Source organism: Sphingomonas sp. S2M10 (assembly GCF_012650175.1).
Taxonomy (GTDB): domain Bacteria; phylum Pseudomonadota; class Alphaproteobacteria; order Sphingomonadales; family Sphingomonadaceae; genus Sphingomonas.
In genome coordinates this window covers 1-109,558 of sequence record NZ_JAAILI010000022.1, presented here as the reverse complement: position 1 = coordinate 109,558, position 109,558 = coordinate 1, and the positions used below count along the sequence as shown (strand labels likewise).

The window sequence follows — 109,558 nt, the reverse complement described above, 5'->3', positions numbered from 1 at the left end:
CGAGGACGTGACCGAGCCGTCGAACTTCCGCAGCACCGAGCATCTCGATGCCTGGATGGCGAAGCACAGCCGCATCGGCCTGTCGGGTATCGACACCCGCGCGCTCACCCGCCGGATCCGGCTGGGCGGCGCGCCGAACGGCGTGATTGCGCACTCGAAGTCCGGCAATTTCGACCTCGACGCGCTGCTCGAGAAGGCACGCGGCTGGCCGGGGCTGGAGGGCATGGACCTCGCGATCACTGTTTCGTGCGAGACGCATTTCGGCTGGGAAGGCGGCGTGTGGAAGCTGGGGGCGGGGTATGAGAACACCTCTCCCCTCCCGCTTGCGGGAGGGGCCGGGGGTGGGCGCCCGGCCACCTCGACGGACACCGCTGGTGGAGAGGGTGGGCCCACCCCCAACCCCCTCCCGCAGGCGGGAGGGGGCTCCCGGAAGCGTCCCCATGTCGTCGCGATCGACTATGGCTCGAAGCGCAACATCTTCCGCAACCTGGTCCAGGCCGGCGCGGACGTGACCGTGCTGCCCGCCACCGCCACCTTCGAGCAGGTGATGGCGTTCAACCCGGACGGCTTCTTCCTGTCGAACGGCCCGGGCGATCCCGCCGCGACCGGCGAATATGCCGTGCCGGTGATCCGCCAGCTGCTCGAGACCGGCAAGCCGCTGTTCGGCATCTGCCTCGGCCACCAGCTGCTCGGCCTCGCGGTGGGTGCTGAGACCACCAAGATGTTCCAGGGCCATCGCGGCGCCAACCATCCGGTCAAGCGGCTGGAAGACGGCGCGGTCGAGATCACCAGCATGAACCACGGGTTCGCCGTCGAGCGCGAGACGCTTCCGGCCAATGCCCGCGAGACGCATGTGTCGCTGTTCGACGGCTCCAACGCCGGCATCGAGCTCACCGATCGTCCGGCATTCAGCGTGCAATACCACCCCGAGGCCAGCCCGGGCCCGCAGGACAGCCTCTATCTGTTCGAGCGGTTCGTGGGGATGATGCGGTGACGTTAGCACCCCGCGAGAAATCGCTCCTTCTTGCATTGCAAAAGGGTCGGCATTTCAGGGGTAATCCGGGCAAGCCCAGCGCATTGCTCAATCTGAGTTCACAAGAGGCAAACCCGGTTGGCCGCCGGCTCATCGCGATGGGGTACGCGGCAAAAGTGATGGATAAGGATGCGCCCGGCGCACTCCTGTTGCGCATCACCGACAAAGGCATCTCGGAAGCAGATAAACTCGTTGAGGCTTCACGCAAGCCGACGATCTGGGAACGGATCAAAGCCATCCCGATCGGCAAAGGCGTCTGGGAAGTCGTAAAACTTGGACTGGCAGCGCTCGCGGGCGCGATTGCCAAAAGCTATTTTGGATAACTAACATGCCCAAGCGCACCGACATCTCCTCCATCCTCGTCATCGGCGCGGGGCCGATCGTCATCGGTCAGGCGTGCGAGTTCGATTATTCGGGCACGCAGGCGATCAAGGCCCTGAAGGAAGAGGGCTATCGCATCGTCCTGGTCAATTCGAACCCGGCGACGATCATGACCGATCCCGAGCTGGCCGACGCGACCTATATCGAGCCGATCACGCCCGCGGTCGTCGCCAAGATGATCGAGAAGGAGCGGCCCGACGCCGTCCTGCCGACGATGGGCGGCCAGACCGCGCTCAACACCGCGCTGGCGCTGTTCCGCGACGGCACGCTGGAGAAGTTCGGCGTGACGATGATCGGCGCCGATGCCGATGCGATCGACAAGGCCGAGGACCGGCTGAAGTTCAAGGACGCGATGACCAAGATCGGGCTGGAAAGCGCCCGCTCGGCGATCGCGCATACCGAGGCCGAGGCGCTGACCGCGCTCGACTATGTCGGGCTGCCGGCGATCATCCGCCCCAGCTTCACCATGGGCGGCTCGGGCGGCGGCATCGCCTATAATCGCGAGGAATTCATCGCGATCGTGCGCTCGGGCCTCGACCTGTCGCCGACCACCGAGGTGCTGATCGAGGAATCGCTGCTCGGCTGGAAGGAATATGAGATGGAGGTCGTCCGGGATCGGAACGACAATGCCATCATCGTCTGCTCGATCGAGAATATCGATCCGATGGGCACGCACACCGGCGATTCGATCACCGTCGCGCCGGCGTTGACGCTGACCGACAAGGAATACCAGATCATGCGCAACGCATCGATCGCGTGTCTCCGGGAGATCGGTGTCGAGACCGGCGGCTCGAACGTGCAGTTCGCGGTCAATCCGAAGGACGGCCGCCTGATCGTGATCGAGATGAACCCGCGCGTCAGCCGCTCCTCGGCGCTGGCGTCCAAGGCTACCGGCTTCCCGATCGCCAAGGTCGCGGCCAAGCTGGCGGTGGGCTACACGCTCGACGAGATCGACAACGACATCACCGGCGCCACGCCGGCGAGCTTCGAGCCGACGATCGATTACGTCGTCACCAAGATCCCGCGCTTCGCCTTCGAGAAGTTCAAGGGCGCCGAGGCGGTGCTGGGCACGGCGATGAAGTCGGTCGGCGAAGTGATGGCGATCGGCCGCTCGATCCACGAATCGCTGCAAAAGGCGCTGCGCGGGCTGGAAACCGGCCTCAGCGGCTTCAACGATGTCGACCGGCTGGTCGGCGCGCCGCGCGACGTGATCGAGGCGGCGCTGACCGTCCGCTCGCCCGACCGGCTGCTGATCGCGGCGCAGGCGATGCGCGAGGGTTTCAGCCTGAAGGACGTCCAGCGCTTCACCAGCTACGACCCCTGGTTCCTCGAGCGGATCGCCGAGATCCTCGACGCCGAGAAGGATGTCGCCACCAACGGCCTGCCGCAGGACGCGGCCGGCATGCGCCGCCTCAAGGCGATGGGCTTCAGCGATAAGCGGCTGGCCTATCTGGCGCTCAAGTCGGTCAACCTCCGCGCGGGCAGCGAAGTCATGGCGCGCAGCTCCGGCCTGATCGGCGAGGTGGCCAATGCCATCTCCGGCGGCGTGACCGAGGCCGAGGTGCGCAAGCTGCGCCACCGGCTGGGCGTGCGCCCGGTGTTCAAGCGGATCGACACCTGCGCGGCCGAGTTCGAGGCCAAGACGCCGTACATGTACTCGACCTATGAGGCGCCGAGCTTCGGCGAGCCCGAGAACGAGGCCGAGCCGAGCTCCGCCCGCAAGGTCGTCATCCTCGGCGGCGGTCCGAACCGGATCGGGCAGGGGATCGAGTTCGACTATTGCTGCTGCCACGCCTGCTTCGCGCTGGCGGACGCGGGCTATGAGACGATCATGGTCAACTGCAATCCGGAGACGGTGAGCACCGACTATGACACCTCGGACCGGCTCTATTTCGAGCCGCTGACCGCCGAGGACGTGCTCGAGATCCTCGAGGTCGAGAAGTCGAAGGGCGAACTGGTCGGCGTGATCGTCCAGTTCGGCGGCCAGACCCCGCTCAACCTCGCCAAGGCGCTGGAGGATGCGGGCATCCCGATCCTCGGCACCAGCCCGGACGCGATCGACTTGGCCGAGGACCGCGAGCGCTTCGCCGACCTCGTCGCCAAGCTGGGGCTCAAGCAGCCGGCCAACGGCATCGCGCGCAGCCGCGACGAGGCGGTGCGGGTGGCCGAGCGGATCGGCTATCCGGTGCTGATGCGGCCGAGCTATGTGCTGGGCGGCCGGGCGATGGAGATCGTCGACAGCCTCCAGCAGCTCGACGACTATATCCAGACCGCGGTGCAGGTCTCGGGCGACTCGCCGGTGCTGATCGACCAGTATCTGCGCGACGCGATCGAGGTGGACGTGGACGCGATCGCCGACGGCACCGATGTGGTGGTGGCGGGCGTGCTCCAGCATATCGAGGAAGCCGGCGTCCATTCGGGCGACAGCGCCTGCTCGATCCCGCCCTACAGCCTGCCGGGCGAGATCATCGCCGAGATCGAGCGCCAGACCGTGGCCTTGGCGCGCGCGCTCAAGGTCAAGGGGCTGATGAACATCCAGTTCGCGGTCAAGGACGGCGAGGTGTACCTGATCGAGGTCAACCCGCGCGCGAGCCGCACGGTGCCGTTCGTCGCCAAGGCGATCGGGGCGCCGATCGCCAAGATCGCCAGCCGCGTGATGGCGGGCGAGAAGCTGGCGAACCTGCCCAAGATCGACCGCGACATCGATTATATCGCGGTGAAGGAAGCGGTGTTCCCCTGGGCGCGCTTCCCCGGCGTCGATCCGGTGCTCTCGCCCGAGATGAAGTCGACCGGCGAAGTGATGGGCATCGACAAGGACTTTGCGACGGCGTTCGCCAAGTCGCAGCTCGGCGCGGGCACGGTGCTGCCCGACGGCGGCACGGTGTTCGTCAGCGTCAAGCAGGGCGACAAGGCGGTGGTGCTGCCCGGCGTGAAGATCCTCGCCGATCTCGGCTTCAAGATCATCGCGACCAGCGGCACGGCCGAGTTCCTAGCCTCGCACGGCATTGCCGTGGAGGAAGTGAACAAGGTGGCGCAGGGCCGCCCGCACATCGTCGACCGCATCCAGGACGGCGACGTCGCGCTGATCTTCAACACCACCGAAGGGTGGCAGTCGCTCAAGGACTCGATGAGCATCCGCGCCTCGGCGCTGGCGCAGAAGGTCCCCTATTTCACCACGGCGCCCGCCAGCGTGGCGGCGGCGCGGGCAATCGCGGCGATGCGGAGCAACCCGATCGAGGTGCAGCCGATCCAGGCGTATTTCGCTTCGCGGGGGTGAGGCACCTCTCTTAAGCCCCTCCTCCTGGGAGGAGGGGTTGGGGGTGGAGGGATTCCAGAACGTTGGTCGGTCTCTATGAGACACAGCCCCACCCCAACCCAGCGCCAGGTCGGTCCGCCTCCCAGGCGGACCTGAACCGCGCGGGGCGCGGTTCACCTGGCGCTCCTGAAGGGGAGGGGCTTAGTAGGCTAAATCTTGCGTTTTCCGCCCCCCGCCTTGATGTTTTTCGTGCCGCGACTTACTATTCGCGTTCGCACAATGGATTTCCCCAGCCGATGGAAGTGTGCGGACGTCGTTTCAGGGCGACGGTCGGTACCGGGGGTGTTTTGAAGGACAAGGGCGTTATGGCGACCGTCGAGAAGATGCCGATGCTGGCGGAAGGCTATCAGAAGCTCAGCGAGGAGCTGAAGCGGCTGAAGGCCGAGCGGCCGTTGATCGTGGATGCGATCGAGGAAGCCCGCGCCCATGGCGACCTCTCCGAAAACGCCGAATATCATGCCGCCAAGGAGCGCCAGGGCCAGGTGGAGGCGACCATCGCCGACATCGAGGACAAGCTGAGCCGCGCCCAGATCATCGATCCCAAGGAGCTTTCGGGCGACAAGGTCGTGTTCGGCGCGACCGTGACCCTGCTCGACGAGGACGACAAGCCGGTGAAGTACCAGATCGTCGGCCAGACCGAGGCGGATGCCAGCAAGGGCCGCATCTCGTACAATTCGCCGATCGGCCGCGCGCTGATCGGCCGCCGGGTCGACGAAGAGGTCGAGGTATCGGTGCCGGCGGGTGACCGCTATTATCTGGTCTCCAAGGTCGAGTTCATCTGAGGCAGACGATGCGGAAGCTCAGTGCCACGACGGTGATCGTCGCCGTCACGGTGGCGGTGAGCCTGATCGCCACCCTTGTTCCCAACGCGGTGCAGGTCCAGGTTGCGGCGGGCTTTATCCCGGCGCGGCTTTCGGGCGGGCTGATCCTGTCGGGGCTGGTGGTACCGGCATGGCTGACGCCGCTCAGCTCGGCGCTGATCCATGCCGGGCTGTTCCATCTCGGCATGAACATGATCATGCTCGGCTTCACCGGCAAAGAGACCGAGCGGGCGATCGGCGCCAAGGGGCTGGTGACGCTGTATCTGATCGGCGCCTATGCCGCCTGTGCCGCGCAATGGGCGGCGGGGCCGATGTCGACCGCGCCGATGATCGGCGCGAGCGGGGCGAGCTCGGCGGTGGTCGGCGCCTATTCGCTGCTCTACGGCCGCCAGCGGGCGAAGGCGATCGGGCCGATTCCGGCGCAGGTCGTGCATGTTGCGTGGCTGGCAGCGGCGTGGGTGGGCGTGAACCTGCTGACGGGCTTCGCCTTCCGCCAGGGCGGCGTGTCGGTCGCCATCTGGGCGCATATCGGTGGTTTCCTGATGGGGCTGGCGCTCGCCCGGCCGATGCTGCTCTGGCGCTGGCGCCACGCGTGAGGGCGCGGGACTTTAGCCACATCCACTAACGTCATCCCGGCGGAAGCCGGGAGCCATTCGCCACGCCTTTTCAGCAAGAGCCGCACCGACGACCCCAATGGATCCCGGCTTTCGCCGGGATGACAAGGGATCAAGCCTTCAGCTGGGCGATGTGCCGGTCGATCACATGGCCGAGCACCGTCATCGGCACATTGCCGCCGAGCAGCAGCGCATCGTTGAACGCTCGGAAATCGAACCGGTCGCCGAGCGCGGTCCTGGCCTGTGTCCGCAGCCGGTTTATCGCGGTATGGCCCACCTTGTAGCCGCAGGCCTGGCCCGGCCAGGAGCAATAGCGGTCCACTTCGCCCTGCACTTCATCCTCGGACGAGCCATTGGCCTCGACGAACCAGCGGATCGCCTGCGCGCGCGTCCAGCGCTTGGCATGCAGCCCGCTGTCGACCACCAGCCGGCAGGCGCGGAAACCCAGCGACTGCAGATATCCCAGCTTTGCCGCCGGATTCTCGGCATAGACGCCCAGCTCGTCGGCCAGCTGCTCGGCATAGAGCGCCCAGCCTTCCGAATAGGCGTTGAACTGCAACAGCGAGCGGATCAGCGGCATCTTGAAGGTATATTCGCCCTGCCATGCATGGCCGGGGATCGCCTCGTGATAGGCGAGGTCTGGCAGGCTGAAGCGGGTCCAGATCCCGGTCGACCGCAGGTTGATCCATAGCCGGCCCGGCACCTTGCCGTCGATCGTGCCGGGGCCGCCATAGGCGCCCGCCGCGCCGGCTTCCTCTACCGGCGAGATGCGCTTCACCTCGACATTGCCGGGCACGAGCGTGTGGAAGGCCTGCGCCATCCGGCCGCGCATGTCATCGATGCTCCGTTGCAGAATCTGGATGATTTCGGCGCGACCTGCGTCGGTCTCGGGGAAGGCGAAGCGCTTGTCGGTGGCGAGACCGCGCATCCGCGCGCCGACCGATCCTTGCGTATAGCCAAGCATCTTGAGGATCGCGTCCATCTCGGCCTGCAGCTCGGCGAGCTGCGCCTTGCCCATTTCGTGGACCTCGTCCGGCGACATGGTCGTGGTGGTGCCGGCGCTCAGCGCCCAGGCGTAATAGGCGTCACCGTCCTTGAACTTCCATACACCGGCATCCGAAGTCGCGCGGGCGCGGTGCTTCTCCAGTTCGGCGATCTGGCGGTCGAGCGCAGGGGTGACCTGCTCGGCGGCGATCTTCGTCGCGCGCGCCTCATAGCCGTCCGCGATTGTCGTGGTGCGCTTGGCGAGCGATGTCACCACATCCCATTTCGCCGGATCGCCGCTGCGGGCGAGGCGGATCTGTTTCAGGCACTTGTCGAGCAGGAAGTCGGGCGCGATCACGCCGACGCTCGCCGCCTGTTTGAGCCGCTCGGTCTCCCCATCCAGCGCACCGGCATAGGCCTGGAGCCGGTCGCAATAGGCATCGGCATCGTCGCGCGTGGCGATCTGGTGGTCGCTGTCGAGCATTTTCGGCACGTCGATATAGGCGCCGACATTCTGGATCACGACATAGGGGCTGTTGCGCCAGCTCCCCACGGCCACGTCGCCGTACGGGAAGGACATGCCCTTCAGGCCATTGGCATAGGCAGTCTGGATCACGTCGAGATGGACGCGCATCTCTGGGCTGACGGCATCGACGTCGATCCGCGCGATCTCGGCGAGCGTGGCCTTGAGATGCGCCGCCATCCTGGCGACGCCTGCGGGGCTGCGATCGCCGAGCCGGTGCTTGAGCGCGGCGCGCGCGCCCTTGTCGATGCCGAGCCCGGTCGCCCCTTCGGGGTTGAGCACCAGCAACGCCTCGGCGGTGCGATCGATCAGCGCCTGGGCCGGGGTTTCGGCAGGCGCGGCGGCAGCAAGCGCGGGGCGCGCCGCCGCGGAGGTGGCCAGCAGGGCGCTCGATCCGAGCAGCACGTCGCGGCGGGTGGTACGCATCAATGGGACCTCGATAGTTTCAATTCTGGGGAAGGGCGGGGAGCGGCTCAACGCGGAGCGTCGCCCCATCGGCACCGGTGATCCGAACCCGCGCGCCAGCAGGACTATCCGGCCCGCGCGCCGGCCATTCGCCATCGCCGACGCGCACCCGGCCGCCATGCGCGCTCACCGGCTCCACAACGGTGACGACCTCGCCGACCAGCCGGGCGACGCGATCGTTGAGCAGCGGATCGGTGCTTGCGACCGGAAAGTCGCGATACCAGCGCCGGCCGATCAGCACCGCAACCGCCGACCAGCCGGCAAAGCCCAGCAGCTGCCCGGCGACCGGCAGCTCCGGGAAGAGCAATGCCAGCGCGCCCATGATCGCGGCCGCGGCGGCGAGGAACACCAGGAACACGCCGGGCACCACCAGCTCGGCGATCCCGAGCGCAACCGCGGCGATCAGCCAGAGCAGGGCAGGGTGCTGCAGCCAGTCCACCGTGGCGATCAACCCTGTTGGTCGAACGGGCCGGGGCGGCGGGCCGGCGGCGTGGTCGGGGTGGAGGGCTTGGGCGTGCCGCCGGACAGCGCGTCCTTGGCCAGCTCGCCGATACCGCCCAGCGTGCCGATCAGCTGCGTCGCCTCGACCGGGAACAGGATCGTCTTGGCATTGGGCGAGGTAGCGAACTTGCCGACCGCCTCGACATATTTCTGCGCGATGAAATAGTTTAGCGATTGGCTGCTGCCGGATTCGATCGCGTCGGACACCAGCTGGGTCGCTTTGGCCTCGGCCTCGGCAGCACGTTCGCGCGCTTCGGCATCGCGATAGGCGGATTCGCGGCGACCCTCGGCCTCCAGGATGCGCGCGGCCTTCTGCCCCTCGGCGCGGAGAATCTCGGACGCGCGGGCGCCCTCGGCTTCGAGGATGTTGGCGCGCTTCTCGCGCTCGGCCTTCATCTGGCGACCCATCGCGTTGACGATGTCCGCCGGCGGACGGATGTCCTTGATCTCGACGCGGGTGATCTTCACGCCCCACGGCGTCGTCGCATGGTCGACCACCGAGAGCAGCCGCGCGTTGATCTCGTCGCGCTTGGACAGCGTCTCGTCCAGGTCCATCGAGCCCATCACGGTGCGCAGATTGGTTGTCGTCAGCTGGAGCAGCGCGACATAGAGGTCGGACACCTCATAGGCGGCCTTGGCGGCGTCGAGCACCTGAAAGAACACCACGCCGTCGGTGGAGATCATCGCATTGTCCTTGGTGATGATTTCCTGGCCCGGAATGTCGATCACCTGCTCCATCATGTTCACCTTGCGGCCGACACGGTAGAAAAAGGCGGGGTAGAAGTTGAAGCCGGGCGCGGCGACGGTGGTGAAGCGGCCGAAATGCTCGATGGTGTACTGATAGCCCTGGGTGACGATCTTCACGCTGGCCAGCAGGTAGAAGAGCACCAGCGCCACCAGCCCGGCCAGAAACACGAAAAGCACGTCCATACGCCCCGACTCCCCTCGCAATGGGACCTAGTGCTAGCATAGAGAGGCGCGATGACCAGCATGGCTCTCGCCCCCCGCACCGCCCTGTTTCTCCCCGCCTCGAACCCGCGCGCGATCGCCAAGGCGCGCACGCTCGACTGCGACATGGTGATCCTCGATCTGGAGGACGCAGTGAAGCCCGAGGACAAGGATGCGGCACGCGCAGCGGCCGTCGCCGCGGTGGCGGAAGGGTTCGGGGATAGGCTCACGGCGATACGCGTCAACGGCGTCGACGCCGCCGAACATGCCGCGGACCTCGCCGCCATCGCCGGATCGGCTGCCGCGCTCCTCGTGGTGCCGAAGGTGGAAGATGCCGCCACGATCGATCCTATCGCGCGCGCAACCGGCAAGCCCGTGCTGGCGATGATCGAGACGCCAAAGGGGCTGCTCGCCGCATCGGCAATCGCGGCCGTGCCGGGTGTGGCGGGGTTGATCGCAGGCACCAATGATCTGAAGGCGACGCTGGGCATTCCGTCGGCCGCAGGGCGAGGCGGACTGTCGCTGGCACTGCAGACGATCGTGCTGGCGGCGCGCGCCGGCTGCGTCTGGGCGCTCGACGGCGTGTACAACGCGCTGGCCGACAGCGAGGGGCTGGCTGCGGAATGCCGCGAGGGGCGAGCCTTCGGCTTCGACGGCAAGACGCTGATCCACCCCGGGCAGATCGCCGCCGCCGCGCTGGCCTTCGCGGCGACGGACGCGGAGATCGCCGAAGCGCGGGCGCTGCTCGCGGCCTTTCGCGGCGGTGCCGAACGGTTCGGCGATCGCATGATCGAAGCGATGCACGTCGCGCAGGCGCGCGCGCTGTTGCACCGCGCCGGAGACGGCAAATAAATCTCGCCGCCGCGTGCATGCCGCCTCCGTATGTCTCCTATGTCTGTTGTATGGACATGCACGATCTCGACCGAGCGTTGCTCCAGGCGATTGGGGCGATCGAAGCGTTGCTCGCAAGACCCTGCTGCGACGTCGCAGAGCTGTCGCGCATCCGATATCAGACGGCTCGGGCCGTTGCCGCCCGTCGGCGCGCGGTTGATCTGCTGGTCAATGCCGCTGCCGCGCAGGGCGGGGCGCAGGGTGAGAAGATCAAGGCGCTGCGTGGCGGCAGCCTCGACATGCGGATGTTCTATACCGACCATATCAGCGCCTGGCCAACGCCCCGTGCGATCGCCGAATGGCCGGAGTACGTTACGGCATCCCGCAAGCTCGGCGACATCATCCGCAGGCAGGTGCAGATCGAGCGCGCGCTGCTCTATCCGGAAGCGGGGCCGGTGCCGGCCTGAAGCTGCCCCCTAGCGCATCTGCACCCTTGCGGTTACATGGGCCGCCAACATTCGACTCAAGGATTTGGCGCTCCCCATGGAAATCCCCCTCGGCCTGACATTCGACGACGTCCTCCTCTACCCGGGCGAATCCGAAATCGTGCCGAGCATGGCGGATACCCGCACCCGGGTGACCAAGGAGCTCTCGCTCAACATCCCCATCCTTTCCTCCGCGATGGACACGGTCACCGAAGCCGACATGGCGATCGTGATGGCGCAGCTGGGCGGCATCGGCGTGCTCCACCGCAACATGGAAGTGGACGAGCAGGTCGAGGCGGTTCGCCTGGTCAAGCGCTTTGAGAGCGGCATGGTCGTCAACCCGATCACCATGGCGCCCACCGGCACGCTGGCTGAGGCACAGGCCCTGATGGCGCGGCACCGGATCAGCGGCATCCCGATCGTGGAAGCCGATGGCAAGCTGGTCGGTATCCTTACCAATCGCGACGTCCGTTTCGCCGAGAACCCGAACCAGCTCGTCTCCGAGCTGATGACGCACCAGAACCTCGCCACGGTAAAGCTGGGTGTCGCACAGGAAGAGGCGCGCCGGCTGCTCCACCAGCGCCGGATCGAGAAGCTGCTGGTCGTCGACGACGCCTATCGCTGCGTCGGGCTGATCACGGTGAAGGACATCGAGAAGGCGGTTACCTATCCGCACGCCACCAAGGACGCGACCGGCCGCCTGTGCGTCGCCGCGGCGACGACGGTTGGCGACAAGGGCTTCGCGCGTACGGAGGCGCTGGTCGATGCCGAGGTCGACCTGATCGTGATCGACACCGCGCACGGCCATAACAAGGACGTAAGCCGCGCGGTCGAGCGGGTGAAGAAGCTTTCCAACCGCGTCCAGGTGATCGCCGGCAACATCGCGACGGCCGAAGCCGCACGCGCATTGATCGACGCCGGCGCGGACGGCCTCAAGGTCGGCATCGGGCCGGGCTCGATCTGCACCACCCGCGTCGTCGCCGGCGTCGGCGTGCCGCAGCTCACCGCTGTCATGGACGCCGCCAACGAAGCTGCCAAGTCGGGCATTCCGGTGATTGCCGATGGCGGCATCCGCACCTCGGGCGACATCGCCAAGGCGCTCGCCGCCGGTGCCGGTGCGGCGATGATCGGCTCGCTGCTCGCGGGTACCGAGGAGGCGCCGGGCGAGACCTTCCTGTACCAGGGTCGCGCCTACAAGTCGTATCGCGGCATGGGCTCGGTCGGTGCGATGGCCAAGGGCTCGGCCGATCGCTATTTCCAGCAGGACATCAAGGACCAGCTCAAGCTCGTCCCCGAAGGCATCGAGGGCCAGGTGCCGTACAAGGGCCCGGCGCGCGATGTGATCCACCAGCTGGTCGGCGGCGTGAAGGCGTCGATGGGCTATGTCGGCGCGGCCACGCTCCCGGAGTTTCAGAAGAAAGCGCGCTTCGTGCGCATCACCAATGCTGGCCTCAAGGAAAGCCACGTCCACGACGTGACGATCACCCGCGAGGCGCCGAACTACCCGACGCGCTGAATTTCGTGCCGGTCGCCGCAGGGCCTTCGCCCTGGGCGGCCGGTGGCCATGGGCTCGCGTCGGCGGCGTGGCTGACACGGTTGCGCCCGTCGCGCTTGGCAGCATACAGCGCCCGATCTGCCTCCCGATACAGGCCGGTGAACTCGTCGTGACGGCCGACCTCGGCCACGCCGATGCTGATCGTCACCGCCCGTTCTCCGATGCTGGCACGATGATCGCATGCGGCGATTTCCTGGCGGACATGATCGGCGAAGCCGACCAGTGCTTGGCCGGAGAGATGCGCGACCATCATCGCAAACTCCTCGCCGCCCAGTCGGGCCACCGTGCACATCGGGCCCTCCCATCGCGCCAGCCTGCTGGCGATCGCGCACAGCACGACATCGCCTGCCGCATGGCCATGCTCGTCGTTGATCCGCTTGAAGCGATCCACATCGATCAGCAGCAGCGCAATCGGCGCACCATCGGCTGCGGCGATCTGCATCAGCGCTTCGGAGGCATCGACGAAGCCGCGGCGATTGCGGATACCGGTGAGGGGATCGCGTTCGGCGAGCGCGCAGGCGCGGGCCTCGGCCGCAAGGGCCACGTCGCGCTCGGCGCGCAGCTTGGCGAGGCGGCGGCTGGCGGCGATCGACAGCCAGATGGTCTGCCAGGCCGACGCGAACAGCACCAGGATCTGCGGCCCGCCGCCCCAAAGGCTGCTGCCGATATCGACCAACTGCGTCAGCGCCAGTGCCGCCGAGGGGATCGACCAGGCGCCGATCAGGTCGCGCGCTTCGGGACTGCCCCGTCGAAACCCCCAAGCGAGGCAGAGCATCGCGCAGAAAAGAGCGCCCAGCACCGCGACTGCCAGCAAGGGGGCAAGGCTCTCGAGCATCGCGCCCCGAACCAATGCTGCGGGGATGCCGATCAGCAGGACGATGGCGGCCAGCGCCAGTGCTGCCTGTTTGAGGAAGCGTGGTGCCATGCCGGGGGCCAGCGCCGTGGTGATGCTGAGCGTCGCGAACGGGATCGACAGGACCGAAAGTGCCGTGGAAAGCTGGGCTGCCACGGTGCCGGCAAGTCCCGGCGCGACCAGAAGGGCGAACTGCGACCAGGAGAGACCCCACAGAAAAACGGTGCCGGCCCAGGCCCCCTGCCAGGCGAGATACTGGCGGCGAACACCCATTGCGAGGGTGAGATCATAGAGTGCGCCAGCCAGCAGCAGCGTCAGCGCTGCCCCGACGAGTCCGGCGAGCATTGTGGTCTCGACATCCGCCTCGCCTGCCCTCACCAGCCGCATGCGGAGGAGCGGATAGCTGCTCAGGCGATCGATCCGCAGCGTGATGCGGTTGAGGTCGACCTTGCCGTTCTGCGGACGAAAGGCGATTTGCGCGCCGGGCCGCCAGTGATCGCCAAACGCTCCGCTGCGCACATGTTGCGTCTCGGATGTGCCGTCCGCATAATCGAAACGCACCAGCATCCTGTCGAACCGCGTGTTGTGGACGAGTAGCGTCGACGTCTGACCGGCATGCGCGGGAGCGCGCACATCAAAGCGCAGCCACAGGCTGGCCGATTGATAGCGTTGTGGTTTGCCTGTGCAATCGAAAGGCAGGCGGCGCCCGACAGAATCAGGTACATCCCGCGTGCTGACGGCGTGGCAAATCGCGGAATGCGCTGTGGTGGGCCGCGCCCACGCATCGGCGCGAGCCGCCATCAGGCACAGCAGGCCTACCACCATGCAACGAAACAGCACCACACCGGCCGGGCTTCGCACGGAAACCTCTACCCCCAAGAATAGCACGCTCCCATCCTGCGCGCGGGCCCGTTTACAAAGGTTTGCTCTTCGGCGCCATCCATCTGGAAGCCGGGGTTCGCCGGGGTGGCTTTGCATTCGTCCCGCATTGGGCCTAGCGCTCCTGCCATGACACCTGCCGCGCGCGTACAAATGGCCATCGACATTCTCGACCTCATCCTTGCGGCGGCACGCGATCGCGGTGCGGCGGCGGACGTAATCCTGGCACGCTGGTTCGCCGAGCGCCGCTTCGCCGGTTCGAAGGACCGCCGCGCCGTCCGCGCGCTGGTTTATGATGCGATCCGGCATTCGGGTGAAATCCCGATATCGGGGCGTGCCGCGATGCTGGCAGTCGCGCAGCAAAGGCCGGAACTGGCCGCCTTGTTCGATGGCTCGCACTATGGTCCTGCACCGATCGCCGAAGGCGAGGCGGTGGCCGGGCAGGGCATCGCGCCGGCCTGGCTTGAGGCCGCGTTTGAGGCATCCGGGCTCGACGCCCGGGAGCGGGCGGCGTTGCTCGATCGCGCGCCGCTTGATTTGCGGGTCAACCGCCTGAAGACGACGCGCGACCTTGTGGCTCCGCTATTCGACGGCGCCGAACCGCTCGACATCGCGCCCGATGCCCTTCGCCTGCCCGAGGACACGCCGGTCGATCGCAGCGAGGCCTATGCCGCAGGGCAGTTCGAGGTGCAGGACGCCGGCAGCCAGCTGGTGAGCGTGCTCGCCGGGGCGGCGCCGGGGATGACGGTAATCGACCTCTGCGCGGGCGGCGGAGGCAAGACGCTGGCGGTAGCCGCGGCCATGGCGAACCAAGGCAGGATCCTCGCCTGCGACGTCGATCGTCCGCGCCTGTCGCGGCTGATGCCGCGTGCCGAGCGCGCGGGCGTCACCATCGCCGAGACGCTGTTGCTCGATCCCGGTCGCGAAGCGGAGCGGCTGTCGGAATGGCGCGAGCGTGCGGATCTGGTGGTGGTGGATGCGCCCTGCTCTGGCACGGGCACGTGGCGCCGGAATCCCGAGGCGCGCTGGCGGCTGACGCCCGCCCAGCTCGAACGCTATGTCGATACGCAGGCGCACCTGCTCGATGTCGCCGCGCGGCTGGTGCGGCCAGGCGGGGTGTTGATCCACATCGTGTGTTCGCTGCTCGACGCCGAAGGAGCGGGGCAGGTCGAGCGGTTTCTGGCCGCGCAGCCGGGCTGGTCCGCGGTGCCGCTCGCCGCGCCGACGGGGCGTCCGCGTGGCGATGGCCTGCGGCTGACGCCGCTGCACGACGGCACCGACGGGTTTTTTGTCGCGAAGCTGGTGCGGCAATGCTAGCGCAGGGCCATGGAGTTTCGGAGATGTTGATGCGGTTCACGACGATCTCGGTTGCGGCGGCACTGCTGGTGCTGACGGTCTCGACCAGCCTCCACGCCCAGCGGCCGGACAGCCAGCTCGATCCGCGCTCGGTCGAGCTGGTGCGCCAGGCGCGCGGGGCACAGGCGGCGGGCAATCTCGGCGGTGCGAACGATCTGCTGGAAAGCGCGCTGACCGTCGATCCGCGCAATCGCGAGGCGTTCGTGCTGCTCGCCGACATCGCGCGGGCGCAGAGCCTGCCGGGCAAGGCGATCCGTTTCTACGGCGAGGCGCTGAAGCTCGATCCCAATGACCTCACCGCCTTGCGCGGCCAGGGTGAGGCGATGGTCGCCAAGGGGGCGACGACGCGCGCGAAGGACAATCTCGCGAAGATCAGGACGATCTGCAAGGCCGGCTGTGCCGATGCGACCACGCTGGCGGCGAGCATCGCCAAGGGTCCGCCGCCGACGCCGGTGGCCACCCCGACCCCGGTTGCCGCCAATAGCAACCCGGGCACGGATAACGCCAAGCCCTGACCTCGCTCAGCTGGGGGCGATCGCCGCCTCCAGTGCCCGGGCGCGGCTTTCCTGCGCCGCAATGATCGCGCCGGCGCGCTCCATCGCCGCCTGGAGCGCCGGATAGTCCGGCGCCCCGGTCTGGGCACGCTCGATCCGCAGCTGGTCCATGTCCGCCAGCGTGACCGCCGTGCGCGAGCGCAGTCCGTCCAGCACGCTGAGCGCCGTCTGCGCGTCGAGCCAGGGGCTTGAACCCGCGGCCATGCCGCGGGCGCGGGCGACCTTGGCCTCGGCTTCCTTTGCCGCCGCCTGAAAATCGCGATCGGTGGAAACGATGGTGGCGGTGAGGGTCCCGATCCGCGCGTCCAGCGCCGGATCGGGGGTCAGTTGCGGCACCTGGCGCTCCGGCTCGGTGAAATTCAGCCCTTCGTTCGCCCGCGGGAGCAGCGAAGGATAGCGCGTGCTGGTCTGGGCGCAGCCGGCGAGAAGCGCCGCGCCGAGGGCGAGAAGGGGAAGCGATCGCATGGCGCTGCCATATGCCTGTGGAAAACTTGGCGCAACGGGGTTGCGCTCCTTCCCATCCGCCGATAAACGCTCGCCTCCACCAGGCGCCCGTAGCTCAGCTGGATAGAGCATCAGACTACGAATCTGAGGGTCGGACGTTCGAATCGTTCCGGGCGCGCCACTCCCCCGCCAGAGCCTAGCTCGGCGGGGGTTTGTGTTTCTGGTCAGGCTTGTGTTTCCAGGCTGTCGAGGATGCGGGCGCCGGCCATGAACACGGCGATCGGGCACACCGCGAACAGCAGCTTTCCGCCGATACCCGGATACAGGCTCATGTAATGGAAGCCGCGCTCGACTGCGCCGTTGGCGAGCCCGAAGATCACCAGGAACGCTTCGAACTTCGACTTGATTACAAACAGACGGCCGAGGCGGTACAGCATGGCCGACAAGCAGCAAGCGGCGTGCCAGCCGCAGAAAACTTCGGCATTTGCCCGATCGGTCATGGTAAACTGTCAAGTAACCCGACAAGATCGACCGCTTCGAGCAGTGCCCCGTGCGCACCTTCGATGCGCGCGATCAGCGCCGGGTCGGCGATGGCATGAGGATCGATCGCCTCGGGCCAGTGCGCCTCGATGACGGCGGCGATGCGGTCCAGACGGGCATTGTCGACCAGAAAGCGGGGATCGACAGTCGCTGGATCGGCCACCACGCGCAGCCGCAGACAGGCAGGGCCGCCCCCATTCGCCATCGACTCGCGAACATCGACCACCTCGACCCGCCGGATCGGGCCGTTGCCCGCCACATGTGCTTCCAGCCAGTTCCACACCGCGGGGGTGTCCCGTGCTTCGCCGGGCACGATCAGCGCGGTCTCGCCCCCGGGCAGCGTGACCAGCTGGGCGTTGAAGAGGTAGGACGCGATGGCGTCGGCCAGGCTGACCTCGGCGGCGGGTACCTCGACGATTTCCACCTCGGGCATGGCGGCGCGCAGCGCGCCATAGAAATGTGCCTTGTCGGCAAAGGCGTGTTCGTGCGCGAACAGCACCCGGCCGTTGGCGACCGCGACCACATCGTTGTGGAAGGCACCGGCCGCGATCGCCTCCTCCGATTGCTGCACGAAGAGGGTCCGCACGGGATCGAGCAGATGCCGCCGCGCGATAGCGGCGCTCGCATCCGGATGCTGGCGTGCCGGGAAGGGGCCCCCGGCGATGCCGTAGACGAATATCTCGACTCCCGGCGCATCTGGCGCTGCGGTCAGGCGCATGTGGTTGGCGGCGCCTTCATCACCGAACGGGGCTGGGACGGGGTCATGCACGGCGAAGGCAGGGTTGGCGAAGGCGAGCCGGAGCTGCGCCAGGGTCTGCGGCCATTCGTGGCTGCGGTGCGGCATCGTCACGAGATTGGCGACGCTCAGATGGCAGCGGCCGTCGGCGGTGTCTGGCGCCGGTGAGACGGTGGCAGCGTTGGCCGCCCACATCGGCGAGGCGGAAAGCGCCTGGGCCTGACTGTGCGGCGGGGCATGGGCATAGTCGAGCCCGAGCTGCGCCAGCCACGGTCGGTTCGGACGCGCGTGCGGCAGGAAGATGCCCTGGTGCAGCCCCAACGCAAGATTGGCGCGCATCTTGGCGATGCCCTGCAGCGCCGCCGCCTTCGGGTGTGAGACCTCGCCGCGATTGCGGGTTGCCGCCAGATTGCCGGGGCTGAGACCGGCATAGTTATGACTGGGGCCGACGATCCCGTCGAAGTTGATCTCGACCAGCATCAGCGTGCCACCCACAATATCGGGTCGCCGATCGCCAGGCCCAGCGTGGCGGCGCATACCGGGTCTATCACCACGCCGCCGTCGGCCTGGCCCACCTGGGCAAGTGCCGACCGGAACTCGGAAAGCGTGCCGGTCGCGACCAGTGCCGGCTCTCCGCCGCTCCCGATCGCTGCGATCGTCGCCGACTGGGCTTCGCGCACCGTCTTCACCTGGCCGGTACGCGCCGTCATGGTCGGGCCGCCATCGAAGATGTCGATGTAGCTTTCATACGCAAATCCCTCATTTTCCAGCATTCGCATAGCGGCGCGACCAGAAGGGTGGGGTAGGCCGATCACCGAGCGCGCCGACTCCGGCAGCATCGCCGTGTACACCGGGTGCTTGGGCATCAGATCGGCGATGAACTGGTTGCCATGGGTTGCGTTGAATTCGTCCGCCTGCTGAAAATTCATGCCGAAAAATCGCCCGGCAACACCGTCCCAGAAGGGCGAACCGCCGGCTTCGTCGATCACGCCGCGCAACTCGGCGAGGATGCGGTCTGCAAAGCGCGCGCGATGCTGGGCGATGAACATGTAGCGGCTGCGCGCGAGCAACAGGCCGAGCCCGCCGGCCCGCTCGCCCGGGTGGAGAAACAGGCCGCCCACTTCGCTACAGCCTTCAAGATCGTTGACCAAACTCAGGATTTCAGCGCGAAAAGTTCGCTTGAGCTCCTGGCTGTGCTTGGTCACCGTCCCGATCCGGTAGCTGTAAAAAGGCCATTTCTGGCCGACCCGGGTGAAGATCTGGCAGGTGCCGCGAACCTCGCCGGTCTCGGCATTTTCGAGGATGAGCACGAACAGATCGTCCACGGCATCCTCCGTATCGCTGCGGGCAAAGGCGGCATGGCTGCGATCCAGCTTGGCTCGAAGAGCGGGCTTGTCCGGCGGCAAATTCGTGAAACCACCGCCAGTTAGCTTCGCCATCTCATAGAGGGGTTGAAGATCCTCGTCGCGTGCGGCGCGGATGCGGAAGCTGTTCACGGCCGGCCTCGTTCGGCCAGACGAAGGATGGTGAGGACCGAGAGTGCAGCGCGCTCGGGCAGGCTTTCGGGGATCAGAAATTCCTCCGTCGAATGAATGGCGCCGCCGCGGGCGCCCATGGTGTCGACTACGGGCACGCCGCAGGCCGCGATGTTGTTGCCATCGCACACGCCCCCGGTCGCCTTCCAAGCGATCGGGATGTCGAGATCGCCGCCCGCGTCGCGCACCAGGTCGAACAGGCGCGCGGCGCCCGCGTCGATCGGCTTGGGCGGGCGGTTGAAGCTGCCGTGCAGCGCGATCCGAACGTCGTGATCGGCGGCCACACGGACGATCGCCGCCTCCAGCGCCGCCTGGGCCCGCGCGGTGGCGGCAGCATCGCCCGGACGGAAATTGACCCGCAAAATGGCGAGTTCCGGCACCACATTGTTGGGGCCGCCGCCGTCGATCCGCGCCGGGTTGACCGACAGTCCGGGCGCCTTCGCCTCGGCCAGCATCACCGCCAACGCTGCCGCGGCGACAAGCGCGTTGCGACCCTCCTCGGGATTGCGGCCGGCATGGGCGCTGCGGCCGTGAACCACCAACGAGAAATTGCCGGTGCCGCCCCGCGCGCCGGCCAGCGTGCCGTCCGGGAGCGCCGGTTCATAGGTGAGCGCAGCCGCCTTGCCCTGCGCCGCGCGCGCGATCAGCGCCCTGGAGGAGAGCGAACCCGTTTCCTCGTCCGAGTTGATCAGCACCGTGTAACCAAAGCGCGCCGCGAGCGGGCTGGCCTCGGCGGCTTCCAGGGCGGCGAGCAGCAGCGAGAGGCCGCCTTTCATGTCGGCAGCGCCGGGCGCGTTGAGGCGGCCGTCTTCCAGCCAGTGGATCGCCTGGAAGGGGTGATCGGCGCCGAACACCGTGTCCATATGGCCGGTGAACAACAGCTGCACCGGCGCCTCGGGCCGTACCGTCACCAGCAGATGGCGGCCATGCGCCAGCGGCTCGACGATTCCGCCGGGCGTCACCGTTTCCACCGGATCAGGCGCGACCAACTCCAGCGTACCGGGCAGCACCGAAAAGGCGTCGGCCAGCGTCGTCGCCATGCTCGCGAGCCCGGCCATATTGCGCGTGCCGCTGTTGATGGCGGCCCACGCCATGGTCCTCTCCAGCATCGGCGCGGCTTGTGCGCGCTCGATCGCCGTCCGTTCGATCGCGGATAGCATTCCCATGCGGACCTCGTAGCCCGGAACCGGGGCGGTTGAACACCTCGGTCGAGGTCAGAAATCGACGACGAGGGCCGCCCGGCTGGTGGTGTCGGTGGTCAGGCGACCGAGCGGCGGCGCGCTTTCATATTGCACGGTGTAGCTGAACTGGGCGGAAAGCGGTCCGATCAGACGGGCCAGCAGCGCCGACTTGGTCGCGACGGTGCTGTTGTCCTTTTCGACATAGGCAGAGGCCGTCTGGGTAAGCGACATTCCGCGCGACAGCCTCCACGCAAAATCGAGCGAGCCGCGTGCGGCGATGTTGTTCTCGGTCGGCGCGCCGATGAAGCGGGTGTAGCGATAGGCGGGCCCGAGTTCGAGATCGAGCTTGATCGCCGAACTCTTGATCGCGCTGTAGCCGGCACCGGCGGAAATCGAGACGCGGTCGCCGAAGCCCGAAAAGCGATCGCTTTCATATTGCGCGGCGCCGTACATATAGGCGCGGTCGTCGAACTTCCAGTTCGGCTCATAGGCAGCGAGGTAGCGCTCGCGCGTCGTCACGCCCAAGCTCTGCTGGTAATCGGCCTGGATGCGCAACTTGTGGCGCCATTCGATGCCCTCGCGCTTTACTTCGGCCGCCGCGGTGAGGCCAACATTCTCCGAATTGCCGGTCTGCACATAGCCGCCCAGCTCGACATGGCCCTTCACCAGGTCGAGGAAATGCGCCTCGCGCAGCGCCTGCTGGGTCACCTCGCGGCGTTTCGCGCGCCACTCGCCGGCCATCTTGGACACGAGCGGCGCACTCGCCGGATCCGCCGTACGCGCATATTTGACGATGACCGCGACATCGGCCTCGTTGCCCGAACTCATTGCGGCGTCGAGCATCGCCTTGATCGTCGGCGGGATCGGCGGATCCTGCGTGTTTGCAAGCAGCAGCGGGAAGGCAAGGAGCAGGGCACGCATCACAGCATTGTCCTAGCCATAGTTTCGGGGCGCAAAAAGGGCAGGCCATCGCATCTGCACAACGTACAGCCTCAGCCGCGACCTTCCGGACAGGTTGAAGCCAGGCATCTCCCGGCCGAATGCTGCTGAGAAAGGTACGGTATGGACAGGCAGATCGTTATTTTCGGCGCCTCGGGTGGGATCGGTGGCGCACTTGTGGCGCGGCTGGCGGCGGATCCGTCCGTCGCACGTATCCATGCCGGCGGCCGCCGCCCCATTCCGGTAAGTCACGACAAGCTGGTGCCGTTCGCTTTCGATCTGCAGGATGAAGCGAGTATCGTCCGGGCGGCGTCGGCCATCGAAGGGACGGTCGACATGGTCTTGGTCGCCACCGGCATGCTGCATCGCAGCGGCGGGCCTGCGCCGGAAAAGGCGTTGCGCGCCGTCGACAGCGCCGCGATGGCGGAGCTGTTCGCCGTGAACGCGATTGGCCCGGCGCTCATCGCCAAGCACTTCGTGCCTCTCTTGCCCCGGGACCGCCGGAGCATCTTCGCGGCGTTGTCCGCCCGAGTAGGGTCGATCGCCGACAATCGGCTGGGCGGGTGGCACAGCTATCGCGCGTCCAAGGCCGCGCTGAATATGCTGCTCGTGAACCTCGCTATAGAATTGCGGCGCACCCATCCGGAGGCAATCGTGGCGGCGCTGCATCCTGGCACCGTCGATACCGGTCTTTCGGCGCCGTTCCAGCGCGGCGTGTCGCCGGAAAAGCTGTTTGGCTCCGATAAAAGTGCTGCATATCTGCTGGACGTACTGAACAGCCTTGCACCGGCGGACTCCGGCGGGCTGTTCGCCTGGAACGGCGCCCGCCTGCCTTATTGAGCCAGGCGCTCAGCCACCAGGCTGCGCAGGGGTAAACGGGCCTTCAGCCGGGCGGCGAGCAGGGCCATGCCACTGACCTTGCGCTGGACGAACAAGGTGTCGGCGGGCGGCACGTGCCACACGGCGCGATCCTCCACCATCTGCATACCCTCGCCGCGCACCGCCTGCAGGAAGCTGCGATCGCCGAAGTCGAAATCGTCGGCGCGATCGGTCTGTTCGAGGATCAGGCCGATCATGCGGTCGATCACCGCCGGATGGCGCGCCAGCGCGGCTTCGCTGAAGAAGCCCAGCTGCAGGGCAGCCCCGCGCACGCCATCGCGATCACCGCTCAGACCTGCTGCCAGCAATGTGCGGTAACCGGTTGCAACAGCATTAGACACCGGCATGGCTGCACCGAAATCCAGCAGCACCAGTCGGCCACTTTCGGGCTGGTAGCGGTAGTTGGCGAAATTGGGGTCGGTCTGGATGAAGGCGAAGGCGAAGAGCTCGCGCAGGACCAGATCGATCAGCGCGGTAGTAACGCGGTTTCTTTCGCTCTGGTCCGCGCTCTCCAGCGTCTCGATCGGCTTGGCTGCGATATAGTCCATCGCCAGCACGTTGGTCGTCGAAAGTTCGGGCACCGGTCGGGGCACCAGATAGCGATCGTCCCCGGCTAGATGGTCGGCATAGCGGGTCATCATCGCCGCCTCGCGGCCATAGTCGGCCTCGTCGTGCAGCTGGCGCTTGGCCTCGCCGAGCAGCGGCGCGATGTCGAGCCCCTTGGGCAGCAGTCCGGAGAGCCGAAGCAACGTCGCGACATTGTCGACATCCGCGTCGACGCTTTCGCGCACGCCCGGATATTGCACCTTGATCGCCAGCATCCGCCCGTCGGGCAGTCGCGCGCGGTGGACCTGACCGATCGACGCGGCCGCCATCGGATGCGCCTCGAATAATGCGAAGCGGCGGCGCCAGTCCGCGCCCCATTCGCGCGCCAGCACCTGCTGGAGCTGCGCAGGGGGCATGTGATGTGCGCGGTCGCGCAGCCGTGCGAGGATCTGGGTCAGCTCGTCGGGCAGCACGTCGCCGGCATCGAGCGAAATCATCTGCCCGAGCTTCATCGCCGCCCCGCGCAGCTGGGCGAGCTGTTCGGTGGCGCGGGCCACATTGCCGGGGGTAAGGACAAGGTCACGCAGCTGCGGCCGTTGGCCGGCGGCAAGCCGCTTGGCGCCCTCCGCCAGCACGTTGCCGGCAACGCCGCCGGCCAGCCGCCCCATCACGCCGAAGCGCGCGAGCCGACCCTTGGGAACCGCGCGCGAGCGGCCGTCATATTCCCTATCATCCGCCATGCCGTTCCCTTTCGCGCAACCAGCGCTGGAGTGTAGGCCGAACGCGCAGGAAGGCGCGATAGAGCCGATCCAGAAGCCAGGTCGCCCCCGGCAGCAGCGCAAGCAGCCCCAGCGGGCGCAGCAGCGGGATTGCCCGCCACATGGCCGCGAACGCCGCCGCGCCACTGTAGAATCTGCCCTGCGCATCGCTGACATGGAAGCGGGCGAGCAGGTCGGCGCGGTCCAGCGGGCAGCTGGCGGTATCGTCGCTGACGTCCACGAAGCGGAGCGCATCGCGCCTATCCAGCCGGCGCATCAATGCTATTTCCCGCGTGCACAAGGGGCAGCCGCCATCATACCAGACGGTAAGCGGCTCAGCCATTCCAGCGGTTCCCGGCTGGTACCAGCGCGTCGAGGAAGCGCCCGGAGTCGCTCCGGATCTCGGCCTTGCGCGCGTCGGTCATGCGGTCGAGGTTGCGGACGATCGGCCCCATCCGCTGGTTGCGGGCGAAGCGATCGCGGTGGCGAGCGACAAAGTCCCAGTAGAGATAGTTGAACGGGCAGGCGTCGGGCCCGGCTTTCAGCTTCACCTTGTAGCGGCAGCCTGCGCAGTAATCGGACATGCGATCGATATAGGCGCCGCTCGCCGCATAGGGCTTTGAGCCCATGATCCCGCCATCGGCGAACAGCGCCATGCCGATCGTGTTGGGCATTTCCACCCACTCATAGGCATCGGCATATACCGCCATGTACCAGATGTGGACCAGATAGGGATCGATCCCCGCCAGTAGCGCGAAATTGCCGGTCACCATCAGCCGCTGGATATGATGGGCATAGGCATGCGCGCGGGTCTGTTCCACCGCGTCGCGCATGCATGCCATGTCCGTTTCCGCGGTCCAGTAGAATTCGGGGAGCGGCCGGTGTGCCTCGAGCGCATTGGCATCGGCATAGCGCGGCATGTGCAGCCAGTAGATGCCGCGGACATATTCGCGCCAGCCGAGGATCTGGCGGATGAAGCCCTCGGCCGAGTTGATCGGCACGCGGCCGGCGCGCCATTCGGCCTCGGCACGGCGGCACAGGTCGAGCGGGTCGAGCAGGCCGATGTTCATGTAGAGCGCTAGGTGGGCATGGAACAGCACCGGCTCGCCGCGCCGCATCGCATCCTGATAGTCGCCGAAGCGGGGGAGGGCGTGCTGGAGGAAATGGTCGCGCGCCTTCTCCGCATCGGCGCGGGTGACGGCGAGCGCAAAGGGCTGCAGGTCGCCGAAATTGTCGGCGAAGCGGCGTTCGACCAGTTCCAGCACCTCGAGGGTAACCGCATCGGGCTCGAAGGCCGGGAGCGGCGGCGGCGTGGTGCCGGGCGGCGGGGTGCCGCGATTATCATGGTCGTAATTCCACTCGCCGCCGGCGGGCCGGTCGCCGTCCATCAGCAGGCGCGTGCGGCGGCGCATGTCGCGGTAGAAATACTCCATTCGCAGCTGGCGGCGGCCCTGCGCCCAGGCGCGGAAGCCGGCGGGGTCGATCAGGAAACGGGTGTCGGGGCGCAGGGTGAGACCGGGCACGCCTGAGAGTGCTTGACGGAGGCGCCACTCCCCCGGCTCGGTGCAGAGGATCTCCTCCACGTCGAGTTCCTCGAGAGCTCGCGCGATCTCACCGACGAGATTGCCGCGGTTTTCCGGATCGTCGAGCCGGGTGTAGCGGACCTGCCAGCCCTCGGCGCGCAGTTCCTCGGCAAAGTGGCGCATCGCCGCAAAGACGAAGGCGAGCTTCTTCTTGTGGTGCGGCACATAGCCCGCTTCCTCGGCGACTTCCGCCATCAGCACCACGTCCTCGGCCGGATCGGCGTCGGCAAGCGAGGACAGGCCAGCGCTGAGCTGGTCGCCGAGGATGAGGATCAGCTGCGCCATGCAAGGTCATGTGGGGCAGGGGAAGCGTGCGCACGCGATGTCTTTTCGGACAGGTTGAGCGCTGGCGGTGCGCGGGCGATCCCGACATCATGGAAAACCACGCCTCCCTCGCACCCGCTGCGCGCCTTCTCGGCTATGCCGGGTTGCTGCCGCTGACCGGTGCTGCCGCGGGGATGGTGCTGCTGCCGATGCACCGCGCCCCGCTGCTGGAGGCCGGGTTCGGCTATGCCGCGCTGATCTTCAGCTTTCTCGGCGGACTGTGGTGGGGGCAGGGCGTCGCGCGCGGCAAGGCGTCGCCCGAATTGTTCGCGGTGGCGGTGCTGCCGTCGCTGATCGCCTGGGGACTGATGTTGCTCCGGCTGTTCGGCTGGACCGTGCAGGACGTGCTGCCGGCGCTCGGGGCGGCGATCCTGCTCTCGCCGATCGTCGACCTGCGGCTCGCCCGCGCTCAGCCGTGCCTGCCGGGCTGGATCGCGCTGCGTCTCCAGCTTTCCACCGGCCTTGGCGCGCTGACCCTGGCGCTCGCGCTGCTCTGATCAGGCGGCGGCCGCCGCGCTGCCAATCATCGTGCCGAGATGGTGGCCGGACAGCCAGGCGAGTTCCACCCGAGGACCCCGCAGCCAATCGCCACACGCCCCAAGACGGAGCGTGCCGTTCCACAAGGCGCCCTTGTCCACTCCCGGCGTCATCGCGAAGCGCCAGCGATGCGCGGCGAGATAGCGAACCGGCGGCACCGCACCCTCGGCATGGGCAAGCAGCGCGTCGAGCAGCGCCTGCGCCACCGTATCGGCGGAGTCTTCGAGATGCGCGGTCGACCAGGAACCGTGGCCCTGCACCACCCAGGTCTCGCCGTCGCGGCGGCCCGGCTTGGCGCCGTCGCGCGCCGCCCAGCCGATGACCCCGTGCTGGCGGATGCTGTCCGCCGCGATCGGAACCCGGTCCTCGAACGCGATCATCGCCGTCCAGCAGGGCTGCGAGCGCGCGGCCATGGCATCGGCCGCCATCATCAGGTCGTGGGTGCCGAGGATCGCGGCCGCCTGCTCGGCGGGGAGCGCGATGATCGCCGCGTCGAACGGCCCATGCTGCTGTTCCTGCAGCCGCACGTGCCACCCCTGCGCATTGCGGGTCAGGCCGACGACATGGTGGCCGAAATGCACACGGTGGCCGGCGGCCATGTGCCGCACCGGCGCATTCATCGCTGGCGTGCCGACCCACGCATCCGGGCCCGCTTCGTGCCACGGGCTGGCGAGGCCCTGAGCCTGCCAGTCCTGCACCTGGCGGCGGAAGCGATCGTCGCGGACGGTGAAATATTGCGCGCCGTGATCGAACTGGAGCTGTTCGCCGTCGAGGTCAACCCGCCGCGTCGACATGCGGCCGCCCGGGCCGCGGCCCTTGTCGAACAGCGTAACCTGGTGCCCGGCGGCACGCAGCTGGTCGGCACAGGCCAGTCCGGCGATGCCGGCACCAAGGATCACCACGTCCATCGTCGCACGCCCGCTCAATAGCCCATCAGCGACATCAATTCGGCCCGGCTGCTGCGATCCTCGAGGAAGCAGCCCAGCATCCGGCTGGTCACCATGCCGACGCCGTGGGTCTTCACCCCGCGCCCGGTCATGCAGCCATGCTGTGCCTCGATCACCACGGCGACGCCGGCGGGCTTGAGGTGGGTCCAGATCGCCTGGGCGATCTCGGCGGTCAGTCGCTCCTGGATCTGCAGGCGGCGGGCATAGCCGTGCAGCACCCGGGCGAGCTTGGAAATGCCGACGACCCTGTCCTTGGGGAGATAGGCGATGGAGGCCTTGCCGGTGATCGGCGCGAGATGGTGTTCGCAATGCGACTGGAAAGGAATGTCCTTGAGCAGCACGATTTCATCATAGCCCGCTACTTCCTCGAACGTACGGGCGAGGTGCATTGCCGGATCCTCGTCATAGCCGGCGCAATATTCGCGCCAGGCCTTGGCATGTCGCAGCGGCGTATCGCGCAGGCCCTCGCGCTCCGGATCCTCGCCGACCCAGCGGAGCAGCGTGCGAACGGCTTCCTGCACGTCGTCCGGGACCAATTCGCCGCCTGTTTCGTTGTCGGCCCGCTCTATGTCGTTGCAGAAGAAGTTCATCGGGCCTACCTTTCGTTTCACCGGCAGCATTTGCGTGGCACGCCGGCATCGAGTGTCCTCCACATGAGGAGCCCGGGTGAAACCGGGAACATGGACAAAAGGGTATGCACCTGCGCAACCCCATAAGGATGCGGAAAGCCGACCAATGCCACTGACCGACATGATCGCCGGAAGCGCCGTTGCCGCGGTGCTGAGCAACCCTCGCCTACCCGATAATCCCATCATCGATTGCAACGATGCCTTCGTCACGCTGACCGGCTACCAACGCGACGAGATCATCGGCCGTAATTGTCGGTTCCTCGCCGGCGACAAGACCGAGCCCTGGCTTAGCGAGGCGCTGAGCGCTGGCGTGCGCGAGAAGCGCCCGGTGATGGTCGAGATCCTCAATTACAAGAAGGACGGTACGCCGTTCCGCAACGCGCTGCTCGTCGCGCCGATCTTCGGCGAGGACGGTGAGCTCGAATATTTCCTTGGCTCGCAAATGGAAGTCGAGGGGCCGAAGGAGGGAACTGCCCACCGCGCCACGATCGCACGCGACAAGATCGGCGCGCTCTCGCCGCGCCAGCGCGCCGTGCTGATCGCGATGGCGGCGGGCAAGCTCAACAAGCAGATCGCCTATGACCTCGGCTTGACCGAGCGGACGATCAAGATGCACCGTGCCGCCATGTTCCGCGCGCTGGGCGTGCGCACCGCGGCGGACGCGGTGCGGATGGCGATCGAAGCAGGCTATTGAACCGATAGAAAAAGGGGCGTCCGCGCGGGACGCCCCTGGTTCAACTGGCGGATCCGTTACTGCGCGTTGCCGTCGGGCATCTCGGCGCCGTTGTCCGGCGCGGCGTTGCCGATCATCGCCTCGGCCTCGGCATTCGCTCGATCCTCGGCGTCGTTCTGGTAGATCATCGCATTGGCTTCGGGCGCGACGTTGCCGCCATCGGCCACATTGCCTTCGCTGCCGCCGCATGCCGCCAGCGGCATCAGCAGCGCTGCCGCGGCCATCAGGCGAAGCTTGCTCATCCGGGTGCTCCCACTTTCAATCCGTTGCGCCGCCGAAAGGACTGCGCGTCAAGCCCGCTGCATGGGCCACGGCGACCAACGCGTCAAACGCAAATATGTCGCATCGCCGTGACTTGGCCATGTTTTCGCCCGAATTCGGGACGGGTGCCTACTCGCTCTTGTCGGCAGGAACGGGACCGATATCCTCGGGCGCGTTGGCGGCGATTGCCAGCATCGACGCCCAGGCGGCAACGTTCTGCCGCAGCTGCACAGGATCGATCTTGTCGAGGGTGTCGTCGGGCGTGTGGTGCAGGTCGAAATAGCGCAGTCCGTCCTGGTTGAGCCCGATCGTGCCGACGCCCAGGGCGAGGATGGGCTCGACGTCGGTGCCGCCATGCGCCTTGTCACGCCCACGCTCAATGCCAAGGGGATAGAGCGCGGTTTCGAGCCGGTCACCGATCGCCTTGGCGCCCTCGGGCAGGTTGGTTTCGAACTTCCAGACGCGGTCGGCGCCGAAATCGGATTCCATTGCCAGGACGTGGCGCTCCTTGGCATGCGCCTTGGCATAGGCCGCACCGCCGAAGCCGCCGACTTCCTCGGCGCCGAACCAGACGACGCGGATCGTGCGGCGCGGCTGGCCAAGCTTGGCGGCCTGGAGCGCGGCGGCGGTGGTGATCGCCACGCCCGCGCCGTCGTCGATCGCGCCGGTGCCGAGATCCCAGCTGTCGAGATGGCCGCCGACGACGATGATGCCCGCGCCGGGGTCGCTGCCGGGAATGTCGGCGATCACGTTGCCGGATTCGGCTTCGCCCTTGAATTGCGGGGTAATGCTGAGCCGCAGCTTCACCGGGCCGCGCTTCACGAGGCGCACCAGCTGCTCGGCATCGGGTACCGAGAGCGCGGCGGCGGCGATCGGCGAGACGCCCTTCGCCCAAGTGGTGACGCCGGTGTGCGGATTGCGGTGATGGTCGGTGCCGATGGAACGGATCAGGACCGCCGCCGCGCCCTTGGTCGCGGCGATGCTGGGACCCGCGCGGCGGACGGCGCCATAATAGCCGTATTGCGAGCCATCCTGGGTCGGCACCATCGCGTGATCGATAAACGCGATCTTGCCCTTGAGGCTGCCGTCGGCGGCTGCGCGGAGGTCGGCGAGCGAGGCGAAATAGACGACCTCCGATTCCAAGGGGCGCGGACCGGTCGAGCCCGAATAGCCGAGCGCGGCGATGGCGAGCTTCTGCGCCGATGCGCCGAGCACCTCGGCGGTCTCTACGCCGCGTACCCACACCGGCATCCGATAGGTCTCGATATGGACGTTCTGGAAGCCGAGCGCGGTGAGCTTCTTGACGCCCCAGGCACGGGCGCGCGCCTCCGCCTCGGTGGCGGCGAGCCGCTGGCCGACCTCGGTCGTCAGGCCTTCCACCACGTCCCAGGCGACATCGTCCTGCAAAGCAGCGTCACGCACTTTCGCCACCTGGGCGGCGGTCTGCGCGAAGGCGGGGACGGGAAAGGCGAGCGCGGCAGCGGCCGCAAGCAGGAGGCGCTTGGTCATGCTGCGGATGCTAACCAGCGGTGGAACGATTGCAATGGGGGATGAGCGGTTTGTAAAGCATGTTTCAGCCCCTTCTCCTTGGAGGAGGGGTTGGGGTGGAGGGATTCCAGAACGCCTGATGGTCTCGGTGAGACACAGCCCCACCCCAACCCCTCCCCTGAAGGGGAAGGGCTTAGAACCTCCGCCAACCCCCGCGTTGCCAACCCGCGCCCGCGTCGCTACATGCCACGCGTCTTTCCAGCATCCAGAATTCTCGCAACGGAGATCCGCCACCGTGGCTGCGCAGTACGCCTTCGTCATGAAGGACATGACCAAAACCTTCCCCGGCGCCCCCAAGCCGGTGCTCAACAACATCAACCTGCAATTCTACCAGGGCGCCAAGATCGGCATCGTCGGCCCAAACGGTGCGGGTAAGTCGACGCTCATGAAGATCATGGCGGGCATCGACAAGGATTTCGCCGGCGAGGCATGGCCGGGCGAGAACATCACCGTCGGCTATCTGCCGCAGGAGCCGCAGCTCGATCCCTCCAAGAACGTGCTCGAGAACGTCAAGGACGGTGCGCGCGAAGTGGCGGACATGGTCGATCGCTTCAACGCCATTTCGGCCGAGATGGGCGATCCCAAGGACGATACCGATTTCGACGCGCTGATGGAGGAGATGGGCGATCTCCAGGCCAAGATCGACGCGGTCGACGGCTGGAGCCTCGACAACCAGCTCGAGATCGCGATGGAAGCTTTGCGCTGCCCGCCGTCGGACTGGCCGGTCGAGAACCTCTCGGGCGGTGAAAAGCGCCGCATCGCGCTCACCCGGCTGCTGATCCAGAAGCCGTCGATCCTGCTGCTCGACGAGCCGACCAACCACCTCGACGCCGAAAGCGTCAACTGGCTGGAAAACCACCTCAAGGAATATGCCGGCGCGGTGCTGATGATCACCCACGACCGCTACTTCCTCGACAATGTCGTCGAATGGATCCTGGAGATCGATCGCGGCAAGTACTTCCCGTACGAAGGCAACTACTCGACCTATCTCGAGAAGAAGGCCAAGCGCCTCGAGCAGGAAGACCGCGAGGCCACCGGCCGCCAGAAGGCGATCAAGGACGAGCTCGAATGGATCCGGCAGGGCGCCAAGGCCCGCCAGACCAAGTCGAAGGCGCGTATCGCCAAGTTCGAGCAGCTGGTCGCCAGCCAGGAGAACCGCACGCCGGGCAAGGCTCAGATCGTCATCCAGGTGCCCGAGCGCCTGGGCGGCAAGGTGATCGAGGCCAAGAACATCTCCAAGGCGTACGGCGACAAGCTGCTGTTCGAGAACCTTTCGTTCATGCTGCCGCCGGGCGGCATCGTCGGCGTGATCGGGCCGAACGGCGCGGGCAAGTCGACGCTGTTCAAGATCATCACCGGCCAGGAAACCCCGGATTCGGGCGATATCGAGATCGGTTCGACCGTCCGCCTCGGCTATGTCGACCAGAGCCGCGACCACCTCGACGACAGCAAGAACGTCTGGGAGGAAATCTCGGACGGGCTCGACTATATGAAGATCAACGGCCACGACCAGTCGACGCGTGCCTATGTCGGCGCGTTCAACTTCAAGGGCCAGGACCAGCAGAAGAACGTCGGCAAGCTCTCCGGCGGTGAGCGCAACCGCGTCAACATCGCCAAGATGCTGAAGCGCGGCGGCAACGTGCTGCTGCTCGACGAGCCGACCAACGATCTTGACGTCGAAACGCTGGGCGCGCTGGAAGAGGCGATCGAGAATTTCGCGGGCTGCGCCGTGGTGATCAGCCACGATCGCTTCTTCCTCGATCGTCTCGCCACGCATATCCTGGCCTTCGAAGGCAACAGCCATGTCGAATGGTTCGAGGGCAATTTCGAAGCCTATGAGGAAGACAAGCGCCGTCGCCTGGGCGATGCCGCCGATCGTCCGACCGCGCTGGCCTACAAGAAACTGACGCGCTGATCGCAGATACGGCATGAGAAAGGGCCGCTTCGCCAGGTGCGAAGCGGCCCTTTTCTTCTGTGCGCCGGCGGTGCGCTCAGGCGGTGAACCGCTTGGTGAAGCCCTTGTGCGGCTTGTCCTCCGGGACCGCTTCGCCCTCGACGCGCTCCACCCGAGCAAGCGGCGGGCCCTCGCTGCACGCCTCGACGAACAGGCCGAGCGCGGTGTCTTTGCCCGCGGCCAGGATTTCCACCCGGCCATCGCGAAGATTGCGGACCCAGCCCGTCAGCCCCCCGCGCTGCGCGGTGCGCACCACCCAGTCGCGATAGCCGACCCCCTGTACCCGTCCCGAAACCAGGATTCGCTGCTGCGCCATACGCTCCCTTTACACGCCCCCGATCATCGGGGCCCGCGCCATCTGTAGCAGTCTGGGACAAATCGGAACGGGGCGCCGGCACGGTCCGCCGCAACTGGGGCAGACCCCGGCGCGTCAGGGATAGGTGATCGCCATCACTTCATATTCGCGCTCGCCCGCCGGCAAGGTTACGCGGCGCAGGTCACCGATGCGCGCGCCGCGCAAGGCCCGGGCGAGCGGCGCGTTCCAACCGACCAGCCCCTTGGCGGCATCCGCCTCGTCGTCGCCGACCAGGGTGAGCGTGCGGTGATTGTCGTCCTCGTCGGCGATGGTCACGCAGGCGCCGAAGAACACGCCGCCGCGATCTTCCTGGCGGGTGGGATCGACCACCTTGGCCGCCTTCATCCGCCGGGCGAGAAAGCCCAGCCGGCGATCGATTTCGCGCAGCCGCTTGCGGCCATAGATGTAATCGCCGTTCTCCGAGCGATCGCCATTGCCCGCCGCCCAGGAAATCGTCTCGACCAGCTTGGGGCGCTCCTGCCCGAACAGCTGGTCATATTCGGCCTTGAGCGCGGCATAGCCGGCGGGGGTGATATAGTTGGGGCGATCGTTCATGATCGGCCCGCGCTATCAGCCCGGCCGGCTCTTGCCCAGATACCAGCTGAGGTTCGCCGTCCCCCTGCTGCGCGCATAGGCGGGGTTCATCAGGTCATAGACCACGGCATTCTCCAGCACGCGCTGGACATAGTTCTTGGTCTCGAAGATCGGGATCTGCTCGATCCAGCGGATCATGTCGCCGCCGGGCAGGCGCGGATCGCCATAGGCGCGCAGCCACTTGTTCACATTGCCCGGGCCGGCATTGTACGCCGCCACCGCCAGCGGATAGCAGCCGCCATAATAGGTCAGCATTCGCTGGAAATAGCTGGAGCCGAGCTGGATGTTGTAATCGGTATCGGCGTTGAGCGCGCTTGCGTCATAGCCCATGCCGAGCTTGCCCGCGGTTTCGCGCGCGGTGCCGGGCATCAGCTGCATCAGCCCGCGCGCGCCGGCGCGGCTGACCGCGTCGCGGTTAAACTGGCTTTCCTGGCGCGCGATGGCGTGGATGATCGTCCAGTAATCGCGCTGGCCCTCTGGCACCTCCACCGACGGATAGCCGGCGGCGCTATAGTCCGACAGGCCGTTCTGGAGCGCGCTGCGGCCGACCATCACGCCCAGGTCAGGACGACCCAGCGTGCGGCTGAGATCGGCGGCGAGGAGATGGTCGTCCTCGGTCGTCGCGTCCTCGGCGATCTTGCGGAGGAACAGGCTCTGGTCGCTGCGATTGCCCATCTGGCCGAGCAACTGCGCGGCGCGGACGATCTCCTGGCGGTAAAAGGCCTGACGGGCACCGGGCGCGGCGGTCTTGCCGGCAAGGTCGCGCGGGCCGCGCAAGGCTTGCCCCATCCGCTCGACCGCGAGCTGGCCGTAGAACAGATCGGGGAAGCCGGCTGCGCTGGCATAATAGCTGCGCGCGCCGGACGCGTTGCCGGCAGCTTCGGCGGCGCGGCCCGCCCAGTACAGCCCCTTGGACTGGGTGCCCGGCGTCTTCGATCCGCGGCCATAGCGCGCGAACATGCCGACCGCGTCGTTCGGCCGCCCCAGATTGTAGAGCGCCACCGTACCGGCGAGCCAGGTGAGGCTGGTATAATCGTCGCGCACGCCGAGCGAGAGGTCGCTGACGTCGGTGCCCGCCGGGAAGGCGTCGTCGACCTGCGAGGCGATGCGATAGGCAAGGTCGTACTGCCCATCCGCCAGCGCGCCGCGTGCAGCCGAGAGCAGTACCTCGTACCACTTCTCCGGATCGCCGGGGAAACCCGCCATCCGTCGCGGCTGGGCGAGGTAGGATCGCATCAGCTGGGTCTGGCCGGTCTGCCCCAGCCAGCGCGCGCGATCGGCGATATAGCCATGGTCGGAGGCACCGCGCGGCTCGGCGAGCGTCGCCCTGGTCGCGGCATCGAAGGCGTTGGTGCGATAGGCGATCCGCGCGTCGAACACCGGGCGCAGCGCGGGCGAGGTATAGGCGAGCTGCCGCGTCGCGATGCTGGTCGCGCCCTGCCAGAGCAGCATGTCCTCGCGCGCGTCATGATCGGCGGGGCGGAGCGCGGCGCCGAACCCGGCGAGCAGCGCGCTTTCGTCGCTGGTCCGCAGGATGCCTGCGCGCCATGCGCGCCGCGCCTGGTCCTCGGCTTCGGCACGCCGCCCGGAGGCGGCGAGCGCCTCGGCATAGCGCAGCCGACCGGCGGGGGTGATCGGCGGGAAGCGGGTGAAGAAGCGGACGGTAAGGTCCGGCATGGTCGCGCCGCTGTCGAGGATCGTCTCGGCGGCCGCGCGCCGGCTCTTCTCGCCGGGCCAGCCGGGATGGGCGAGGAGGAAATTGGCGTAGTCGGTGAACGGATAATTGTCCGACTGCTGCAGCCGCTTCCATTCAACCAGCGCCGTGCTCACCGGATCGAACTGGGCCTGGGCCTGCGGCACGAAACCGCCCGCCAGAGCCGCCAGCATCGCAGGGGTTACCTGCGAGGAAGCGGCCAGTCCCGAAACACCGGCGAACAGCAACGCGCCCTTGAGTATCGTACCGACCATGCTGGACATGATAGGAGATCCGCCCGTATCTGCCACCCCGTTTATAGCGAAAAGAGGATGATTCCGCGCGATGTTTTCTGGATCGATCCCCGCGCTGGTGACGCCGTTCCGCAACGGTGCGTTCGCGGAGGAGGATTTCCGCGCGCTCGTCGAATGGCAGATCGGCGAAGGCTCGTCGGCGCTGGTGCCCTGCGGCACCACCGGCGAAGCCGCGACCATGCCCAAGGACGAGCATTTCCACATCGTGCGGGTCTGTGCCGATCAGGCGAAAGGCCGGGTGAAGATCCTCGCCGGTGCGGGCTCGAATGACACCAAGGCGGCGATCGACAATGTCCATGCCGCCAAGGATGCGGGCGCCGACGCCGCGCTGATGGTGCCGCCTTATTACAATCGACCCAGCCAGGAAGGCATCTTCCGCCACTTCGCCGCGGTGGCCGAGGCAACCGACCTGCCGATCGTGCTGTATAACGTCCCCGGTCGTACCGTGACCGACATCCAGCCCGCCACCATGGCGCGGATCGTGAAGGCCTTCCCGCAAACCTTTGTGGGCTTGAAGGACGCGACCGGCAGCCTCAGCCGCGTGTCGGAACAGCGCGCGGGCTGCGGCACGGGCTTCGTCCAGCTTTCGGGCAATGACGAGACGGCGCTGGCGTTCAACGCGATGGGCGGGGTGGGCTGCGTCTCCGTGACGGCCAATGTCGCACCGAAGCTGTGCGCCGACTTCCAGGCGGCCTGGGCGGCGGGCGACACTGCCAAGGCGCTGGAACTCCACGACAAGCTCTACCCGCTGCACATCGCGATGTTCACCGATGCATCGCCGGGGCCGGTGAAGTACGCGATGGGCCGGGTCCGCCCGGGCTTCCCGCAGGACCTGCGTTTGCCGATGACCGAAGCGGGCGAGACGAGTCGCAAGGCGGTCGACGCTGGGCTCGAATTCGCCGGCCTGCGCTGAGGAACGGATCGGAGCGCCAACAAACGTCTGGCGCTCCGGCTTCGCCGTCCCTACATCGCGCGGTCTTATGGCCCGTCCGCGTCCCGCTACTTTCGACAAAGTGAAGACCGTCGCCGAAAACCGGCGCGCCCGCTTCGACTATTTCATCGAGCAGACCTACGAAGCCGGGCTGGTGCTGACCGGTACCGAGGTGAAGTCGCTGCGCTTCGGCGAGGGCTCGATCGCCGAGGCCTATGCCGAGATCAAGAACGAGGCGGTATGGCTGGTCAACGCCAATATCCCTGAATTCAGCCATGGCAATCGCTTCAACCACGAGGCCAAGCGCCCGCGTAAATTGCTCCTTCACGAGCGCGAGATAAACAAGCTGCACGGCGCCGTTGCCCGCGAGGGGATGACGCTGGTCCCGCTGTCGGTCTATTTCAACGGCAAGGGGCGTGCGAAGGTGGAGCTGGCGCTGGCGAAGGGCAAGAAGACGCATGACAAGCGCGAGACCATCAAGGAACGCGACTGGAAGCGCGAGCAGTCCCGCATCCTGCGCGACCGCGGCTGAGATGATCCCGCCGGGCCGCCTGCGCCGCCTGGCCGACAAGGCGGTGCCCAGCCGCGAATCGATCGAGACCAATCGCTGGCTGAAGCCGGTGGCCGGGCGGGTGATGCACAGCGCGCTGTGGCGCTTTACCCGCCGATCGGTGCCGCGGGGCGTGGCGCTGGGGATGCTGACCGGCATCCTTGTGCCGATGGGGCAGATTCCGGCTTCCGCCGTTCTTGCCTTGCCGCTCCGCGCGAACATTCCCGCTGCAGCGGCAACGACCTTCCTGACCAACCCCTTCACCACACCGCCGCTCTGGGTCGCAGCCTATTGGCTCGGCAGCTGGATGCTCGGTCCGCGCCTTTCGGCGGGAGTTTTGGCCGGAGACACACCCGGCTGGCTCGATTGGCTGCTTCATCGGGGCGGGCCGGCATTGCTGACCGGGCTGGTCACCCTCGCGGTGGTGCTCGCCATTCTTGGTTATTTCGCCAGCGCGCTCCTGTGGCGCTGGTGGATCGTCCGCAAACGTCGGCGGCGGCTGCAGCTTCGCCGCGCCGCGCATCCAGCCGCAATCGTTCCGCGTTCGAGATGACGCGATCCGCGCTTGACGCTGGAGCGGTGACGGAACATCGGTGACCGATGGCAAGTCTGCCCGACGCCGAGCTGCCCAAGCCTTCGCTGCTGCTGCCTCTCGTGGCGGTGGTCGTAACCGGCGTCGCCGCTGCCGCCGCGATCCTGTTCAGCCTGAACGATCGCGCGATTGCCGCGGGATTTCTGGGAGCGGCGTTGCTCGCGGCCGGGGTGATGCTGGCGATCGGCCGGTTGTTTCGATCGCCCAGCACCAGCATCGAGCGCTACACCGATTGGGCAATTGCGCATGCGCTGGCCTCCGCCAGCGACGATGCTTTGGCGGTCACCGATCGCAGCGGCCGGCTGGTCTGCGCCAATCCGCGCTATGAGGCATTGTTCGGCGGCTGGCCGACGCCGCCCAATCTGCCGATCGGGGAGGACGGAGAGCGCGCGCTGGGTGCCTGCGCCCGGGCCGCCTGGCGGGACGGCGAGAGCCGGTGCAGCGACGTTCAGGTGTTCGGCGCCCAGGTGGCGGTGCGGGTGGTCCGGGTCGGCGACGAATCGCTGGTGTGGCGCTTCATCGGGATCCACGCGCTGGATCTGGCCGTGCAGGTCCAGGGGCTGCTGGCCGGACCGACCGGCGACCGCCTGGGCGGGGCGGGGGTGATGGTGGTGCTGGTCGCGCCGGATGGTCGCATCCGATCGGCCAACCGCGTCTTCCGCCACCGCGCGATGGGGAATGCCGATGCCATCGTCGATGGGCGCGACTTCGCCGGCATGCTGATCACCGATTCGATGGGGCAGGTGCGCTTCGAGCGGGAGGGGATCGAGGGCACGCCGCTGCGGGTGCTGCAGATCCCGTTCCTCGAAGGCGACGAGGCGCCGCTGCTGGTCGCGTTGCTCGACGAGGAGCCGGTGGTGCTCGCCAGTCCGGCGCTGGCCGGCAGCGCCTCCGCGCATGTTCATTCGCTGATCTCGCTGCTGCCCACCGGGCTGGCGCTGATCGACCGGGACGGCCGGTTCCTGATGATGAACGACGCGTTCGTCCGCACCGCGCGCGTCCATCCCGCCGCCCCGCCGCTCTATCCTGGCGACCTGGTGGTGCGCGAGGACAAGGCGACGCTGGCGGACGCGGTGCGGCGCTTTGCGGGCGGCGCGCCCCAGTCGCTGGAGATCACCGTCCGGCTGAAGGACGCCTCCGAGGAGCCGGTGGCGATCACCATCGCGGGCGCGCGCGGCCTGGGTGACGCCGCCGTGCTGCTCAGCCTGCGGGACTCGGGCGAGGAGGGCAAGCTCAAGCGTCAGATCGCGCAGGCAACCAAGATGCAGGCGGTGGGCCAGCTCGCCGGCGGCGTCGCCCACGACTTCAATAACATCCTGACCGCGATCATCGGTCACTGCGACCTGATGCTGATGCGCCACTCGCCCGGCGACAGCGATTATGACGACATCCAGCAGATCCGCGCCAATTCGAACCGCGCCGCCAGCCTGACGCGCCAGCTGCTCGCCTTCTCGCGTCAGCAGACGCTGCGGCCGCAGGTGCTGCAGCTGCCGGACATCATTTCCGAAGTCTCGAACCTGCTGAAGCGTCTGCTCGGCGAGACCGTGTCGCTCGATGTCAAGCATGGCCGCAACCTGGGCCCGGTGCGCGCGGATCCGGGACAGCTCGAGCAGGTCGTGGTCAATCTCGCGGTGAATGCCCGCGATTCGATGCTCAGCAAGAACCCGAGCGGCGGGGGATCGCTGACCATCGAGACCCTGGCGGTGTCCTCCGCCGATGTGCGACGGATGGACGACGATGTGCTGCCGGTGGGCGACTATACGGCGCTGCGCATCTCGGATACCGGAACCGGCATTCCGCCGGAAATCCTGCCCAAGATCTGGGAGCCCTTCTTCACCACCAAGGAAGTAGGCAAGGGTACGGGCCTGGGCCTGTCGACCGTATACGGCATCATCAAGCAGTCGGGCGGCTATATCTTTGCCGAGAATAATCCCGGCGGCGGCGCGGCCTTCACCATCTATCTGCCGGTTCACACCGCACCCGAGGCCGCCGTCGCCAAGCTGCCGGTCACCAAGGAGAAACCCGCCGATCTTTGGGGTACCGGCACCATCCTGGTGGTCGAGGACGAGGACATGGTCCGCGCCATTGCCGAGCGCGCGCTGACCCGCCAGGGCTATTCGGTGGTCACCGCCGAAAATGGTGAAGTCGCGCTCGAAACGATTGAGACGATGGAGAAGCCGGACCTGCTCGTCTCCGATGTCGTGATGCCGGTGCTGGATGGGCCCAGCATGGCGCGCAAGGTGCGAGAGCGCTGGCCGGACCTGCCGATCCTGTTCATGTCCGGCTATGCCGAGGAACAATTGCGGCGTTCGATCGATCTCGACAATGTCGCCTTTCTGCCTAAACCCTTTTCCGTGCAACAACTTGCAGAAGCGGTTCAGGAGATCCTGGTGACCAAATAAGTGCTTGGCACGTAATCATTTTTCCTGCAAAGGGGGCTATATGCAGGGTCCGCGTAACATCCTCATCGTCGAAGACGAGCCATTGATCGCCATGATGCTCGAGGATTTCCTCGACGCGCTGGACCGCGTGCCGGCGGGAACCGCCGATACCGTGGCGGAGGCGCTGGACCGGATCGGCGCGGGCGGCATCGACGCGGCGATCCTCGATGTGAACCTGCGCGGCGGCGAGCAGAGCTGGCCGGTGGCCGACAAGCTGGCCGAACTCGGCATCCCCTTCGTGCTGGCGACCGGTGGTGCCGATGACAGCATCGCGCCGCTGCATCGTGATCGTCCGGTCCTTTCCAAGCCGTTCACGCTCGATCGCGTCGACAAGGTGCTCAGCACGCTCAGCTGACGTCTGCGCCAAGGGTGCGCGGGCAAGGGTTGTGCGCGGGGCAGGGGCAACGCTAAAGCCCCTGTCACCATGACCGAACTCCCCAAGACCTTCGACCCCGCCGACATCGAATCCCGCTGGTACGCCCATTGGGAAGACGAAGGCCTGTTCCGCCCCGAGCGCGAGGGCGCCGAGCCCTGGACGATCGTCAACCCGCCGCCCAACGTGACGGGCAGCCTGCACATCGGCCACGCGCTCGACAACACGTTGCAGGACATCCTCGTCCGCCACGCGCGGCTCAAGGGCAAGGACGCGCGCTGGGTGGTCGGCACCGACCATGCCGGCATCGCGACGCAGATGGTGGTCGAGCGCCAGCTCAACGCCGCGGGGAGCAAGCGCACCGATTTCACCCGCGAGGCCTTCGTCGACAAGGTGTGGGAATGGAAGGCCGAGAGCGGCGGGCAGATCACCCGCCAGCTGCGCCGGCTCGGCTGCTCGATGGACTGGGCGAACGAGCGCTTCACCATGGACGAGGGCTTCTCCAAGGCCGTCCTCAAGGTGTTCGTCGAGCTCCATCGCCAGGGCCTGCTCTATCGCGACAAGCGCCTGGTGAACTGGGACCCGGGCCTCGGCACCGCGATCTCGGACCTCGAGGTCGAGACCAAGGAAGTCCGCGGCAACTTCTGGCACCTGCGCTATCCGCTGGCGGACGGATCGGGCTTCATCCAGGTCGCGACGACGCGCCCGGAGACGATGCTGGCCGACATGGCGGTCGCCGTGCATCCCGAGGACGCGCGCTACAAGGCGCTGATCGGCAAGCAGGTTCGGCTTCCGATCACCGGCCGCCTGATCCCGATCGTCGGCGACGAACATGCCGATCCGGAACTGGGCTCGGGCGCGGTGAAGATCACGCCGGGACATGATTTCAACGACTTCGAGGTGGGTATTCGCGCCGGCATCAAAGCTGGCGAGATGCTCAACATGCTCGATGCCAAGGCGGCGATCTGCCAGACGCAGGACGGGTCGGTCCCGGCCGAGCTGATCGGGCTTGATCGCTTCGAGGCGCGCAAGGCAATCGTCGCTCGGCTGAAGGACGAGGGCTTCCTCGTGCCGTTCGTCGACAAGGAAGGCGCCGAGCACGATGCCGAGCCCCGCACGATCCAGACGCCCTATGGCGATCGCTCGGGCCAGGTGATCGAGCCGTGGCTGACCGACCAATGGTATGTCGACGCCGCGACGCTCGCCAAGCCGGCGATCGAGGCGGTCCGCTCGGGCGCGACCAGGATCGTGCCGAAGAGCTGGGAAAAGACCTATTTCAACTGGATGGAGAACATCCAGCCCTGGTGCGTCAGCCGCCAGCTCTGGTGGGGGCACCGGATTCCGGCGTGGTTCGATGCCGACGGCAAGCCCTATGTCGCGGAGACCGAGGAAGAGGCGCAGGCACAGGCAGGCGAGGGCGTAGCGCTCACCCGCGATCCCGACGTGCTCGATACCTGGTTCTCCTCGGCGCTGTGGCCGTTCGCGACGCTCGGCTGGCCCGAGAACAGCGACCCGACGCTCGGCGGGCGCTATTCGAACGACGTGCTCATTTCCGGCTTCGACATCCTGTTCTTCTGGGATGCGCGGATGATGATGCAGGGCTTGCACTTCATGAAGGAAGTGCCGTTCAAGACCTTGTATCTGCACGGTCTTGTCCGCGCAGCCGACGGTCAGAAGATGTCCAAGTCCAAGGGCAACACGGTCGATCCACTGGGCATGATCGACAAGTATGGCGCCGACGCGCTGCGCTTCTTCATGGCGGCGATGGAGAGCCAGGGCCGCGACATCAAGATGGATGAGAAGCGGCTCGAGGGCTATCGCAACTTCGCGACCAAGCTGTGGAACGCTGCGCGCTTCTGCCAGGCCAATGGCATCTCGGCCAGCAAGCATCTCGAGGCGCCGACGGCGGAGCTGGCGGTCAACCGCTGGATCATCGCGGAAACCATCGCGACGGTGCAGGCGCTGGACCTGGCGCTGGTCGATCTGCGCTTCGACGAGGCGGCGAACAGCATCTACCAGTTCGTCTGGAGCCGCTTCTGCGACTGGTATCTCGAACTGATCAAGCCGGTGCTGCAGGGCGAGGGCGTTGCCGCCGCCGATGCGGAAGAGACGCGCGCCGTTGCCGGCTGGGCGCTCGACCAGATCCTCGTCATGCTCCACCCGTTCATGCCCTTCATCACCGAAGAGCTGTGGTCGAAGATGGGCCCGCGCGACCATGACCTGATCGTCGCGAAGTGGCCGATGGCCGATGCCCGTGCGCTGGATCCGTCGGCGGCGCAGGAGATCGACTGGCTGATCCGACTGGTGAGCGAGATCCGCGCCGCGCGGACCGAACTCAACGTGCCGCCGGGCGCGCGCCTGCCGCTGCACGTCCGCGATGCCTCGCCCGAAACGGCGGCTCGGCTGATCGGACAGGAAGCGGCGCTGGCACGGCTCGGCCGCGTCGATCAGGCGCAGGGCGATGCCCCTGCCGGCGGCGCGCTGCAGCTCGTCGTCGACGAGGCGACCTTCGTGATGCCGCTTGGCGACGTGGTCGACCTCGAAGCCGAGCGCGCCCGCCTCACTAAGGCGATCGCCGCGGCCGAGAAGGAGCGGGATGGGCTGGCCGGGCGGCTCGGCAATCCGAGCTTCGTCGAGCGCGCCAAGCCCGAGGCGGTGGAGAAGGCCCGCGCCGATCACGCCGAGAAGGCGGCCGAGGCCGAGCGGCTCTCGGCGGCGCTGGCGCGGCTGGGGTAATCTAGACCAAGTCCCCCTCAACCGTCCGCGCCGAAGACGGTGGGAAGGGTGAGGGGGACTGGCTTAGGTTTGGACGGCCGCCGGCACCATCACATCGATTACCGCCGGCGCGATCTTCGCGGTCACCGGCGTTTCGGCCAGCACCTCGCCATCGATCGAGATCGGCAGCACCGGCTCGGTCGCGACGCGCAGCGATTGCCCGCGAAACGTGACGGTATCCTCCTTGCGCGCCTCCAGCCGCAGCACCGAAGCCGCCCAGTTGCGCACCAGCCGCGCCTTGGTCGGGCCCTTCACCACTTGCACGACGATCTCGCCCGAGGTCACCCCGGCTTCGTCAACCAGCTCGGTGCCGCCATGGAACGGGCCGTTGGAGATCCGCACCTCCACAGCGCGCAGCCTTTGGGCATCAGCGCCCTCGCCGACGATCACTGTGAACGGCTTGAATTTCAGGAACTGGAGCGCCGCCCAGCTGAGATAGCCCATCCGCCCGAACCAGCGTTTGGCGTTGTGCGGCACGGTCTCCGCGATCTGCGGCGAGAGGCCGATTGCGGCGGTGCTCGCATAATAATCATCGTTGATCATGCCCAGATCGATCCGCTTGGCAATGCCCTGCAGGATCGCATTCACCGCACCGTCGACGTCGAGCGGAATGCCGAGCGATCGGGCGAAGCTGTTCGCGGTGCCGAGCGGTAATACGCCCAGCGTCACGCCGGTGCCGACCAACTTGTCCACCAGCCCGCTTACCGTCCCGTCGCCGCCGCCGAGGATCACCAGTTCTGGCTTCTTCGCCAGCGCCTTGTCCAGCGTCGCCTCCAGCTGGTCCGGGTCGTCCACCGCATGCGCGTCGACCGCCATCGCCTGCCCGTGGAATCGAGCGCAGGCGCGGTCGAACCAGTCCTGGCCGTGGCGGGACTTGGTGTTCACGATCATCGCCGCCGACTGGAACTGCATGCTACCCCCTCGATTGATGACGGTCCCGTAACGCACGGCTGCCGAGATCGGGTCCGGCTGCCCTGTTCTTCGGTACAGGTCGCCTTCGGCTGAACTTGCGCGTTTGTGCGCCTATGACCGCTCCCGTTCTCCTCTGGTTCCGCCGCGATCTTCGCCTCGCCGATCAGCCCGCCCTTGCGGCGGCGGTCGATGCGGGCACCGTGATCCCGGTCTACATCCTCGATGACGAAACGGCGAAGCACCGGGCGATGGGCGGCGCCTCGCGCTGGTGGTTGCACCATAGTCTTTCGGCGCTCGACGCCGCGCTGCGTGCGAAGGGATCGCGGCTGGTCCTGCGTCGTGGCAGGAGCGACGAGGAGCTTGCCCGGCTTGCGGAGGAGGTGGGGGCAGAGGCGGTCCATTGCCTCCGGCACTATGAACCCTGGTGGCGCAATGCCGAGCGGGCGGTGGCGAAGCGGCTGACGCTCTGCTGCCATGACGGGAACTATCTGCTGCCGCCCGGCACGGTGACGAGCGGGTCTGGCACGCCTTACAAGATCTTCACGCCCTTTTGGCGGACGCTGCGCGAGCGCCTGCCGCCGGCCGAGCCCCTACGCGTGCCGCAGCGGATCGCCGCGCCCGCAAAATGGCCGGCGAGCGACTCGCTGGACGATTGGCAGCTGCTGCCTTCCGCTCCCGACTGGGCCGCCGGCTTTCGCGAAGAATGGGAACCGGGCGAAGCGGGTGCGCACAAGCGGCTCCGTCGGTTCAAGGATCACGCCGCGCGGTACGACGATACGCGAAATCTTCCCTCGATCGAGGGCAGCTCGCGCCTCTCGCCGCACCTCCATTTCGGCGAGGTTTCGCCGGCGCAGGTCTGGCATGCACTCGAGGGCGCGGGCGGGCAGGTGGAGGAATATCTGCGCGAGCTGGGCTGGCGGGATTTCGCCCAGAACCTGATCTGCCAGTTTCCCGATTATGCCGCGAAGAACGGCCGCCCTGCCTTCGACGCGATGGAATGGCGGACCGGCAAGGCGGCCAAGGCCGACCTGCGCGCCTGGCAGCGTGGGCAGACTGGCTACCCCATCGTCGATGCCGGCATGCGCCAGCTCTGGGCGACCGGCTGGATGCACAATCGCGTGCGGATGATCGCGGCCAGCTTTCTGATCAAGCATCTGCTGATCGACTGGCGCGAGGGGGAGCGCTGGTTCTGGGATACCCTGGTCGATGCGGACTATGGCAGCAACACCGTGAATTGGCAGTGGGTGTCGGGTTCCGGCGTCGATTCGAGCCAGTGGAGCCGGGTGATGGCGCCGCTGACCCAATCGGAGAAGTTCGATGCGGCGGGCTATATCCGGCAATGGGTGCCGGAGCTGGCGAGGCTGCCGGACGCCGCGATCCATGATCCCGAGGAAGCGGGATGCCGCCCGCCCGACTATCCAGCCAAGCGCATCAGCCATCGCGATGCCCGCGACCGTGCGCTTGCCGCGGGTCGGGCGATCCGCTGAGGGACTTGCCCCGCGCGATCAGGCGTGCATGAAGCGCGGCATGAATGCTCCGGGGCAGGATACTGTACGAGTCGCTGTGCGCGGCTCCGGGCCGCTGGCTCTTTTCGGCCATTTCTTTCATCGTCAGCTCGATCGGCTGGACCGTGGCATCGCCGAAGGCAGCCTCGAAGTGCATACGCCGGACGGGCAGGCGCGGCTTTTGGGCGGGAGCGCTCCGGGGCCGGCGGCGATCGTGGCGCTGCACAGCTGGCGCGCGCTGGTGCGGCTGGCGACCGGCGGGTCCTCGGGCTGGTACGAGGCCTGGGAAAAGGGCGAATGGTCGAGCCCTGATCCGGTGCAGCTGTTCGCACTGTTCGGCCGCAACCGCGCCGGGCTGGCGGGACAGGCGCGCTCGCGCGGGCTCTCGCTGCTGCCGCGCCGGCTGATGCACTGGATGCGCCGCAACCATCGCGGCGGGTCGCGCAAGAACATCGCCTTCCACTACGACCTCGGCAACGATTTCTATGCGCCCTGGCTCGATGCCGGCATGAGCTATTCGAGCGCGATCTTCGGCGATGCGGACGCGGGTCTGGTGGCAGCGCAGGAAACCAAGCTGCAGGCGATCCTCGATCGCACCGCCACGAAGCCCGGCGACATGATCCTGGAGATCGGCTGCGGCTGGGGGTCCTTTGCGGAGCTGGCACTGCGCCAGGGGCGCAAGCTGCACGGCATCACGCTATCGACCGAGCAGATGGCCTGGGCCGAGGCGCGGACCGCCGGACTGGACGGCGCCCGTTTCAGCCTTACCGATTATCGCGACGTGACCGGCCAGTATGACGCGGTCGCCAGCATCGAGATGGCGGAGGCGGTGGGCCGCGAATATTGGCCGGCCTATGTCTCGGCCATCGCACGGGCGCTGAAGCCGGGCGGCCGCGCCGCGCTGCAGGTGATCACCTTCGACGATACGATGTTCGAGGGCTATGCCCGCAACGTCGACTTCATCCAGACCTATGTCTTCCCCGGCGGCATGCTGCTCAAGGAAAGCGAGTTCCGCGCGCTTGCCGAGGCGGAGGGTATGGAGTGGCGCGATCGCCACGCCTTCGGGCTCGATTATGCCGAGACGCTGCGGCGCTGGCGCGAACGCTTCGATGCGGCCGCCGCGGCCGGCCTGCTGCCGGCGCAATTCGACGCGCGCTTCGTGCGGCTGTGGCGCTATTATCTGATGTACTGCGAGGGCGGCTTCCGGGGCGGCGGGATCGACGTGATCCAGATGACGCTGGTGAAGCGGGGCTGACCCCGCTTCCGCCGGCATGTCAGCCGCAGCGGGCGTCGGTGATCGTGCCGGTCTTGTCGACGTGCAGGTTCAGCCGGTCGACGCGGAAGTCCATCGTCACGGCCGAGCCCGGCTCGATCCAGCGAATGCGGTTGGCACCCGAATGGCGCAGCGCCTCGCCCTCGTCGATCGCGGCGCGCTGCTTGCCCTTCAGATACTGGATCCGATTCGCGTCGCACTCCACCATCGCCGGAATGGGCTCGGCCTTCGGCTTGGGCGCGCAGCCGGCAGCACCGGCGAGCAGGGCCAGAAAGAGGGTGCGGCGGATCATGCGGGTTCCTCCGTGCGGCTCATCTTGAGCTTGCCGTTGCGCACCGCGAAAGCGAGCTGGCCTTCCACCAGGGCAAGCGCGTCGCGACCGAACTGTTCGTAGCGCCAGCCCTCAAGGATCGGCAGGTCCTTGCGGACCCCGGCGGCAAGGGCCTCCAGATCCTCCGACCGTGCGAGCAGGCGCGGGGCGACGTTGACTTCCTTGGCGCGGATCTTGAGCAGCAGCTTGAGCAGGTCGGCGACGAGCGCGCCGTCCTTGCCGAGCGCGGGCTTGCGCTCCTCGCGGCCGGGCATTTCGTCGGCCGGCATCGGCTTGGCATTGGCGAGCGCGTCCATCATCCGCCCGCCGATGTCGTTGCCCGCCCAGGCGGCGGAGAGGCCGCGCACCTTGGCGAGGTCGCTCTGCTTGCGCGGCGGGTTGGCGGCGAGGTCGGCCAGCGTCTCGTCCTTGACGATGCGGCCGCGCGGCAGGTCCTTGCCCTGCGCCTCCAGCTCGCGCCAGCGGGCGAGCGCCTTGAGGCGGCCGAGCACCTCGGGCTTGCGGCTGTTGATGCGGACGCGCTGCCACACCTGGTCGGGATCGTTGCGATAGTTCTCCGGATCCGAGATGCGCTCCATCTCCTGGTCCAGCCAAACGCCGCGGCCCGACTTACGCAGCTTTTCCAGCATCTTGGGAAAGATCTTGGAGAGGTGGGTCACGTCGGCGATGGCATAGTCGATCTGGCGCTTGTCGAGCGGGCGGCGCGCCCAGTCGGTGAAGCGGGCGCCCTTGTCGACGACGATGCCGAGATAGGTGTCGACGAGGTTGGAATAGCCGATCTGCTCGCCCTGGCCGAGCGCCATCGCGGCGACCTGGGTGTCGAACATCGGGTGCGGGGTCTTGCCGGTGAGGTTGTAGACGATCTCGATGTCCTGGCCGCCGGCGTGGAACACCTTGAGCACGTCCTCATTGTCGACCAGCAGGTCGAGCAGGGGGCCCATGTCGAGATCCGGGGCCATCGGATCGATCGCCGCGGCCTCCTTGTCGTTCGCCACCTGGATCAGGCAGAGCTCGGGCCAGTAGCTGTTTTCGCGCATGAACTCGGTGTCGACCGTGATGAAGTCGGACTTCGCGAGGCGTTTGCAGAGATCGGCGAGGGTGACGCTGTCTTCGATCAGACCATGAATGTGCATCGCATGCCCATATACCGGTCTTCGGGTTGACAAAAGTGGGGTGTGACCGGAATGCGCGCGGTCATAGTGTTTCAATATCGTCGCGCCGGCCCGATCCGGCACCGCCGAGCGTGGCGGGAAGACGCCAAGGTGAGAAGAACCGCATCATGCACGCCTATCGCACGCACACCTGCGCCCAGCTCCGCTCCGCGGATGTCGGGCAAACCGTCCGCCTGTCGGGCTGGGTGCACCGCAAGCGCGACCATGGCGACCTGGTGTTCGTCGATCTGCGCGATCATTACGGCATTACCCAGATCGTCACCGACGCGAGCGGCCCGGCCTTCGAGGCGATCGAGTCGCTGCGCTCCGAGTCGGTGATCACCGTCACCGGCACGGTCGTCGCGCGCGATGCCAGCGTGGTGAACCCGAACCTGCCGACCGGCGAGATCGAGGTCCGCGCCGCCGAGGTCACCGTCCAGTCGGCCGCCGCCGACCTGCCGATGCCGGTGTTCGGCGAGCAGGAATATCCCGAAGAGATCCGCCTGCGGAACCGCTATCTCGATCTGCGCCGCGAGAAGGTCCACAAGAACATCCTGCTGCGCTCGAACGTGATCGCGTCGCTGCGCAGGCGTATGATCGACCAGGGCTTCACCGAGTTCCAGACGCCGATCCTCACCGCGTCGAGCCCCGAGGGCGCGCGCGACTATCTCGTCCCCAGCCGCGTCCATCCGGGCAAGTTCTACGCGCTGCCGCAGGCGCCGCAGATGTTCAAGCAGCTGCTGATGGTCGCCGGCTTCGACCGCTATTTCCAGATCGCACCCTGCTTCCGCGACGAGGACGCGCGTGCCGATCGCAGCCCCGGTGAATTCTACCAGCTCGATTTCGAGATGAGCTTCGTCACCCAGGACGACGTGTTCGCGGCGATCGAACCGGTGCTGCACGGCGTGTTCGAGGAGTTCGCCGACTGGGAGGGCATGGGCCGCAGCGTCAGCGCGCTGCCGTTCAAGCGCATCCCGTACCGCGAATCGATGCTCAAATACGGCAACGACAAGCCGGACCTGCGCAACCCGCTGGTGATCACCGACGTGTCGGACTTCTTCAAGGGCTCGGGCTTCGGCCGCTTCGCCTCGATCGTGGAAGGCGGCGACGTGGTCCGCGCGATCCCGGCGCCGCGCACCCACGAGAAGAGCCGCAAGTTCTTCGACGACATGAACAGCTGGGCGCAGTCGGAAGGCTTCCCCGGCCTCGGCTATGCGACGCAGAAGGACGGCGTGTTCGGCGGCCCGATCGCCAACAACCACGGCCAGGACGGCATGAAGGCCATTGCCGAAGCGATGGGCCTCGGCCCGAACGACGGCATCTTCTTCGCCGCCGGCAAGGAAGCCCAGGCGGCCAAGCTCGCCGGCCTGGCGCGCACCCGCGCCGCCGAGCAGCTCGAGCTGATCGACAAGAAGCGCTTCGAATTCTGCTGGATCGTCGACTTCCCGATGTTCGAATATGACGAGGACGCGAAGAAGGTCGATTTCAGCCACAACCCCTTCTCGATGCCGCAGGGCGAGTTGGAGGCGCTGGAGACCAAGGACCCGCTCGACATCCTCGCCTTTCAGTACGACATCGTCTGCAACGGCATCGAGCTGTCCTCGGGCGCGATCCGGAACCACAAGCCCGAGATCATGTACAAGGCGTTCGAGATCGCGGGGTATACCCAGGCCGATGTCGACACGAACTTTGCGGGCATGATCAACGCCTTCAAGTTCGGCGCCCCGCCGCACGGCGGCTCGGCGCCGGGCGTCGACCGCATCGTGATGCTGCTCGCCGACGAGCCGAACATCCGCGAGGTGATCGCCTTCCCGATGACACAGAAGGCCGAGGACCTGATGATGCACGCGCCGTCGGCGGTGAGCGACAAGCAGCTCAAGGAACTGCACATCCGCCTGGCGCCGGGCGTCGACGGCCCCAAGGCCGGCTGAGCGGAGGCGGGCGGTCATGCGCGTCGCGGTGTTCAACACCAAGGCCTATGATCGCCGCTTCCTTGCGCAAGCCAATGCCCGCTTCGGGCATGACCTGACCTTTCTCGAACCCCGCCTCGATGCGCTGACCGCCACGCTGGCGGCGGGGCACGCGGCGGTTTGTGTTTTCGTGAACGATGGCGTCGATGCGACCGTGCTGGAGGCGCTGGCGAAGGTCGGCGTGCGGCTGGTGGCGCTGCGCTGCGCCGGCTTCAACAATGTCGACCTGGTTGCGGCGGAGCGGCTGGGCATCACGGTGGTGCGGGTGCCCGCCTATTCTCCGCATGCCGTTGCCGAGTTCACCGTCGGTCTGCTGCTGGCGGTCGACCGGCAGATCCCGCGCGCCTGGTCGCGGGTGCGGGAGAACAATTTCGCGCTCGACGGGTTGATCGGCCGCAACCTGCACGGCCGCACCGTCGGCGTGGTGGGCACCGGCAAGATCGGCGCGCTCGTCGCCCGGGCGCTGCGGGCTGGATTTGGCTGCACCGTGCTGGCGAGCGACCTCCACAGCGATCCTGATCTGGAGGCGATCGGCGTCCGCTATGTGCCGCGCGATGAACTGCTGCGCGCGGCGGAAATCGTTACGCTACACTGCCCGCTTACGCCCGACACCCATCGGCTGATCGACGCGCAGGTGATCGCCGAGGCGCGGGACGGGCTGGTGATCGTCAACACCAGCCGCGGGGCGCTGATCGACACCGCGGCGCTGATCGATGGACTGAAATCTCGCAAGGTGCGGGCGGTGGCGCTCGACGTCTATGAGCAGGAGGCGGACCTGTTCTTCGAGGACCTGTCGAACGAGATCATCGCCGATGACCAGTTCCAGCGCTTGCTCACCTTCCCCAATGTGCTGGTGACCGGCCACCAGGCCTTCCTCACCGAAGAGGCGCTGTCGGCCATCGCCGAGACGACGCTCGCCAGCATCAGCGATTTCGAAGCGGATCGTCCGCTCGCCAATCGCGTCGATGCAGCCTTGATCGCGCCGCCGCGTTGAGCAGCGCCATGACCATCGATCTTTCCGAATATGAGGCAGGCGAGCCCTTCGACGGCGATTACGAGGCCGAGCTTGCCAAGCTCCAGAAGCGGCTGAGCCATATCCAGACTGCGCATATCATCCACAAGCGCCGCGCGATCGTGGCGTTCGAGGGCTGGGACGCGACGGGGAAGGGCGGGGTGATCAAGCGTCTCACCGCGGAGTGGGACCCGCGCTATTACGAGGTCTGGCCGATCTCGGCGCCGACCCAGGAGGAGCTGTCGCATCATTTCCTCTGGCGCTTCTGGCAGCGGCTGCCGGCGCAGCACAATATCGCGGTGTTCGACCGCACCTGGTACGGCCGCGTTCTCGTCGAGCGCGTCGAAGGCTATGCCAGCGAGAGCGACTGGCGGCGCGGCTATGCCGAGATCAACGATTTCGAGGCGCAGCAGGTCAACAACGGCGCGACCCTCGTCAAGATCTTCCTGCACGTGACGCAGAAGACTCAGGACAAGCGCCTGCGCGACCGGCTGGAACATCCGTGGAAGCGCTGGAAGACCGGCATGGACGATTTCCGCAACCGCGCGCGCCGGGCCGACTATCTCGATGCGATGCACGAGATGTTCCACGAGACCGACACGCCGCACGCGCGCTGGACGGTGATCGACGGCAACAACAAGAAGGCTGCCCGCATCGCCGCGCTCACCGCCATCGCCGAGCAGCTGGAAAAGCACGTGCCGATGGTGCCGCCGGAACTCGATCCGGCGGTGGTGAAGGTGGCGACCGAGGCGCTGGGGAAGTTCTAAAGATCCTCCCCGAAACGGGGAGGGGGACCATGCGCAGCATGGTGGAGGGGGATCGCAGCGAGCGAGTCCGGTGTGTATACCCCCCTCCATCACTGCCTTCGGCGGCGGTCCCCCTCCCCGTGCCGGGGAGGAGTTTAGAAGTTATGCCGCCGCGAACGTTCCGTCGTCGCCCATCACGTGCAGCACGCCATCGGCAATGGCGAAATAGGCGCCGTGGATGGTCAGCTTGCCCGCCGCCTCGCGCTCGGTGACGAACGGGAAGGTGCGCAGGTTGCGCATCGAGACGCGGACGGTCTCATGCTCCATCGCCCGCACCGCCTCCGGCCCCTCGCCATGTTCGGCGCGGACCTTGTCGCGGGCTTCGTCGAGCATGTCGACCCAATGCGCGATGAATCCGCCCTCGCCATGATCGGCATCGGCGAAACGCTGGGTGAGGGCGGCATGCGCGCCGCCACAGGCGCCATGCCCCATCACCACGATCTCGGGCACCTCAAGCTGCGTCACCGCGAACTCCAGCGCCGCCGACACGCCGTGCCGGCCGCCGCCGATCTCGAACGGCGGGACCAGGTTCGCGACGTTGCGCACCACGAAGATCTCGCCCGGCAAGGTATCGAAGATCTGCGCCGGATCGACCCGGCTGTCGGAGCAGGCGATCACCATCACCTTCGGGCTCTGCCCTTCGGAAAGCTCGGCCCAGCGCGCGCGCTGCGTGCTCCAGCCTTCGTTGCGGAAGCGGCGATAGCCGTCGAGGAGTGCGTTGAATCCAGCCATATGCTCTGCCTATCCCTGCTGTTGGGCCGTGTCGACAGCCCGAACGTTCAATGCCCGGTTACGCTCCCTGCAACGCCATGCGCAATTTCCGGGACTGGCGAAACCCGTTCGGGCGCTCTATCTGCCCCCCATGAACGAGCAGACTCCGCTGGCCCGGCCCGAACGCCTCCGCAAGCCCGACTGGATCCGCGTCAAGGCGCCCACCTCCGAGGGGTTCGCCAAGACCCGTGCGCTGATGCGCGCCAAGAACCTGACGACGGTGTGTGAAGAGGCCGCCTGTCCGAATATCGGCGAGTGCTGGACCAAGAAACACGCGACGGTGATGATCCTGGGCGACGTCTGCACGCGCGCCTGCCGCTTCTGCAACGTCAAGACCGGCATGCCGCGCAAGGTCGATCCGCTGGAGCCCCAGCACGTCGCCGAGGCGGCGGTGCAGATGGGCCTGGAGCATATCGTGATCACCTCGGTGGACCGCGACGATCTGCCCGACGGCGGCGCCAGCCAGTTCGTCAAGGTGATCGAGGCGATCCGCAAGGCGAGCCCGACCACCACGATCGAGATCCTGACCCCCGATTTTCGCAACAAGCACGAGGCCGCCGTTGAGGCGATCGTCGCGGCGCGGCCGGACGTGTACAACCACAATTTGGAAACCGTCCCCAGGCTCTATCCGATGATCCGCCCGGGCGCGCGCTATTACGCGTCGCTGCGGCTGCTGGAGACGGTGAAGCGGCTCGATCCGTCGATCTTCACCAAGTCGGGCATCATGCTCGGCCTGGGCGAGCAGCGCCTGGAAGTCCACCAGGTGATGGACGACATGCGCTCGGCCGATATCGATTTCCTGACCATGGGCCAGTATCTCCAGCCGACGCCGAAGCATGCCAAGGTCGAGGAGTTCGTGACCCCGCAGAACTTCCAGGCGTACGGCGCGATCGCCCGGGCCAAGGGCTTCCTGCAGGTCGCCTCGACCCCGCTCACGCGTTCCAGCTATCACGCCGGCGAGGATTTCGCCGAGATGCGCGCGGCCCGCGAGGCCAAGCTGGCGAAGGCGAGCGCCAAGGCCTGATGCCCAAGCACAGCGAAACCCGGCAGCTCCCCTATACGCCGGAACAGATGTTCGATCTGGTGGCAGACGTTGCGCGCTACCCCGAGTTCCTGCCTTGGGTGAGCGCGATGCGCGTCCGCTCGTCGAGCGACACCCAGGTCGTCGCGGACATGATCGTCGGCTTCAAGGGGCTGCGCGAGACCTTCACCTCGCGCGTCACCAAGGCGCGGCCCGAGACCGTCCATGTCGAATATGTCGACGGGCCGCTCAAGCATCTGTCGAACGACTGGACGTTCCGGCCCGACGGGCAGGGCGGCTGTTACGTCGATTTCTGCGTGGACTTCGCGTTCAAGAACCGGGTGTTCGAGATGCTGGCGGGACAGGTGTTCGACCGCGCGCTCCGCAAGATGATCGGTGCGTTCGAGGAGCGCGCGGCGAAGCTTTATGCGGGGTCGGGTTCTTCGGCGACTGGCGCCTCGGGCGACGGCATCAGCAGGTCGAGCGCACACAACGCCGCCTGAAGGCGGATGCCGCCGCGGCCATTGTCCTCGAAATGCCGCGCGTCGGCGACGACATGCTTGGGATCGGCGCCGCGGATCGCCTGGGCGAACACGACGGTGCCGACCGGCTTGTTCTCGGTCGCCCCGCCCGGCCCGGCGATGCCGGTGATGGCGACGGCGACATCCGCCTTGGTGCGTTCCAGCACGCCCTGCGCCATGCTCCACGCCACCGCGATCGAGACCGCGCCGAAGGTTTCGAGCACGTCCAGGCTCACCTTCAGCACGTCCATCTTGGCGTCATTGGAATAGGTGACGAAGCCGGCGTCGAAGACGTCGGACGAACCCGGCAGCTCGGTCAGCGCGGCGGAGACCAGGCCGCCGGTGCAGCTTTCGGCAACGGCGACGCGGCGGCCGGCAATACGGTTCGCGTCAATGACCTTGCGCGCGGCTTCTACGAGTTCGGTGGGAAGAATCGTGTCCATAACGGCAGCCCCCTTGCCATTGGATGATCGGTTGTACGAGTCAGTTCCTTGCAGGCACGCGTACGGTAGCGACAGCCTGCGCCGCCATGCCCTCGCCGCGGCCGGTGAAGCCGAGACGCTCTGTCGTGGTGGCTTTCACACTCACCTGTCCCGGATCGAGACCCAGGATCGCGGCAATCGAGGCGCGGATCGCCTCGCGGTGCGGGCCGATCTTGGGCGCCTCGCAGATCAGCGTGAGATCGACGAAGTCGAGGATGCCGCCTTCGGCCGTGACCAGCGCGGCGGCATGTTCGAGGAAGCGCGCCGAAGCCGCGCCGCGCCACTGCGGGTCGCTGGGCGGGAAGTGCATGCCGATATCGCCCGCGCCGATCGTGCCGAGCAAAGCATCGGTGATCGCATGCAGCGCCACGTCGGCGTCGCTATGGCCGGATAGGCCCTTGCTGTGCGGGATGCGAACGCCGCCGAGCCAAAGCGCCTCGCCCTCGGCGAAGCGGTGGACATCATAGCCGGTGGCGGTGCGGACGCGCATGGCGGAGCCCAGGCGCGTTTCGGCGGCGACGAAATCGGCGGGATGGGTGATCTTTTCGAGCATCGGGTCTCCGGGAACAAGAGCGACCTGGCCGCCGATCGCGCGCAGCATCTGGGCGTCGTCGGTCGCCTCCTGGTCCGTGGGCCAGCGGCGGTGCGCGTCGAGAATGGCGTCGAAGGCGAAGGCCTGCGGGGTCTGGACGCGGTAGAGATCGGCACGCGGCACGGTGTCGCCGACCAGCACGCCTTCGCCGCGTACCAGCGTGTCGGCGACGGGGAGGGCGGGGATCGCGCCGCCTTCGGCATCCAGGCTGTTGAGCAGGTCGTCGATCACGCGCGCCGGCAGGAAAGGTCGAGCGGCGTCATGGATCAGGACATGGGTGAAGCCGCCGGCAAGCAGCGCCTCCAGCCCGTTCCGCACCGACTCGCGCCGCGTGGCGCCGCCTGTGACGAAGGGCGTGGTGCCCAGCGCGGCTTCGAGCAGCGCCTCCTGACCTTCGCCGATCACGGTCAGCACCGCATCGATCCTGGGGTGGCTGGCGAGTGCCCGATGAGCGTAAGCGAGCAGCGGCTTGCCGCCGAGCAGCGCATATTGCTTGGGCACGCTCCCCCCGGCGCGGGTGCCGCTGCCGGCGGCGACGAGGATGGCGGCGGTCCTGAACGCGGTCATGCGGAGCGCCTAGCGAAGTTTGCGGGCAAGCGGTAGGGCCGCTGGGGACAGGCAATGCTATGTCACGGCCGCGCGAACTTCTGCGACCTTGCCCTTCGCGCCTCGCATCGCTACATCGCGTGCCTGATTTTCAGGCAGAATTGATGCGCGAACTCGCCCCCATCCAGATCGGCCCCGTGCGGGTCGAAGCCCCCGTGCTGCTCGCGCCGATGACCGGCGTGACCGACCTGCCGTTTCGGCGCGCGGTGCGTCGCTTCGGCTCGGGCCTCAACGTCACCGAGATGATCGCCAGCGCCGCCGCGATCCGCGAGACGCGGCAATCGGTGCAGAAGGCGGCCTGGGACCCGATCGAGGAGCCGGTGTCGATGCAGCTGGTCGGCTGCACCCCGCACGAGATGGCGGAAGCGGCCAAGCTCAACGAGGATCGCGGCGCCGCGATCATCGACATCAACATGGGCTGCCCGGTCCGCAAGGTGACCAACGGCGATGCCGGCTCTGCGCTGATGCGCGATCTCGACCATGCCGGCGCGATCATCCGCGCCTGTGTCGATGCGGTGAAGGCGCCGGTGACCGTCAAGATGCGGATGGGCTGGGATCTCGACAGCCTCAATGCGCCTGACCTCGCCAAGATCGCGCAGGATCTCGGCGCCAAGCTGGTGACGGTCCATGGCCGCACCCGCAACCAGATGTATCGCGGCAGTGCGGACTGGAGCTTCGTGCGACGGGTGAAGGATGCCGTCTCGATCCCGGTGATCGTCAACGGCGACATCTGCTCGGTGGCCGATGCCCGCGAGGCGCTGGCGCAGTCGGGCGCGGACGGCGTGATGATCGGCCGCGGTGCCTATGGCAAGCCGTGGATCCTCCGCCAGGTGATGGACGCGCTGACGGGCAAGGGCGACAAGCCCGAGCCTTCGATCGAAGAACAATATCGCGTGATCACTGAGCATTATGTCGAGACGCTCGGCCATTATGGCAACGAGGTCGGCGTCAACATGATGCGCAAGCATCTCGGCTGGTACACCAAGGGCCTGCACGGCTCGGCCGAGTTCCGCAACAAGGTCAACCAGGTCGTCGATCCGGTGAAGGTGCTCGATATGCTGGCGGAGTTCTACGAGCCGTGGCTTTCCCGCGCGGCGGCCTGAAGCGGTTCCGCCCGCAAACCGTCGAAGAACCCAGTTTCGCCGAGCTGTTCGGCGCGCTGCCGGTGGCGGTGCTGGTGCTCGATCCCGACGGGCGCATCGCGCATGCCAACCCCGCCTGCGAGGTGCTGCTCAACCATAGCGAAACGAGCATGGTCGGCCAGCCCTATGACGCGGTGCTGCTGCCGCCCGAGGATTATGCCGACCGCCGCGACGGACGCGGTTTCGCGGCGTTCGACGCCGAGATCGAGGCGGTGCGCGGCGCGCGGTTGCGGGTCGATTTCCTCGAAAGCCAGGTGGCGGACCATCCCGGCTGGCGGATCGTGACCCTCCATCACGCCCCCCAGGCCCGCAAGATGAACCACGGCCTTGATCGCACCGCCGGCGCGCGCGCGGCGATCGGCGCGGCGGCGATGCTGGGGCACGAGATCAAGAACCCGCTGTCGGGCATCCGCGGCGCCGCACAACTGCTCCAGAGTGGCGGCGATCCGGAAACCAACGATGAGCTCACCCGACTGATCACCACCGAGGTCGACCGCATCGCCGCGCTGATCGATCGGATGCAGGACTTCACCGACACGCGTCCCCTCGATCTCGCCCCGACCAACATCTATCCGCTGCTCGGTCATGGCCGTCGCGTGGCGCTGGCCGGGTTCGCGCGCGGCATGGTGATCGAGGAGTGGTTCGATCCGTCGCTGCCGCCGGTGCTGGTCGATCGCGACGCGTTTCTCCAGGTGCTGATCAACCTGCTCAAGAACGCAGCCGAGGCGCTGAGCGGCCTCGCGCAGCCGCGGATCATCCTGTCGACCGCCTTCCGCCACGGCATGTCGGTCAATGCCGGCCCGGGCCAGCCGCGCCGGCCGCTGCCGATCGAGATCTGCGTGATGGACAACGGTCCCGGCGCCCCCGCCGACATCGCCGAGCATCTGTTCGAGCCGTTCGTTTCGGGCAAGCCGGAGGGCAAGGGGCTGGGGCTCCCCCTCGTCGAGAAACTGGTGCGGGACATGGGCGGGATCGTCCAATATGCCCGCGAACGCGAACCGGAGGTCACGGTGTTCCGCATCCTGTTGCCGCGAGCCTCGGCATGACGCCGGGTTCGGTTCTGGTCGTCGACGACGACGCCGCGATCCGCACCGTCGTCGCCGCCGCGCTCAAGCGCGAGGGGCACCGCGTTGCCACCGCCGCGAGCGTCGCCGAGCTGCGCCGCGCGCTGACCACCGGCGTGCCCGACGTGCTGGTGACGGACGTTGTTCTGCCCGACGGCAACGGGCTGGATGTCGTGTCGGGCCTGATGGCCGAGCATCCGGCGCTGCCGGTGATCGTCTTCTCGGCACAGAACACGCTGGCGACGGCCGTCCGTGCCACGGAAGTCGGCGCCTTCGACTATCTCCCCAAGCCGTTCGATCTCGATGCGCTTACCCATGCGGTGCAGAGCGCGATCGCACGCGGCCGCCGGCGCCCCGCCGACCAGCCCGATGCCGAGCAGGGCGGGGGCCCCTCGCTGATCGGCCGCTCGCCGGCGATGCAGGAGGTGTACCGGGTGATCGCCCGCGTCGTCTCCAACGACCTTACCGTGCTGATCAGCGGCGAATCGGGGACCGGCAAGGAGCTGGTCGCCAAGGCGATCCACGATCTCGGGCCGCGCCGCCGCGCGCCGTTCGTGGCGCTCAACATGGCAGCGATCCCGCGCGAGCTGATCGAGGCCGAGCTGTTCGGCCATGAACGCGGCGCCTTCACCGGCGCGCAGGCGCGCGTCGCCGGCAAGTTCGAGCAGGCGGCGGGCGGCACTTTGTTCCTCGACGAGATCGGCGACATGCCGATGGACGCGCAGACCCGGCTGCTGCGCGTGCTCCAGTCGGGCGAGTTCACCACCGTCGGCGGCGCGCGGACGATCCGCGCCGATGTCCGCATCGTCGCCGCGACCAACAAGGATCTCGCGCAACTGGTGCAGGCGGGGCAGTTCCGCGAGGATCTGTTCTATCGGCTCAACGTCGTGCCGATCAGCCTGCCGGCGCTGCGCGAACGCCGACAGGACATTCCGCTGCTCGCCCGCCACTTCCTAGACCGCGCCGTCGAGGACGGGCTGCCGCGCAAGCAGCTCGACAAGGATGCGGTGGCGCTGCTCGAGACGCTCGACTGGCCCGGCAATGTCCGCGAGCTCGAGAACCTGATGCGTCGCATCGCCGCGCTCTCCCGAGACGAGTGGATCGACGCCGCCGCGCTCCGCCGTGCGCTGGGGGATGGTGGCGGCACCCTGCCGGTCGTGCGGGACGCCGGGATCGAAGCGGCCATCCGTGCGCGGCTGGAGCGGATCGCACTGGAAGAGCCGCGGGCGCTGGACGACGGCACCCTCTACGATCGCATCATCGGCGAGGTGGAGCGGCCGCTGATCGAGATGATGCTGGCGCGTCATCAGCAGAACCAGCTTCGTGCTGCCCGCGCCCTGGGCATCAACCGTAATACGCTGCGCAAGCGACTGGATACATTGGGAATAGCGGCTCGCGGGGACGAAACGGCAAGTTAGGAAACGTGATATGCGCCGGATCGACGCGTTGGCGTGACAATCCGGCAATATTATGTGTTCTTTTGGCCACAATCCCTGTGTATCACAGGCGCAATGGTCGCCGTAGCTCCAACGAGTCTCGATAGCCCTGAGGATTGGTCGCGCCCCAGCCGGGCGTTTCGGCTGGTGGAACTCTTCGTGCTGGCGCTCGCCGTCGCGACGCCGATCGTCACCTTCTGGTATGTTCGCCAGCATTCGAACCAGCAGCTGTTCAGCCCCGGCGTCGCGGCCGCGCTGCTGCTCGTCAATCTGCTGCCCTATGTCGCGCTGATCGTGCTGGTCGGCCGCCGGATCGCACTCAAGCGGACGGCGCGCTCGGCACTGGCGGGCGGGGGGCGGCTGCATGTGCGGTTGGTGGCGGTGTTCTCGCTGATGGCCAGCGTGCCGATCGTGCTGGCGGTGATCGCCGCATCGATCATGTTCCAGTCGGGCGTCCAGCTCTGGGGATCCGAACGCGCGCGCGCCGCCCTCACGTCCACCCAGGCGCTGGCCAACGAGGGCAAGGCGCTGGTGATCCAGCGCTGGAAAAGCGAAGCGCGGCAGATGGTGAGCGACATGCTCGAAACCGCGGCCAAGGTGCCCGAGCGTTCCGCCGTGTTCGAGGACTGGTTCCTCCGCCAGACCTATTTCCGCCAGTTCTTCCAGTCGGTGCTGTTCCGGGTGATCGACGGCAAGCGGGTCGAAGCGCTCTATGCCTATGAAGCGCCCTCCGCGCCCACCTTCACGCGACGTGTCTCGGGCAAGGTGCTGAAGGTGCTGCGCGATCAGGACAGCTTCATCAACTACGACTCCGAGGTGGTTTGGGTGGTGACACCGGTCGACCGAGCGGCGAACCTGTTCCTCTATGTCGCCACGCCCAACAATGTCGACTTTCTCAATCGCCAGAACCTCGCCTCGGACCGGATCGGGCACGAATATACCGCGCTGATCGCCCGCTCGCGCTCGCTGCAGTTGCAGTTCAACGCGGTGTTGTTCGGCGTCGCGCTGCTAATCGTCGGCATCGCCACCTGGATCGCGCTGGCGGTGGCGGACCGGCTGGTGCGCCCGGTTGACCAACTCGTCCAGGCGGCGGGGCAGGTGGCGGACGGCGATCTCAGCGCCCGGGTGCCGACGCCGGAAACGATCGACGAGATCGCCACGCTCGGCATCGCCTTCAACAGCATGACCGAGCGCCTACAGGACCAGACCAACGCGCTGGTCACCGCCAACGCCCAGCTCGACAGCCGCCGGGCGCTGATCGAGGCAGTGATGTCGGGCGTGTCGGCGGGCGTGATCGCGATCGGCGGCGACCACCGCGTGCGGCTGATCAATGCCTCGGCGATCGCGCTGCTGCGCCAGCATACCGAGCAACCCGTCGGCCAGCCGCTCGAGATGCTTGCCCCCGAACTGGAAGTGATGCTTGCCAGCGGCGAGCGCGAGGGAATCGTGCAAGTCGCGAGCGGTGGTGAGGCACGAACGCTGGCGGTGAAGGTGACCTCGGATGAGGGCGGCCAGGTGCTGACCTTCGACGATATCACCCAGCAGCTCAATGATCAGCGGCGCGCCGCTTGGGCCGACGTCGCCCGCCGCATCGCGCACGAGATCAAGAATCCGCTCACTCCGATCCAACTCGCCGCCGAACGGCTCCAGCGCCGCTATGGCAAACAGGTCGATCAGAGCGACGGCGTATTCGCGCGGCTGACCGACACGATCGTTCGCCAGGTCGGCGATCTGCGGCGGATGGTCGACGAATTCTCGTCTTTCGCCCGCATGCCCAAGCCGATGTTCCGGCGCGAGTCGCTGCTCGACATTGCCCGCCAGGCGATGTTCCTCCACGAAGTGGCGCACCCGGCGCTGCGCTTCACGCTCGACGCGCCCGATCCGGCGCCCTCGCTGGTGTGCGATCGCCGTCAGATCGGCCAGGCGCTGACCAACATCGTCAAGAACGCGGTCGAGGCGATCGAGACGCGCGACGAGGCGGCCGGGCAGGGGGCGGATCTGCCGCAGGGCGAGGTGCACCTTACCATCCGGCCCGACGGGGAGGACAAGCTCGTCCTCATTCTCGCCGACAATGGCGTCGGCCTGCCGGTGGAGCGGGACCGGATTGTCGAACCCTATATGACGACGCGCAGCCGGGGCACCGGCCTGGGTCTCGCGATCGTGAAGAAGATCGTAGAGGAACATTGCGGCACGATCGGCTTTGCCGACCGCCCAGGCGGCGGCACCCGCGTGACCCTGTGCTTTGATACCGCGATGCTGGCGAGCGTTGCGCTGACCGACACGCCGGACGACGCAAAGGATGCGCGCCCGGCGATGCTCACCCGAACCGGAAGCAGAACATGAGCCTGGACATTCTCGTCGTCGACGATGAGCGCGACATCCGCGAACTGGTAGCCGGCGTGCTGGAGGACGAAGGTTACGCCACCCGAAACGCCGCCGACAGCGACTCCGCGCTGGAAGCGATCGCCGAACGCCGGCCCAGCTTGGTGCTGCTCGATGTGTGGCTGCAAGGCTCGCGGCTCGACGGGCTGGAACTGCTGGACGAGATCAAGCGGCGCGACCCGTCGATCCCGGTGCTGGTGATCTCCGGTCATGGCAATCTCGACACGGCGGTGGCGGCGATTCGGCGCGGTGCCTCCGACTTTATCGAGAAGCCGTTCGAGGCGGAGCGGCTGCTGCTGATGGTCGCGCGCGCGACGGAGACCGAGCGCCTCCGCCGCGAAGTCGCCTCGCTGCGCGCGGTGGCTGGGCGCGGGACCGATCTGCAGGGCACCTCGACCGCGATCAACACCGTCCGCGCGACCCTGAAGCGCGTCGCCTCCACCGGCAGCCGGGTGCTGATCACCGGTGGCGCGGGCGTCGGCAAGGAAGTTGCCGCCCGGCTGCTCCACGGCTGGAGCCAGCGCGCCGACGCGCCTTTCGTGATCGTCAGCGCCGCGCGGATGACGCCCGAGCGGGTCGACGAGGAACTGTTCGGCGTCGAGGAAAGCGGCGACCTCGTCCGCCCCGGCCTGCTCGAGCAGGCGCATGGCGGCACGCTGTTCCTAGACGAGATCGCGGACATGCCGGTCGCGACCCAGGCTCGCATCCTGCGGGTGCTGACCGACCAGAGCTTCAGCCGCGTCGGCGGTACCCGTGTGGTGAAGGTGGACGTCCGCGTCGTCTCGGCCACCGCGCGCGACCTGATGGCCGAAATCGCCGGCGGCCGCTTTCGCGAGGATCTCTACTACCGGCTCAATGTGGTGCCGGTGCCGATCCCGCCGCTGACCGATCGCCGCGAGGACATCCCCGCGCTGGTCGAGCATTATGTCGCCCATTATGCCTCCGAGCGCCGTGTGCCGACGCCGGAGATCGCAGCCGACGCGATGGTTGCGCTGCAGAGCTATGACTGGCCGGGCAATGTCCGCCAGCTTCGCAACGTCGTCGAGCGGACCGTGATTCTGGCGCCCGGCGACCGGATCGGCCGCATCGACGTCGATCTGCTGCCCCCGGAGGTGCTCGGTCGCCAGAACGAGAGCGGCAGCGGCATGGCGTCGAACGCGATCATGGGCGCCCCGCTCAAGGAGGCGCGCGAGAGCTTCGAGCGCGAATATTTGCGCGTCCAGATCCGCCGCTTCTCGGGTAACATCTCGCGAACCGCCAGCTTCATCGGCATGGAACGCTCGGCGCTGCACCGCAAGCTCAAGCTGCTCGGCATCACCGACGCGCGCGAGGATTGACTAGCGATAGGCAATGTGGACGCGCGCTTCGGGAGTATAGCCCTTGAGGTAGGTCGGCATACGGATCGCCGTCTCGTGCCAGGTCGGCACTGGCACGCGCCTCCGGCCTTCAACCAGCATTGCCGATGCGATTGGGCGGCTGAGTTCCTGATACAGCCCGATCTTCGAACTAGCGCAGCCGCCGACCATGTCGAACATCCCGGCTACTACTACGGAGGTTGATTGCCGCGCGATAGCCCATCCCACCCTGCATTGCACTTGGAGATCCCCCAGGCGAAGGTCGGCAGGACTGGTTTGCGGGGAGATGACCCAGGGCCGTATGCGAATCGGTGCCGGGCGGCCGATATGGATGAGGCGCCAGTCTTCGCCGACGACAACAGGAACGCGAATGCGATGGTTGGCGCCGATCGGCAGCGGCAGCCGGGTCCGACCATCGAACAGCGCCAGTTGCACGCCCGCAAGCGAGGGATCCCTGCCGCGTGCCGAAACTTCGAACCATAGCTCGCTTTCTGGCGCGAAGGAGGGCCGGTATTTCCGGAAAGCCTTCAGCGCAGCGGCAAATTCCTTGTGTGTCAGCGTATAGTCGCGGCTGCCCCCCGTAACGACGATCTCCTCGTCGCTACCGGCAGCGTCATGCGGCGACGCCGGTGCCGCAACTGCGCAAACAAAGGTGACTGTGCTGACGATCTTGAACATGCCCATCTCCCCATGACAGCGTTCGTTTCACCAGTCGAACTCGGCGAAAGTGCGACGCTGTCCTGTCTCGAAAGGGTCCTAGCGGGCCTATGGACGGAAGCCCCGCAAGCCCCTAGATTGCAGCCCGGCGCCGGGGTGGCGCCGACCCTGACGCCGGGAACGGCGCATCGCGGGACAAATCCCGCCAAGAACAAATGGAGCCACCATATGGCAGAGAAGCAGACTTCGCTTCAGGACCTGTTCCTCAACTCACTGCGCCGGTCGAAGACGCCGGTGACGATGTTCCTCGTCAAGGGCGTCAAGCTCCAGGGGATCGTCACCTGGTTCGATAATTTTTCGGTGCTGCTCCGCCGCGACGGCCAGTCGCAGCTGATCTACAAGCATGCCATTTCCACCATTATGCCGTCGGGCCCGATGGATCTTGCCGCGTTGCTGGATGCGGCCGGCGAATATCAGCACAAGAACCCGGTGCTGCAGGAAATCTTCCTCAACGCGGTCCGCAAGCAGCAGGAAAACGTCACCATGTTCCTGGTGAACGGCGTGATGCTGCAGGGCCAGATCGCCGCGTTCGACCTGTTCTGCATGCTGCTCCAGCGCGAGGGCATGGCCCAGCTGGTCTACAAGCACGCGGTTTCCACCGTGCAGCCCGCGCACCCGCTGAACCTCGCCGAGGAAACCAATAGCGGCGAGGACGATTGATCCTCGCATGAGCACTGGTTTCGAGCGCGACCCCGACGAATTCGCACGGGGCGCAAAGGCGCTCGTCGTCTATCCCGACATGGGCGGAAGCTCGCGTGATGCCGAGGCGCGGCTGGAGGAAACCGCCGGCCTCGCCGCAGCGATCGGCGTCGACGTGGTCGAGCGCGTCGCCGTTCGGCTGCGCCAGCCCAAGCCGGGCACGCTGATCGGCTCGGGCCAGGTGGACGCCCTGGCCGAGACGGTCCGCGACGGCGAGTTGCAGCTCGCGGTGTTCGATGCGGCGCTGACGCCGGTGCAGCAACGCAACCTGGAGACCGCGCTCGGCTGCAAGGTGATCGACCGGACGGGTCTGATCCTCGAAATCTTCGGCGAGCGCGCCCGCACGGCGGAAGGCCGGTTGCAGGTCGAACTCGCCCACCTGGACTATCAGGCAGGCCGGCTGGTGCGCAGCTGGACCCACCTCGAGCGCCAGCGCGGCGGCTTCGGCTTCCTCGGCGGCCCCGGCGAGACCCAGATCGAGGCCGACCGCCGCCTGATCCGCGACCGCATGGCGCGGCTGCGGCGCGAGCTCGACCAGGTCAGCCGCACCCGCACGCTTCATCGCGATCGCCGCCAGCGCGCGCCCTGGCCGGTGGTGGCGCTGGTCGGCTATACCAATGCGGGCAAGTCGACGCTGTTCAACCGGCTGACCGGCGCGGGGGTGATGGCGGAGAATTTGCTGTTCGCCACGCTCGACCCGACGCTGCGCCAGATCGCGCTGCCCGGCATCGACAAGGCGATCCTGTCCGACACGGTGGGCTTCGTCTCGGAGCTGCCGACCCAGCTCGTCGCCGCGTTCAAGGCGACGCTGGAAGAGGTGGTCTCGGCGGACCTGCTGATCCATGTGCGCGACATCGCGCATCCCGACACCGAGGCACAGCGCGCCGATGTCGAGAAGGTGCTCCAGGAAATCGGCGTGTCCGAGCAGACGCCGCGCTTCGAGGCGTGGAACAAGCTCGACCTGCTCGACGACGAGGCGCGCGAGGAAGCGCTGACGATGGCCGCGCGGCGCACCGACGAGGTGCGAGTGATTTCGGCGCTGACCGGGGAGGGCGTCGATGCGCTCGTCGAGGCGGTCGCAGGGCGGCTGACCGAAGGGCATCGCCGCTACACGCTGCGGCTGGATCCCGCCGACGGCGCTGCCGCCGCGTGGCTGCACCAGCATGGCGACGTGATCGAGCAGCATATCGAGGACGAGCAGGCGGTGTACGAGGTCCGCATGGCGCCGCGCGATTACGAGCGGTTCGTTACGCGGGGGTAGTCTCGCTCGGTTTTTCACCCTCACCCTTCCGGCGCTTCGCGCCTCCCTCTCTCTCCCAAAGGGAGAGGGACTTTTTACCCCACTCCCTTTGGGAGAGGGAGGGGCCCGCCGCCGGAGGCGGTGGGAGGGTGAGGGTGACTAGACGCTCACCCCCGCTTCACCGTCTGCCACAGCGCTTCCTTGCCCTCCAGGTCCAGCCCGAGGAACGCCTCGCCTGCGCGTTCCTCCATCGCCTTGAAGCGGCGCTCGAACTTGCCGTTGGCCGCGCGCAGCGCCGCCTCGGGGTCCACGCCCAGCTTGCGGGCGTAGTTTACCACCGCGAACAGCAGGTCGCCCACCTCCTCGGCGCGGTGCGCGTCGTTCTCGGCCGTCTCGACCTCTTCCAGTTCCTCCAGGATCTTCGCGCGCGCCCCTGACGCGTCCGGCCAGTCGAACCCGGTGCGCGCCGCGCGCTTCTGGAGCTTCTCCGCGCGGAGCAGCGCGGGCAGGCCGATCGCAACGCCGTCCAGCGCGCTCGATGCCCCCTTGGCGCCGCGCTCCTCGGCCTTGATGACTTCCCAGAGATGATGCCCGCCCTCGGCGACGTCGCCGAAGATATGCGGGTGGCGCCGCTCCATCTTGTCGCTGATCGAGGTGACCACGTCCGCCAGCGCGAACTGACCGGCTTCCTCGGCGATCCGGGCATGGAACACCACCTGGAGCAGCAGGTCGCCCAGCTCGTCCTTCAGTTCGGCAATGTCGCCGCGCTCGATCGCGTCGGCTACCTCATAGGCCTCCTCGATCGTAAAGGGCGCAATGGTCTCGAAGGTCTGCGCCACGTCCCATTCGCAGCCGCGCTTCGGGTCGCGCAGGCGCTCCATGATAGCGATCAGGCGGTCGATGCCAGTGGGGGACGTCATGCAAAAGGCCTCCTGAACGCGGATGCGGACAGGAGGCCTTTGAAGGTGCCGCGCGGCTTAGGCAAGCCGCACGAGGGTCAGTCGAGCCGGCGGCCCAGCTCCTTGTTGAAGTAGAGCGCGATCAGCGTGCCCGCCGCGCCCGAAAGCAGGTACAGGCCGGAGGCGATCACACCCCAATTCGCGGCAAGCAGCAGCGCGGCGAGCGGCGCGAAGCCCGCGCCGAACAGCCAGGCGAGGTCCGAAGTCAGCGCCGCGCCGGTATAGCGGGCGCGCTTCGGAAAGTTGCTGGCGACCGCACCCGAGGACTGGCCGAAGGCGAGGCCGAGCAGGATGAAGCCGAGCACCATGAACACCGTCTCGCCGGCATTGCCCTTTTCGAGCAGCTGCGGCGCGAAGCCCGAATAGGCGGCGATCGCGGCGGCGGTGTAGCCGAGCAGCGAACGGCGGCCGATCCGGTCGGCGAGAATACCCGAGATCACGATCGCGACCAAGCCGCAAGCGGCAGCGCCGACTTCGATCCAGAGGAACCGGGTCAGATCCTCGGTCGTGTAGAGCGCGATCCACGAGAGCGGGAACACGGTGACCATGTGGAACAGCGCGAAGCTCGCCAGCGGGGCAAAGGCGCCGATGACGATATTGCGCCACTGCGCCTTGATCGTCGCGCCGACGCGCGACGGGGTCAGCTCGCGGCTCTCGAACAGCTTCACATATTCGGGGGCGACCACCATGCGCAGCCGGGCGAACAGCGCCACCACGTTGAGCGCGAAGGCGACGAAGAACGGGTAACGCCAGCCCCAGCTCATGAAGTCGGCGGAGTCGAGCGCGCCGAGGAAATAGGCGAACAGCCCGCTCGCCACGATCAGGCCGAGGGGGGCGCCGAGCTGCGGCACCATCGCATACCAGCCGCGGCGCTCGGGCGGGGCGTTCAGCGCCAGCAACGAGGCGAGGCCGTCCCATGCGCCGCCAAGGGCGATGCCCTGCAGCACGCGCAGCGTGGCCAGCAGGATCGCCGACCATGCACCCACCTGCGCATAGCCGGGCAGGAACGCCATCGTCACGGTCGCGGTGCCGAGCAGGAACAGCGCGAGCGTGAGCTTCGCACCGCGTCCATGACGGCGGTCAATGCGCATGAAGATCTGCGTGCCGATAGGACGGGCGATGAAGGCGAGGGGGAACAGCGCGAACGACCAGAGCGTGCCGGTCACCCGGTCCAGATACGGGAACACCAGCGCCGGGAACACCAGCACGGAGGCGATCGCGTAGACGAAAAAGTCGAAAAACTCGGACGTCCGGCCGATGATCACGCCGATGGCGATATCGCCGGGGCGGAGGTGATCGTCACCGTGCGAGGTGTTGATCAGGCGGGCGTCATGTTCGATCTGCGTCGAACCAATCTGAGCATTGGCCATGGGGTTATATCTACCGCAAAGCTTTGGAGAAAGCACCTAGGGAAAGTCTCGGGTTGCAGCCATGGGACAAATTGTCCTATTTCGCGCCCGCACAACCCCTCCTAACTCGCGGCCGCTATGTTTCGATCCATGACCCCGTTCCGTCGCGCCCTCCGGCCGACGGCCTTGATCGCTACCCTGGTTGCCCCGCTGATCCTCGGCGGGTGCGATCTGGTAGTGATGAATCCGTCCGGCGATGTTGCACGGCAGCAAGCCGATCTGATCCTCTGGTCCGTCTTCCTGATGCTGCTCATCATCGTGCCGGTGATGATCCTGACGGTGCTTTTCGCGATCAAATATCGCGCGAGCAACACCGAGTCGGAATATGCCCCCGATTGGGACCACTCGACCCGGATCGAGCTGGTGATCTGGTCGGCCCCGCTGCTGATCGTGATCGCGCTCGGCGCGCTGACCTGGCTGACGACGCACCAGCTGGATCCGTATCGTCCGCTGGATCGCATCGCGCCGGGCAAGCCGATCCCCGCCGGCCAGCAGCCGCTGGAAATCCAGGTCGTCTCGCTCGACTGGAAGTGGCTGTTCATCTATCCCGAGCAGGGCGTCGCCACCGTCAACGAGCTGGTGCTTCCGGCCGATCGCCAGGTGCGCTTCCGCCTGACCTCGTCGAGCGTGATGAACACCTTCTACGTGCCGGCGCTGGCGGGCATGATCTACACCATGCCGGGCATGGAAACGAAGCTCCACGCGGTGATGAACCGCGTCGGCACGTTCGAGGGCGTGAGCGCCAACTATAGCGGCGCCGGCTTCTCCGACATGCGCTTCCCCACCCTGTCGGTCGACGCCGCGGGCTTCGACCAGTGGGTCGCGAAGACCAAGGCCGGCGGCGGATCGCTGGACGCCGTCCAGTATCTCACGCTGGAAAAGCCGAGCGAGAAGGTGCCGACGATGCGCTTCGGCGCGATCGAGACCGGCCTGTTCGACCGCATCGTCCAGATGTGCGTGAAGCCGGGCACCGCCTGTGGCGGCCACATGATGCACCATGGTGCGGGTGCCCAGGAAGTGGCCCCTGCGGTAAACAACCGTCCGGGCGAAGGCGCCGACGGCGCGCTGATGAAGGCGCCGGACGAAATGAAGACCAGTCCGCACCTGACCCATCCGCACGGCGCGCCCGCCGGCCACAGCGAACCCGGCGCGGATTCGAACCGTAACATGACCCGCATGGACGCGACGACCTATCCCGGTCGCGCGGCGGCGGGCGAGGCTTGAGCACTCCCATGTCTGACACTTTGATCAAGATGATCTTCGGTCGGCTCTCCCTCGAGAGTCTGCCGTTGCACGAACCGATCGTCGTAGCGACCTTCTTCGGGGTCGCGCTCGGCGGCATCGCGCTGCTTGGCGCGCTGACCTATTTCCGCCTGTGGGGCTATCTCTGGAAAGAGTGGTTCACCACCGTCGATCACAAGCGCATCGGCATCATGTACATGGTGCTGGGCCTGGTGATGCTGCTGCGCGGCTTCGCCGACGCGATCATGATGCGCGGCCAGCAGGCGATGGCGTTCGGCGCCAACGAGGGCTATCTCAACGCCCATCACTATGACCAGGTGTTCACCGCGCACGGCGTGATCATGATCTTCTTCGTGGCGATGCCGTTCGTCACGGGTCTCATGAACTTCGTGGTGCCGCTGCAGATCGGCGCGCGCGACGTCAGCTTCCCGTTCCTGAACAATTTCAGCTTCTGGATGACGGCGGCTGGCGCGGCGCTGGTGATGGCGAGCCTGTTCATCGGCGAGTTCGCGCGGACCGGCTGGCTGGCGATGGCGCCGCTGTCGGGCCTCGACTATTCGCCGGACGTGGGCGTCGACTATTATATCTGGGCCCTGCAGATCGCGGGCGTGGGTACCTTGCTGTCTGGCGTCAACCTCGTCGCCACCATCGTCAAGATGCGCGCGCCGGGCATGGGCCTGATGAAGATGCCGGTCTTCACCTGGACCGCGCTTGCCACCAACATCCTGATCGTCGCCGCCTTCCCCGTGCTGACCGCGGTACTCGCGATGCTCAGCCTCGACCGCTATGTCGGTACGCAGTTCTTCACGAACACCGGCGGCGGCAACCCGATGATGTACGTCAACATGATCTGGATCTGGGGTCACCCGGAGGTCTACATCCTGATCCTGCCGGCGTTCGGCATCTTCTCCGAAGTCACCTCGACCTTCTCGGGCAAGCGCCTGTTCGGCTATACCTCGATGGTCTACGCCGTGCTGGTCATCACCATCCTGTCGTACCTCGTCTGGCTCCATCACTTCTTCACGATGGGCTCGGGCGCGAGCGTGAACAGCTTCTTCGGCATCACCACGATGATCATCTCGATCCCGACGGGTGCGAAGATCTTCAACTGGCTGTTCACCATGTACAAGGGCCGCATCCGCTACGAACTGCCGATGATGTGGACCGTCGCGTTCATGCTGACCTTCGTGATCGGCGGCATGACCGGCGTGATGCTCGCGGTGCCCCCGGCCGACTTCGTGCTGCACAATTCGCTGTTCCTGGTCGCGCACTTCCACAACGTGATCATCGGCGGCGTGCTGTTCGGCATGTTCGCGGGCATCAACTACTGGTGGCCCAAGGCGTTCGGCTTCAAGCTCGACAAGAAGTGGGGCCTGGTCTCCTTCTGGTGCTGGGTGGTCGGCTTCTGGGTGGCGTTCACGCCGCTCTACGTCCTCGGCCTGATGGGCGTGACCCGTCGCCTGCGCCACTTCGAGGATCCGAGCCTGCAGATCTGGTTCGTCGTCGCCGCGATCGGTGCCGCGATCGTCGCGGTCGGCATCGCCGCCTTCCTGCTCCAGATCTTCGTCAGCATCCGCAACCGCGAGGCGCTCCGCGACGACAGCGGCGATCCTTGGCATGGCCGTACCTTGGAATGGGCGACCTCGTCGCCGCCGCCGGCCTATAACTTCGCGTTCACGCTCGTCATCCACGACCTGGATGCCTGGTACGACATGAAGTCGCGCGGCGCGGTGCGTCCGGTCAGCGGGTATCTGCCGATCCACATGCCGAAGAACACCTGGGCGGGCATCGTCCTGGCGGGCTTCTCGCTGGTGTTCGGCTTCGCGATGATCTGGTACATCTGGTGGCTTGCCGCGGCATCGTTCCTGGGCCTGATCGTCACGGCGATCGCCCATACCTTCAACTATGATCGCGACTTCTACATCTCCGCGGAAGAAGTGACCGAAACCGAGAATGCGCGCACCACGGTGCTCGCGCGCCTGGGAGCCTGACGCGATGAGCGCGACGACCGTACCGACGGGCGACACGCCCGTCTTCTACCAGCTCGAGGAGGAGCATCACGAACCGGGCGGCAGCACGCTGCTCGGCTTCTGGATGTACCTGATGAGCGACTGCCTCATCTTCGCGATGCTCTTCGCGGCTTGGGGCGTCTATGGCACCAGCTTCGCGGGAGGGCCGACTTCCCACGAACTGTTCAAGCTGCCGCTGGTGGCGGTGAACACGGCGATGCTGCTGTTCTCGTCGATCACCTATGGCTTCGCGATGATCGCGATGCAGGAACAGCGCAAGGGCGCGGTGCAGGCCTGGCTGCTGCTCACCGCGCTGTTCGGCGCCGCCTTTCTCGGCATCGAGCTCTACGAGTTCTCGGAGCTGATCCATGAGGGCGCCGGTCCCTGGCGCTCGGCGTTCCTCTCGTCCTTCTTCACCCTGGTGGGCACTCACGGCCTGCACGTCACCTTCGGCCTGATCTGGCTGTTCACCCTGATGGTGCAGATCGGCCGCAAGGGCCTGATCCCGGCCAATGTCCGTCGTCTGCAGTGCCTGTCGCTGTTCTGGCACTTCCTCGACGTGATCTGGATCGGCGTGTTCACCTTCGTCTATCTGTTTGGAGCCATGCGATGAGCGCGCACCCCCAGAGCCACGCCGGCCATGACCATGGTCACGGCCACGATCATGGCCATGATGCGCCGCACTCCACCCGTAGCGGCTACATCACCGGCTTCCTGCTTTCGGTCGTCCTCACCGCGATCCCGTTCGCGATCGTGATGGGCGGCTGGATCGCCGACACCCGCGTGGCGGTGGCGATGTGCGCAGGGCTGGCGATGGTGCAGATCGTCGTCCACATGGTCTATTTCCTCCACATGAACAGCAAGTCGGAGCAGGGCTGGACCCTGATGGCACTGGTGTTCACCGCGATCATCATCGTCATCGTGCTCGCGGGCTCGCTGTGGGTGATGTACAACATGAACCTCAACATGATGCCCGGGATGGCTTCCGGCGCCGGCATGTGAGCCGGCCGGCTTCCCGCAACGGGATGGCGATCGCGCTTCTGCCGCTGATCGCCATCCTCCTCGGCCTCGGCATCTGGCAGGTCGAGCGGCGCGCCTGGAAGCTGGCCTTGATCGACCGGGTAGAGCGGGGACTGGCCACGGCGCCGGTTCCCGCCCCCGGGCCCGCAGAATGGTCCGGCGTGAAGAGCGACGCGAGCTATCGCCGCGTCCGCGTGACCGGCACCTTCCTTTCCTGCCGCACCCGGCTGGCCCAGGCCGTTACCGAACTCGGGCCCGGCAAATGGGTGATGACCCCGCTGGTTACCGCACGCGGCTTCACCGTCTTCGTCAATCGCGGCTTCCTGCCGGAAGGCCGGGCGCTGCCCGACTGCAATAGGGTCGGGACCAAACCGATCAGCATCTCCGGCCTGCTGCGCCTGAGCGAACCCAAGGGCGGCTTCCTCCGCGCCAACGATCCCGCCGCCAACCGCTGGTATTCGCGTGACGTCCAGGCGATGGGGCAGGGGCTGCCGCAGCTCGCGCCCTATTTCATCGATGCCGATCGCAGCGGCGACGGCTGGCCGCGCGGCGGGATGACCGTGGTTCGCTTCACCAACAACCATCTCGTCTATGCGCTGACCTGGTTCGGCCTGGCCCTGCTGACCGCCTGGTTCGCCTGGCGGGCGTGGCGCGGGCGCGGAGACGCATGACCACGGCGACGCCGGAGGAAGCCGCCCGCCGCAACCTGCTGCTGCTGGTGCAGCTGCGCTGGCTGGCGGTGCTGGGTCAGCTGACCACGATCCTCGGCGTCCACCTCCTGTTCGGCGTGCGGCTGCCGCTGGTGCCGATGCTCGCCACGGTGGGGGTGCTGGTCTCGCTCAACCTGGCGATGTATCCGGCTCGTGCGCTGCGCCCCGCCACCAATGCGCAGGTGATGGCCGGGCTGCTGGTGGATGTGAGCTGCCTCACCATGCTGCTCTATCTCAGCGGCGGCGCGACCAACCCGTTCGTTTCGCTCTATCTGCTGCAGGTGGTGCTGGGCGCGGTGCTGCTCGAGACCGCCTCCAGCTGGGCGTTGGTCCTCCTCACCAGCGCCGCCTTCGCCTTTCTCGCGGTGGTGCATCGTCCGCTGCCATTGCCGCCGATGCTCGCGACCTCGCTGTCGGGGCCGTTCCTCTTCGCCTTGTGGTTCAACTACACGCTGACGGCGACGCTGATCGTCCAGTTCGTCACCCGCATTGCCCGCAACTTGCGCGATCGCGACGCGCGCCTCGCCGAGCTGCGCCAGCGCGCGGCGGAAGAGGAGCATATCGTCCGCATGGGCCTGCTCGCCAGCGGGGCCGCGCACGAGCTGGGCACGCCGCTCGCCTCGATCTCGGTCGCGCTGGGCGATTGGCGGGCGGACCGGAAGATCGCGCGGGACCCTCAGCTCAGCGCCGAGGTCGCGGACATGCAGGCGGAGGTGGCGCGCTGCAAGGCGATCGTCGCCGGCATCCTGTTCGCGGCCGGCGAGATCAGCGGCGAGGCGCCCGAGCGCACCACGCTGCGCCGCTTCGTCACCGGGCTGGTGGAGAGCTGGCCGCGCAACGACAGCGTGATCCTCGACTATCGCCTGGGCAGCGATCTGCCGATCGTCGCCGACCGTGCGCTCGGCCAGTCGATCGTCAACCTGCTCGACAATGCGGTGGAGGCGGGGGCGACTCGCATACGGGTTTCGGTCTCCCAGCAGGAGGAGGCGCTGGTCCTGTCCGTCCGCGACGACGGGCGCGGCTTCCCGGCCGAGATCCTGCCGCGGATCGGGGACCCCTATAACAGCAGCAAGGGGCGGCAGGGCGCCGGTCTCGGGCTGTTCCTTACCCACAATGTGCTACGGACCTTGGGCGGCACGCTCACTGCCCGCAACTGCGAGACCGGTGGCGCCGAGGTGTTGCTGCGAGTGCCGGAGGCGGCGCTCGCCCTGGAGGAAGAAAGCGAATGACCGCGCACAAGCTGTTGATCGTCGAGGATGATGCGGTGTTCGCCCGCACCCTGGGGCGCTCGTTCGAGCGGCGCGGCTATCTGGTGGAAGTCCGCAACGGGCCCGAGGATCTCGAGGGCGTCGCCCGGACGTTCGCGCCCGATCGCGCCGTCGTCGATCTGCGGCTCGGCGGCAGTTCGGGGCTGGTCTGCGTCAAGCAGCTGCACGAGATCGACCCGACGATGCGGATCGTCGTGCTCACCGGCTTCGCCAGCATCAGCACCGCGGTCGAGGCGGTGAAGCTGGGCGCGACCAACTATCTGATGAAGCCGGCCAATACCGACGATATCGAAGCCGCGTTCGATCGCGTCGACGGCGATGTCGATACCGAGCTCAAGGCGCGGCCGACCTCGATCAAGACGCTGGAATGGGAGCATATCCACCAGACGCTGGCGGATACCAACTACAACCTCTCCGAAGCGGCGCGGCGGCTGGGGCTGCACCGCCGCACGCTGGCCCGCAAGCTGGACAAGAAGCACCTCTGACGGCGCGCCTCAGGCGGTCAGCACGCGATCGTCGAACAGGCCATAGGCGAGGGTGGAGGCATAGAAGGCCACCGCCCGCTCGCGCGGCATGGTACCCGCCCATTTCCGCATGTCGAACGCGGCATTCTGCAGCGCCATCAGCGCCTGGCTGGCGACCAGCGGGTCGATCGGCCGGATCGTCCCCTCGGCGATACCGTCGGAAAGCATGCCGGCGAAGCGCCGCGCGATCCGGTTCGAGCGGTCGAGCATGGTGTTGCGGACGTGTGGGGGCAGGCCGGACAGCGCGGTGGTGCGCAGCAGCGGGCCGCGCTCGGAGAACTGATAGTCGAGCAGCGTCGCCAGCGTGCTCTCGATCCGCTGCCACTGGCTGCCGGCATGGCCCGCGGCCAGCCGCTGCGCATCGGCGAGGATGTCGAAGCTGCGCTTGTAGCAGGCGATGACCAAGTCATCCTTGGCATCGAGATGATGGTAGAAGCTGCCCTTGGTGACGTTGAGCTCGGAGGCGATGCGCTGCACCGAGGCGCCGCGATAGCCGAGCTCGTTGATCAGCCGGGTGGCAGCCAGCAGGAACGCCTCGCGGCCCGGCTCGGGCTCGTCATGGACCAGCTCGAACAGTTCGGGCGCCCAGGTCTGTCCCGGCGCGGCGATGCCATGGCGGAAGACGTCCATCAGCCGCGCCTCGACGCGGGGATATTCGTCGATCTCGTAGCGGGTGATCCAAGCGTTGAGCCAGAAGCTGTTCTCGAGCAGCACATGCGCGCGGGCGCCGTGCAAATCGGTCTCGGCGCGGCTGCCGTCGCCGCCCCACAGACTGCGCGTCTTGCGGAACACGTTGCGCCAGCCGGTGAGCAGCTTGCCCTTGAGCGGCTCCTCCATCGCGCGCAGGTCGGACAGCATCGCCACGGCCTGTTCCTCGCCGCGGCCGATCCGCGCCAGCCGCTCCATGTTGATGGCGAGAAAGCGGGCGACGCGCGCCTCCGGGGTGGGTTCGGCGAGTGCCTGGTCGAGAATGTCGTGCAGCCAGGCGAGCGTCTGCTCGAAGGCAGCGGCCGCCAGGTCTTCCTTGCGCTTGAAATAATAGGTGACCGAGGTGGTGTTGAGCCCGACGCGCCGCGCGACGTCGGCGAAGGTCATGCCCTTCGCGCTCTGTTCGTTGATCGCGGCGGCGGCGGCGGCGAGAATGGCGTCGCGCTTAGCCTGGAACCGTTTTGTGTTGGTGGTCTCGATCTTGGGCGGCGATTGCATCGCGCCAGCTTAGCCGTTTCCGCCGCGCGCCAAAACGGTTTTTTGATATGGGTATGTCGTGATTTTGATCGGCGGCGACCCTTTACCGAATATCGGGTACGGGCTAGGCTCGGGGCAACGAATGACAGGAGAGCGATGCCATGGACTTCACGCTGAACGCGCGCGAAACCCATTTCCGCGACCGGGTGAAGGCCTTCATCGACGCCGAGATCCGGCCGCGCGAGGCCGAGTATCGTGCGGCAGCCGCCGCGGGGGATCGCTGGGCGGTCAATCCGGTGCTGGAGGCGGTGAAGGCGCGCGCCAAGGCCGCAGGCCTCTGGAATTTCTTCATGCCGCCCCAGTCCGGCCGTCCCCATGTCGACGACAGCTTCGTGTTCGAGGGCGAGCAGCTCACCAATCTGGAATATGCACTGTGCGCGGAGGAGATGGGTCGGGTTGGCTGGGCGTCGGAGGTGTTCAACTGCTCGGCGCCCGATACCGGTAACATGGAAGTGCTCCACCGTTACGGCACGCGCGACCAGAAGGACGCCTGGCTGGCACCGCTGATGCAGGGCGAGATCCGCTCGGCCTTCCTGATGACCGAGCCCGCAGTCGCCTCGTCCGATGCGACGAATATCGAGACGCGGATCGAGCGCGACGGCGATCATTATGTGATCAACGGGCGCAAATGGTGGTCCTCGGGCGCGGGCGATCCGCGCTGCAAGATCGCCATCCTGATGGGCAAGACCGATTTCGGCGCCGCCAAGCACGCCCAGCAGAGCATGATCCTGGTGCCGCTCGACACCCCCGGCGTGACCATCGAGCGGATGCTTTCGGTGTTCGGGTATGACCACGCGCCGCACGGCCATGCCGAGATCGTGCTGCGCGACGTGCGCGTGCCGGCGGAGAATCTGCTGCTCGGCGAAGGGCGGGGGTTCGAGATCGCGCAAGGCCGGCTCGGGCCCGGCCGGATCCATCACTGCATGCGCACCATCGGCGTGGCGGAAGAGGCGATCGGGGCGATGGCCAAGCGCCTCGTCAGCCGCGTCGCCTTTGGCAAGCGCATCGCCGACCATTCGATCTGGGAGCAGCGCGTCGCGCGTGCGCGGATCGACATCGAGATGACGCGGCTGCTCTGCCTCAAGGCCGCCGACATGATGGACAAGGCGGGCAACAAGGCCGCGCAGCTCGAGATCGCGATGATCAAGGTGCAGGCGCCGGCGATGGCGCTGCAGATCCTCGACGACGCCATCCAGGCGCATGGCGGGGCAGGGGTAAGCGACGATTTGGACCTCGCGTACAATTGGGGCGGCATCCGTACGCTGCGGCTCGCCGACGGGCCGGACGAGGTCCATGCCCGCGCGATCGCCCGCGCGGAGTTCGGGAAATATGCCGATCTCAAGGCGGATCGCGCGTCGTCCGGCGACCTCGGCGCCAGCCGCTAGGAGGGATAGGCATGAAAGCAGCCGTCCTGTTCGAAGCCAAGACGCCGCTCGTCCTGGAGGAGGTGGTGGTTTCCAAACCGGGCCCGCGCGAGGTGCTGATCCGCACCGCGGCGGTCGGCGTATGCCGCTCCGACCTTCATTTCGTCGACGGTGCCTTTCCACACCCGGTCCCGACCGTGCCGGGCCATGAGGCGGCAGGCATAGTGGAGGCGGTGGGATCGGACGTCGCGCACCTCCGGCCCGGCGACCATGTCGTCACCTTCCTCACCGTATTCTGCGGCGCCTGCGAAATGTGCGTGACGGGACGGCCCTCGCTCTGCGTTGATCCCTCGACGCGGCGCCCGCCGGACGTCGAGCCCCGGCTGAAGCTCGCGGGCGGCACCCCGCTGGCGCCGTTTCTCAACCTTTCCGCCTTCGCCGAGATGATGCTGGTGCACGAGAATGCGTGTGTCGCGATCAGCAAGGAGATGCCGCTGGATCGCGCGGCGCTGCTCGGCTGCGCGGTGATCACCGGCGCGGGCTCGATCTTCAACGACAGTCGGCTGCGTCCCGGCGAGAGCGTGGCGGTGATCGGCGCGGGCGGGATCGGCCTTGCCGCGATCAACGCCGCCAAGATCGCCGGCGCCGGGCAGATCCTTGCGCTCGATCCGGTGCCCGAGAAGCGCGCGCTCGCCGAGAAGATGGGCGCCACCCACAGCTTCGACCCGATGGCCGACGGCGTGGCGAAGCAGATCCTGGCAACCAGCGGCGGCGGGGTCCATTATGCGATCGAAGCCGTCGGGCGGCCCGCCACTGCCGAACTTGCCTGGCAGATCCTGCGGCGCGGCGGCACCGCGACGATCCTCGGCATGATCGCGCCGGGGCAGTCGGTGAGCCTGCCGGGACCCAGCTTCCTCACCGGCAAGCGGATCCAGGGGTCGCTGCTCGGCAGCACGCGCTTTCCGATCGACATGCCCCGACTGGTGCAGCATTATCTCGAAGGGCGGCTGGACCTGGATACCATGGTGGCCGACCGGATTAGACTGCCGCAGGTCAACGACGCGCTCGACAAGTTGCGCCAGGGCACCAGCGTCCGCTCGGTGATCGAATTCGCATGAGCGACCTCGACGAGACCCGGCTTGCCGCCTGGGCAGCGGCGAACGTGCCCGGGTTTACCGGGAAAGTGGCGGTCGCCAAGTTCCCAGGTGGGCAGAGCAATCCTACGTACCGCGTTGAAAACGAAAGCGGCAACTATGTGCTTCGCCGCAAGCCGTTTGGCACGATCCTGCCTTCGGCGCATGCGGTGGAACGCGAATATCGGCTGATCGCCGCACTGCATCCTGCCGGCTTTCCGGTCGCGCGGCCCTATGCGCTGTGCGAGGATCGCCAGGTGATCGGCGCGCCCTTCTATCTGATGGAATTGGTCGATGGGCGAACCTTGTGGGACGGCTCGCTGCCCGGCATGGCCCCCGCCGAGCGAACGGCGATCTACGAGGCGATCGTCGATACGCTGGCCGCGCTCCACCGGATCGAGCCGGAATCCGTGGGACTGAGCGATTATGGCAAGCCCGGCAACTACTTTGCCCGTCAGGTCGAGCGCTGGACCCGCCAGTATCGTGCCAGCCAGACCGACGATCTACCCGAGGTGGAGGCGCTGATCGCCTTCCTGCCGCGCACGGTGCCGCCGCAGACGCAGGTCAGCATCGTCCATGGCGATTATCGCATCGATAACATGATCTTCGCCGATGATCGTCCGCAGGTGCTGGCGGTGCTTGACTGGGAATTGTCGACGCTGGGCGATCCGTTGGCCGATTTTTCCTATTTCCTGATGAATTGGGTGACCGAACCGGAGGGGCGCTCCGGTGTGAAGGGGCTCGCGGGTCCGCATACCGGCATTCCGACAATCGAGGCGATGGTGGCGCGCTACTGCGCGGCGACGGGACGCGAGGGGGTTCCGGACCTCGACTGGTATTTCGCCTATAATCTTTTCCGCCTCACCGGCATCGTTCAGGGGATCAAGAAGCGGATGCTCGACGGCAATGCCTCGAGCGCCCAGGCTGCAAGCACGGTGGCGCGCCTGCCCGGGCTGGCGGCGGCAGCATGGCATTTCGCGCAAAGGGCAGGGGCATGAGCGACGGGGCGCGCTTCACGGGCAAGGTCGCTGTGGTGACTGGTGCCGCGTCGGGAATCGGGCGCGCGACGGTCCGCGCCTTCGCGACGCAGGGCGCCACCGTCGTCGCGGCGGATCGTTCTCCGGACGTCCACGACAGCGTGGCAGGATTGCCGCACTCGCTGGCGGTCACGCTGGATGCTGGGGAAGAGGCCGATGTCGAGCGTCTCGTCGAGACAGCCTGCGAGCGCTTCGGCGGGATTGACATCTTCTACGCCAATGCCGGCATTTCCGGCGGCACCGCCGGGATTCTTGACGCAAGCGCAGAGCTTTGGGCAGAGGTTCTGCGAGTGAATCTGATCGGTCCCGCGCTTGCCATCAAGCATGCGGCGCCGCGCATCGTCGAGAGGGGCGGCGGCGCAATCCTGTGCACGGCCAGCGTCGCCGGCCTGCGCTCCGGGGCGGGCGGGACGCCCTATTCCGCCTCCAAGGCGGGCGTCATCAGCCTGGTGCAGACCGCGGCGCAGCAACTCGCCACCTCCGGCGTGCGGGTTAACGCGATTTGTCCAGGGCTGATCGAGACGGGCATGACGCAGCGCGCGTTCGACTATGCGCGCGAACAGGGCAAGGAGGAGAAGCTCGGTCAGCTCAATCCGCTGCGCCGGGCGGGGCGGCCGGAGGAAATCGCCGAGGTGGCGTTGTTTCTCGCATCCGATGCGGCAAGCTACATCAATGGGCAGGCGATCGCGGTCGATGGCGGGCTCAGCAGCAGCCATCCGGTCGTCCGGCAGGCGTTCGGCAAGCCTGCCTTCTAACCGCGCTGCGCGAAGCGCCGCAGGAAGTGCGGCGTTGATAAAAGCTTAGAAAGCTGTCGATAGGGTAAGTTCCGGAGGTCTGGCCAATCGCGCGGCTCTTGACAGAAGCGCTGCTATTGGTCAGGCCAGAGGCAACAACCAGCCTATTGAGGTAGCTCGATGAAGATCGTCTCGGCGAAGGTGATCGTAACCTGTCCCGGTCGCAATTTCGTGACCCTGAAGATCCACACGGATCAAGGCGTGTACGGAATTGGCGACGGTACGCTCAACGGTCGTGAGCTTGCGGTGGTCTCGTATCTCGAGGATCACGTCATCCCCTGCCTGATCGGCATGGATCCGCGCCGGATCGAGGACATCTGGCAATATCTCTATCGGGGTGCCTATTGGCGGCGGGGTCCGGTGACGATGCGGGCCATCGCCGCGGTCGACATGGCGCTGTGGGACATCAAGGGCAAGATGGCTGGCATGCCGGTCTACCAGTTGCTCGGCGGCCGCAGCCGGGACGGCGTGATGGTCTATGGCCATGCCAATGGCGCCGACATCGAGCAGACCGTGGACGCAGTCGGCAAATATATCGATCTCGGCTACAAGGCGATCCGCGCGCAGACCGGCGTACCGGGCATCAAGGATGCATATGGCGTGGGTCGCGGCACCATGTATTACGAGCCCGCCGATGCGGCGCTGCCCTCCGTCACCGGCTGGGATACGCGCAAGGCGCTCAACTATGTGCCCAAGCTGTTCGAGAAGCTGCGCGCGACCTATGGCTTCGACCATCACCTGCTGCACGACGGCCATCACCGCTACACGCCGCAGGAAGCCGCAAATCTCGGCAAGATGCTCGAGCCCTATCAACTCTTCTGGCTGGAGGACGTGACTCCGGCCGAGAACCAGGAAGCGTTCAAGCTGATCCGCCAGCACACTGTCACCCCGCTGGCGGTGGGCGAGATCTTCAACACGATCTGGGACGCCAAGGACCTGATCCAGAACCAGCTGATCGATTATCTGCGCGCGACCGTGGTGGGTGCCGGCGGACTGACCCATCTGCGCCGCCTGGCCGATCTCGCCAGCCTGTACCAGGTTCGCACCGGCTGCCACGGCGCCACCGATCTCTCACCCGTCACGATGGGCTGCGCGCTCCATTTCGACACCTGGGTCCCGAACTTCGGCATCCAGGAATATATGCGGCACTCCGACGAAACCGACGCGGTGTTCCCGCACGACTATCATTTCGACAAGGGCTATCTGTTCTGCGGTGAGGCGCCCGGCCACGGCGTCGACATCGACGAGGATCTCGCGGCCAAATATCCGTACAAGCCGGCCTATCTGCCGGTCGCCCGCCTCGAAGATGGGACGATGTGGAACTGGTGATCCGGGCCGGGGTGGCGCTGCCGCCGCTCCGCCGCGCGGACCAAGAAAAAGGCGGCCAGGCAAGCGCCTGGTCGCCTTTTTTGGTGTGGCGTCGAAAGGCTCAGTCTTTCCATGCCCACCAAAGCTGGGCCGGCGGGATGTTCCACCACTCCATCTCGTGCTCGATATGATCCCAATGCGGTGTCAGGAAGTTCTGCACATTGGGGTTGTACTGATATACCAGGAACGCACCGCCCGGGCGCAGGATCTCGCGCGTCGCCCTTGCGATCGCATCACCGATACCGTCGGGCAGCGTCGAGAAGGGCAGCCCCGAGGCAATATAGTCGGCATGCGCAAATCCGTTGTCGCGCACGATCTTCTGAACGTCGGCCGCCGATCCAAGCACCGCCACGAAGCGCGGATCGTCGATCGTCTGGCGCAGATAGCGGATGAAATCGGGGTTGGTATCGATCACGATCAGCTTGCCGTCGGCACCGAGGCGCTCAAGGATCGGGCGGCTGAACGTGCCGACGCCGGGACCATATTCGACGAACAGCTTGGTGTTCGCCCAATCGACCTTGCTCAGCATGCGGCGAATCAGCCGGCCCGACGATTGGGCGACCGCGCCGACCATCACCGGGCGCTTGAGGAATTGCTGCAGGAAGAACATTGTCGGCGAGGGCACACCGGCCGGGCGGGTGCGACGGGCGCTCCGGCGTTTTGCGGTGGCGGTCGAAGGGGGCATTGGCTTCCTTACGAAAATATGACGCTTCTGCGACATCGGTTGCGCAAAATCCGCCAGATATGCAAGCGACCCTCGTCGAAAAGGATCCGGATGCTGAGCAAGGCAACAACGCCGGACAGGCGCTTTGTTGCCCCGCATTTTCCCGGAGCGCCGGAGCATCTAGGAAATCCGAGGCCGGGCGAGTACACCATCGCGCATGACATCGCTTGATAAGCCCCCGGTCGGTACCTCGACGGTAAAGTGGCGTTTCCCCGATATCCACCCCGAAGGCCGCAAATATGTGCTGATCGCCGCCGCGTTCGCGCTCGCCAGCCTGTGGGTGTGGGACGTCCTCACCTGGCCGCTCCTGTTCCTGACGCTTGGCGTCGCCGCCTTCTTCCGTGATCCCGTGCGGGTGACGCCGGTCGAGGACGGGGTGCTGGTCGCCCCCGCCGACGGCCTCGTCACCATGATCCAGCGGGTACCGCTGCCGCCCGAGCTTGCCGGCCCGCACGCCCTCGGCACCGAGCCGATGGTGCGCGTGTCGATCTTCATGAGCGTGTTCGACGTCCATGTGAACCGTACGCCGATCACCGGCACCATCCGCCACGTGATCTACATTTCCGGCAAGTTCATGAACGCCGATCTCGACAAGGCGAGCGACGAGAATGAGCGCCAGCACATGGTGGTCGAGGACCGCGACGGACTGCGCATCGGCTTCACCCAGATCGCCGGCCTGGTCGCGCGGCGCATCGTCGCCTTCGTCAAGCCGGGCGACATGGTGGTTGCCGGCCAGCGCATCGGCCTGATCCGCTTCGGCAGTCGCGTCGACGTGTTCCTTCCCGAGGCATATGGCGCCCAGGTAATTCTGGGCCAGCGCACCATCGCCGGCGAGACGATCATCGCCCGCCGCAACATCCAGAACGCCACCGGGGTGGCGCAATGACCGATCGACACCCGCGCACCCGGCGCGGGTTGGGGGGGCGTGGCCTAGGACGTGGACCGGCACTGCCGCGCGGCATTCCGCTGCGCGCGGTGCTGCCCAATGCGGTCACGGCGCTCGCCTTGTGCTCCGGCCTCACCGGCATCCGCTTCGCCATCCTGGGCAACTGGGAGGCGGCGGTGCTGATGGTGCTTGCAGCCGCGGTGCTGGACGGCATCGACGGTCGCATCGCCCGGCTCGTGCGCGCCGAGAGCCGGTTCGGGGCCGAACTGGACAGCCTGTCCGATGCGATCTCGTTCGGCGTCGCCCCTGCGCTGATCCTCTATCTCTGGTCGCTCCAGGCGCTTGGCCGCTTCGGCTGGCTCGTCGCGCTGCTCCATGCACTGTTCTGTGCACTGCGACTGGCACGGTTCAACGCGCAGATCGACCTTGTCGAGCAGCCGCACAAGTCTGCCGGCTTTCTCACCGGCGTTCCAGCGCCTGCCGGGGCCGCGCTTGCGCTCACGCCCGTGTATCTATGGTTGTGGACCGGCGAACCGCTCACGCGCGAGCCTCCGATCATCGCCGGATGGACGGTGCTGATTGCGATCCTGATGGTCTCCAGCGTCGCGACCTTCGGCCCGAAGATCCGCCTGCGCCAGAATGTCCGCTTCGAGGCGATCGCCGTGCTGGTCGCGCTCGCTGCGGCCTTGGTGTCCGCGCCGTGGACGACGTTGGCGATCGTCGCGATTGCCTATCTTGCCAGCATTCCGTTCAGCGTTCGTTCCTATCGCCGGATCAGGCGGCTGCGCGTTGCGGGCGGGGACGCGGCATCCGCGCCGGAACCGACCGCACGCTGACGCGCGACAGGCGCGGTGACGGAGCGGGAAGCGCAACCGGTCGCGCCATGCCGAACAGTTCGGCGAAGCGATGCAGCTGCGGATAAATGCTTACGTAGAGCGTCCAGATGGCGGCCGCGAAAGCCGACCCGAACAGAAAAAAGACAGCGAATCCAGTCATTACCCGGCTCCTGATCTTCAACGCCGATCCCAGCGGAACCCAAGAACCTCGAACCGCCGAGACTCCCGCCTGTTCCATCAATCGCGTTCTGATCGCTGTATGTTCCATTCCTGTTCCAGCGTCAAGCGATGTTCCAATAATGTTCCAGCTTGCGTCTGCAGGGGAGATCGACTAAGCGGCCCGCCTCAACCCCGCATGGGAAGCATCATAACCCGGTGTTCGGAGCACTTCCGAATTCCCGCTTCCCAGAGGACCAACCGGAAGGAGTTATCCCTATGGCGGCACCCGTCGTCACCATGCAGCAGCTGCTCGAATCGGGCGCGCACTTCGGTCACCAGACCCATCGCTGGAACCCGAAGATGAAGCCCTACATCTTCGGTGATCGCAACGGCGTTCACATCATCGACCTGTCGCAGACCGTTCCGCTGTTCGCCCGCGCACTCGAGTTCGTCAGCTCCACCGTCGCCGCCGGCGGCAAGGTGCTGTTCGTCGGCACCAAGCGCCAGGCGCAGGAGCCGATCGCCGAGGCAGCGCGTCGTGCGGGCCAGCACTTCGTCAACCATCGCTGGCTGGGCGGCATGCTCACCAACTGGAAGACCATCAGCAACTCGATCAAGCGCCTCAAGACGCTCGAAGAGCAGCTGTCGGGCGACACGCACGGCCTCACCAAGAAGGAAGTGCTGCAGCTCACCCGCGAGCGCGACAAGCTCGAGCTGTCGCTCGGCGGCATCCGTGACATGGGAGGCATTCCCGACATCATGTTCGTGATCGACGCGAACAAGGAAGAGCTGGCGATCAAGGAAGCCAACACGCTCGGCATCCCCGTCGTCGCGGTGCTCGACTCGAACGTTTCGCCGGACGGCATCGCGTTCCCGGTTCCGGGCAACGACGACGCCAGCCGCGCCATCCGCCTCTACTGCGAAGCCATCGCCATCGCCGCGACCCGTGGCGGCCGCGAGGCGCTGATGCAGCAGGGCTATGATTTCGGTGCTGCCGAGCAGCCGCCGGTCGAGGAAGCCGTCGAAGGCTGATCGCCCGCGTCATCGAACCGTAATCGGGGCGGGGCAGGGCGACACGCACTGCTCCGCCCGACTTTTAACTGAGGAATAGAGACATGGCCGAGATCACTGCAGCCGCCGTCAAGGAACTCCGCGAAAAGAGCGGCGCCGGCATGATGGATTGCAAGAAGGCGCTCTCCGAAACCAACGGCGACATGGAAGCCGCTGCCGACTGGCTGCGCGCCAAGGGCCTCGCCGCTGCCGCCAAGAAGTCGAGCCGCACCGCTGCCGAAGGCCTGGTCGGCCTGGCGGTTGCCGGCACCAAGGGTGTCGCCGTCGAGGTGAACTCGCAGACCGACTTCGTCGCCAAGAACGAGATCTTCCAGAACTTCGTGCGCGAGACCACCGCGCTGGCGCTGGAAGCCGGCGACGACATCGCCGCGATCAAGGCCGCGAAGATGGAATCGGGCCAGACCGTCGACGAGACGCTGACCGCCAACATCGCCACCATCGGCGAGAACCAGGTGCTGCGTCGCGCCAAGAAGGTCGAAGTCGCGAACGGTGCGGTGATCCCGTACGTCCACAACGCGGCGGCCCCGGGCCTCGGCAAGATCGGCGTGCTCGTCGCGCTCGAATCGGAAGCCGGTGTCGACGTGCTCGAACCGCTGGGCAAGCAGCTGGCGATGCACATCGCCGCCGCTTTCCCGCTGGCGCTGGACGAGAGCGGCCTGGACCAGGACGTGCTCGCCCGCGAGCGCGCGATCGCTGCCGAAAAGGCTAGCGAGAGCGGCAAGCCGGCCGAGATCATCGAGAAGATGGTGGATGGCGCGGTGAAGAAGTTCGCCAAGGAGAATGCCCTGCTCAGCCAGCTGTTCGTGATGGACGGCAAGACCCCGGTGTCCGACGTCATCGCCAAGGCGGCGAAGGATTCGGGCGCGGCGATCGTGCTGAAGGACTATGTCCGGTTCCAGCTCGGCGAAGGCATCGAGAAGGAAGAGAGCGACTTCGCTGCCGAAGTGGCGGCGACGGCCGGTCTCACCAAGTAATCAGGCGCGCCGGGAGGGGCCGTTCCGACGGCTTTTCCCCGGCATCCACGCTTGTTCGCGCGGCGCGGCTCCTCTAGGGTCCGCGCCGCTTCGCTGTCCGCTCCTCAAGATTTCGGGAACCTCATGACTGCTCCGACCTTCCGCCGCATCCTTCTCAAGCTGTCGGGGGAGGTCCTGATGGGCCAGGGCCAATTCGGCATCGATCCCGAGACCTGCGAGCGCGTCGCGCTCGAGGTGAAGGAGGCCAAGGAAAGCGGCCTCGAAATCTGCATGACCGTCGGCGGCGGCAACATCTTCCGCGGTATCGCCGGCGCCGCGCAGGGCTTCGACCGCGCCAGCGCCGATTATATGGGCATGCTCGCCACCGTGATGAACGCGCTCGCCATGCAGAACGCGCTTGAGAAGGTGGGCGTCGAGACCCGCGTCCAGTCCGCTATCCCGATGGCCAGCGTGTGCGAGCCCTATATCCGCCGCCGCGCCGAGCGGCACATGGAGAAGGGCCGCGTCGTGCTGTTCGCGGCGGGCACCGGCCTGCCGTTCTTCACCACCGACACCACCGCCGCGCTGCGCGCCGCCGAAATGAAGTGCGACGCGCTGTTCAAGGGCACCTCGGTCGACGGCGTGTACGATGCCGATCCCAAGAAGGTGCCGACCGCGACCCGCTATGAAACGCTGAGCTACGACCGCGTCCTTGCCGACAATCTGAAGGTGATGGACGCCTCGGCCGTGGCTTTGTGCCGCGACAACCATATTCCGATCGTGGTGTTCAACATCCGCGGCGAGGGCAATCTCGCCTCGGTGCTCCGGGGCGAGGGGACTTCCACCATCGTCCAGGACGCGACCGCCGCGTAATCCAAATTACCCAAGCTTCAAGGAACGCCGAACATGGCCGCTTACGACAAGGCAGATCTCGAACGCCGCATGGCCGGTGCCGTGGAATCGCTCAAGCACGACCTGACCGGTCTCCGCACCGGCCGCGCCTCGACCACGCTGCTCGATCCGGTGACGGTCGAGGTCTATGGCTCGCACATGCCGATCACCCAGGTGGCGACCGTCTCGGCGCCCGAGCCGCGCATGCTTTCGGTGCAGGTGTGGGACAAGTCGAATGTCGGCCCCGTCGACAAGGCGATCCGCTCGGCGGGCCTCGGCCTCAACCCGATCGTCGACGGCCAGACGCTGCGCCTGCCGATCCCCGACCTGACCGAGGAGCGCCGCAAGGAGCTCGCCAAGCTCGCCAACCAATATGCCGAAAAGGCCCGTATCGCTGCGCGCAACGTGCGCCGCGACGGCATGGACAACCTCAAGACCGACGAGAAGAAGGGCGTGTTCGGCGAGGACGAGCGCAAGCGTCACGAAACCGAGGTCCAGAAGCTTACCGACGCCACCATCGCGGATATCGACGCTGCAGCGGCGGCCAAGGAAAAGGAAATTCTGGGCAAGTGATCCGCGCCGGGGGGTCTGGTGTGGCCGAAAGGGCCGGGCGCGGTGGCCGTTAAGCTGGCCTCCGCCTCGGGTGGCGGAACCCCGCCGCCCCGCCACGTCGCGATCATCATGGACGGGAACGGCCGCTGGGCGAAGAAGCGGCTGCTGCCGCGTGTTGCCGGGCACCGGCAGGGCGTGGAGGCAGTTCGCCGCGTCGCGCGCGCTGCCCGTGCGCTCGGTATCGAGGTGCTGACCCTCTACGCCTTCTCGTCCGAGAATTGGCGACGGCCCGAAGAGGAAGTCGGCGCGCTGATGGGATTGCTGCGCCAGTTCCTTGAGCGCGAACTCGACGAGATCGTCGCCGACGGCGTCAAGCTGCGTGTGATCGGCGACTGGCGCCAGCTCTCGCCCGATCTGGTGACGATGATCGATGCCGCCATCGCGCGCACGGCGGTCAATACCGGGCCGACGCTGGTGCTCGCGCTCAATTACGGCGCCCAGGCCGAACTGCTGGCGGCCGCCCGGCGACTGGCCGAGCAGGCGCGCGACGGTACGCTCGATCCGGCGGCGATCGACGAGGCGCATTTTGAAAGCGAGCTGGAAACGGCGGGCCTGCCGCCGCTCGACCTGCTGATCCGCACCTCGGGTGAGCAGCGGCTCTCCAATTTCCTGCTGTGGCAGGCCGCCTATGCCGAACTGCTGTTCGTCGACACGCTTTGGCCCGATTTCGACGAGCGCGCGCTGGCCGATGCGCTGGCCCGGTTCGGGCAGCGCCAGCGGCGTTTCGGCGGCCTGTGAGCAAGCATTCGGATCTTCCCAAGCGCGCGGTGGTGGGGCTGGCGCTGGTCGGGCTGGCGCTCGCCGCGCTGTGGGCCGGTGGCTGGGGATTCTGGCTGGTCATCACGGTGATGGCCGTGCTGATGATCGGCGAATGGGCACTGCTCGCCGGCGATACCGCCAGGCGGCGGCTTACCCAATATGTGCTGATGGTGCCGCTGGCGATCCTCAGTCCTGCCGCGGCGGGACCGGGTTTCCTGGCCCTGGGGCTGGTGTTCGGTGCGTTCTTCTTCGTCGCGATCGTGACCCGCAACGGCAAGCTGGCGGCGGGACAGGTCTATGTCGGGCTGCCGGTACTGGCACTGCTGCTGCTGCGTGACCATCCGCAGGGCTTCGCCGCGACGCTATGGACGATGGCGATCGTCTGGGTTTGCGACAGTGGTGCCTATTTCGCCGGTCGCGCGATCGGCGGCCCCAAGCTGGCGCCGGCGATCAGCCCGAACAAGACCTGGGCGGGGCTGGTCGGCGGGTTGGTCGCGGCGATCCTGTTTTCCGCCGCCTTCGTCGCAATCGCACCGGGCAGCGCGATCGACTGGTGGCTGATCGCGGTGTCGCCGCTGGTCGCCTTCGCGTCGCAGATCGGCGACCTCTACGAGAGCCATCTCAAGCGCGTCGCCGGTGTGAAGGATTCCAGCAACCTGCTGCCGGGCCATGGCGGCATTCTCGATCGGCTGGACGGGCTGGTCTTCGCCGCACCGGTTGCGGCATTGTTTTTTGCGATCCATCATCAGGTGGTTGCGGGAGGATACTGGTGGTGAAGCGCGTCACGGTGCTGGGGGCGACCGGATCGGTCGGCACCTCGACACTCGATCTGATTGAACGAAATCCGCACGCCTTCGAGGTGGTGGCGCTGACCGCCAATTGCGATGTCGAGAAGCTGGCCGCCGCGGCGATCCGCACCCGCGCCCGCTGCGCCGTGGTCGCGGACGAGACGTGCCTGCCGGCGCTGCAGGAGCGGCTGGCGGGCAGCGGCGTCGAGGCGATGGGCGGATCGCATTCGGTGTGCGACGTCGCGCGCATGGGCGCCGACTGGACCATGGCCGCAATCGTCGGCAGCGCGGGCCTCAAGCCGGTAATGGCGGCGCTGGAGGCAGGCGGCACGGTGGCGCTGGCCAACAAGGAGTCGCTGGTTTCGGCGGGTGAGGTGATGATGGCGGCAGCCCGCGCGCACGGCGCGACGCTGCTCCCGGTCGACTCGGAGCACAATGCCGTGTTCCAGTGCCTTGATCGCACCGCGCCCAAGGGGGTTCGCCGCATCATTCTGACCGCCAGCGGCGGTCCGTTCCGCGCGACGCCCAAGGCGGCGATGCGCGGCATCACCCCGGCACAGGCGGTGGCGCATCCCAACTGGTCGATGGGCGCCAAGATCTCGGTCGATTCGGCGACGATGATGAACAAGGGCCTCGAACTGATCGAGGCATTCCACCTGTTCCCGGTTGCCGCCGAACAGCTTGCGGTACTGGTGCATCGCCAGTCCGTGGTCCATTCGATGGTGGAATATGTCGACGGGTCGGTGCTGGCGCAGCTCGGCACGCCCGACATGCGCACGCCGATCGCCTATGCACTGGCCTGGCCGGAGCGGATGGAGACACCGTGCCCCCCGCTCGATCTCGCTGCGGTGGGCACGCTCGAGTTCGAAAATCCCGATCTCGATCGTTTCCCGGCGCTCGCACTGGCGATGGAGGCGTTGAAAGCAGGCGGCGCGCGGCCCGCGATCCTCAACGCCGCCAACGAAGTCGCAGTCGCGGCCTTTCTTGCCGGTCGGATCGGATTTCTTGAAATTGCCGCAATCTCTGCCGATACGCTTAGTCGCTATCACCCGGCCGCTCCGGAAACGCTCGATGCCGTATTGGCGATCGACGAGGAGGCGCGGCACTATGCGGCTGAGCGAGTGAAGGACTGCGTCGCTTGATCCAATCCCCCGGCATCCTGCTCACCATTCTGGCGTTCGCGCTGGTGATCGGGCCGCTCGTGTTCCTGCACGAGCTGGGACATTATCTGGCGGGCCGGATCTTCGGCGTGAAGGCCGAGGAATTCTCGATCGGTTTCGGCCGCGAGATCGCCGGCATCACCGATCGTCGCGGCACGCGGTGGAAGTTCAGCCTGCTGCCGCTGGGCGGCTATGTCCGCTTCGCCGGCGACATGAACCCGGCCAGCCAGCCTTCGCCCGAATGGCTGCAGCTGCCGGCGAGCGAACGCGCCAAGACCTTCCAGGCGAAGCCCTTGTGGCAGCGCGCGATCATCGTCGCGGCCGGGCCGATCATGAATTTTCTGATCGCGATCGTCATTCTCTCGGCGTTCGCCTTCATGTTCGGCGAGAACCGGACGCCGTCGGTGGTGGGCACCGTGCTGCAGGGCAGCGCCGCCGCCAAGGCGGGCCTCGCCCCCGGCGACCGCATCACCGGACTCGGCGGGCGCACCGTCGAAACCTATTCCGATATGGTGCAGTTCACTCAGCTTCGACCCAACGAGCCGGTGCGGATCACCTTTGTTCGCGGCGGGGCCGAGCGCAGCGTCGATGCGGTGATCGGCGCGCGGCTGGAGCGCGACCGGTTCGGCAATGAATATCGTATCGGGCAGCTCGGTATCGGCGCGGCGGGCTCCACGCAGGTGCCGGTCAGCCTGATCGAGGCGCCTTTGGTGGGGCTGCGCACCACGGCCGACATCGTCCGCATGACGGTGGACGGCCTCGGCCAGATCATCACCGGCCGCCGTTCGGTGTCCGAACTGGGCGGGCCGCTGAAGATTGCGCAGGTCTCCGGCGAACGGCTTTCCATGGGTCCGATCGAGTTCGCGTTCCTGATCGCGCTGGTCTCCATTAATCTGGGATTCATCAACCTGTTGCCAGTCCCGGTACTGGATGGTGGTCATCTCCTGTTCTACGCCGTCGAGGCGGTCCGCCGGCGCCCGGTGGAACCGCAGGTGATGGAATGGGCGTTCCGGGGCGGCATGCTCGCGATCCTCGCGCTGATGCTGTTCGTGACGCTCAACGATCTGGGCGCATTCGGTGTGTGGAGACATCTGGCCGGCTTGATCGGCTGAGGGGGTTCGTGCAGGGCGGCACTATGCCGCGCGCGTTCCGGCAATATTTGGATTCCGACTGGGGTGGGATGGTGACTGCGATCAAGGCAAGCAATTTGGGCGCGCGGGCGACGGCTACGCTGTTGGCAGGGACGATCCTGTCGGGCGTGGTAGCGCCGGCAGAGGCGCAGACCGCGGCGACGCCCGCGGCGCCGGCGGCCCAGCCTCAGGCGGCCCCCGCTCCGGTGACGCCGGCGGTGGTGCGCACGATCAAGTCGCTGCGGGTGGAAGGCTCGCAGCGCATCGAACCGGAAACGGTGCTCAGCTACACGCGGCTGCGCGTGGGCGACAATTATACCAACGAGACGATCGACCAGGCGATCAAGGACCTGCTCGCTTCCGAACTGCTCGCCGATGTGCAGATCGAAGGTGTCGAGTCCGGCAATTTGGTGCTGCGCATCCGCGAGAACCCGGTGATCAACCGGGTCGTCTTCGAAGGCAACAAGCGGCTGAAGCAGGACAAGATCGACAAGGAGATCAAGCTCAGGCCCCGCCAGATCTTCACGCGCACCGCCGTGCGCGCCGACATTGCGCGGATCATCGAGCTGTATCGCCGTCAGGGCCGCTTCGCCGCGCGGGTCGAGCCGAAGATGGTCAGCCTCGATCAGAACCGCGTCGACGTGATCTTCGAGATCCATGAAGGTGCGAAGTCGAAGGTCCGCCAGATCAACATCATCGGCAACGAGGTGTTCTCGGACAAGAAGCTGCGCGGGCAGATGGCGACCAAGGTGGCCAGCCTTTCGCACTTTCTCAGCTCGAACACCTCGTACGACCAGGATCGCCTGGCCTATGACCAGCAGAAGCTGCGGCAATATTACCTGACCGAGGGCTATGCCGATTTCCGCGTGATCTCGGCGGTGGCCGAGCTGACGCCGGACAAGAAGGACTTCATCATCACCTATGTGGTGGAGGAAGGCCCCCGCTACAAGTTCGGCCCGGTCACGGTCGACAGCGCGATCCGCGACTTCGACGACAAGAAGCTCGCCAGCGCGCTGCCGATCAAGGAAGGCCAGTGGTATAACGCCAAGACCGTCGAGGACACGATCGAGCAGCTGAGCGAGACCGCCGGCCTGTTCGGCTATGCCTTTGCCGACGTTCGCCCTGACTATCAGCGCAACAAGGATGCGCTGACGATGTCGATCAATTTCCACATCGGCGAGGCGAACCGCACCTATGTCGAGCGCGTGGAGATCACCGGCAACCGCCAGACGCAGGACAAGGTGATCCGCCGCGAACTGCGCGTGGCCGAAGGCGACGCGTTCAATACCTTCCTGGTCAAGCGTTCGCAGGACCGCATCAACAGCCTGGGCTATTTCCAGGACAAGTTCGAGATCGAGCGCAAGGAAGGCTCGGCACCCGATCGGATCGTGCTCGGCGCGAATGTGGAGGAAAAGCCGAACGGCGAACTGACGCTGTCGGCCGGTTTCTCCAGCCTGGAGCGCTTCATCCTCCAGGCCTCGATCCGCCAGCGCAACTTCCGCGGCATGGGCCAGACGGCGAGCATCTCCGCCGATTATTCGAGCTACTCGAAGTCGGTTGAACTGGGCTTCACCGAGCCCTATCTGTTCGACAGCAACATCGCGCTGGGCGCGACGATCTTCCGTCGCGACTATAACAGCTTCAGCTACGGCCTGAACAATTCGCGCAACACCACCTACCAGCAGGTATCGACCGGCTTCCAGCTGGTCGCGGGTCTGCCGCTGACCGAATACTGGACGCTGTCCGCGCGTTATTATCTGGCGAAGGACAATGTCACGCTCGACGAGAGCCAGTTCTACACGGACGGCAAGTGCGATCCGTTCCGGGCCGGCCGCTATTATTGTGAAGCGGTGGGCAATCGACTGACGTCGCTGGTCGGCCTGTCGGTGATCTATGACAGCCTCAACAGCCGCCTGCGGCCGACGCGCGGCCATCGCGTTTCGATGGGCGTCGATGTCGCGGGTCTTGGCGGCGATGTCCGCTACGTTCGCGGCCGGTTCGATGGCGCAAAATATTGGGGTCTCGGCAGCGGCTTCGTGTTCTCGGTCACCGGCGAAGGCGGCGTGATCAAGAGCCTGGACGGATCCGAGGTCCGCATCACCGATCGCTTCTATCTGGGCGAGCCGCAGTTCCGCGGCTTCGACATTCGCGGCGTGGGTCCGCGCGTGCAGCGGTACCAGTATAGCGGCGATCCGGCGACCGGCACCCAGGCGCTGATCACCGATCGCGACCAGATCATCGACGACGCGCTGGGCGGCAAGGCCTATTATCTGACCAAGGCGGAGCTCGAGCTGCCGCTTGGCTCGGGTGCGGCGGAACTTGGGCTGCGACCGTCGGTCTATGTCCAGATGGGCTCGCTGTTCTCGATCCGGCAGCCGCAGACGAACAATTACTTCCCCGCCTATATCGACCCCGCTACCGGCCTGCCCGGCGTGAACAAGGACGGTTCGCCCTCGCTGCTGCCGCGGCCGCTGAACGACAGTGCCGGCAACGCGCTCTACACCGTCACCAGCGGAACCTATGCCGGCTATGTCACGCCGTGCACGATCGGCTACGCGCCTGCCATCGGCCAGGCGTGCGTCGGCACCTCGGTCAACAGCCGTGCGCTCAACTCGACCGCGGTTTTCTATGAACAGTATCGCGGCAGCACCGCCTCACCGCGCATTTCGGTTGGCATCGGTGTCAACTGGAATTCGCCGTTCGGCCCGTTGCGCATCGACCTTGCCAAGGCGCTGGTCAGCCAGCCCGGCGACGACAAGAAGCTCATCACTTTCAACGTAGGGACTCAGTTCTAATGACGAAGAACCGTGTAATCGCGGCGGCGCTTGCCGCCTCGGCGGCGATGGCCGTCGCTGCGCCGGCCTCGGCGCAGGTCGCCGGCATCGCCACCATCAACACGATCGAGGCGATCACCCGCGCCAAGGCGTTCACCACTGCGGAGACGCAGCTGGACACCACCTACAAGCCGGTGCGCGACCAGATCCAGGCGCGCCAGACCAAGTTCCAGACGGACGCGCGTTCGCTGATCACCACGATCGACACGAACAAGGACGGCCAGGTTTCGGAAGCCGAAGAGCAGGCTGCGGCCGCGCGCAAGGATCCGAACTACACCCAGCTCATGACCCTGCAGAACCAGGCGAACGAGGAAATCCAGAAGCTGCAGATGCCGTCGATCCTGGCGGAACTGTTCGCGTTCGAGAAGATCCTCTCGCTCTATGACGCGGCGCAAATCTCGGTCGTCAATGCTCGCAAGGTCAACGTGATCCTGACGCCGGAAGCGATCGTCTACGCTCCCGATGCGGTGGACGTCACCGACGCGGTGGTCGCGGAGCTCGACAAGACGCCGACCGTCGCGATCACGCCGCCGGCGAACTGGCAGCCGCAGCAGCGCACCGTGCAGTTCCAGCAGCAGGTGAACGAACTCAAGCGCCGCGCCTATCAGCTCGCCGCCGCGCGTGCCCAGCAGCAGCAGCAGCAGGGTGCCGCTGCGGCACCGGGTGCCGCGCGTCCGGCCGCTGCGCCGGCGACCAGGCCGGCCAAGCCCGAACCGCGGTGAGCGGCGAGGGGCAGGGGGGCAGCAACATCGGTCCGCTCGATATCGGGCGGGTGATGGCGGCGCTGCCCCACCGCTTTCCGATGCTGCTGGTCGACCGGGTCGAGGAGCTGATCCTCGACCAGTCGATCGTGGCGGTGAAGGCGGTGACGATCAACGAGTCGTTCTTCCAGGGCCATTTCCCCGGCCGGCCGATCATGCCGGGCGTGCTCACCGTCGAGGCGCTTGCCCAGGCGGCGGGCGTGCTGGCGGTCGAGTCGCTGGGGCTCGCCGGCTCGGGCAAGCTCGTCTACTTCATGGCGATCGACAAGGTGAAGTTCCGCAAGCCGGTGGAACCGGGCGTGCTGCTCAAGCTCCACGTCGAATTCGTGCAGAAGCGCGCGCGCGTCTGCAAGTTCGCCGGCAGGGCGCTGGTCGACGGCGAGCTGGCGGCGGAATGCGAATTCACCGCAATGATCGCCGATCCGCCGAGCGCGTGATCGGGGCGAGGGCCGGACCATGGACGCACTGACCTGGTTCGGCCTGTTTGCGGTGACGGCGATGCTCGTCACCTATGCGCTGGAGGCGCGTTCGACCTGGTGGGTGCTCGGCTTTGCCGGTGCCTGCCTGCTGGGATCGGCCTATGGCTTCCTCCAGGGAGCCTGGCCGTTCGGAGTGGTCGAGGCGATCTGGTCGCTCGTCGCGCTGCGGCGCTGGTGGGGCATGCGGTCCGCCGCCTCGCAATAAGGTTGCGTCGGCGCCGATGCTTTGCTAGGCGCGCGCGTCCGCTGCCGGTCGGAAACCGGCGGCTTTTTCCAAGGAATTCGATGTGAAGCAGAACACCCACCCCGATTATCACATGATCAAGGTGCAGATGACCGACGGCACCGTGTACGAGACTCGCTCCACCTGGGGCAAGGAAGGCGATCTCATGCAGCTCGAGATCGATCCGCTCGCGCACCCGGCCTGGACCGGCGGTCGCGGTCAGCTGCTCGACCAGGGTGGCCAGGTCGCGCGCTTCAACAAGCGCTTCGGCGGTCTCACGCTCGGCAAGAAGTAAGCCGCGCGCGCCGGGCGCTGCCCGGCGTCGATGCTTCGGAACAGGCTCCCGCGCACCAACTGCGTCGGGAGCCTTTTTCTTGTGCCGTCGATATAGGCCATCGCGGCGGGGGCAGAGGGGGCAGAGGGCGTCTCCGCCAAAGACGCACATCCTCTGCATTCCGTCCCTTGAACCAAAACGCGGGGTGCGCTGGGCCATCGTCCAGGCCGGGGCCACCACGCTCGATGTGACATTCACAGGTTCGGGGCGGGCGGGGCATTATGCCGGGACGATCCTGGGCCACCTGCAGATCGAGTTCAATGCTGCACTCTATTGCGCCGCGAAGAGTGCCCGCGAGGTGGGGCACTCTCAGCTTTAGACGCCGTGGGCGCATGCAAGGTCGAGTTGGGGGGCGTCGCGGAAGGCAATGTCTATGCGTTGCCCAGCGATTCGGCGACCCCTCCGAGCGAGCAGGCCTATCGCCACCGGTCCGGCTATACGGCGGCAGTCGGATTCTTCAGCGATATGCGGCGCCGGTAGGGTCGGAGGTACCGCGTCGATGCAGGGCGTCGTCAGCGCTCCCGATGAGGAAGAATAGCGCGTCCGCACGGTGCCGACCGGCTCCTGCAGAACACCCTGCGTCCTGGTGCAGCGTCTGCAACGCGGAGCGACACAGGGCCATTTTTCGCGGCCCTTGGCGGAGAGGGTGACTGTCTGCTGCATATATTAACCCCCTAAAAAGACGCAATTTATTGTGCGCTCATTGCTTTTGGTGCCCCCACGAATGCCCCCGCGGCACCCATGCTCTCCGATGAAATCAGGTCATTGCGCTGGCCGCGCAGCCTGCCTTCCAGGCTTCGATGTCGCTTTCCCACCAGCCGACCCGATTACGACTGATCTGCACCGGCCTAGGGAACGTGCCAGCCTGGATCTGGCGATAGATCGTCGCGCGGTGGAGCGAGGTCTCGCGCCTGACGTCTTCCATCTTCAGCAAGCGTCCGCTGTGGCGCTGCGGGGCAGTGAAGGGGCTCATTTCCGACATAGGTGTGCTCTTGGGAGAAGGCGGGCGATGGTATTCCGCCCGCGGTTGAACTCGGTCGCTACGGCTGCGATGTCGCCGCCGGTGGCACGCAGCCGAGCGACGATCGCATCGTGCTCGGCTGCATCGATCGGATTCGGGTTGAGGGGTCGGGGCATCAGTCGGGCCCCAGCAGGAACAGCGTGCTGGTCGGCTGCACCGATCCTAACCGATATTCGCGGGCGATCGGCTCGGCCAGGCGGTCGTAGACTGTCTCGCCGTTCGCCATGACGACGTTTGCCAGGAACGCCTGCTCGAACGTCTCGACGTTGCTCTCGACGCTTTCCAGCTTCGCTTTGATCACCAGCATCAGCGCCCGGCCGCGTTGACGGATGACCTGGCCAACCTTCGCCTCGCGCCGCGTAGCGTTCAGACGGGACCCTCGGCCGTCGGTTGTCGGCGCGTCATCGAGCGTGGGCAGATCGACCCGGAAGCGAACGAGACGCTCGTCCAGGACGAACTGGATGGTGAATTGACGGGGCTCCTCAACCTGGGCGATTGAGGCGGCGCCGGCCCGCCGGAGCATGCCGACGATCTCCGCGATGGACCGCTCGAAGGCGACCTCTGTTCGCTCAGCGTACGCCATCAGCGTCGCCCCCCTGCCTTCGCGCGTTCGGTTTCAAGAACGGCAAGGATTTGGGGCAGCAGGCGCTTGCGGTCCTGCACCTTCTCCGCGATCGCCTTTGCGACGACATCATAGAGATTGTTCGGATCGACTTCTGGCCGCCGCGTTTGCATCGCCACCATGATCGCGGCGCCACATACCGACGCCGCGACCTGGATCACCATCGCAGTGACCTCGGTGTTGTTGAAGACGACTTGGGCCACGTCGACGTTACGCTGCATCAGCGCTTCGACGTCGCGATCCATCTTTCGGACCATATCCGCGACCATGCGCTCGCGCTCGGCCGTCATTCCGCGGCCGCCTTCTGCTCGAGGCGATCGGCGTCGAAGGCGAGCAGGGGGTGCACCCATCTGGCCGCGGCAGCGTAAAGGTCTGTCGTCAGGACCTCCGCGCAATCGCCGGTGAAGATCGCGGCGACCCGCAGGTTCTGCTCGGCCGTCTTGCGTTTCGACCAGCTCGCCACCGTATCGCGACCGACGAACGGTATTGCCAGCTCGAGGCGATGGTTGGCATCGAAAAGGTTGAAGAGCTCGGGGGAGGGGGTGAGCGCGCCAATTCCCCGCATGAGGTCGCCCGCGAGCTCCGTTTCAACCGCAACGACGTCCTGCAGTGGGATGCGGTACCCGTCTGCATTGAGCGAGCGTTCGAGCGCCAGGCACGCCAGCAGGGCTGCTGCCTGCTCCTTCATATCAGCCTCGAGCGTGCGGAAGTTCGCGAACGCGATGGGAAGGTCGGGGAGGACGAAGCACCTCCAGCCCTTCACCTGAGCGAGCGCCTCCTCGAACATGCCGGCGGTGCTGGCGTCGATCAGCTCGGCGCCGGCGGCATCCTCGCGCTGCTCGACGATGCTGAGCGGGGAAATGCGCCGCATGCCCGTCGAAGCCGTCCCGGCCGAGGTCAGCAGCATGCGCAGCTGGGCCCAGACGAAATAGTCGCGGGCCACCGTACCGCCGTCGAAGTGATCCTGGAGCAGCACGGTGCGGAGCATCGAACGGCGCAGCGAACGCATCGCCTGCACCCCGTCCTGGGTCAGGCCATAGTCACCCTTTGCCTGCCGATCGGCGCGGTCCCGCGCGGTCCAGTCATCGTTGCGGCGCTCGATCGCGGCCCCGTCCGCAAGCGGCTTGGCACCCGCCTGCGGCTCCGGGCGCAGCGCGCGCATACCCGTCGATCGCGGCGCCGGTGATGGCACCGGCTTCGTCGCCGCGGCCTGGGCTTTCCTGCTCGCCCACCAGAACCGGACATCCGCCTCGCCCTGTTCATCGATATCGACGGTGGCGATGACATCGCCCTCCGGCAGATGGATGGCACGCAGATCCTCCAGCCGTTCAATCTCCACCTCGTTCGGTTTGAACTCCGCGTCGAGCGCCGCGATCTGCGCCTCGGTACCGGGGAGCGGCCGATCGGCATCGTCGACCAGCTCATTGGCCGCGGCGAGCAATGCGAGGTTGCGGTCGAGCAGCTGCTGCTGGCGGGCCGCGTCCTCGGCCGACAACACGTCGATATTCGGGTGGATCTGCAGCGCGCTGTCGATGCGGTTGTAATCGTTGGTCGGCGGCGAGGCGGCAAAGCGGAGCTCGCGGCCGGTGCGGGCGCGGATCCGCTTGCGCAGCTGGTCGAGTTTCTCGCCTGCCAGGCGGCGGAGCAGGCCTTCGTCGGAGACGCGTCCGCGCACGTCGCCGGCATCGGCGAACAGGTCGAGCTCGAAGCGGCCGCCGGCGTTGCGATAGGCTTCCTCGCCGACATAGTGCAGCAGGTTGGTCAGCTCGCGATCGCCGACCTTCAGCAGGCTGTGCACCAGCTGCGCGGTCCATTGATGCGCCGGCAGCTGCTCGAACGCCTTCCACGCCTCGAGCTGGGCATCACGATCGTCGGTTGCGGCGAACGCCTTGGCGACGGCGATCGCGATCTTCTCGTCGGCATAGGCCTTGAAGATCGGTTCGGGCAGCTGGCCCAGGCGAACGCCGGCGCGAACCCAGTCGACGTCCTGGCCAAGGGAGTCTGCGATCTGCTCGAGCGAGGATCCGCGCCGCGCCGCGCGGGCGAGGGCGGCATAGGTCTCGTAGGGGTAGAGGTCGCGCCGGATCAGGTTCTCGGCCGTCGAGATCTCGATAAGCTGGGCCTCGGTGAGGCCTTCCCGTACCACCGCCTCGATCGGATAGTCGGTGGGCAGCTTGCCCTCGCCGACCAGGGCCTTGAGCGCGCGGTAGCGTCGGCCGCCGGCGATCGCGCCGAACTGCTTGGGATTGCCGAGCATCGGATGCACGACGAGCGGCATCAACAGCCCGCGCTGGAGGATCGACGCTTTCAGCGCGTCGATCGCGGCGATCGCGCGGCGATCGGTGCGCACATTGTAGGGCGAAACGCATAGCTGCCCGATCACGAATGTTCTAACGGTCATCGGCGTTCTCCAGTTTGGGCTGGTGGACGAGGCGCGCCGGCGGAGGCTTCCCGCCGGCGCGCCTGTTCGGCGGGTGCCGGCGCAAACCGCGACGGCCAGAAATCACAGGACATGAAGGCGCGTCGGATTGCGCCGAAGAGGACGTCGCATCGGGAGCCGTGCTCGCAATCGGCGCAGGTCGCGCCGTTCGGCAGCCGCCGCTCTGCCTCGTAGTTCGGCTCCCTCGCTATCATCGGCCGCCGAGCTCCCCGACCTGGGCGTCGATCGACTTCAGATCCTCGATAACCTGCTGCAGGGCGTGCCTGGTCAGCGCGGTCGCGAGGATCGGCGTCAGCGCGTGGCCGTCCGAAATCGCGAGCACCAAGCCGCCGAGCTCCGGCGTCGGCATCCAGCCAAGGCCGACGCCCTGCTCCAGGCGGGTGAGCTCGAAGGCGCCGCCTGGGCGCATCGAGGGGAGAATGACGTGCCCTGTTTCGGTCACCAGAAGAGGGCCGGGGAGCGCGGGCAAGACGGTGGGCCCGGGCGGGGGCAGGATCTCGACCTCACGCATGATCGACCACCGGCGGCGCCACGCGGCGCTCCTGCAGCTTCCGCGCCTCGCGCAGCGCCATAACGAGCCCGCCAAGGAGCTGGGTGGCGTGTGACTCGTCGAGATCGAAGTCGAGGAAGGGCCGAAACTCCTTCATGGGGCCAGGATCGACCGACAGGAGGAGCGAGACGCGGATCAGCTTGCCGTCTTCCGCAGGCTGAACATCGGTCGACCAGGGCGTGCCGAACCGGGTCATATGCCGAGCGCCTGCTTGTACGTCTCGAGCAGGTGCTCGGCCTCTTCGCGGTGGTGCTTCTCCATCCCGCGCAGGCGGACGATGGTGCGCATCGTCTTGACGTCGAAGCCGGTCGACTTCGCCTCGGCGTAGACATCCTTAATGTCGTCGCTCAGGCCCTTTTTCTCCTCCTCGAGGCGCTCGACGCGCTCGATCAGCAGCCGCAGCTGCTCGGCCGAAATGTTGTCGCTCATGGTTGCTTTCCGGGTTGGCCGGCCATCACCTGCAGGCCGGGGCCCGCCGCGATCGCGTCAGCGATGAAAAGGAAGCCGGTCGCGGCGCCGAGCCCGACCAGGACGAGGAAGCTGATCGAGCAGCCGCGCGGGATGCGGCGGTCCTCGGCGGGCTTCGTGCAGGCGCGGCAATCGCACCAGCTGGGGTGCAGCGCGTCGGGACGGGCGGGCAGGGGGCCGCGCCGATCGCCGAGGGGATTGTAGCGGGGGCGCCTGTGGCGCCGCTGGAGCGGTTCGGCGCCGATCATGCCGCCAGTCCCGTCGCTGTTGCGGCCACGGCCGGGGCGGCCGGGGGAAGCGCGCAGGCACTGCAGAGCTCGGCGGCGACCCAAGCACATCCGATATGGGTTACCGGGTCGATGCAGGCATCGTTCTCGCTGCAGGCGCAGAGGCGGCACAGGCGCGGCGCCGGCACACCCGTCGCCCCGCGCGCTATGTCGTCCAGATCCATCAGCACGACCTGGTCGAAACGGAAGACGTTGCGCAGCGTGTCGATGACGTCGGCGCCGATCGGCGTCTCGTCCGCCTCAACCAGGCGCAGCCAGCCGGCGCGGCCGAGCGCGTCCATGTGGGGGACCGTGCCGATTACGCCGGCCACGTCCTCAATCGACAGGCCAGCAGCTTCGCGCCGCAGGCGGAGATAGGTGCCGGGAGTGATCGCCATGGTGGCATCCTTTCGGGCAGCAAAAAGCCGTTCCCGGTGACGCTCCTGTCATCGGGCCCGGCGGGTCGGATCTGAGGTGCCGGCGGCTGCCGGCGGCGCGACGTCCCCTTCGCGTCAGGGCGGGACCTCCGGCCCGCCTGGCATGCCGACGCTGCGGCGGAGCGCCGCGATCGTTCGTGCGAGCGCGGTGGCGGCTTCCTCGCTTTCGCGGAGCGCCTCGCGCTTCAACTTCTCGGGCGCGCCTGGCGCCGTCGCCTGGATTACGGCGGCGCCGGCTTGGCCCGCCTCCAGGATGAATTCTGCGTTGAGCGTGGCGAGCTGGAGGATGTCGCCGAACTTCGTCTGCAGCTGCAGCTCGAGCTGCAGCGCATAAGTCTCGTGGATCGGGGCACCGACGCCGCCCGCGGCGATGTACGCCAGATCCAGCGCGATCGCACATTCAAGGGGAATCGATTCCGGCGTGTCCGGATCACCCCAGTTGCGTACGGTGCGCTCCTTCCGGTCGACCGTGCTCGCCATGCCCGCCCAGCCATCGGGCACAAGGCCGGCGATGCGGGACAAAGCGGCGTCGATCGACCCGGGGGCTCGAAGCTTCGTCATGCCGCTGCTCGAGCGGGCAAGCCCGCGCCGGCGTCCAGGGCGCGCCGGCGCGGGTGCGACCCGAGGGCGGGCGCGTGTTCCGAGTTCAGGTCGGCCCGCACCAGCTCAACGGAACGGCATGCAAAACGGGTCGGCGACTGCAAGAGACTGCCGCCGGCCCGTTCTGTACGCATACCGAGCAGACGAAGGGGGCTGCGCGCAATACCGGGGGGGAAGCGCGCAACTTGGCCCGTCTGCCAGGGGCCAAGGGGGGAAGATGAACAGGGGACGCCTTCGGGGGTGCGCGCGGCATGCTGCGCACCCCCTCCGGCCCTGGCGGTCGCGATCAGAGCAAACACGCCGACAGAAGGCAATTGGCCTCCGGCCGGGACGCTGGACGCGCCCCGGCCTTCGGCTATCGTTGGAGTTCCACCAACCAACGAAGGCTTATATTCCATGGACGAATCCGAAGACCTGCGCACTGCGCTGGTCCATCTCACGCAGGCCGTCGCCGAGCTCGGCACCGCCCTGTTCGAGTCGACCGAGGCTACGCCGCTGGAAAGTGCAACGCGCTTGCGAGCAGGCTTTGCTGAGCACCTCAAGCTTGCCGCCGTCGCGCTCGGTGCCGCCGGCGACAACGCCCACGAGCTGGCCCAGACGATTGAAAGCCAACCGCTTCCGCACCGATTTGTTTTTGGCGAAGGGATCAACTGATCGTTCATTCGCTGTCGCCGCTGAGATGGAGGAACAAGCTCCTGATGTAGCGGCGACGGCGTTCAGCGCGCTCATGACGCAGCCGCACGGCCGCGGCGCGCGACCTGTGCCAATTCTCGTCCGTTACCGTGCGACCTTCAGCGCGCGCTTTCTCGAGGTACCGCCGCATCTCGCGTTCCTCAATCGCAGCGATAATCGCCGACTCCACCAGATCTCGCGCCGGCCTGCTGCAGCCATCGCCGCGGCTGCGGCGGAAACAGTTCTCCCGATGATGTCGGTATCTGTTGCGCTGGATAATGAAGCGCGCTCCGACTGGATGTACGCCGCGAAACCGCACCAGGCCGATCTGAAATGACGGCGGGCCCTTCACGCGCGCAGTCCTTCGAGCTGGCCCGGTTCGCGGGGGTAAAGGTCCGGTCGCAAATCGTGGCGAGAAACGCCCGTAGCCGCTTCGACCTTCAAGACGTGCTCGGCCGGCAAAGGTTTGGAGCGCCTGATCCAGGTCCACACGGAGGGCTGCGTCACGCCCACAAGGCGCGCGAACGCGGATTGCGATCCGGCGATATTGATCGCCTGCTGCAATGCCTCGCTGGGGGTGGTGGCTACGTCCATAAACGTAACAATAGACGTGTTTATAAAAGAGTCAATATCAATAAATCCATTTTCATGGCGTCCTATAAACAGGGCTATAGGTTTAGGCCATGACGCTTGGTGAGAGAGTCCGCGATCGAATGAACGCGCTCGGCCTAAGCCAAGCCGAGCTGGCGCGCAGGGTGGGTGTGTCGCAGCCCTCGATCTACGCCCTTATCCATCGGAACAAGTCCGGGACGCGAAACCTTCATCTCATAGCCCGAGAGCTGAAGACGACGCCTGCCTATCTCACCGGCGAGACTGAGGATCCCGAGCAAGGGCCACCACCACCAGGCTATGATACGACGGAGCAACAGTTGGTCGCAGCGTTTCGGCGCCTGTCGGCAGAGCATCGGCTTGCAGTGGCTACAATCATCAACGGCTTGTTGGTGGGAGGACAGTCGCCAACCGGGAAACGTAATTAGCCGCCTTGGGGGAATCGAATGAAGTGTGTGTGCGGTGCGACGGGCTTTTCTAACCGTCTTGATGAGGCGTTGCAGTGTGCCAACTGTGGCCGCTTTTACCACGGAACAGAAGACACCGGTGAAGGCGAGGTTTCGCTTTGGAGCAAGCAGAGACCTGAACGTTTGCGGCCAACAGGTGTACCGTTCATCGTCGTTGGCCTCGTGGTGGGCCTGACGGCGTTGGGTTTCTACCTTTATGCGGAGACTCTGCCTGTCACCATCAGTGGTGACCTGGATCCGATCGACAAAATCGATGGCGTTTCACCGCCTCAAATGCCCAACCTGACCCGGATTGTCATGAGCAACTTGGCGATGGCATTCATGGGGGTGGGGCCCGTTCTCTGGCTCACGGGACAGATCATCAAAGCGATCTCCTGGCTGCCCGGTATACCCGTGGTCATTGAGCGGTCGCCGCATGCTAAATCTGTCGATGCGGTGCACGACGCTCCCATCGGATCCTCCTCTGATGTAAACGGGAGCGTCGCGGGGAGTTGAAGCATGAAAATCTATTTCGGCCTCGTACACAAGGATGAGGGCAGCGCGTATGGCTTGTCCTTTCCCGATCTGCCGGGCTGCTTCTCCGCTGCGGGCACCGTCGAGGATCTCGTCAAGAGTGCGGTTGCAGCGCTCGAGCTGTGGTTCGAGGATGCAGACGAAGCGGAGCCTGGCGACGTGACGAAGATCTCGGACGCGTATGCTCATGATTTAGCGAACGGCGCTTTCCTGCTTGCCATCCCGTATGTCGAGAAGGCGGGAAAGCGGATCGCTGAGATCCGTGGAGAGGTTCGAAGCGCCGTCCGACCGAATGAAGGCCGCTTTCGACTTTGATATCTACTCGGGCTTCCGCACCTTAGGTCTCTTCAGCGCTCCCCCCTCATACGGATCAGGCTGCCGCCCGCGCATGCAATTCGATTCCCAGAGATCCCACGAGCTGCACGAACGTCTCCAAGGTCGGATTTCCATCCGGCGCCAACGCCTTGTAGATCGACGAGCGGCCGATGCCGCTATCGCGTGACACCGCGCTGATGCCGCGCGCACGGGCGACGATCGCCAGCGCGTTGACGATCACCTTGGCGTCGCCAGTTGCGAGCGCCTGATCGAGCAGTTCGGCCTGGCTCTCTACATCGGCGAGATGATCGGCGGGATCGAACGGGGTGGCCTCAGGCACGATGTTCGGTCACCCATTGCTTCAGCGCTTCATCGATGCGCGATTGCCAGCCGTCGCCTCCCGCCTTGAAATAGGCAATGACGTCGGGCGACAGCCGAATGGTGGTGCTGACCTTGGTGGGCCGCTTCTGCGGCCCACGCTGGCGCTGCATCTTCGCCGCCAATTCCGGAAAGGCCTCCGTGAACGGCCGCGCGGCGGCGAAATCAGCCTCCGTCCACTCGGGATTATCAGACACGGCGTCCATATCCGCCTGCGTGAATTTTGGAGTGGTCATGGGAACAGCTCCCTTTCCTTCTTGCTGGCCGGGCGGGCGGAGATGATCGACAGCCCTTCCGTGCCAAGCGTGACGAAAATCACCGTAACGAGGCCGTTGAGCTGGCCGATCGCCGCGAGGCGACCTTCCTTGGCGGGGCGAACGATCGCCGACACGAAAAAATCCTCGGTCACGTCAACAAAGTCGATACCGTGCTTTACGAGGTTCGCTTCGCGCTTCGGTTCGTCCCAAACGATGATCATGCGGACCTTGTAGTAACAATTTGCTTGCCTCGCAAGGCAAATCGTTACTACGCTTGGTTTCATCCACGATTCACACTATGTTCTGCCTCGGGAGGCACGCCGACATGGATGGAACGCCGATCCGGCTGACACCGGCGATGTCGAGCCGCAAGCTGCAGGCCCTCGACCTGATCAAGCGCTATTACCTGCGCCACGGCAGCAGCCCGACGCTTGGCGAGATTGCGGGCGGCCTCGGCATCACGCGGCAGCGCGCCCATTCGCTGGTCCGTGCGCTGGAACGTGACCAGATGGTCCAGCGCGCGCGGGGCAAGACGCGCGGCATCATGCTCGCGAATGCCGCCGCCCAGGTGAGCGAAAGCGACGCGCTTCTCCAACTGTGCGAAGCCGGTTGGACGGTGCGGATCGGCAATATGGAATTGGTGCCGCCAGGCACGTTGACAACTACGCCACTGCCCGCGGGCCCGGCGCTCGATCATAAGCGGGACATCGAGCGGGGCAGTGGTGGATATGGTAGAGACAGGAAGCGGCGCGACGGCGCCGAAGGTGCGCGAGTTGATCGCGCGGGTGAACCAGCGGGCGCGTGATCTGCGCCTAGACGAGCAGGGCGGGGTGGTCGGCCCTGCCGCCGGGAGCGTCGGCTGGTCGACGAAGTCGGACCCCAAACGCCCCAAGACCCGCGCCGGCCGGCAGCTGGAGCAGCACCGCAAAGCGCGCCGGGACGCCAGCCGGCGCAACTGGCAGGAGCGCCATCCCGAACTCGCCGCGGTTGAGCGCAGCCTTCGGGTAGAGCGCGCCCAGGTGCTTGATCGCTGGGACCATAAGCGCGAAGGTACGCCGGCCACGCACGAGGCGGTGCGGCGTGGGCGCATCGGCGCAATCGCGCGGCTGTACCAGAGCGGTGCCCTGAACGACGATCAGCTGGCGTTCGCGCAGGAGATCTCCGCCATCATCGAGCTCATCTCGGCCGACGTGACGGTACGTGCCGCCAGCCTGCAGAGCCGGGTCGACGCAAAGCGGGTATTCGACGACGTGTTCTTCGAATCGCTGGCTCGGGTGCAGCGCGAGGTCGCCTATGGCACTTGGCGGGCGTGGCTCGGTCCCCGGGCGGCGCCTGTACTCGACGTCATTGCCGCGGACGTCGCCTTGACGGTGGCTGCCGCCCGGCATCGGATGCACCATCGTAGGCTGACCCGACTGCTGATCGACGCGCTGGACCATTGGCCGGCCTGTCTGGCGGCTGCTCGGCGCGAGGTTGATCCCGCGACCCTGGCCGCCGCCCAAGCGGCAATTCTGTAGGGGTTGACGAAAAAGAGACTGCCGAACTGGCCACGTAACGGCCAAAAACGACCCCGCGACAATTGCGTCCTGAGCCCGGCGGTTTCCCCTCAACCCGCCGGGCTCTTGCGTTTCCGGAGGTGGCCCATGGCTCAAAATCCGGACCTGGCAGCCAAGCTCGAGCGGCAAAGCTTCGCCCTCGACGAGCTGATCCAGGAAGCGCGGCTCGGCGTGCGCGACCCCGCGCACTTCGATGCCCTGGAAGAGCGCGCACAACAGATCGCAAGCGCCATCGTCGCTCCTTTCCGTTTCCCGTCCGACCGTCAGCCCAGCGCCCGCACGGCGCCCGGCCGACGTGGCGGCTGCTGGGCCTGGTAACCTCCCGGAGTATCCACATGGATCGCATCGACCTCCGCGTTCTGGGCCGTGTGGCCCGGGGCGGCAAACCCGACGACGTCGTGCCGGTGACCCGCGGCTCGCTGGCGCTGATGGCCCGCGAGCTCGCCACGCTGCGCCGCCAGGTGCCCGCGCAGTGACCGCCAAGCCCAGGACGCCGCGGACGAGCGAAGCGGCGATCGCACTGCTCGAGCGGTATGCCAAGCTCGACGGGCAGCTGCTGCTGATCCGCGGCGCCCGCGAGGCGGCGATCGCCGCAGCGACCACGGCGGCCGATACCGAGTCCCTGCCTATCGTGGCCGAGATGGATCTGCTGCGCGACGCGCTGGAGCCGTGGTGGCGCAAGAATGCCGCCGAGCTGACCCGCGGGAAGCGGAAGTCCATCGCGCTTGGCGGCTGCACCATCGGCACGAAGCTCGGGAAAGACACCCTGTCGCTCAAGGGTGACGACTTCGACGCGGCCGCGGCCGCCCTGCAGGCGGCACGCTGGGGGAAGCCGTACATCTCGATCAAGGTGAGCGTCGACAAGACGGCAGCGCTCAAGGCGATCGACGGCCCGCACGCCGCGCGCCTGGCCGAGCTCGGCTTCAGCCGGAAGCCCGGCGCCGACGCGTTCTTCGTGACGCCGATCGCCCAGGCCGGCGCGGTGGACGAACCGCGCAGCTGATGGCCCGCCGGCGGATTGACCCGACGCGCCGCCTGGCGCGCGCGATTCTCACCAATGCCCGGGCTGCAGGCTGCGAGCTCGTCCCGGTCGCCGAGCGGTCCAAGCCTTGGAACACGGCCACCTTCGACGGCCTCCGCCTCGAATACACCTTCAACGCCGTGGCCGGCGACGCGCTGGACAGATGGCTGGAGCAGCTACCCAGCGTCGACTTCCGCACGCCAGGCCACCTTGTTGCCGACATCGCCACCGCCAGCGTCGCCTGGTCGACGGACGTGGCCACGGTCCTGATCAACGCGCTCACCGTCGAGGAGCGCTGACCCCAAGGAGTTCACCATGCGCGGCTTCAAGATCCTCCTCCTGTCGGCCCTGTCTCTGATGACGCGACCCACGGCCGCTTCGGCCGGGTACGACATCCTCCGCGATCCCGGCCTGTCGCTCTCCCTTCTGCCGAAGGAGCGGGTGCGGAGCATCTTCACCGTTCGGAAGCCCTCGGGCAGCATTGCGCAGCTCAACCGCCACACCGGCGAGCCGCACGAGCACCGCCGCGAGATCGCCCGCAACCTGCGCCGCCAGCGCCCCGCCTGATGCCCTTCCAGCCGCCTCGGTTCGGCGCCGCCAAGCGCAAGCCGTGGCAGCCGGTGCGCGGCACGCCCGATCGGCGCAAGCGCGGCCGAGCTGGCCAGCGCGATCGCGCCCAGGTCCTCGCCGAGGAGCCGCTCTGCCGAACCTGCCTGGCGGCTGGCAAGACGGCGCCCAGTGAGGTGGTCGACCACATCAAGCCGCTCAGCGAGGGCGGCAGCGATGAGCGGTCGAACAAACAGGGCCTCTGCCACCCCTGCCACGACGCGAAGTCGGCGGCCGAGCGCGCCGCCGGCGCCCGGGCCCGCGCGACCCACCGCTGACCCGGCCGGGGGGGGGAGGGG

General features: G+C 66.8%; 118 protein-coding genes and 1 tRNA gene (1 of these 119 cut by a window edge). 74 read left to right on the top strand and 45 right to left on the bottom strand.

Translation table 11 applies throughout. The features are described 5' to 3' along the window. The 5 genes from carA to S2M10_RS06510 form a co-directional block, all read left to right on the top strand. Positions 1-994 carry the 3' portion of a glutamine-hydrolyzing carbamoyl-phosphate synthase small subunit gene (gene carA, locus S2M10_RS06530; RefSeq protein WP_168845385.1) on the top strand. Its footprint begins 278 nt before the window's first position, so the window shows 994 of its 1,272 coding nt (coding positions 279-1,272); its start codon lies beyond the left edge, outside the window; its stop codon occupies positions 992-994. Next, complete coding sequence (locus S2M10_RS06525; RefSeq protein ID WP_168845384.1) at positions 991-1,356, top strand: hypothetical protein; 366 nt, start codon at positions 991-993, stop codon at positions 1,354-1,356. Before carA ends, S2M10_RS06525 begins: the two co-directional genes overlap by 4 nt. Before the next feature lie 5 nt (positions 1,357-1,361). Beyond that, the gene (gene carB / locus S2M10_RS06520; RefSeq protein ID WP_168845383.1) at positions 1,362-4,691 is read left to right on the top strand and encodes a carbamoyl-phosphate synthase large subunit; all 3,330 of its coding nucleotides are present in this window, start codon (positions 1,362-1,364) and stop codon (positions 4,689-4,691) included. Positions 4,692-5,035: 344 nt separating this feature from the next. Then, entirely contained in the window at positions 5,036-5,512 is a 477-nt protein-coding gene (gene greA, locus S2M10_RS06515) for a transcription elongation factor GreA (RefSeq protein ID WP_168845382.1), read from the top strand. A gap of 8 nt (positions 5,513-5,520) precedes the next feature. Then, positions 5,521-6,147, top strand: a complete 627-nt coding sequence (locus tag S2M10_RS06510; RefSeq protein WP_168845381.1) for a rhomboid family intramembrane serine protease — start codon at positions 5,521-5,523, stop codon at positions 6,145-6,147. A gap of 130 nt (positions 6,148-6,277) precedes the next feature. Here the strand turns inward: S2M10_RS06510 and S2M10_RS06505 are convergent, their stop codons facing one another. The 3 genes from S2M10_RS06505 to S2M10_RS06495 are packed head-to-tail and all read right to left on the bottom strand — an operon-like array spanning position 6,278 to position 9,568. Further along, positions 6,278-8,098, bottom strand: coding sequence for a DUF885 family protein (locus S2M10_RS06505; protein WP_168845380.1), 1,821 nt, complete (start codon positions 8,096-8,098; stop codon positions 6,278-6,280). Positions 8,099-8,117: 19 nt separating this feature from the next. Further along, complete coding sequence (locus S2M10_RS06500) at positions 8,118-8,588, bottom strand: NfeD family protein (RefSeq protein ID WP_247650674.1); 471 nt, start codon at positions 8,586-8,588, stop codon at positions 8,118-8,120. Next, on the bottom strand, positions 8,585-9,568 hold the full coding sequence (locus S2M10_RS06495; RefSeq protein WP_168845379.1) for an SPFH domain-containing protein: 984 nt from the start codon (positions 9,566-9,568) through the stop codon (positions 8,585-8,587). Before S2M10_RS06495 ends, S2M10_RS06500 begins: the two co-directional genes overlap by 4 nt. 51 nt (positions 9,569-9,619) lie before the next feature. On the opposite strand from S2M10_RS06495, the gene S2M10_RS06490 reads away from it, so the two are divergent. From S2M10_RS06490 to guaB, 3 genes are all read left to right on the top strand, one after another. Continuing rightward, complete coding sequence (locus S2M10_RS06490) at positions 9,620-10,438, top strand: CoA ester lyase (protein WP_168845378.1); 819 nt, start codon at positions 9,620-9,622, stop codon at positions 10,436-10,438. Between the two features lie 56 nt (positions 10,439-10,494). Further along, entirely contained in the window at positions 10,495-10,884 is a 390-nt protein-coding gene (locus S2M10_RS06485; RefSeq protein WP_168845377.1) for a hypothetical protein, read from the top strand. A gap of 76 nt (positions 10,885-10,960) precedes the next feature. Next, complete coding sequence (gene guaB, locus S2M10_RS06480; protein WP_168845376.1) at positions 10,961-12,418, top strand: IMP dehydrogenase; 1,458 nt, start codon at positions 10,961-10,963, stop codon at positions 12,416-12,418. Here guaB and S2M10_RS06475 read toward each other — a convergent pair. Then, positions 12,384-13,877, bottom strand: coding sequence for a GGDEF domain-containing protein (locus S2M10_RS06475; RefSeq protein WP_247650673.1), 1,494 nt, complete (start codon positions 13,875-13,877; stop codon positions 12,384-12,386). The genes guaB and S2M10_RS06475 overlap by 35 nt on opposite strands. Positions 13,878-14,318: 441 nt before the next feature. Between S2M10_RS06475 and S2M10_RS06470 the strand changes: the two genes are divergently transcribed. Both S2M10_RS06470 and S2M10_RS06465 read left to right on the top strand, forming a co-directional pair. Next, the gene (locus S2M10_RS06470; protein WP_168845375.1) at positions 14,319-15,506 is read left to right on the top strand and encodes an RsmB/NOP family class I SAM-dependent RNA methyltransferase; all 1,188 of its coding nucleotides are present in this window, start codon (positions 14,319-14,321) and stop codon (positions 15,504-15,506) included. Between the two features lie 29 nt (positions 15,507-15,535). Continuing rightward, the gene (locus S2M10_RS06465; RefSeq protein WP_168845374.1) at positions 15,536-16,060 is read left to right on the top strand and encodes a hypothetical protein; all 525 of its coding nucleotides are present in this window, start codon (positions 15,536-15,538) and stop codon (positions 16,058-16,060) included. A gap of 6 nt (positions 16,061-16,066) precedes the next feature. Here S2M10_RS06465 and S2M10_RS06460 read toward each other — a convergent pair whose 3' ends face one another. Beyond that, complete coding sequence (locus S2M10_RS06460; protein ID WP_168845373.1) at positions 16,067-16,564, bottom strand: hypothetical protein; 498 nt, start codon at positions 16,562-16,564, stop codon at positions 16,067-16,069. 83 nt (positions 16,565-16,647) lie between these two features. Between S2M10_RS06460 and S2M10_RS06455 the strand changes: the two genes are divergently transcribed. Further along, positions 16,648-16,724, top strand: a tRNA-Arg gene (locus S2M10_RS06455). 43 nt (positions 16,725-16,767) lie between these two features. On the opposite strand, the gene S2M10_RS06450 is transcribed toward S2M10_RS06455, so the two are convergent. From S2M10_RS06450 to S2M10_RS06430, 5 genes are read right to left on the bottom strand one after another with little or no spacing between them, the layout of a single operon-like run. After that, a complete protein-coding gene (locus S2M10_RS06450) occupies positions 16,768-16,980 on the bottom strand; it encodes a hypothetical protein (protein ID WP_168845442.1) in 213 nt (70 codons plus the stop codon). Positions 16,981-17,039: 59 nt separating this feature from the next. Continuing rightward, positions 17,040-18,299, bottom strand: coding sequence for an N-succinylarginine dihydrolase (locus S2M10_RS06445; RefSeq protein ID WP_168845372.1), 1,260 nt, complete (start codon positions 18,297-18,299; stop codon positions 17,040-17,042). After that, on the bottom strand, positions 18,299-19,258 hold the full coding sequence (locus S2M10_RS06440; RefSeq protein ID WP_247650680.1) for an arginine N-succinyltransferase: 960 nt from the start codon (positions 19,256-19,258) through the stop codon (positions 18,299-18,301). Before S2M10_RS06440 ends, S2M10_RS06445 begins: the two co-directional genes overlap by 1 nt. Positions 19,259-19,311: 53 nt before the next feature. Then, the gene (locus S2M10_RS06435; protein WP_168845370.1) at positions 19,312-20,520 is read right to left on the bottom strand and encodes a hydrolase; all 1,209 of its coding nucleotides are present in this window, start codon (positions 20,518-20,520) and stop codon (positions 19,312-19,314) included. A gap of 48 nt (positions 20,521-20,568) precedes the next feature. Next, positions 20,569-21,456 carry a DUF481 domain-containing protein gene (locus tag S2M10_RS06430; RefSeq protein ID WP_168845369.1) on the bottom strand — a complete coding sequence of 296 codons (888 nt, stop codon included), beginning with the start codon at positions 21,454-21,456 and terminating at the stop codon, positions 20,569-20,571. Positions 21,457-21,597: 141 nt separating this feature from the next. Between S2M10_RS06430 and S2M10_RS06425 the strand changes: the two genes are divergently transcribed. Then, a complete protein-coding gene (locus tag S2M10_RS06425) occupies positions 21,598-22,314 on the top strand; it encodes an SDR family NAD(P)-dependent oxidoreductase (protein ID WP_168845368.1) in 717 nt (238 codons plus the stop codon). Here S2M10_RS06425 and S2M10_RS06420 read toward each other — a convergent pair. From S2M10_RS06420 to S2M10_RS06410, 3 genes are read right to left on the bottom strand one after another with little or no spacing between them, the layout of a single operon-like run. Beyond that, on the bottom strand, positions 22,308-23,639 hold the full coding sequence (locus tag S2M10_RS06420) for an AarF/ABC1/UbiB kinase family protein (RefSeq protein ID WP_168845367.1): 1,332 nt from the start codon (positions 23,637-23,639) through the stop codon (positions 22,308-22,310). The two genes, S2M10_RS06425 and S2M10_RS06420, sit on opposite strands and share 7 nt — an antisense overlap. Further along, positions 23,629-24,000 (bottom strand): DCC1-like thiol-disulfide oxidoreductase family protein, encoded by a 372-nt coding sequence (locus S2M10_RS06415; protein ID WP_168845366.1) that lies wholly within the window; start codon positions 23,998-24,000, stop codon positions 23,629-23,631. Before S2M10_RS06415 ends, S2M10_RS06420 begins: the two co-directional genes overlap by 11 nt. Further along, positions 23,993-25,525, bottom strand: a complete 1,533-nt coding sequence (locus tag S2M10_RS06410; RefSeq protein ID WP_168845365.1) for a cryptochrome/photolyase family protein — start codon at positions 25,523-25,525, stop codon at positions 23,993-23,995. Before S2M10_RS06410 ends, S2M10_RS06415 begins: the two co-directional genes overlap by 8 nt. Positions 25,526-25,614: 89 nt before the next feature. On the opposite strand from S2M10_RS06410, the gene S2M10_RS06405 reads away from it, so the two are divergent. Further along, complete coding sequence (locus tag S2M10_RS06405) at positions 25,615-26,061, top strand: DUF3429 domain-containing protein (protein ID WP_168845364.1); 447 nt, start codon at positions 25,615-25,617, stop codon at positions 26,059-26,061. On the opposite strand, the gene S2M10_RS06400 is transcribed toward S2M10_RS06405, so the two are convergent. Together S2M10_RS06400 and folE are read right to left on the bottom strand one after the other, a co-directional pair. Further along, positions 26,062-27,009 (bottom strand): FAD-dependent oxidoreductase, encoded by a 948-nt coding sequence (locus tag S2M10_RS06400; protein ID WP_168845363.1) that lies wholly within the window; start codon positions 27,007-27,009, stop codon positions 26,062-26,064. Between the two features lie 14 nt (positions 27,010-27,023). Continuing rightward, positions 27,024-27,638, bottom strand: a complete 615-nt coding sequence (gene folE / locus S2M10_RS06395; RefSeq protein WP_168845362.1) for a GTP cyclohydrolase I FolE — start codon at positions 27,636-27,638, stop codon at positions 27,024-27,026. A 145-nt stretch (positions 27,639-27,783) separates the two neighbouring features. On the opposite strand from folE, the gene S2M10_RS06390 reads away from it, so the two are divergent. Next, the gene (locus tag S2M10_RS06390; protein WP_168845361.1) at positions 27,784-28,371 is read left to right on the top strand and encodes a PAS domain-containing protein; all 588 of its coding nucleotides are present in this window, start codon (positions 27,784-27,786) and stop codon (positions 28,369-28,371) included. A gap of 56 nt (positions 28,372-28,427) precedes the next feature. On the opposite strand, the gene S2M10_RS06385 is transcribed toward S2M10_RS06390, so the two are convergent. Then, on the bottom strand, positions 28,428-28,652 hold the full coding sequence (locus tag S2M10_RS06385; RefSeq protein ID WP_168845360.1) for a hypothetical protein: 225 nt from the start codon (positions 28,650-28,652) through the stop codon (positions 28,428-28,430). Between the two features lie 148 nt (positions 28,653-28,800). Continuing rightward, positions 28,801-30,180: a M20/M25/M40 family metallo-hydrolase gene (locus tag S2M10_RS06380; RefSeq protein ID WP_168845359.1), complete on the bottom strand. Its 1,380-nt coding sequence runs from the start codon at positions 30,178-30,180 to the stop codon at positions 28,801-28,803. A gap of 274 nt (positions 30,181-30,454) precedes the next feature. Here S2M10_RS06380 and ettA point away from each other — a divergent pair, with 274 nt between their 5' ends. Then, positions 30,455-32,134 (top strand): energy-dependent translational throttle protein EttA, encoded by a 1,680-nt coding sequence (gene ettA / locus S2M10_RS06375; protein WP_168845358.1) that lies wholly within the window; start codon positions 30,455-30,457, stop codon positions 32,132-32,134. Positions 32,135-32,210: 76 nt separating this feature from the next. Here the strand turns inward: ettA and S2M10_RS06370 are convergent, their stop codons facing one another. From S2M10_RS06370 to S2M10_RS06360, 3 genes are all read right to left on the bottom strand, one after another. Further along, entirely contained in the window at positions 32,211-32,489 is a 279-nt protein-coding gene (locus tag S2M10_RS06370; protein WP_168845357.1) for an acylphosphatase, read from the bottom strand. Between the two features lie 114 nt (positions 32,490-32,603). Beyond that, positions 32,604-33,083 (bottom strand): transcription elongation factor GreB, encoded by a 480-nt coding sequence (gene greB, locus S2M10_RS06365; protein WP_168845356.1) that lies wholly within the window; start codon positions 33,081-33,083, stop codon positions 32,604-32,606. 15 nt (positions 33,084-33,098) lie between these two features. Further along, positions 33,099-35,090, bottom strand: a complete 1,992-nt coding sequence (locus S2M10_RS06360) for a lytic transglycosylase domain-containing protein (protein ID WP_168845441.1) — start codon at positions 35,088-35,090, stop codon at positions 33,099-33,101. A gap of 70 nt (positions 35,091-35,160) precedes the next feature. On the opposite strand from S2M10_RS06360, the gene dapA reads away from it, so the two are divergent. From dapA to S2M10_RS06330, 6 genes are all read left to right on the top strand, one after another. Then, positions 35,161-36,042, top strand: coding sequence for a 4-hydroxy-tetrahydrodipicolinate synthase (dapA, locus tag S2M10_RS06355; RefSeq protein ID WP_168845355.1), 882 nt, complete (start codon positions 35,161-35,163; stop codon positions 36,040-36,042). Between the two features lie 67 nt (positions 36,043-36,109). After that, entirely contained in the window at positions 36,110-36,592 is a 483-nt protein-coding gene (smpB, locus tag S2M10_RS06350; protein ID WP_168845354.1) for an SsrA-binding protein SmpB, read from the top strand. Between the two features lies 1 nt (position 36,593). Continuing rightward, the gene (locus tag S2M10_RS06345) at positions 36,594-37,163 is read left to right on the top strand and encodes a DUF2062 domain-containing protein (protein WP_168845353.1); all 570 of its coding nucleotides are present in this window, start codon (positions 36,594-36,596) and stop codon (positions 37,161-37,163) included. Positions 37,164-37,210: 47 nt separating this feature from the next. Then, the gene (locus tag S2M10_RS06340) at positions 37,211-39,604 is read left to right on the top strand and encodes a response regulator (RefSeq protein ID WP_168845352.1); all 2,394 of its coding nucleotides are present in this window, start codon (positions 37,211-37,213) and stop codon (positions 39,602-39,604) included. 40 nt (positions 39,605-39,644) lie between these two features. Further along, positions 39,645-39,998: a response regulator gene (locus S2M10_RS06335; RefSeq protein ID WP_064312884.1), complete on the top strand. Its 354-nt coding sequence runs from the start codon at positions 39,645-39,647 to the stop codon at positions 39,996-39,998. Positions 39,999-40,067: 69 nt separating this feature from the next. Then, positions 40,068-42,752, top strand: coding sequence for a valine--tRNA ligase (locus S2M10_RS06330; RefSeq protein WP_168845351.1), 2,685 nt, complete (start codon positions 40,068-40,070; stop codon positions 42,750-42,752). A 63-nt stretch (positions 42,753-42,815) separates the two neighbouring features. On the opposite strand, the gene S2M10_RS06325 is transcribed toward S2M10_RS06330, so the two are convergent. After that, a complete protein-coding gene (locus S2M10_RS06325) occupies positions 42,816-43,703 on the bottom strand; it encodes a diacylglycerol kinase family protein (RefSeq protein ID WP_168845350.1) in 888 nt (295 codons plus the stop codon). A gap of 113 nt (positions 43,704-43,816) precedes the next feature. Between S2M10_RS06325 and S2M10_RS06320 the strand changes: the two genes are divergently transcribed. After that, a complete protein-coding gene (locus tag S2M10_RS06320; protein WP_168845349.1) occupies positions 43,817-45,190 on the top strand; it encodes a deoxyribodipyrimidine photo-lyase in 1,374 nt (457 codons plus the stop codon). Between the two features lie 40 nt (positions 45,191-45,230). Continuing rightward, positions 45,231-46,463 carry a cyclopropane-fatty-acyl-phospholipid synthase family protein gene (locus S2M10_RS06315; RefSeq protein WP_168845348.1) on the top strand — a complete coding sequence of 411 codons (1,233 nt, stop codon included), beginning with the start codon at positions 45,231-45,233 and terminating at the stop codon, positions 46,461-46,463. A 19-nt stretch (positions 46,464-46,482) separates the two neighbouring features. On the opposite strand, the gene S2M10_RS06310 is transcribed toward S2M10_RS06315, so the two are convergent. Next, positions 46,483-46,773, bottom strand: a complete 291-nt coding sequence (locus S2M10_RS06310) for an I78 family peptidase inhibitor (RefSeq protein ID WP_168845347.1) — start codon at positions 46,771-46,773, stop codon at positions 46,483-46,485. Further along, positions 46,770-47,945 (bottom strand): ribonuclease D, encoded by a 1,176-nt coding sequence (gene rnd, locus S2M10_RS06305; protein ID WP_168845346.1) that lies wholly within the window; start codon positions 47,943-47,945, stop codon positions 46,770-46,772. The genes S2M10_RS06310 and rnd overlap by 4 nt, the downstream gene beginning before the upstream one ends. A 146-nt stretch (positions 47,946-48,091) precedes the next feature. Between rnd and aspS the strand changes: the two genes are divergently transcribed. The 3 genes from aspS to S2M10_RS06290 are packed head-to-tail and all read left to right on the top strand — an operon-like array spanning position 48,092 to position 51,712. Next, positions 48,092-49,894 carry an aspartate--tRNA ligase gene (aspS, locus tag S2M10_RS06300; protein WP_168845345.1) on the top strand — a complete coding sequence of 601 codons (1,803 nt, stop codon included), beginning with the start codon at positions 48,092-48,094 and terminating at the stop codon, positions 49,892-49,894. Positions 49,895-49,910: 16 nt separating this feature from the next. After that, positions 49,911-50,927, top strand: a complete 1,017-nt coding sequence (locus S2M10_RS06295) for a 2-hydroxyacid dehydrogenase (protein ID WP_168845344.1) — start codon at positions 49,911-49,913, stop codon at positions 50,925-50,927. Positions 50,928-50,935: 8 nt separating this feature from the next. Then, positions 50,936-51,712 (top strand): polyphosphate kinase, encoded by a 777-nt coding sequence (locus S2M10_RS06290; protein WP_168845343.1) that lies wholly within the window; start codon positions 50,936-50,938, stop codon positions 51,710-51,712. 141 nt (positions 51,713-51,853) lie between these two features. Here S2M10_RS06290 and S2M10_RS06285 read toward each other — a convergent pair whose 3' ends face one another. After that, entirely contained in the window at positions 51,854-52,483 is a 630-nt protein-coding gene (locus S2M10_RS06285; protein WP_168845342.1) for a carbonic anhydrase, read from the bottom strand. Positions 52,484-52,613: 130 nt separating this feature from the next. On the opposite strand from S2M10_RS06285, the gene lipA reads away from it, so the two are divergent. Beyond that, complete coding sequence (gene lipA, locus S2M10_RS06280; protein ID WP_168845341.1) at positions 52,614-53,546, top strand: lipoyl synthase; 933 nt, start codon at positions 52,614-52,616, stop codon at positions 53,544-53,546. Further along, positions 53,546-54,046 carry a type II toxin-antitoxin system RatA family toxin gene (locus tag S2M10_RS06275; RefSeq protein ID WP_168845340.1) on the top strand — a complete coding sequence of 167 codons (501 nt, stop codon included), beginning with the start codon at positions 53,546-53,548 and terminating at the stop codon, positions 54,044-54,046. The genes lipA and S2M10_RS06275 overlap by 1 nt, the downstream gene beginning before the upstream one ends. Here the strand turns inward: S2M10_RS06275 and S2M10_RS06270 are convergent. Together S2M10_RS06270 and S2M10_RS06265 are read right to left on the bottom strand one after the other, a co-directional pair. Continuing rightward, complete coding sequence (locus S2M10_RS06270) at positions 53,968-54,507, bottom strand: CinA family protein (RefSeq protein ID WP_168845339.1); 540 nt, start codon at positions 54,505-54,507, stop codon at positions 53,968-53,970. The genes S2M10_RS06275 and S2M10_RS06270 overlap by 79 nt on opposite strands. A gap of 40 nt (positions 54,508-54,547) precedes the next feature. After that, complete coding sequence (locus S2M10_RS06265; protein WP_168845338.1) at positions 54,548-55,705, bottom strand: bifunctional 2-C-methyl-D-erythritol 4-phosphate cytidylyltransferase/2-C-methyl-D-erythritol 2,4-cyclodiphosphate synthase; 1,158 nt, start codon at positions 55,703-55,705, stop codon at positions 54,548-54,550. Positions 55,706-55,848: 143 nt separating this feature from the next. Between S2M10_RS06265 and dusB the strand changes: the two genes are divergently transcribed. The 5 genes from dusB (at position 55,849) to S2M10_RS06240 (ending at position 63,105) form a co-directional block, all read left to right on the top strand. Beyond that, entirely contained in the window at positions 55,849-56,847 is a 999-nt protein-coding gene (gene dusB, locus S2M10_RS06260; RefSeq protein WP_168845337.1) for a tRNA dihydrouridine synthase DusB, read from the top strand. Beyond that, positions 56,823-57,932 carry an ATP-binding protein gene (locus tag S2M10_RS06255; protein WP_168845336.1) on the top strand — a complete coding sequence of 370 codons (1,110 nt, stop codon included), beginning with the start codon at positions 56,823-56,825 and terminating at the stop codon, positions 57,930-57,932. The genes dusB and S2M10_RS06255 overlap by 25 nt, the downstream gene beginning before the upstream one ends. Next, positions 57,929-59,368, top strand: a complete 1,440-nt coding sequence (gene ntrC, locus S2M10_RS06250; RefSeq protein ID WP_168845335.1) for a nitrogen regulation protein NR(I) — start codon at positions 57,929-57,931, stop codon at positions 59,366-59,368. Before S2M10_RS06255 ends, ntrC begins: the two co-directional genes overlap by 4 nt. A gap of 165 nt (positions 59,369-59,533) precedes the next feature. Next, positions 59,534-61,729, top strand: coding sequence for an ATP-binding protein (locus tag S2M10_RS06245; protein ID WP_348770540.1), 2,196 nt, complete (start codon positions 59,534-59,536; stop codon positions 61,727-61,729). Beyond that, on the top strand, positions 61,726-63,105 hold the full coding sequence (locus S2M10_RS06240) for a sigma-54 dependent transcriptional regulator (protein WP_168845333.1): 1,380 nt from the start codon (positions 61,726-61,728) through the stop codon (positions 63,103-63,105). The genes S2M10_RS06245 and S2M10_RS06240 overlap by 4 nt, the downstream gene beginning before the upstream one ends. Here S2M10_RS06240 and S2M10_RS06235 read toward each other — a convergent pair whose 3' ends face one another. Then, positions 63,106-63,801 carry a hypothetical protein gene (locus S2M10_RS06235; RefSeq protein ID WP_168845332.1) on the bottom strand — a complete coding sequence of 232 codons (696 nt, stop codon included), beginning with the start codon at positions 63,799-63,801 and terminating at the stop codon, positions 63,106-63,108. It lies immediately after the preceding gene. Here S2M10_RS06235 and hfq point away from each other — a divergent pair. Both hfq and hflX read left to right on the top strand, forming a co-directional pair. Next, complete coding sequence (hfq, locus tag S2M10_RS06230; RefSeq protein WP_348770539.1) at positions 63,739-64,500, top strand: RNA chaperone Hfq; 762 nt, start codon at positions 63,739-63,741, stop codon at positions 64,498-64,500. The two genes, S2M10_RS06235 and hfq, sit on opposite strands and share 63 nt — an antisense overlap. A 7-nt stretch (positions 64,501-64,507) precedes the next feature. Further along, entirely contained in the window at positions 64,508-65,800 is a 1,293-nt protein-coding gene (gene hflX, locus S2M10_RS06225; RefSeq protein WP_168845331.1) for a GTPase HflX, read from the top strand. Positions 65,801-65,946: 146 nt separating this feature from the next. On the opposite strand, the gene mazG is transcribed toward hflX, so the two are convergent. Together mazG and S2M10_RS06215 are read right to left on the bottom strand one after the other, a co-directional pair. Next, complete coding sequence (gene mazG, locus S2M10_RS06220; RefSeq protein ID WP_168845330.1) at positions 65,947-66,699, bottom strand: nucleoside triphosphate pyrophosphohydrolase; 753 nt, start codon at positions 66,697-66,699, stop codon at positions 65,947-65,949. A 77-nt stretch (positions 66,700-66,776) separates the two neighbouring features. Continuing rightward, entirely contained in the window at positions 66,777-68,108 is a 1,332-nt protein-coding gene (locus S2M10_RS06215; RefSeq protein ID WP_168845329.1) for an MFS transporter, read from the bottom strand. 129 nt (positions 68,109-68,237) lie between these two features. Here S2M10_RS06215 and cyoA point away from each other — a divergent pair, with 129 nt between their 5' ends. Genes cyoA through S2M10_RS06180 form a run of 7 tightly spaced genes read left to right on the top strand, consistent with a single transcriptional unit; the run spans position 68,238 to position 74,881 of the window. Continuing rightward, positions 68,238-69,371 carry a ubiquinol oxidase subunit II gene (gene cyoA / locus S2M10_RS06210; protein WP_168845328.1) on the top strand — a complete coding sequence of 378 codons (1,134 nt, stop codon included), beginning with the start codon at positions 68,238-68,240 and terminating at the stop codon, positions 69,369-69,371. Positions 69,372-69,379: 8 nt separating this feature from the next. Continuing rightward, positions 69,380-71,380: a cytochrome o ubiquinol oxidase subunit I gene (gene cyoB, locus S2M10_RS06205; RefSeq protein WP_168845327.1), complete on the top strand. Its 2,001-nt coding sequence runs from the start codon at positions 69,380-69,382 to the stop codon at positions 71,378-71,380. A gap of 4 nt (positions 71,381-71,384) precedes the next feature. Continuing rightward, positions 71,385-72,011, top strand: coding sequence for a cytochrome o ubiquinol oxidase subunit III (cyoC, locus tag S2M10_RS06200; protein WP_066718886.1), 627 nt, complete (start codon positions 71,385-71,387; stop codon positions 72,009-72,011). After that, the gene (gene cyoD / locus S2M10_RS06195) at positions 72,008-72,400 is read left to right on the top strand and encodes a cytochrome o ubiquinol oxidase subunit IV (protein WP_168845326.1); all 393 of its coding nucleotides are present in this window, start codon (positions 72,008-72,010) and stop codon (positions 72,398-72,400) included. The genes cyoC and cyoD overlap by 4 nt, the downstream gene beginning before the upstream one ends. A gap of 23 nt (positions 72,401-72,423) precedes the next feature. Continuing rightward, the gene (locus tag S2M10_RS06190) at positions 72,424-73,089 is read left to right on the top strand and encodes an SURF1 family protein (RefSeq protein WP_168845325.1); all 666 of its coding nucleotides are present in this window, start codon (positions 72,424-72,426) and stop codon (positions 73,087-73,089) included. Beyond that, a complete protein-coding gene (locus S2M10_RS06185; protein ID WP_168845324.1) occupies positions 73,086-74,357 on the top strand; it encodes an ATP-binding protein in 1,272 nt (423 codons plus the stop codon). The genes S2M10_RS06190 and S2M10_RS06185 overlap by 4 nt, the downstream gene beginning before the upstream one ends. After that, positions 74,354-74,881: a response regulator transcription factor gene (locus S2M10_RS06180; RefSeq protein WP_168845323.1), complete on the top strand. Its 528-nt coding sequence runs from the start codon at positions 74,354-74,356 to the stop codon at positions 74,879-74,881. Before S2M10_RS06185 ends, S2M10_RS06180 begins: the two co-directional genes overlap by 4 nt. A gap of 9 nt (positions 74,882-74,890) precedes the next feature. On the opposite strand, the gene S2M10_RS06175 is transcribed toward S2M10_RS06180, so the two are convergent. Beyond that, positions 74,891-76,126, bottom strand: a complete 1,236-nt coding sequence (locus S2M10_RS06175) for a TetR/AcrR family transcriptional regulator (RefSeq protein ID WP_168845322.1) — start codon at positions 76,124-76,126, stop codon at positions 74,891-74,893. A 140-nt stretch (positions 76,127-76,266) separates the two neighbouring features. On the opposite strand from S2M10_RS06175, the gene S2M10_RS06170 reads away from it, so the two are divergent. The 5 genes from S2M10_RS06170 (at position 76,267) to manD (ending at position 81,822) form a co-directional block, all read left to right on the top strand. Continuing rightward, on the top strand, positions 76,267-77,550 hold the full coding sequence (locus S2M10_RS06170) for an acyl-CoA dehydrogenase family protein (RefSeq protein WP_168845321.1): 1,284 nt from the start codon (positions 76,267-76,269) through the stop codon (positions 77,548-77,550). 11 nt (positions 77,551-77,561) lie between these two features. Then, complete coding sequence (locus S2M10_RS06165) at positions 77,562-78,647, top strand: Zn-dependent alcohol dehydrogenase (RefSeq protein ID WP_168845320.1); 1,086 nt, start codon at positions 77,562-77,564, stop codon at positions 78,645-78,647. Then, a complete protein-coding gene (locus S2M10_RS06160) occupies positions 78,644-79,660 on the top strand; it encodes a phosphotransferase family protein (RefSeq protein ID WP_168845319.1) in 1,017 nt (338 codons plus the stop codon). The genes S2M10_RS06165 and S2M10_RS06160 overlap by 4 nt, the downstream gene beginning before the upstream one ends. Beyond that, positions 79,657-80,454 carry an SDR family NAD(P)-dependent oxidoreductase gene (locus S2M10_RS06155; RefSeq protein WP_168845318.1) on the top strand — a complete coding sequence of 266 codons (798 nt, stop codon included), beginning with the start codon at positions 79,657-79,659 and terminating at the stop codon, positions 80,452-80,454. The genes S2M10_RS06160 and S2M10_RS06155 overlap by 4 nt, the downstream gene beginning before the upstream one ends. 159 nt (positions 80,455-80,613) lie before the next feature. Then, positions 80,614-81,822: a D-mannonate dehydratase ManD gene (gene manD, locus S2M10_RS06150; protein ID WP_168845317.1), complete on the top strand. Its 1,209-nt coding sequence runs from the start codon at positions 80,614-80,616 to the stop codon at positions 81,820-81,822. Positions 81,823-81,922: 100 nt separating this feature from the next. Here manD and S2M10_RS06145 read toward each other — a convergent pair whose 3' ends face one another. After that, the gene (locus S2M10_RS06145; protein WP_168845316.1) at positions 81,923-82,546 is read right to left on the bottom strand and encodes a methyltransferase domain-containing protein; all 624 of its coding nucleotides are present in this window, start codon (positions 82,544-82,546) and stop codon (positions 81,923-81,925) included. 196 nt (positions 82,547-82,742) lie between these two features. Between S2M10_RS06145 and S2M10_RS06140 the strand changes: the two genes are divergently transcribed. The 15 genes from S2M10_RS06140 to rpmE all read left to right on the top strand — a co-directional run bounded on the left by S2M10_RS06140 (position 82,743) and on the right by rpmE (position 96,422). Beyond that, positions 82,743-83,471 (top strand): phosphatidylserine decarboxylase, encoded by a 729-nt coding sequence (locus tag S2M10_RS06140; RefSeq protein WP_168845315.1) that lies wholly within the window; start codon positions 82,743-82,745, stop codon positions 83,469-83,471. Positions 83,472-83,533: 62 nt separating this feature from the next. Next, positions 83,534-84,307, top strand: a complete 774-nt coding sequence (gene pssA, locus S2M10_RS06135) for a CDP-diacylglycerol--serine O-phosphatidyltransferase (RefSeq protein ID WP_168845439.1) — start codon at positions 83,534-83,536, stop codon at positions 84,305-84,307. 435 nt (positions 84,308-84,742) lie between these two features. After that, positions 84,743-85,498 (top strand): 30S ribosomal protein S2, encoded by a 756-nt coding sequence (gene rpsB / locus S2M10_RS06130; protein WP_019369395.1) that lies wholly within the window; start codon positions 84,743-84,745, stop codon positions 85,496-85,498. 83 nt (positions 85,499-85,581) lie between these two features. Beyond that, on the top strand, positions 85,582-86,511 hold the full coding sequence (gene tsf, locus S2M10_RS06125) for a translation elongation factor Ts (protein WP_168845314.1): 930 nt from the start codon (positions 85,582-85,584) through the stop codon (positions 86,509-86,511). A gap of 123 nt (positions 86,512-86,634) precedes the next feature. After that, on the top strand, positions 86,635-87,363 hold the full coding sequence (gene pyrH / locus S2M10_RS06120; protein WP_168845313.1) for a UMP kinase: 729 nt from the start codon (positions 86,635-86,637) through the stop codon (positions 87,361-87,363). Positions 87,364-87,396: 33 nt separating this feature from the next. After that, entirely contained in the window at positions 87,397-87,954 is a 558-nt protein-coding gene (frr, locus tag S2M10_RS06115) for a ribosome recycling factor (RefSeq protein ID WP_168845312.1), read from the top strand. A gap of 108 nt (positions 87,955-88,062) precedes the next feature. Next, a complete protein-coding gene (gene uppS, locus S2M10_RS06110; RefSeq protein WP_247650678.1) occupies positions 88,063-88,731 on the top strand; it encodes a polyprenyl diphosphate synthase in 669 nt (222 codons plus the stop codon). After that, positions 88,728-89,528 (top strand): phosphatidate cytidylyltransferase, encoded by an 801-nt coding sequence (locus tag S2M10_RS06105; RefSeq protein ID WP_168845311.1) that lies wholly within the window; start codon positions 88,728-88,730, stop codon positions 89,526-89,528. Before uppS ends, S2M10_RS06105 begins: the two co-directional genes overlap by 4 nt. Further along, the gene (locus tag S2M10_RS06100) at positions 89,525-90,682 is read left to right on the top strand and encodes a 1-deoxy-D-xylulose-5-phosphate reductoisomerase (protein ID WP_168845310.1); all 1,158 of its coding nucleotides are present in this window, start codon (positions 89,525-89,527) and stop codon (positions 90,680-90,682) included. The genes S2M10_RS06105 and S2M10_RS06100 overlap by 4 nt, the downstream gene beginning before the upstream one ends. Continuing rightward, positions 90,679-91,812, top strand: coding sequence for a M50 family metallopeptidase (locus tag S2M10_RS06095; RefSeq protein WP_168845309.1), 1,134 nt, complete (start codon positions 90,679-90,681; stop codon positions 91,810-91,812). The genes S2M10_RS06100 and S2M10_RS06095 overlap by 4 nt, the downstream gene beginning before the upstream one ends. 68 nt (positions 91,813-91,880) lie before the next feature. Continuing rightward, the gene (gene bamA / locus S2M10_RS06090) at positions 91,881-94,625 is read left to right on the top strand and encodes an outer membrane protein assembly factor BamA (RefSeq protein WP_168845437.1); all 2,745 of its coding nucleotides are present in this window, start codon (positions 91,881-91,883) and stop codon (positions 94,623-94,625) included. Then, positions 94,625-95,386 (top strand): OmpH family outer membrane protein, encoded by a 762-nt coding sequence (locus tag S2M10_RS06085; RefSeq protein ID WP_168845308.1) that lies wholly within the window; start codon positions 94,625-94,627, stop codon positions 95,384-95,386. Before bamA ends, S2M10_RS06085 begins: the two co-directional genes overlap by 1 nt. After that, the gene (gene fabZ / locus S2M10_RS06080; RefSeq protein WP_168845307.1) at positions 95,383-95,862 is read left to right on the top strand and encodes a 3-hydroxyacyl-ACP dehydratase FabZ; all 480 of its coding nucleotides are present in this window, start codon (positions 95,383-95,385) and stop codon (positions 95,860-95,862) included. Before S2M10_RS06085 ends, fabZ begins: the two co-directional genes overlap by 4 nt. Positions 95,863-95,881: 19 nt before the next feature. Next, a complete protein-coding gene (locus S2M10_RS06075) occupies positions 95,882-96,109 on the top strand; it encodes a hypothetical protein (RefSeq protein WP_168845306.1) in 228 nt (75 codons plus the stop codon). Between the two features lie 82 nt (positions 96,110-96,191). Then, on the top strand, positions 96,192-96,422 hold the full coding sequence (gene rpmE, locus S2M10_RS06070) for a 50S ribosomal protein L31 (RefSeq protein ID WP_064313046.1): 231 nt from the start codon (positions 96,192-96,194) through the stop codon (positions 96,420-96,422). A 796-nt stretch (positions 96,423-97,218) separates the two neighbouring features. Here rpmE and S2M10_RS06065 read toward each other — a convergent pair. From S2M10_RS06065 to S2M10_RS06020, 10 genes are all read right to left on the bottom strand, one after another. Then, positions 97,219-97,434 carry an AlpA family phage regulatory protein gene (locus S2M10_RS06065; protein ID WP_168845305.1) on the bottom strand — a complete coding sequence of 72 codons (216 nt, stop codon included), beginning with the start codon at positions 97,432-97,434 and terminating at the stop codon, positions 97,219-97,221. Between the two features lie 163 nt (positions 97,435-97,597). Then, complete coding sequence (locus S2M10_RS06060; RefSeq protein ID WP_168845304.1) at positions 97,598-98,065, bottom strand: hypothetical protein; 468 nt, start codon at positions 98,063-98,065, stop codon at positions 97,598-97,600. Then, the gene (locus tag S2M10_RS06055; RefSeq protein WP_168845303.1) at positions 98,065-98,394 is read right to left on the bottom strand and encodes a hypothetical protein; all 330 of its coding nucleotides are present in this window, start codon (positions 98,392-98,394) and stop codon (positions 98,065-98,067) included. The genes S2M10_RS06060 and S2M10_RS06055 overlap by 1 nt, the downstream gene beginning before the upstream one ends. Beyond that, positions 98,391-100,505 carry a ParB/RepB/Spo0J family partition protein gene (locus S2M10_RS06050; protein WP_168845302.1) on the bottom strand — a complete coding sequence of 705 codons (2,115 nt, stop codon included), beginning with the start codon at positions 100,503-100,505 and terminating at the stop codon, positions 98,391-98,393. Before S2M10_RS06050 ends, S2M10_RS06055 begins: the two co-directional genes overlap by 4 nt. A 229-nt stretch (positions 100,506-100,734) precedes the next feature. Next, a complete protein-coding gene (locus tag S2M10_RS06045; RefSeq protein ID WP_168845301.1) occupies positions 100,735-101,055 on the bottom strand; it encodes a hypothetical protein in 321 nt (106 codons plus the stop codon). Then, positions 101,048-101,290 (bottom strand): hypothetical protein, encoded by a 243-nt coding sequence (locus S2M10_RS06040; protein WP_168845300.1) that lies wholly within the window; start codon positions 101,288-101,290, stop codon positions 101,048-101,050. The genes S2M10_RS06045 and S2M10_RS06040 overlap by 8 nt, the downstream gene beginning before the upstream one ends. Continuing rightward, a complete protein-coding gene (locus S2M10_RS06035; protein WP_168845299.1) occupies positions 101,287-101,523 on the bottom strand; it encodes a DUF2312 domain-containing protein in 237 nt (78 codons plus the stop codon). The genes S2M10_RS06040 and S2M10_RS06035 overlap by 4 nt, the downstream gene beginning before the upstream one ends. Next, a complete protein-coding gene (locus tag S2M10_RS06030) occupies positions 101,520-101,810 on the bottom strand; it encodes a hypothetical protein (protein ID WP_168845298.1) in 291 nt (96 codons plus the stop codon). Before S2M10_RS06030 ends, S2M10_RS06035 begins: the two co-directional genes overlap by 4 nt. Next, complete coding sequence (locus S2M10_RS06025) at positions 101,807-102,226, bottom strand: helix-turn-helix transcriptional regulator (protein WP_168845297.1); 420 nt, start codon at positions 102,224-102,226, stop codon at positions 101,807-101,809. Before S2M10_RS06025 ends, S2M10_RS06030 begins: the two co-directional genes overlap by 4 nt. A gap of 114 nt (positions 102,227-102,340) precedes the next feature. Continuing rightward, the gene (locus tag S2M10_RS06020) at positions 102,341-102,826 is read right to left on the bottom strand and encodes an iron-containing alcohol dehydrogenase (RefSeq protein ID WP_168845296.1); all 486 of its coding nucleotides are present in this window, start codon (positions 102,824-102,826) and stop codon (positions 102,341-102,343) included. Between the two features lie 435 nt (positions 102,827-103,261). Here S2M10_RS06020 and S2M10_RS06015 point away from each other — a divergent pair, with 435 nt between their 5' ends. Further along, on the top strand, positions 103,262-103,519 hold the full coding sequence (locus tag S2M10_RS06015; protein WP_168845295.1) for a hypothetical protein: 258 nt from the start codon (positions 103,262-103,264) through the stop codon (positions 103,517-103,519). Continuing rightward, positions 103,467-103,874 carry a hypothetical protein gene (locus tag S2M10_RS06010; protein WP_168845294.1) on the top strand — a complete coding sequence of 136 codons (408 nt, stop codon included), beginning with the start codon at positions 103,467-103,469 and terminating at the stop codon, positions 103,872-103,874. Before S2M10_RS06015 ends, S2M10_RS06010 begins: the two co-directional genes overlap by 53 nt. An 11-nt stretch (positions 103,875-103,885) precedes the next feature. Here S2M10_RS06010 and S2M10_RS06005 read toward each other — a convergent pair whose 3' ends face one another. Next, positions 103,886-104,131, bottom strand: a complete 246-nt coding sequence (locus tag S2M10_RS06005) for a helix-turn-helix domain-containing protein (protein ID WP_168845293.1) — start codon at positions 104,129-104,131, stop codon at positions 103,886-103,888. 461 nt (positions 104,132-104,592) lie between these two features. On the opposite strand from S2M10_RS06005, the gene S2M10_RS05995 reads away from it, so the two are divergent. Together S2M10_RS05995 and S2M10_RS05990 are read left to right on the top strand one after the other, a co-directional pair. Next, positions 104,593-105,108, top strand: coding sequence for a hypothetical protein (locus S2M10_RS05995; RefSeq protein WP_168845291.1), 516 nt, complete (start codon positions 104,593-104,595; stop codon positions 105,106-105,108). 3 nt (positions 105,109-105,111) lie between these two features. Continuing rightward, positions 105,112-105,441: a type II toxin-antitoxin system HicB family antitoxin gene (locus tag S2M10_RS05990; RefSeq protein WP_168845290.1), complete on the top strand. Its 330-nt coding sequence runs from the start codon at positions 105,112-105,114 to the stop codon at positions 105,439-105,441. 55 nt (positions 105,442-105,496) lie between these two features. Here the strand turns inward: S2M10_RS05990 and S2M10_RS05985 are convergent, their stop codons facing one another. Genes S2M10_RS05985 through S2M10_RS05975 form a run of 3 tightly spaced genes read right to left on the bottom strand, consistent with a single transcriptional unit; the run spans position 105,497 to position 106,297 of the window. Next, a complete protein-coding gene (locus tag S2M10_RS05985; RefSeq protein ID WP_168845289.1) occupies positions 105,497-105,781 on the bottom strand; it encodes an addiction module antidote protein in 285 nt (94 codons plus the stop codon). After that, a complete protein-coding gene (locus tag S2M10_RS05980; protein ID WP_168845288.1) occupies positions 105,774-106,055 on the bottom strand; it encodes a BrnA antitoxin family protein in 282 nt (93 codons plus the stop codon). Before S2M10_RS05980 ends, S2M10_RS05985 begins: the two co-directional genes overlap by 8 nt. Further along, complete coding sequence (locus S2M10_RS05975; RefSeq protein ID WP_168845287.1) at positions 106,052-106,297, bottom strand: BrnT family toxin; 246 nt, start codon at positions 106,295-106,297, stop codon at positions 106,052-106,054. The genes S2M10_RS05980 and S2M10_RS05975 overlap by 4 nt, the downstream gene beginning before the upstream one ends. A gap of 104 nt (positions 106,298-106,401) precedes the next feature. Between S2M10_RS05975 and S2M10_RS05970 the strand changes: the two genes are divergently transcribed. The 8 genes from S2M10_RS05970 (at position 106,402) to S2M10_RS05945 (ending at position 109,537) form a co-directional block, all read left to right on the top strand. After that, positions 106,402-106,881, top strand: coding sequence for an Rrf2 family transcriptional regulator (locus S2M10_RS05970; RefSeq protein ID WP_168845286.1), 480 nt, complete (start codon positions 106,402-106,404; stop codon positions 106,879-106,881). Further along, entirely contained in the window at positions 106,805-107,593 is a 789-nt protein-coding gene (locus tag S2M10_RS22385) for a hypothetical protein (protein WP_211090898.1), read from the top strand. The genes S2M10_RS05970 and S2M10_RS22385 overlap by 77 nt, the downstream gene beginning before the upstream one ends. Positions 107,594-107,719: 126 nt before the next feature. Next, positions 107,720-107,950 carry a hypothetical protein gene (locus S2M10_RS22615; RefSeq protein ID WP_247650671.1) on the top strand — a complete coding sequence of 77 codons (231 nt, stop codon included), beginning with the start codon at positions 107,720-107,722 and terminating at the stop codon, positions 107,948-107,950. Positions 107,951-107,967: 17 nt separating this feature from the next. Next, positions 107,968-108,108: a hypothetical protein gene (locus S2M10_RS22610; RefSeq protein ID WP_247650670.1), complete on the top strand. Its 141-nt coding sequence runs from the start codon at positions 107,968-107,970 to the stop codon at positions 108,106-108,108. Next, positions 108,105-108,635, top strand: coding sequence for a host-nuclease inhibitor Gam family protein (locus S2M10_RS22605; protein ID WP_348770538.1), 531 nt, complete (start codon positions 108,105-108,107; stop codon positions 108,633-108,635). Before S2M10_RS22610 ends, S2M10_RS22605 begins: the two co-directional genes overlap by 4 nt. Further along, positions 108,635-108,952 carry a hypothetical protein gene (locus tag S2M10_RS05955; RefSeq protein WP_168845284.1) on the top strand — a complete coding sequence of 106 codons (318 nt, stop codon included), beginning with the start codon at positions 108,635-108,637 and terminating at the stop codon, positions 108,950-108,952. Before S2M10_RS22605 ends, S2M10_RS05955 begins: the two co-directional genes overlap by 1 nt. A gap of 16 nt (positions 108,953-108,968) precedes the next feature. Continuing rightward, positions 108,969-109,220 carry a hypothetical protein gene (locus S2M10_RS05950; RefSeq protein WP_168845283.1) on the top strand — a complete coding sequence of 84 codons (252 nt, stop codon included), beginning with the start codon at positions 108,969-108,971 and terminating at the stop codon, positions 109,218-109,220. Continuing rightward, positions 109,220-109,537 carry an HNH endonuclease signature motif containing protein gene (locus S2M10_RS05945; protein WP_168845282.1) on the top strand — a complete coding sequence of 106 codons (318 nt, stop codon included), beginning with the start codon at positions 109,220-109,222 and terminating at the stop codon, positions 109,535-109,537. The genes S2M10_RS05950 and S2M10_RS05945 overlap by 1 nt, the downstream gene beginning before the upstream one ends. Positions 109,538-109,558 lie beyond the last annotated feature (21 nt).

Excerpts from the sequence above, each read along its gene's own strand:
- carB (WP_168845383.1), top strand. The coding sequence starts at position 1,362 with ATGCCCAAGCGCACCGACATCTCCTCCATCCTCGTCATCGGCGCGGGG.
- greA (WP_168845382.1), top strand. The coding sequence starts at position 5,036 with ATGGCGACCGTCGAGAAGATGCCGATGCTGGCGGAAGGCTATCAGAAG.
- S2M10_RS06510 (WP_168845381.1), top strand. The coding sequence starts at position 5,521 with ATGCGGAAGCTCAGTGCCACGACGGTGATCGTCGCCGTCACGGTGGCG.
- S2M10_RS06505 (WP_168845380.1), bottom strand. The coding sequence starts at position 8,098 with ATGCGTACCACCCGCCGCGACGTGCTGCTCGGATCGAGCGCCCTGCTG.
- S2M10_RS06495 (WP_168845379.1), bottom strand. The coding sequence starts at position 9,568 with ATGGACGTGCTTTTCGTGTTTCTGGCCGGGCTGGTGGCGCTGGTGCTC.
- S2M10_RS06490 (WP_168845378.1), top strand. The coding sequence starts at position 9,620 with ATGACCAGCATGGCTCTCGCCCCCCGCACCGCCCTGTTTCTCCCCGCC.
- S2M10_RS06485 (WP_168845377.1), top strand. The coding sequence starts at position 10,495 with ATGCACGATCTCGACCGAGCGTTGCTCCAGGCGATTGGGGCGATCGAA.
- guaB (WP_168845376.1), top strand. The coding sequence starts at position 10,961 with ATGGAAATCCCCCTCGGCCTGACATTCGACGACGTCCTCCTCTACCCG.
- S2M10_RS06475 (WP_247650673.1), bottom strand. The coding sequence starts at position 13,877 with ATGCTGGTGCGTTTCGATTATGCGGACGGCACATCCGAGACGCAACAT.
- S2M10_RS06470 (WP_168845375.1), top strand. The coding sequence starts at position 14,319 with ATGACACCTGCCGCGCGCGTACAAATGGCCATCGACATTCTCGACCTC.
- S2M10_RS06465 (WP_168845374.1), top strand. The coding sequence starts at position 15,536 with ATGCGGTTCACGACGATCTCGGTTGCGGCGGCACTGCTGGTGCTGACG.
- S2M10_RS06460 (WP_168845373.1), bottom strand. The coding sequence starts at position 16,564 with ATGCGATCGCTTCCCCTTCTCGCCCTCGGCGCGGCGCTTCTCGCCGGC.
- S2M10_RS06450 (WP_168845442.1), bottom strand. The coding sequence starts at position 16,980 with ATGCTGTACCGCCTCGGCCGTCTGTTTGTAATCAAGTCGAAGTTCGAA.
- S2M10_RS06445 (WP_168845372.1), bottom strand. The coding sequence starts at position 18,299 with ATGCTGGTCGAGATCAACTTCGACGGGATCGTCGGCCCCAGTCATAAC.
- S2M10_RS06440 (WP_247650680.1), bottom strand. The coding sequence starts at position 19,258 with ATGGCGAAGCTAACTGGCGGTGGTTTCACGAATTTGCCGCCGGACAAG.
- S2M10_RS06435 (WP_168845370.1), bottom strand. The coding sequence starts at position 20,520 with ATGGGAATGCTATCCGCGATCGAACGGACGGCGATCGAGCGCGCACAA.
- S2M10_RS06430 (WP_168845369.1), bottom strand. The coding sequence starts at position 21,456 with ATGCGTGCCCTGCTCCTTGCCTTCCCGCTGCTGCTTGCAAACACGCAG.
- S2M10_RS06425 (WP_168845368.1), top strand. The coding sequence starts at position 21,598 with ATGGACAGGCAGATCGTTATTTTCGGCGCCTCGGGTGGGATCGGTGGC.
- S2M10_RS06420 (WP_168845367.1), bottom strand. The coding sequence starts at position 23,639 with ATGGCGGATGATAGGGAATATGACGGCCGCTCGCGCGCGGTTCCCAAG.
- S2M10_RS06415 (WP_168845366.1), bottom strand. The coding sequence starts at position 24,000 with ATGGCTGAGCCGCTTACCGTCTGGTATGATGGCGGCTGCCCCTTGTGC.
- S2M10_RS06410 (WP_168845365.1), bottom strand. The coding sequence starts at position 25,525 with ATGGCGCAGCTGATCCTCATCCTCGGCGACCAGCTCAGCGCTGGCCTG.
- S2M10_RS06405 (WP_168845364.1), top strand. The coding sequence starts at position 25,615 with ATGGAAAACCACGCCTCCCTCGCACCCGCTGCGCGCCTTCTCGGCTAT.
- S2M10_RS06400 (WP_168845363.1), bottom strand. The coding sequence starts at position 27,009 with ATGGACGTGGTGATCCTTGGTGCCGGCATCGCCGGACTGGCCTGTGCC.
- folE (WP_168845362.1), bottom strand. The coding sequence starts at position 27,638 with ATGAACTTCTTCTGCAACGACATAGAGCGGGCCGACAACGAAACAGGC.
- S2M10_RS06390 (WP_168845361.1), top strand. The coding sequence starts at position 27,784 with ATGCCACTGACCGACATGATCGCCGGAAGCGCCGTTGCCGCGGTGCTG.
- S2M10_RS06385 (WP_168845360.1), bottom strand. The coding sequence starts at position 28,652 with ATGAGCAAGCTTCGCCTGATGGCCGCGGCAGCGCTGCTGATGCCGCTG.
- S2M10_RS06380 (WP_168845359.1), bottom strand. The coding sequence starts at position 30,180 with ATGACCAAGCGCCTCCTGCTTGCGGCCGCTGCCGCGCTCGCCTTTCCC.
- S2M10_RS06370 (WP_168845357.1), bottom strand. The coding sequence starts at position 32,489 with ATGGCGCAGCAGCGAATCCTGGTTTCGGGACGGGTACAGGGGGTCGGC.
- greB (WP_168845356.1), bottom strand. The coding sequence starts at position 33,083 with ATGAACGATCGCCCCAACTATATCACCCCCGCCGGCTATGCCGCGCTC.
- S2M10_RS06360 (WP_168845441.1), bottom strand. The coding sequence starts at position 35,090 with ATGGTCGGTACGATACTCAAGGGCGCGTTGCTGTTCGCCGGTGTTTCG.
- dapA (WP_168845355.1), top strand. The coding sequence starts at position 35,161 with ATGTTTTCTGGATCGATCCCCGCGCTGGTGACGCCGTTCCGCAACGGT.
- smpB (WP_168845354.1), top strand. The coding sequence starts at position 36,110 with ATGGCCCGTCCGCGTCCCGCTACTTTCGACAAAGTGAAGACCGTCGCC.
- S2M10_RS06345 (WP_168845353.1), top strand. The coding sequence starts at position 36,594 with ATGATCCCGCCGGGCCGCCTGCGCCGCCTGGCCGACAAGGCGGTGCCC.
- S2M10_RS06340 (WP_168845352.1), top strand. The coding sequence starts at position 37,211 with ATGGCAAGTCTGCCCGACGCCGAGCTGCCCAAGCCTTCGCTGCTGCTG.
- S2M10_RS06335 (WP_064312884.1), top strand. The coding sequence starts at position 39,645 with ATGCAGGGTCCGCGTAACATCCTCATCGTCGAAGACGAGCCATTGATC.
- S2M10_RS06330 (WP_168845351.1), top strand. The coding sequence starts at position 40,068 with ATGACCGAACTCCCCAAGACCTTCGACCCCGCCGACATCGAATCCCGC.
- S2M10_RS06325 (WP_168845350.1), bottom strand. The coding sequence starts at position 43,703 with ATGCAGTTCCAGTCGGCGGCGATGATCGTGAACACCAAGTCCCGCCAC.
- S2M10_RS06320 (WP_168845349.1), top strand. The coding sequence starts at position 43,817 with ATGACCGCTCCCGTTCTCCTCTGGTTCCGCCGCGATCTTCGCCTCGCC.
- S2M10_RS06315 (WP_168845348.1), top strand. The coding sequence starts at position 45,231 with ATGAATGCTCCGGGGCAGGATACTGTACGAGTCGCTGTGCGCGGCTCC.
- S2M10_RS06310 (WP_168845347.1), bottom strand. The coding sequence starts at position 46,773 with ATGATCCGCCGCACCCTCTTTCTGGCCCTGCTCGCCGGTGCTGCCGGC.
- rnd (WP_168845346.1), bottom strand. The coding sequence starts at position 47,945 with ATGCACATTCATGGTCTGATCGAAGACAGCGTCACCCTCGCCGATCTC.
- aspS (WP_168845345.1), top strand. The coding sequence starts at position 48,092 with ATGCACGCCTATCGCACGCACACCTGCGCCCAGCTCCGCTCCGCGGAT.
- S2M10_RS06295 (WP_168845344.1), top strand. The coding sequence starts at position 49,911 with ATGCGCGTCGCGGTGTTCAACACCAAGGCCTATGATCGCCGCTTCCTT.
- S2M10_RS06290 (WP_168845343.1), top strand. The coding sequence starts at position 50,936 with ATGACCATCGATCTTTCCGAATATGAGGCAGGCGAGCCCTTCGACGGC.
- S2M10_RS06285 (WP_168845342.1), bottom strand. The coding sequence starts at position 52,483 with ATGGCTGGATTCAACGCACTCCTCGACGGCTATCGCCGCTTCCGCAAC.
- lipA (WP_168845341.1), top strand. The coding sequence starts at position 52,614 with ATGAACGAGCAGACTCCGCTGGCCCGGCCCGAACGCCTCCGCAAGCCC.
- S2M10_RS06275 (WP_168845340.1), top strand. The coding sequence starts at position 53,546 with ATGCCCAAGCACAGCGAAACCCGGCAGCTCCCCTATACGCCGGAACAG.
- S2M10_RS06270 (WP_168845339.1), bottom strand. The coding sequence starts at position 54,507 with ATGGACACGATTCTTCCCACCGAACTCGTAGAAGCCGCGCGCAAGGTC.
- S2M10_RS06265 (WP_168845338.1), bottom strand. The coding sequence starts at position 55,705 with ATGACCGCGTTCAGGACCGCCGCCATCCTCGTCGCCGCCGGCAGCGGC.
- dusB (WP_168845337.1), top strand. The coding sequence starts at position 55,849 with ATGCGCGAACTCGCCCCCATCCAGATCGGCCCCGTGCGGGTCGAAGCC.
- ntrC (WP_168845335.1), top strand. The coding sequence starts at position 57,929 with ATGACGCCGGGTTCGGTTCTGGTCGTCGACGACGACGCCGCGATCCGC.
- S2M10_RS06240 (WP_168845333.1), top strand. The coding sequence starts at position 61,726 with ATGAGCCTGGACATTCTCGTCGTCGACGATGAGCGCGACATCCGCGAA.
- hfq (WP_348770539.1), top strand. The coding sequence starts at position 63,739 with ATGCGGCGACGCCGGTGCCGCAACTGCGCAAACAAAGGTGACTGTGCT.
- S2M10_RS06235 (WP_168845332.1), bottom strand. The coding sequence starts at position 63,801 with ATGTTCAAGATCGTCAGCACAGTCACCTTTGTTTGCGCAGTTGCGGCA.
- hflX (WP_168845331.1), top strand. The coding sequence starts at position 64,508 with ATGAGCACTGGTTTCGAGCGCGACCCCGACGAATTCGCACGGGGCGCA.
- mazG (WP_168845330.1), bottom strand. The coding sequence starts at position 66,699 with ATGACGTCCCCCACTGGCATCGACCGCCTGATCGCTATCATGGAGCGC.
- S2M10_RS06215 (WP_168845329.1), bottom strand. The coding sequence starts at position 68,108 with ATGGCCAATGCTCAGATTGGTTCGACGCAGATCGAACATGACGCCCGC.
- cyoA (WP_168845328.1), top strand. The coding sequence starts at position 68,238 with ATGACCCCGTTCCGTCGCGCCCTCCGGCCGACGGCCTTGATCGCTACC.
- cyoB (WP_168845327.1), top strand. The coding sequence starts at position 69,380 with ATGTCTGACACTTTGATCAAGATGATCTTCGGTCGGCTCTCCCTCGAG.
- cyoC (WP_066718886.1), top strand. The coding sequence starts at position 71,385 with ATGAGCGCGACGACCGTACCGACGGGCGACACGCCCGTCTTCTACCAG.
- cyoD (WP_168845326.1), top strand. The coding sequence starts at position 72,008 with ATGAGCGCGCACCCCCAGAGCCACGCCGGCCATGACCATGGTCACGGC.
- S2M10_RS06190 (WP_168845325.1), top strand. The coding sequence starts at position 72,424 with ATGGCGATCGCGCTTCTGCCGCTGATCGCCATCCTCCTCGGCCTCGGC.
- S2M10_RS06185 (WP_168845324.1), top strand. The coding sequence starts at position 73,086 with ATGACCACGGCGACGCCGGAGGAAGCCGCCCGCCGCAACCTGCTGCTG.
- S2M10_RS06180 (WP_168845323.1), top strand. The coding sequence starts at position 74,354 with ATGACCGCGCACAAGCTGTTGATCGTCGAGGATGATGCGGTGTTCGCC.
- S2M10_RS06175 (WP_168845322.1), bottom strand. The coding sequence starts at position 76,126 with ATGCAATCGCCGCCCAAGATCGAGACCACCAACACAAAACGGTTCCAG.
- S2M10_RS06170 (WP_168845321.1), top strand. The coding sequence starts at position 76,267 with ATGGACTTCACGCTGAACGCGCGCGAAACCCATTTCCGCGACCGGGTG.
- S2M10_RS06165 (WP_168845320.1), top strand. The coding sequence starts at position 77,562 with ATGAAAGCAGCCGTCCTGTTCGAAGCCAAGACGCCGCTCGTCCTGGAG.
- S2M10_RS06160 (WP_168845319.1), top strand. The coding sequence starts at position 78,644 with ATGAGCGACCTCGACGAGACCCGGCTTGCCGCCTGGGCAGCGGCGAAC.
- S2M10_RS06155 (WP_168845318.1), top strand. The coding sequence starts at position 79,657 with ATGAGCGACGGGGCGCGCTTCACGGGCAAGGTCGCTGTGGTGACTGGT.
- manD (WP_168845317.1), top strand. The coding sequence starts at position 80,614 with ATGAAGATCGTCTCGGCGAAGGTGATCGTAACCTGTCCCGGTCGCAAT.
- S2M10_RS06145 (WP_168845316.1), bottom strand. The coding sequence starts at position 82,546 with ATGCCCCCTTCGACCGCCACCGCAAAACGCCGGAGCGCCCGTCGCACC.
- S2M10_RS06140 (WP_168845315.1), top strand. The coding sequence starts at position 82,743 with ATGACATCGCTTGATAAGCCCCCGGTCGGTACCTCGACGGTAAAGTGG.
- rpsB (WP_019369395.1), top strand. The coding sequence starts at position 84,743 with ATGGCGGCACCCGTCGTCACCATGCAGCAGCTGCTCGAATCGGGCGCG.
- tsf (WP_168845314.1), top strand. The coding sequence starts at position 85,582 with ATGGCCGAGATCACTGCAGCCGCCGTCAAGGAACTCCGCGAAAAGAGC.
- pyrH (WP_168845313.1), top strand. The coding sequence starts at position 86,635 with ATGACTGCTCCGACCTTCCGCCGCATCCTTCTCAAGCTGTCGGGGGAG.
- frr (WP_168845312.1), top strand. The coding sequence starts at position 87,397 with ATGGCCGCTTACGACAAGGCAGATCTCGAACGCCGCATGGCCGGTGCC.
- uppS (WP_247650678.1), top strand. The coding sequence starts at position 88,063 with ATGGACGGGAACGGCCGCTGGGCGAAGAAGCGGCTGCTGCCGCGTGTT.
- bamA (WP_168845437.1), top strand. The coding sequence starts at position 91,881 with ATGGTGACTGCGATCAAGGCAAGCAATTTGGGCGCGCGGGCGACGGCT.
- S2M10_RS06085 (WP_168845308.1), top strand. The coding sequence starts at position 94,625 with ATGACGAAGAACCGTGTAATCGCGGCGGCGCTTGCCGCCTCGGCGGCG.
- S2M10_RS06075 (WP_168845306.1), top strand. The coding sequence starts at position 95,882 with ATGGACGCACTGACCTGGTTCGGCCTGTTTGCGGTGACGGCGATGCTC.
- S2M10_RS06065 (WP_168845305.1), bottom strand. The coding sequence starts at position 97,434 with ATGAGCCCCTTCACTGCCCCGCAGCGCCACAGCGGACGCTTGCTGAAG.
- S2M10_RS06060 (WP_168845304.1), bottom strand. The coding sequence starts at position 98,065 with ATGGCGTACGCTGAGCGAACAGAGGTCGCCTTCGAGCGGTCCATCGCG.
- S2M10_RS06055 (WP_168845303.1), bottom strand. The coding sequence starts at position 98,394 with ATGACGGCCGAGCGCGAGCGCATGGTCGCGGATATGGTCCGAAAGATG.
- S2M10_RS06050 (WP_168845302.1), bottom strand. The coding sequence starts at position 100,505 with ATGACCGTTAGAACATTCGTGATCGGGCAGCTATGCGTTTCGCCCTAC.
- S2M10_RS06045 (WP_168845301.1), bottom strand. The coding sequence starts at position 101,055 with ATGCGTGAGGTCGAGATCCTGCCCCCGCCCGGGCCCACCGTCTTGCCC.
- S2M10_RS06040 (WP_168845300.1), bottom strand. The coding sequence starts at position 101,290 with ATGACCCGGTTCGGCACGCCCTGGTCGACCGATGTTCAGCCTGCGGAA.
- S2M10_RS06035 (WP_168845299.1), bottom strand. The coding sequence starts at position 101,523 with ATGAGCGACAACATTTCGGCCGAGCAGCTGCGGCTGCTGATCGAGCGC.
- S2M10_RS06030 (WP_168845298.1), bottom strand. The coding sequence starts at position 101,810 with ATGATCGGCGCCGAACCGCTCCAGCGGCGCCACAGGCGCCCCCGCTAC.
- S2M10_RS06025 (WP_168845297.1), bottom strand. The coding sequence starts at position 102,226 with ATGGCGATCACTCCCGGCACCTATCTCCGCCTGCGGCGCGAAGCTGCT.
- S2M10_RS06020 (WP_168845296.1), bottom strand. The coding sequence starts at position 102,826 with ATGACGAAGCTTCGAGCCCCCGGGTCGATCGACGCCGCTTTGTCCCGC.
- S2M10_RS06015 (WP_168845295.1), top strand. The coding sequence starts at position 103,262 with ATGGACGAATCCGAAGACCTGCGCACTGCGCTGGTCCATCTCACGCAG.
- S2M10_RS06005 (WP_168845293.1), bottom strand. The coding sequence starts at position 104,131 with ATGGACGTAGCCACCACCCCCAGCGAGGCATTGCAGCAGGCGATCAAT.
- S2M10_RS05995 (WP_168845291.1), top strand. The coding sequence starts at position 104,593 with ATGAAGTGTGTGTGCGGTGCGACGGGCTTTTCTAACCGTCTTGATGAG.
- S2M10_RS05990 (WP_168845290.1), top strand. The coding sequence starts at position 105,112 with ATGAAAATCTATTTCGGCCTCGTACACAAGGATGAGGGCAGCGCGTAT.
- S2M10_RS05980 (WP_168845288.1), bottom strand. The coding sequence starts at position 106,055 with ATGACCACTCCAAAATTCACGCAGGCGGATATGGACGCCGTGTCTGAT.
- S2M10_RS05975 (WP_168845287.1), bottom strand. The coding sequence starts at position 106,297 with ATGATCATCGTTTGGGACGAACCGAAGCGCGAAGCGAACCTCGTAAAG.
- S2M10_RS05970 (WP_168845286.1), top strand. The coding sequence starts at position 106,402 with ATGGATGGAACGCCGATCCGGCTGACACCGGCGATGTCGAGCCGCAAG.
- S2M10_RS22385 (WP_211090898.1), top strand. The coding sequence starts at position 106,805 with ATGGTAGAGACAGGAAGCGGCGCGACGGCGCCGAAGGTGCGCGAGTTG.
- S2M10_RS22615 (WP_247650671.1), top strand. The coding sequence starts at position 107,720 with ATGGCTCAAAATCCGGACCTGGCAGCCAAGCTCGAGCGGCAAAGCTTC.
- S2M10_RS22610 (WP_247650670.1), top strand. The coding sequence starts at position 107,968 with ATGGATCGCATCGACCTCCGCGTTCTGGGCCGTGTGGCCCGGGGCGGC.
- S2M10_RS05955 (WP_168845284.1), top strand. The coding sequence starts at position 108,635 with ATGGCCCGCCGGCGGATTGACCCGACGCGCCGCCTGGCGCGCGCGATT.
- S2M10_RS05950 (WP_168845283.1), top strand. The coding sequence starts at position 108,969 with ATGCGCGGCTTCAAGATCCTCCTCCTGTCGGCCCTGTCTCTGATGACG.
- S2M10_RS05945 (WP_168845282.1), top strand. The coding sequence starts at position 109,220 with ATGCCCTTCCAGCCGCCTCGGTTCGGCGCCGCCAAGCGCAAGCCGTGG.